The 113,576-nt window shown below is 68.7% G+C and carries 108 protein-coding genes, 1 tRNA gene and 1 pseudogene (2 of these 110 running past the window's edge); 69 read left to right on the top strand and 41 right to left on the bottom strand.

Going from position 1 to position 113,576, the window contains the following annotated elements; all coding sequences use genetic code 11:
• The 6 genes from murC to G6N23_RS11800 form a co-directional block, all read left to right on the top strand.
• Positions 1-1,177 carry the 3' portion of a UDP-N-acetylmuramate--L-alanine ligase gene (murC, locus tag G6N23_RS11825; RefSeq protein ID WP_085262732.1) on the top strand. 308 nt of this gene lie to the left of the window's left edge, so the window shows 1,177 of its 1,485 coding nt (coding positions 309-1,485); the start codon falls outside the window, past its left edge; the stop codon is at positions 1,175-1,177.
• Between the two features lie 47 nt (positions 1,178-1,224).
• Complete coding sequence (locus G6N23_RS11820; RefSeq protein ID WP_234808739.1) at positions 1,225-2,112, top strand: cell division protein FtsQ/DivIB; 888 nt, start codon at positions 1,225-1,227, stop codon at positions 2,110-2,112.
• A 229-nt stretch (positions 2,113-2,341) separates the two neighbouring features.
• Positions 2,342-3,505, top strand: a complete 1,164-nt coding sequence (ftsZ, locus tag G6N23_RS11815; RefSeq protein ID WP_085262730.1) for a cell division protein FtsZ — start codon at positions 2,342-2,344, stop codon at positions 3,503-3,505.
• Between the two features lie 17 nt (positions 3,506-3,522).
• Complete coding sequence (gene pgeF, locus G6N23_RS11810; protein WP_085262729.1) at positions 3,523-4,230, top strand: peptidoglycan editing factor PgeF; 708 nt, start codon at positions 3,523-3,525, stop codon at positions 4,228-4,230.
• Between the two features lie 118 nt (positions 4,231-4,348).
• Positions 4,349-5,002 (top strand): cell division protein SepF, encoded by a 654-nt coding sequence (locus tag G6N23_RS11805; RefSeq protein ID WP_085262783.1) that lies wholly within the window; start codon positions 4,349-4,351, stop codon positions 5,000-5,002.
• 72 nt (positions 5,003-5,074) lie between these two features.
• Complete coding sequence (locus G6N23_RS11800; RefSeq protein WP_019735026.1) at positions 5,075-5,365, top strand: YggT family protein; 291 nt, start codon at positions 5,075-5,077, stop codon at positions 5,363-5,365.
• A 14-nt stretch (positions 5,366-5,379) separates the two neighbouring features.
• Here G6N23_RS11800 and G6N23_RS11795 read toward each other — a convergent pair whose 3' ends face one another.
• Positions 5,380-6,177, bottom strand: a complete 798-nt coding sequence (locus G6N23_RS11795) for a DUF2249 domain-containing protein (protein ID WP_085262728.1) — start codon at positions 6,175-6,177, stop codon at positions 5,380-5,382.
• Between the two features lie 494 nt (positions 6,178-6,671).
• On the opposite strand from G6N23_RS11795, the gene wag31 reads away from it, so the two are divergent.
• Positions 6,672-7,472: a DivIVA-like cell division protein Wag31 gene (wag31, locus tag G6N23_RS11790; RefSeq protein ID WP_085262727.1), complete on the top strand. Its 801-nt coding sequence runs from the start codon at positions 6,672-6,674 to the stop codon at positions 7,470-7,472.
• Positions 7,473-7,536: 64 nt separating this feature from the next.
• Positions 7,537-7,857: a hypothetical protein gene (locus tag G6N23_RS11785; RefSeq protein ID WP_085262726.1), complete on the top strand. Its 321-nt coding sequence runs from the start codon at positions 7,537-7,539 to the stop codon at positions 7,855-7,857.
• Here the strand turns inward: G6N23_RS11785 and G6N23_RS11780 are convergent.
• The 4 genes from G6N23_RS11780 to G6N23_RS11765 all read right to left on the bottom strand — a co-directional run bounded on the left by G6N23_RS11780 (position 7,854) and on the right by G6N23_RS11765 (position 10,521).
• Entirely contained in the window at positions 7,854-8,537 is a 684-nt protein-coding gene (locus G6N23_RS11780) for a phosphoribosyltransferase (RefSeq protein WP_085262725.1), read from the bottom strand. The two genes, G6N23_RS11785 and G6N23_RS11780, sit on opposite strands and share 4 nt — an antisense overlap.
• A 72-nt stretch (positions 8,538-8,609) precedes the next feature.
• On the bottom strand, positions 8,610-9,236 hold the full coding sequence (locus G6N23_RS11775; protein ID WP_085262724.1) for an NADPH-dependent F420 reductase: 627 nt from the start codon (positions 9,234-9,236) through the stop codon (positions 8,610-8,612).
• Between the two features lie 74 nt (positions 9,237-9,310).
• The gene (locus tag G6N23_RS11770) at positions 9,311-9,736 is read right to left on the bottom strand and encodes a nuclear transport factor 2 family protein (protein WP_085262723.1); all 426 of its coding nucleotides are present in this window, start codon (positions 9,734-9,736) and stop codon (positions 9,311-9,313) included.
• A gap of 50 nt (positions 9,737-9,786) precedes the next feature.
• Positions 9,787-10,521: an SDR family NAD(P)-dependent oxidoreductase gene (locus G6N23_RS11765; protein ID WP_085262782.1), complete on the bottom strand. Its 735-nt coding sequence runs from the start codon at positions 10,519-10,521 to the stop codon at positions 9,787-9,789.
• A gap of 142 nt (positions 10,522-10,663) precedes the next feature.
• Between G6N23_RS11765 and G6N23_RS11760 the strand changes: the two genes are divergently transcribed.
• Complete coding sequence (locus G6N23_RS11760; protein ID WP_085262722.1) at positions 10,664-11,263, top strand: TetR/AcrR family transcriptional regulator; 600 nt, start codon at positions 10,664-10,666, stop codon at positions 11,261-11,263.
• A gap of 68 nt (positions 11,264-11,331) precedes the next feature.
• On the opposite strand, the gene G6N23_RS11755 is transcribed toward G6N23_RS11760, so the two are convergent.
• Complete coding sequence (locus G6N23_RS11755; RefSeq protein ID WP_173675016.1) at positions 11,332-11,964, bottom strand: TetR/AcrR family transcriptional regulator; 633 nt, start codon at positions 11,962-11,964, stop codon at positions 11,332-11,334.
• 104 nt (positions 11,965-12,068) lie between these two features.
• On the opposite strand from G6N23_RS11755, the pseudogene G6N23_RS11750 reads away from it, so the two are divergent.
• The 6 genes and pseudogenes from G6N23_RS11750 to G6N23_RS11725 all read left to right on the top strand — a co-directional run bounded on the left by G6N23_RS11750 (position 12,069) and on the right by G6N23_RS11725 (position 16,325).
• Positions 12,069-12,609 (top strand): annotated as a pseudogene (locus G6N23_RS11750) (carboxymuconolactone decarboxylase family protein).
• Between the two features lie 67 nt (positions 12,610-12,676).
• Positions 12,677-13,324, top strand: a complete 648-nt coding sequence (locus tag G6N23_RS11745; RefSeq protein WP_085262721.1) for a nitroreductase family protein — start codon at positions 12,677-12,679, stop codon at positions 13,322-13,324.
• A gap of 53 nt (positions 13,325-13,377) precedes the next feature.
• Complete coding sequence (locus G6N23_RS11740; RefSeq protein WP_085262720.1) at positions 13,378-13,887, top strand: YkgB family protein; 510 nt, start codon at positions 13,378-13,380, stop codon at positions 13,885-13,887.
• A gap of 29 nt (positions 13,888-13,916) precedes the next feature.
• Complete coding sequence (locus G6N23_RS11735) at positions 13,917-14,354, top strand: cupin domain-containing protein (RefSeq protein WP_085262780.1); 438 nt, start codon at positions 13,917-13,919, stop codon at positions 14,352-14,354.
• Positions 14,355-14,544: 190 nt separating this feature from the next.
• Entirely contained in the window at positions 14,545-14,757 is a 213-nt protein-coding gene (locus G6N23_RS11730) for a hypothetical protein (RefSeq protein ID WP_085262719.1), read from the top strand.
• A 224-nt stretch (positions 14,758-14,981) separates the two neighbouring features.
• Entirely contained in the window at positions 14,982-16,325 is a 1,344-nt protein-coding gene (locus G6N23_RS11725; RefSeq protein WP_085262718.1) for a protoporphyrinogen/coproporphyrinogen oxidase, read from the top strand.
• Here G6N23_RS11725 and istB read toward each other — a convergent pair.
• Entirely contained in the window at positions 16,308-17,033 is a 726-nt protein-coding gene (istB, locus tag G6N23_RS11720) for an IS21-like element helper ATPase IstB (RefSeq protein WP_272937793.1), read from the bottom strand. The genes G6N23_RS11725 and istB overlap by 18 nt on opposite strands.
• A 2-nt stretch (positions 17,034-17,035) precedes the next feature.
• Entirely contained in the window at positions 17,036-17,425 is a 390-nt protein-coding gene (locus G6N23_RS21965; RefSeq protein ID WP_234808733.1) for a hypothetical protein, read from the bottom strand.
• A 269-nt stretch (positions 17,426-17,694) separates the two neighbouring features.
• Here G6N23_RS21965 and G6N23_RS11710 point away from each other — a divergent pair, with 269 nt between their 5' ends.
• Positions 17,695-18,378, top strand: coding sequence for a hypothetical protein (locus tag G6N23_RS11710; protein WP_085262717.1), 684 nt, complete (start codon positions 17,695-17,697; stop codon positions 18,376-18,378).
• Between the two features lie 449 nt (positions 18,379-18,827).
• On the opposite strand, the gene G6N23_RS11705 is transcribed toward G6N23_RS11710, so the two are convergent.
• A tRNA-Leu gene (locus tag G6N23_RS11705) sits at positions 18,828-18,913 on the bottom strand.
• Between the two features lie 114 nt (positions 18,914-19,027).
• Between G6N23_RS11705 and G6N23_RS11700 the strand changes: the two genes are divergently transcribed.
• Together G6N23_RS11700 and G6N23_RS11695 are read left to right on the top strand one after the other, a co-directional pair.
• The gene (locus G6N23_RS11700; RefSeq protein WP_085262716.1) at positions 19,028-20,374 is read left to right on the top strand and encodes a M20/M25/M40 family metallo-hydrolase; all 1,347 of its coding nucleotides are present in this window, start codon (positions 19,028-19,030) and stop codon (positions 20,372-20,374) included.
• A 38-nt stretch (positions 20,375-20,412) separates the two neighbouring features.
• Positions 20,413-20,943, top strand: a complete 531-nt coding sequence (locus G6N23_RS11695) for a YbhB/YbcL family Raf kinase inhibitor-like protein (RefSeq protein WP_085262715.1) — start codon at positions 20,413-20,415, stop codon at positions 20,941-20,943.
• Positions 20,944-21,039: 96 nt separating this feature from the next.
• On the opposite strand, the gene G6N23_RS11690 is transcribed toward G6N23_RS11695, so the two are convergent.
• From G6N23_RS11690 to G6N23_RS11680, 3 genes are read right to left on the bottom strand one after another with little or no spacing between them, the layout of a single operon-like run.
• Positions 21,040-22,107, bottom strand: a complete 1,068-nt coding sequence (locus tag G6N23_RS11690; protein WP_085262714.1) for a quinone-dependent dihydroorotate dehydrogenase — start codon at positions 22,105-22,107, stop codon at positions 21,040-21,042.
• 4 nt (positions 22,108-22,111) lie between these two features.
• Positions 22,112-22,378, bottom strand: coding sequence for a DUF5703 family protein (locus G6N23_RS11685; protein WP_085262713.1), 267 nt, complete (start codon positions 22,376-22,378; stop codon positions 22,112-22,114).
• Entirely contained in the window at positions 22,375-23,409 is a 1,035-nt protein-coding gene (locus G6N23_RS11680) for a YncE family protein (RefSeq protein WP_234808738.1), read from the bottom strand. The genes G6N23_RS11685 and G6N23_RS11680 overlap by 4 nt, the downstream gene beginning before the upstream one ends.
• A 131-nt stretch (positions 23,410-23,540) precedes the next feature.
• Here G6N23_RS11680 and G6N23_RS11675 point away from each other — a divergent pair, with 131 nt between their 5' ends.
• Positions 23,541-23,831: a hypothetical protein gene (locus G6N23_RS11675; protein ID WP_085262712.1), complete on the top strand. Its 291-nt coding sequence runs from the start codon at positions 23,541-23,543 to the stop codon at positions 23,829-23,831.
• Here the strand turns inward: G6N23_RS11675 and G6N23_RS11670 are convergent.
• Positions 23,773-26,139 (bottom strand): MMPL family transporter, encoded by a 2,367-nt coding sequence (locus G6N23_RS11670; protein WP_085262711.1) that lies wholly within the window; start codon positions 26,137-26,139, stop codon positions 23,773-23,775. The genes G6N23_RS11675 and G6N23_RS11670 overlap by 59 nt on opposite strands.
• A 199-nt stretch (positions 26,140-26,338) precedes the next feature.
• On the opposite strand from G6N23_RS11670, the gene G6N23_RS11665 reads away from it, so the two are divergent.
• The 3 genes from G6N23_RS11665 to G6N23_RS11655 are packed head-to-tail and all read left to right on the top strand — an operon-like array spanning position 26,339 to position 28,828.
• Complete coding sequence (locus tag G6N23_RS11665) at positions 26,339-27,310, top strand: type III polyketide synthase (RefSeq protein ID WP_085262710.1); 972 nt, start codon at positions 26,339-26,341, stop codon at positions 27,308-27,310.
• A 4-nt stretch (positions 27,311-27,314) separates the two neighbouring features.
• Complete coding sequence (locus tag G6N23_RS11660) at positions 27,315-27,815, top strand: isoprenylcysteine carboxyl methyltransferase family protein (RefSeq protein ID WP_085262709.1); 501 nt, start codon at positions 27,315-27,317, stop codon at positions 27,813-27,815.
• The gene (locus tag G6N23_RS11655) at positions 27,812-28,828 is read left to right on the top strand and encodes an NAD(P)/FAD-dependent oxidoreductase (RefSeq protein ID WP_085262708.1); all 1,017 of its coding nucleotides are present in this window, start codon (positions 27,812-27,814) and stop codon (positions 28,826-28,828) included. The genes G6N23_RS11660 and G6N23_RS11655 overlap by 4 nt, the downstream gene beginning before the upstream one ends.
• Before the next feature lie 19 nt (positions 28,829-28,847).
• Here G6N23_RS11655 and G6N23_RS11650 read toward each other — a convergent pair whose 3' ends face one another.
• From G6N23_RS11650 to G6N23_RS11635, 4 genes are read right to left on the bottom strand one after another with little or no spacing between them, the layout of a single operon-like run.
• The gene (locus G6N23_RS11650) at positions 28,848-29,558 is read right to left on the bottom strand and encodes an anti-sigma factor family protein (protein ID WP_085262707.1); all 711 of its coding nucleotides are present in this window, start codon (positions 29,556-29,558) and stop codon (positions 28,848-28,850) included.
• Entirely contained in the window at positions 29,555-30,085 is a 531-nt protein-coding gene (locus G6N23_RS11645) for a sigma-70 family RNA polymerase sigma factor (RefSeq protein WP_085262706.1), read from the bottom strand. The genes G6N23_RS11650 and G6N23_RS11645 overlap by 4 nt, the downstream gene beginning before the upstream one ends.
• A gap of 59 nt (positions 30,086-30,144) precedes the next feature.
• Complete coding sequence (locus tag G6N23_RS11640) at positions 30,145-31,773, bottom strand: carotenoid oxygenase family protein (protein ID WP_085262705.1); 1,629 nt, start codon at positions 31,771-31,773, stop codon at positions 30,145-30,147.
• A complete protein-coding gene (locus G6N23_RS11635) occupies positions 31,770-32,285 on the bottom strand; it encodes a sigma-70 family RNA polymerase sigma factor (protein WP_095173839.1) in 516 nt (171 codons plus the stop codon). The genes G6N23_RS11640 and G6N23_RS11635 overlap by 4 nt, the downstream gene beginning before the upstream one ends.
• A 184-nt stretch (positions 32,286-32,469) precedes the next feature.
• On the opposite strand from G6N23_RS11635, the gene G6N23_RS11630 reads away from it, so the two are divergent.
• The 7 genes from G6N23_RS11630 to G6N23_RS11600 are packed head-to-tail and all read left to right on the top strand — an operon-like array spanning position 32,470 to position 38,451.
• Positions 32,470-33,324 carry an undecaprenyl-diphosphate phosphatase gene (locus G6N23_RS11630; RefSeq protein WP_085262777.1) on the top strand — a complete coding sequence of 285 codons (855 nt, stop codon included), beginning with the start codon at positions 32,470-32,472 and terminating at the stop codon, positions 33,322-33,324.
• Positions 33,321-34,007 (top strand): histidine phosphatase family protein, encoded by a 687-nt coding sequence (locus G6N23_RS11625; RefSeq protein WP_085262704.1) that lies wholly within the window; start codon positions 33,321-33,323, stop codon positions 34,005-34,007. Before G6N23_RS11630 ends, G6N23_RS11625 begins: the two co-directional genes overlap by 4 nt.
• 50 nt (positions 34,008-34,057) lie before the next feature.
• Entirely contained in the window at positions 34,058-34,651 is a 594-nt protein-coding gene (locus G6N23_RS11620; protein ID WP_085262703.1) for an Rv2134c family protein, read from the top strand.
• The gene (locus G6N23_RS11615) at positions 34,635-35,453 is read left to right on the top strand and encodes an Rv2133c family protein (protein WP_085262702.1); all 819 of its coding nucleotides are present in this window, start codon (positions 34,635-34,637) and stop codon (positions 35,451-35,453) included. Before G6N23_RS11620 ends, G6N23_RS11615 begins: the two co-directional genes overlap by 17 nt.
• 46 nt (positions 35,454-35,499) lie before the next feature.
• Complete coding sequence (locus G6N23_RS11610; protein WP_085262701.1) at positions 35,500-36,276, top strand: 3'(2'),5'-bisphosphate nucleotidase CysQ; 777 nt, start codon at positions 35,500-35,502, stop codon at positions 36,274-36,276.
• 23 nt (positions 36,277-36,299) lie between these two features.
• Positions 36,300-37,535 (top strand): cysteine--1-D-myo-inosityl 2-amino-2-deoxy-alpha-D-glucopyranoside ligase, encoded by a 1,236-nt coding sequence (gene mshC, locus G6N23_RS11605; protein WP_085262700.1) that lies wholly within the window; start codon positions 36,300-36,302, stop codon positions 37,533-37,535.
• A 40-nt stretch (positions 37,536-37,575) separates the two neighbouring features.
• Positions 37,576-38,451: an SDR family oxidoreductase gene (locus tag G6N23_RS11600; protein ID WP_085262699.1), complete on the top strand. Its 876-nt coding sequence runs from the start codon at positions 37,576-37,578 to the stop codon at positions 38,449-38,451.
• 1 nt (position 38,452) lies between these two features.
• Here G6N23_RS11600 and G6N23_RS11595 read toward each other — a convergent pair whose 3' ends face one another.
• Complete coding sequence (locus G6N23_RS11595) at positions 38,453-39,319, bottom strand: PAC2 family protein (protein WP_085262698.1); 867 nt, start codon at positions 39,317-39,319, stop codon at positions 38,453-38,455.
• Positions 39,320-39,521: 202 nt separating this feature from the next.
• On the opposite strand from G6N23_RS11595, the gene metH reads away from it, so the two are divergent.
• The 5 genes from metH (at position 39,522) to G6N23_RS11570 (ending at position 45,767) form a co-directional block, all read left to right on the top strand.
• Positions 39,522-43,247, top strand: a complete 3,726-nt coding sequence (gene metH / locus G6N23_RS11590; protein ID WP_095174171.1) for a methionine synthase — start codon at positions 39,522-39,524, stop codon at positions 43,245-43,247.
• A 3-nt stretch (positions 43,248-43,250) separates the two neighbouring features.
• Positions 43,251-43,979 carry an HAD family hydrolase gene (locus G6N23_RS11585; protein WP_095173841.1) on the top strand — a complete coding sequence of 243 codons (729 nt, stop codon included), beginning with the start codon at positions 43,251-43,253 and terminating at the stop codon, positions 43,977-43,979.
• Between the two features lie 101 nt (positions 43,980-44,080).
• On the top strand, positions 44,081-44,362 hold the full coding sequence (locus G6N23_RS11580; protein ID WP_085262351.1) for a phosphoribosyl-ATP diphosphatase: 282 nt from the start codon (positions 44,081-44,083) through the stop codon (positions 44,360-44,362).
• Between the two features lie 2 nt (positions 44,363-44,364).
• Positions 44,365-45,225: an ATP phosphoribosyltransferase gene (gene hisG, locus G6N23_RS11575; protein ID WP_095173843.1), complete on the top strand. Its 861-nt coding sequence runs from the start codon at positions 44,365-44,367 to the stop codon at positions 45,223-45,225.
• Positions 45,226-45,284: 59 nt separating this feature from the next.
• A complete protein-coding gene (locus G6N23_RS11570) occupies positions 45,285-45,767 on the top strand; it encodes a DUF4126 family protein (protein ID WP_085262349.1) in 483 nt (160 codons plus the stop codon).
• 10 nt (positions 45,768-45,777) lie between these two features.
• Here the strand turns inward: G6N23_RS11570 and G6N23_RS11565 are convergent, their stop codons facing one another.
• Positions 45,778-46,560 carry a thioesterase family protein gene (locus tag G6N23_RS11565; RefSeq protein WP_085262361.1) on the bottom strand — a complete coding sequence of 261 codons (783 nt, stop codon included), beginning with the start codon at positions 46,558-46,560 and terminating at the stop codon, positions 45,778-45,780.
• On the bottom strand, positions 46,557-47,381 hold the full coding sequence (locus G6N23_RS11560; RefSeq protein WP_085262348.1) for a RecB family exonuclease: 825 nt from the start codon (positions 47,379-47,381) through the stop codon (positions 46,557-46,559). The genes G6N23_RS11565 and G6N23_RS11560 overlap by 4 nt, the downstream gene beginning before the upstream one ends.
• A 44-nt stretch (positions 47,382-47,425) precedes the next feature.
• Here G6N23_RS11560 and G6N23_RS11555 point away from each other — a divergent pair, with 44 nt between their 5' ends.
• Positions 47,426-48,259 carry a tRNA (adenine-N1)-methyltransferase gene (locus tag G6N23_RS11555; RefSeq protein ID WP_085262347.1) on the top strand — a complete coding sequence of 278 codons (834 nt, stop codon included), beginning with the start codon at positions 47,426-47,428 and terminating at the stop codon, positions 48,257-48,259.
• Positions 48,260-48,285: 26 nt separating this feature from the next.
• Here the strand turns inward: G6N23_RS11555 and G6N23_RS11550 are convergent, their stop codons facing one another.
• From G6N23_RS11550 to G6N23_RS11540, 3 genes are read right to left on the bottom strand one after another with little or no spacing between them, the layout of a single operon-like run.
• Complete coding sequence (locus tag G6N23_RS11550) at positions 48,286-48,579, bottom strand: DUF503 domain-containing protein (RefSeq protein ID WP_085262346.1); 294 nt, start codon at positions 48,577-48,579, stop codon at positions 48,286-48,288.
• 2 nt (positions 48,580-48,581) lie between these two features.
• Positions 48,582-49,088 (bottom strand): lipoprotein LppK, encoded by a 507-nt coding sequence (locus G6N23_RS11545; protein WP_234808706.1) that lies wholly within the window; start codon positions 49,086-49,088, stop codon positions 48,582-48,584.
• 31 nt (positions 49,089-49,119) lie between these two features.
• Complete coding sequence (locus G6N23_RS11540) at positions 49,120-49,608, bottom strand: MTB12 family secreted protein (protein ID WP_085262344.1); 489 nt, start codon at positions 49,606-49,608, stop codon at positions 49,120-49,122.
• A 155-nt stretch (positions 49,609-49,763) separates the two neighbouring features.
• On the opposite strand from G6N23_RS11540, the gene arc reads away from it, so the two are divergent.
• Complete coding sequence (arc, locus tag G6N23_RS11535) at positions 49,764-51,587, top strand: proteasome ATPase (RefSeq protein WP_085262360.1); 1,824 nt, start codon at positions 49,764-49,766, stop codon at positions 51,585-51,587.
• A 93-nt stretch (positions 51,588-51,680) separates the two neighbouring features.
• Here the strand turns inward: arc and G6N23_RS11530 are convergent, their stop codons facing one another.
• Positions 51,681-52,103, bottom strand: coding sequence for a hypothetical protein (locus tag G6N23_RS11530; RefSeq protein WP_085262343.1), 423 nt, complete (start codon positions 52,101-52,103; stop codon positions 51,681-51,683).
• 57 nt (positions 52,104-52,160) lie between these two features.
• On the opposite strand from G6N23_RS11530, the gene G6N23_RS11525 reads away from it, so the two are divergent.
• The 6 genes from G6N23_RS11525 (at position 52,161) to G6N23_RS11500 (ending at position 56,597) form a co-directional block, all read left to right on the top strand.
• Positions 52,161-52,448, top strand: a complete 288-nt coding sequence (locus tag G6N23_RS11525) for a hypothetical protein (protein ID WP_234808705.1) — start codon at positions 52,161-52,163, stop codon at positions 52,446-52,448.
• Between the two features lie 55 nt (positions 52,449-52,503).
• Positions 52,504-54,012 (top strand): depupylase/deamidase Dop, encoded by a 1,509-nt coding sequence (dop, locus tag G6N23_RS11520; RefSeq protein ID WP_085262342.1) that lies wholly within the window; start codon positions 52,504-52,506, stop codon positions 54,010-54,012.
• A gap of 101 nt (positions 54,013-54,113) precedes the next feature.
• On the top strand, positions 54,114-54,308 hold the full coding sequence (locus G6N23_RS11515) for a ubiquitin-like protein Pup (RefSeq protein ID WP_013828730.1): 195 nt from the start codon (positions 54,114-54,116) through the stop codon (positions 54,306-54,308).
• Positions 54,305-55,189, top strand: a complete 885-nt coding sequence (gene prcB, locus G6N23_RS11510) for a proteasome subunit beta (protein ID WP_085262341.1) — start codon at positions 54,305-54,307, stop codon at positions 55,187-55,189. Before G6N23_RS11515 ends, prcB begins: the two co-directional genes overlap by 4 nt.
• Complete coding sequence (prcA, locus tag G6N23_RS11505; protein ID WP_085262340.1) at positions 55,186-55,932, top strand: proteasome subunit alpha; 747 nt, start codon at positions 55,186-55,188, stop codon at positions 55,930-55,932. The genes prcB and prcA overlap by 4 nt, the downstream gene beginning before the upstream one ends.
• 8 nt (positions 55,933-55,940) lie before the next feature.
• A complete protein-coding gene (locus tag G6N23_RS11500; RefSeq protein ID WP_085262339.1) occupies positions 55,941-56,597 on the top strand; it encodes a GntR family transcriptional regulator in 657 nt (218 codons plus the stop codon).
• A 97-nt stretch (positions 56,598-56,694) separates the two neighbouring features.
• Here the strand turns inward: G6N23_RS11500 and G6N23_RS22590 are convergent, their stop codons facing one another.
• Positions 56,695-58,908: a PGRS repeat-containing protein gene (locus G6N23_RS22590; protein WP_157997529.1), complete on the bottom strand. Its 2,214-nt coding sequence runs from the start codon at positions 58,906-58,908 to the stop codon at positions 56,695-56,697.
• A 47-nt stretch (positions 58,909-58,955) separates the two neighbouring features.
• Positions 58,956-60,047, bottom strand: coding sequence for an outer membrane porin GjpA (gene gjpA / locus G6N23_RS11490; RefSeq protein WP_133055503.1), 1,092 nt, complete (start codon positions 60,045-60,047; stop codon positions 58,956-58,958).
• Positions 60,048-60,515: 468 nt separating this feature from the next.
• Between gjpA and G6N23_RS11485 the strand changes: the two genes are divergently transcribed.
• Positions 60,516-62,870: a PEP/pyruvate-binding domain-containing protein gene (locus G6N23_RS11485; RefSeq protein ID WP_085262337.1), complete on the top strand. Its 2,355-nt coding sequence runs from the start codon at positions 60,516-60,518 to the stop codon at positions 62,868-62,870.
• On the opposite strand, the gene G6N23_RS11480 is transcribed toward G6N23_RS11485, so the two are convergent.
• The 3 genes from G6N23_RS11480 to G6N23_RS11470 all read right to left on the bottom strand — a co-directional run bounded on the left by G6N23_RS11480 (position 62,845) and on the right by G6N23_RS11470 (position 64,833).
• Positions 62,845-63,081: a DUF167 domain-containing protein gene (locus G6N23_RS11480; RefSeq protein WP_085262336.1), complete on the bottom strand. Its 237-nt coding sequence runs from the start codon at positions 63,079-63,081 to the stop codon at positions 62,845-62,847. The two genes, G6N23_RS11485 and G6N23_RS11480, sit on opposite strands and share 26 nt — an antisense overlap.
• A gap of 113 nt (positions 63,082-63,194) precedes the next feature.
• Positions 63,195-64,391 carry a lipid-transfer protein gene (locus G6N23_RS11475; RefSeq protein ID WP_085262335.1) on the bottom strand — a complete coding sequence of 399 codons (1,197 nt, stop codon included), beginning with the start codon at positions 64,389-64,391 and terminating at the stop codon, positions 63,195-63,197.
• Positions 64,384-64,833: a Zn-ribbon domain-containing OB-fold protein gene (locus G6N23_RS11470; RefSeq protein ID WP_085262334.1), complete on the bottom strand. Its 450-nt coding sequence runs from the start codon at positions 64,831-64,833 to the stop codon at positions 64,384-64,386. The genes G6N23_RS11475 and G6N23_RS11470 overlap by 8 nt, the downstream gene beginning before the upstream one ends.
• Before the next feature lie 124 nt (positions 64,834-64,957).
• On the opposite strand from G6N23_RS11470, the gene G6N23_RS11465 reads away from it, so the two are divergent.
• Both G6N23_RS11465 and polA read left to right on the top strand, forming a co-directional pair.
• Positions 64,958-65,245 (top strand): putative quinol monooxygenase, encoded by a 288-nt coding sequence (locus G6N23_RS11465; protein ID WP_085262333.1) that lies wholly within the window; start codon positions 64,958-64,960, stop codon positions 65,243-65,245.
• A 28-nt stretch (positions 65,246-65,273) separates the two neighbouring features.
• A complete protein-coding gene (gene polA / locus G6N23_RS11460) occupies positions 65,274-68,000 on the top strand; it encodes a DNA polymerase I (protein ID WP_085262332.1) in 2,727 nt (908 codons plus the stop codon).
• Between the two features lie 79 nt (positions 68,001-68,079).
• Here polA and G6N23_RS11455 read toward each other — a convergent pair whose 3' ends face one another.
• A complete protein-coding gene (locus G6N23_RS11455) occupies positions 68,080-69,207 on the bottom strand; it encodes a PrsW family intramembrane metalloprotease (protein ID WP_085262359.1) in 1,128 nt (375 codons plus the stop codon).
• A 163-nt stretch (positions 69,208-69,370) separates the two neighbouring features.
• Between G6N23_RS11455 and rpsA the strand changes: the two genes are divergently transcribed.
• Positions 69,371-70,813 (top strand): 30S ribosomal protein S1, encoded by a 1,443-nt coding sequence (rpsA, locus tag G6N23_RS11450; protein ID WP_085262331.1) that lies wholly within the window; start codon positions 69,371-69,373, stop codon positions 70,811-70,813.
• A 29-nt stretch (positions 70,814-70,842) separates the two neighbouring features.
• A complete protein-coding gene (gene coaE / locus G6N23_RS11445) occupies positions 70,843-72,069 on the top strand; it encodes a dephospho-CoA kinase (RefSeq protein WP_085262330.1) in 1,227 nt (408 codons plus the stop codon).
• Positions 72,070-72,075: 6 nt separating this feature from the next.
• Here the strand turns inward: coaE and G6N23_RS11440 are convergent, their stop codons facing one another.
• Both G6N23_RS11440 and G6N23_RS11435 read right to left on the bottom strand, forming a co-directional pair.
• Positions 72,076-72,501 (bottom strand): hypothetical protein, encoded by a 426-nt coding sequence (locus G6N23_RS11440; protein WP_085262358.1) that lies wholly within the window; start codon positions 72,499-72,501, stop codon positions 72,076-72,078.
• A gap of 14 nt (positions 72,502-72,515) precedes the next feature.
• Complete coding sequence (locus tag G6N23_RS11435) at positions 72,516-73,055, bottom strand: ribonuclease FAU-1 family protein (protein WP_085262329.1); 540 nt, start codon at positions 73,053-73,055, stop codon at positions 72,516-72,518.
• 81 nt (positions 73,056-73,136) lie between these two features.
• Here G6N23_RS11435 and uvrB point away from each other — a divergent pair, with 81 nt between their 5' ends.
• Together uvrB and G6N23_RS11425 are read left to right on the top strand one after the other, a co-directional pair.
• Positions 73,137-75,317 carry an excinuclease ABC subunit UvrB gene (uvrB, locus tag G6N23_RS11430; protein WP_085262328.1) on the top strand — a complete coding sequence of 727 codons (2,181 nt, stop codon included), beginning with the start codon at positions 73,137-73,139 and terminating at the stop codon, positions 75,315-75,317.
• Positions 75,318-75,384: 67 nt separating this feature from the next.
• Positions 75,385-76,815 (top strand): MFS transporter, encoded by a 1,431-nt coding sequence (locus G6N23_RS11425; RefSeq protein ID WP_085262357.1) that lies wholly within the window; start codon positions 75,385-75,387, stop codon positions 76,813-76,815.
• Positions 76,816-77,000: 185 nt separating this feature from the next.
• Here G6N23_RS11425 and G6N23_RS11420 read toward each other — a convergent pair whose 3' ends face one another.
• Positions 77,001-78,527, bottom strand: coding sequence for a glycosyltransferase family 39 protein (locus G6N23_RS11420; protein ID WP_234808704.1), 1,527 nt, complete (start codon positions 78,525-78,527; stop codon positions 77,001-77,003).
• 269 nt (positions 78,528-78,796) lie between these two features.
• On the opposite strand from G6N23_RS11420, the gene G6N23_RS11415 reads away from it, so the two are divergent.
• Positions 78,797-79,243, top strand: a complete 447-nt coding sequence (locus G6N23_RS11415) for a universal stress protein (RefSeq protein WP_085262326.1) — start codon at positions 78,797-78,799, stop codon at positions 79,241-79,243.
• 8 nt (positions 79,244-79,251) lie between these two features.
• On the opposite strand, the gene G6N23_RS11410 is transcribed toward G6N23_RS11415, so the two are convergent.
• Positions 79,252-79,938 carry an MBL fold metallo-hydrolase gene (locus G6N23_RS11410; protein ID WP_085262325.1) on the bottom strand — a complete coding sequence of 229 codons (687 nt, stop codon included), beginning with the start codon at positions 79,936-79,938 and terminating at the stop codon, positions 79,252-79,254.
• A gap of 57 nt (positions 79,939-79,995) precedes the next feature.
• Here G6N23_RS11410 and uvrA point away from each other — a divergent pair, with 57 nt between their 5' ends.
• Complete coding sequence (gene uvrA, locus G6N23_RS11405) at positions 79,996-82,902, top strand: excinuclease ABC subunit UvrA (RefSeq protein ID WP_085262324.1); 2,907 nt, start codon at positions 79,996-79,998, stop codon at positions 82,900-82,902.
• Positions 82,903-82,915: 13 nt separating this feature from the next.
• Here the strand turns inward: uvrA and G6N23_RS11400 are convergent, their stop codons facing one another.
• Positions 82,916-83,557, bottom strand: a complete 642-nt coding sequence (locus G6N23_RS11400; RefSeq protein WP_234808703.1) for a TetR/AcrR family transcriptional regulator — start codon at positions 83,555-83,557, stop codon at positions 82,916-82,918.
• Between the two features lie 131 nt (positions 83,558-83,688).
• On the opposite strand from G6N23_RS11400, the gene G6N23_RS11395 reads away from it, so the two are divergent.
• A complete protein-coding gene (locus G6N23_RS11395) occupies positions 83,689-84,444 on the top strand; it encodes a hypothetical protein (protein WP_085262323.1) in 756 nt (251 codons plus the stop codon).
• 13 nt (positions 84,445-84,457) lie between these two features.
• Here the strand turns inward: G6N23_RS11395 and G6N23_RS11390 are convergent, their stop codons facing one another.
• The 5 genes from G6N23_RS11390 to lysX are packed head-to-tail and all read right to left on the bottom strand — an operon-like array spanning position 84,458 to position 91,044.
• Positions 84,458-85,633, bottom strand: a complete 1,176-nt coding sequence (locus tag G6N23_RS11390) for a winged helix DNA-binding domain-containing protein (protein ID WP_085262322.1) — start codon at positions 85,631-85,633, stop codon at positions 84,458-84,460.
• 3 nt (positions 85,634-85,636) lie between these two features.
• Positions 85,637-85,876, bottom strand: coding sequence for a KH domain-containing protein (locus G6N23_RS11385; protein WP_085262355.1), 240 nt, complete (start codon positions 85,874-85,876; stop codon positions 85,637-85,639).
• Positions 85,877-85,886: 10 nt separating this feature from the next.
• A complete protein-coding gene (locus G6N23_RS11380; RefSeq protein ID WP_234808702.1) occupies positions 85,887-86,300 on the bottom strand; it encodes a DUF6653 family protein in 414 nt (137 codons plus the stop codon).
• Between the two features lie 8 nt (positions 86,301-86,308).
• Positions 86,309-87,643, bottom strand: a complete 1,335-nt coding sequence (locus G6N23_RS11375; protein ID WP_085262354.1) for an alpha/beta hydrolase — start codon at positions 87,641-87,643, stop codon at positions 86,309-86,311.
• Positions 87,644-87,702: 59 nt separating this feature from the next.
• Complete coding sequence (lysX, locus tag G6N23_RS11370) at positions 87,703-91,044, bottom strand: bifunctional lysylphosphatidylglycerol synthetase/lysine--tRNA ligase LysX (RefSeq protein ID WP_085262320.1); 3,342 nt, start codon at positions 91,042-91,044, stop codon at positions 87,703-87,705.
• Positions 91,045-91,361: 317 nt separating this feature from the next.
• Between lysX and infC the strand changes: the two genes are divergently transcribed.
• From infC to G6N23_RS11350, 4 genes are read left to right on the top strand one after another with little or no spacing between them, the layout of a single operon-like run.
• A complete protein-coding gene (gene infC, locus G6N23_RS11365; RefSeq protein WP_085262353.1) occupies positions 91,362-92,048 on the top strand; it encodes a translation initiation factor IF-3 in 687 nt (228 codons plus the stop codon).
• Between the two features lie 24 nt (positions 92,049-92,072).
• On the top strand, positions 92,073-92,267 hold the full coding sequence (gene rpmI, locus G6N23_RS11360; protein WP_085262319.1) for a 50S ribosomal protein L35: 195 nt from the start codon (positions 92,073-92,075) through the stop codon (positions 92,265-92,267).
• 55 nt (positions 92,268-92,322) lie between these two features.
• A complete protein-coding gene (gene rplT, locus G6N23_RS11355) occupies positions 92,323-92,712 on the top strand; it encodes a 50S ribosomal protein L20 (RefSeq protein ID WP_085262318.1) in 390 nt (129 codons plus the stop codon).
• A gap of 11 nt (positions 92,713-92,723) precedes the next feature.
• Positions 92,724-93,515, top strand: a complete 792-nt coding sequence (locus tag G6N23_RS11350) for a TrmH family RNA methyltransferase (protein WP_085262317.1) — start codon at positions 92,724-92,726, stop codon at positions 93,513-93,515.
• On the opposite strand, the gene G6N23_RS11345 is transcribed toward G6N23_RS11350, so the two are convergent.
• Positions 93,512-94,609, bottom strand: coding sequence for an oxygenase MpaB family protein (locus G6N23_RS11345; protein WP_085262316.1), 1,098 nt, complete (start codon positions 94,607-94,609; stop codon positions 93,512-93,514). The genes G6N23_RS11350 and G6N23_RS11345 overlap by 4 nt on opposite strands.
• Positions 94,610-94,766: 157 nt before the next feature.
• Here G6N23_RS11345 and G6N23_RS11340 point away from each other — a divergent pair, with 157 nt between their 5' ends.
• The 13 genes from G6N23_RS11340 to argH form a co-directional block, all read left to right on the top strand.
• The gene (locus tag G6N23_RS11340; protein ID WP_085262315.1) at positions 94,767-95,672 is read left to right on the top strand and encodes an adenylate/guanylate cyclase domain-containing protein; all 906 of its coding nucleotides are present in this window, start codon (positions 94,767-94,769) and stop codon (positions 95,670-95,672) included.
• A gap of 142 nt (positions 95,673-95,814) precedes the next feature.
• On the top strand, positions 95,815-99,948 hold the full coding sequence (locus G6N23_RS11335) for a PGRS repeat-containing protein (RefSeq protein WP_157997530.1): 4,134 nt from the start codon (positions 95,815-95,817) through the stop codon (positions 99,946-99,948).
• 170 nt (positions 99,949-100,118) lie between these two features.
• Entirely contained in the window at positions 100,119-101,126 is a 1,008-nt protein-coding gene (gene pheS, locus G6N23_RS11330) for a phenylalanine--tRNA ligase subunit alpha (protein ID WP_275991851.1), read from the top strand.
• On the top strand, positions 101,126-103,627 hold the full coding sequence (gene pheT / locus G6N23_RS11325) for a phenylalanine--tRNA ligase subunit beta (protein WP_085262313.1): 2,502 nt from the start codon (positions 101,126-101,128) through the stop codon (positions 103,625-103,627). Before pheS ends, pheT begins: the two co-directional genes overlap by 1 nt.
• Positions 103,628-103,842: 215 nt before the next feature.
• Complete coding sequence (locus tag G6N23_RS11320) at positions 103,843-105,285, top strand: dihydrolipoyl dehydrogenase family protein (RefSeq protein ID WP_085262312.1); 1,443 nt, start codon at positions 103,843-103,845, stop codon at positions 105,283-105,285.
• A 120-nt stretch (positions 105,286-105,405) separates the two neighbouring features.
• Positions 105,406-106,464 carry an N-acetyl-gamma-glutamyl-phosphate reductase gene (gene argC, locus G6N23_RS11315; RefSeq protein WP_085262311.1) on the top strand — a complete coding sequence of 353 codons (1,059 nt, stop codon included), beginning with the start codon at positions 105,406-105,408 and terminating at the stop codon, positions 106,462-106,464.
• On the top strand, positions 106,461-107,663 hold the full coding sequence (gene argJ, locus G6N23_RS11310) for a bifunctional glutamate N-acetyltransferase/amino-acid acetyltransferase ArgJ (protein ID WP_085262310.1): 1,203 nt from the start codon (positions 106,461-106,463) through the stop codon (positions 107,661-107,663). Before argC ends, argJ begins: the two co-directional genes overlap by 4 nt.
• Positions 107,660-108,535, top strand: a complete 876-nt coding sequence (gene argB, locus G6N23_RS11305) for an acetylglutamate kinase (protein ID WP_085262309.1) — start codon at positions 107,660-107,662, stop codon at positions 108,533-108,535. Before argJ ends, argB begins: the two co-directional genes overlap by 4 nt.
• The gene (locus G6N23_RS11300; RefSeq protein WP_095173848.1) at positions 108,532-109,713 is read left to right on the top strand and encodes an acetylornithine transaminase; all 1,182 of its coding nucleotides are present in this window, start codon (positions 108,532-108,534) and stop codon (positions 109,711-109,713) included. The genes argB and G6N23_RS11300 overlap by 4 nt, the downstream gene beginning before the upstream one ends.
• A complete protein-coding gene (argF, locus tag G6N23_RS11295) occupies positions 109,713-110,639 on the top strand; it encodes an ornithine carbamoyltransferase (RefSeq protein WP_085262307.1) in 927 nt (308 codons plus the stop codon). Before G6N23_RS11300 ends, argF begins: the two co-directional genes overlap by 1 nt.
• Positions 110,636-111,124, top strand: a complete 489-nt coding sequence (locus G6N23_RS11290) for an arginine repressor (RefSeq protein ID WP_085262306.1) — start codon at positions 110,636-110,638, stop codon at positions 111,122-111,124. The genes argF and G6N23_RS11290 overlap by 4 nt, the downstream gene beginning before the upstream one ends.
• A 27-nt stretch (positions 111,125-111,151) precedes the next feature.
• A complete protein-coding gene (locus tag G6N23_RS11285) occupies positions 111,152-112,351 on the top strand; it encodes an argininosuccinate synthase (RefSeq protein ID WP_085262305.1) in 1,200 nt (399 codons plus the stop codon).
• A 91-nt stretch (positions 112,352-112,442) separates the two neighbouring features.
• Positions 112,443-113,576, top strand: the 5' portion of a protein-coding gene (gene argH, locus G6N23_RS11280) for an argininosuccinate lyase (RefSeq protein ID WP_085262304.1). The gene runs 279 nt beyond the window's last position; only the first 1,134 of its 1,413 coding nucleotides appear in the window; it begins with the start codon at positions 112,443-112,445; the stop codon falls past the right edge of the window.

The following is a 113,576-nucleotide window of genomic DNA, read 5'->3' as shown; positions in this document are numbered from 1 at the left end:
GCGGCCCGCGGTGCTGGCCAAGCTGATGGCCGGGCGCACCACCTTGATGGTCACCGGCACCCACGGCAAGACGACCACCACCTCGATGTTGGTGGTCGCGCTGCAACACTGCGGGCTGGACCCGTCGTTCGCGGTCGGGGGCGAGTTGGGTTCCGCCGGTGCCGAAGCCGGCACCAACGCCCACCACGGCAGCGGACCGTTCTTCGTCGCCGAGGCCGACGAGAGCGACGGCTCGCTGTTGGAGTACACCCCGAACGTGGCGGTGGTGACCAACGTCGAAGCCGATCACCTCGACTTCTTCGGCAGCCCCGAGGCCTACACGCAGGTGTTCGACGCTTTCGTGGAGCGCATCACGCCGGGCGGGGCGGTGGTGGTGTGTGTCGACGATCCCGGCGCCGCCGCGCTGGCTGATCGTACTGCGGCACAGGGCATCCGAGTGCTGCGCTACGGCACCGAGGCCCCCGGCGGGCAACAGCTGGCCGGGTCCCTGTTGAGCTGGGAGCAGCAGGGCACCGGTGCCGTCGCGGAGATCGCGCTGGCCGGATCGACCCACCGGGCGGCGATGCGGCTGGGGGTGCCGGGCCGGCACATGGCGCTCAACGCGCTGGGTGCGCTGTTGGCGGCGGTCGAGGTCGGCGCACCGTTGGACGCGGTGCTCGACGGCCTGGTCGGGTTCGACGGGGTGCGGCGCAGGTTCGAGTTGGTGGGCTCGGCCGGTAACGGCGATTCGGTGCGGGTCTTCGACGACTACGCGCACCATCCCACCGAGATCGCCGCGACGCTGACCGCCGTGCGCGCGCTGCTCGCCGAACGCGGGACCGGGCGCAGCCTGGTGGTATTCCAGCCGCATTTGTACTCGCGGACAAAGGCTTTCGCCGCCGAGTTCGGCCGCTCGCTGGACGGCGCCGACGAGGTCTTCGTGCTCGATGTCTACGGTGCGCGCGAGCAGCCGTTGCCCGGCGTGAGCGGGGCGAGTGTCGCCGAGCACGTGAGCGTGCCGGTGCACTATCTGCCGGATTTCGCCGCGGTGCCCGAAGTGGTGGCGACGGCCGCCGGGCCCGACGACGTGATCGTCACCATGGGCGCCGGCGACGTGACCGTGCTGGGCCCGGAGATCGTGACCGCGCTGCGGGCGCGGGCCGCCCGGACCTTTCCCGGCCGCCCGGGCGTGCTGTGACCGTTCCCCCCGAAACCCCCGACGTACCACCGGATGACCCGGTGGATATCGACGAGCCGCAGGCCGCCGAAGACGCCGTAGAACCCGAATCCGCCGAGAAACCCGAGGAGCCGGCGGAGGTCGAGGGCCCGCGGCGGCGGGCACGGCGGGAACGCGCCGAGCGGCGCGCCGCGCAGGCGCGCGCCGAGGCGATCGAGCAAGCCCGCCGGGAGGCCAAGCGGCGGCTGCGGGCCGGCTCCTCCGAGCCGGCCCGAGGTGTCCCGCGGGGTACCGTGCAAGGCCTGAAGATGGCGCTGGCCACATTTCTCGCGCTGGTCGTCGTCGTCGGGCTCGGGCTCATCCTGTACTTCACGCCGGTGATGGCGGTTCGCGACATCGAGGTGACCGGGATCGCGGCGGTGACGCGCGAAGAGGTGCTCGACGTCGCGAAGGTGCAGCTCGGCACCCCGCTGCTGCAGGTCGACACCGGCGGTGTCGCCGAGCGGGTCGCCGCGATCCGGCGGGTGGCCAGCGCCCGGGTGCAGCGGCAGTACCCGTCGGCCCTGGGTATTTCGGTGGTCGAGCGGGTCGCGGTGGTGTTCAAGGACTTTCCGGACGGTCCGCACCTGTTCGATCGGGACGGCGTCGACTTCGCGACGGCGCCGCCGCCGGGGATGCTGCCGATCTTCGATGTCGACAACCCCGGGCCGACGGACCCGGCCAGCCGGGCCGCGCTGCAGGTGATGACCGCGCTGGCCCCGGAGGTCGCCGGCCAGGTCGGCCGGGTGGCCGCCCCGTCGGTCGCCTCGATCACCCTGACGCTGATCGACGGCAGGGTGGTGGTCTGGGGCAACACCGATCGCACCGCGGAGAAGGCGCAGAAGCTGGCGGCGTTGCTCACCCAGCCCGGACACACCTACGACGTGTCCAGTCCGGACCTGCCCACCGTCCGCTAGCGCGGGCGGGCGGGGGATCAGCCCGAGCGCCAATAAAATTCGCCCGGCGTGTCTCGGCGCGTCGGCGCCGGTGACGGCCTCGGCGGCCCTACTGTGGCGGTTGCGTGGAACAACTTGACATAACTCTAAGCCTTTGGTTGAGGTTGAGGGTTTGCCGGAAGGCAGTACGGGGAGTTCTGCAGACAGGCCCCAGAGAGGAATCCAATCCCACCAGGGAGGAAGACGAACGATGACCCCACCGCACAACTATCTGGCCGTCATCAAAGTCGTGGGTATCGGTGGTGGCGGAGTCAACGCCGTCAATCGGATGATCGAACAGGGCCTCAAAGGCGTCGAGTTCATCGCGATCAACACCGACGCACAGGCATTGCTGATGAGCGACGCCGACGTCAAGCTCGACGTCGGCCGTGAGTCCACCCGCGGCCTCGGCGCCGGCGCCGACCCCGAAGTGGGACGTCGGGCCGCCGAAGACGCCAAGGACGAGATCGAGGAGCTGCTGCGCGGCGCCGACATGGTGTTCGTCACCGCCGGGGAGGGCGGCGGCACCGGCACCGGTGGCGCACCGGTGGTTGCCACCATCGCCCGCAAGCTCGGCGCGCTGACCGTCGGCGTGGTTACCCGGCCGTTCTCCTTCGAGGGCAAGCGGCGCGGCAACCAGGCGGAATTGGGCATCGCCGCGCTGCGGGAGAGCTGCGACACCCTGATCGTGATCCCCAACGACCGGCTGCTGCAGATGGGCGACGCCCAGGTCTCGCTGATGGACGCGTTCCGCAGCGCCGACGAGGTGCTGCTCAACGGCGTCCAGGGCATCACCGACCTGATCACCACCCCCGGGTTGATCAACGTCGACTTCGCCGACGTCAAGGGCATCATGAGCGGCGCGGGCACCGCGCTGATGGGTATCGGGTCGTCGCGGGGCGACGGCCGGGCGCTCAAGGCCGCCGAGATCGCGATCAACTCGCCGCTGCTGGAAGCCTCGATGGAGGGCGCCCAGGGCGTGCTGATGAGCGTCGCCGGCGGCAGCGACCTGGGTTTGTTCGAGATCAACGAGGCGGCCTCGCTGGTTCAGGACGCCGCTCATCCGGAGGCCAACATCATCTTCGGCACCGTGATCGACGACTCGCTGGGCGACGAGGTCCGGGTGACGGTGATCGCGGCGGGCTTCGACTCGGCCGGTTCGGGCCGCAAACCGGTGACCGGAAGCACCGGTCAGGCCCGGCACGCGGTGACCCCCGGGCAGGCCGGCAAGGTGACCTCGTCGCTGTTCGACCCGGTCGACGCGGTCAGCGTGCCCGCCCCCACCAATGGGGCGACGGTCAGCGTCGGCGGCCGCAACGGTGACGACGGCTGCGACGACGACGACGTCGACGTCCCGCCGTTCATGCGCCACTAGTTTCCGGGCTTCGGACGGTGACCTTTCGCGTCCGGCGGGTGACGACCACCCGGGCCGGCGGCGTCTCGATGGCTCCGTTCAACAGTTTCAACCTGGGCGATCACGTCGGCGACGACCCGGCCGCGGTGACGGCCAACCGGACCCGGCTGGCGTCGGCCATCGGACTCGGTCCCGACCGCCTGGTGTGGATGAACCAGGTGCACGGCGATCGCGTGGAGCTCGTCGACGGCCCCCGCGACACCGCTGTCGAGGCGACTGACGCGCTGATCACCGGCGTTCCCCGGCTGGCGGTGGTGGTGGTGACCGCCGACTGCGTGCCGGTGCTGATGGCCGATGCGCGCGCGGGGGTGGTCGGCGCGGTACACGCCGGGCGGGTCGGCGCCCAGCACGGCGTCGTGGCTCGCGCGTTGGAGGGCATGCTCGCGGCGGGAGCGCAGGTCGGCGACATCTCGGTTCTGCTGGGCCCGGCGGTCAGCAGGCCACACTACGAGGTGCCCGCGGCAATGGCCGACGAGGTCGAGGCGGCGTTGCCGGGCAGTCGCACGCTCACCTCGGCCGGTACGCCCGGACTGGATCTGCGAGCCGGAATCGCCAGGCAATTAAGGGAATTGGGTGTCAAGGCGATCGACGTCGACCCGCGATGCACGGCGGCCGACCCGAACCTGTTCAGCCACCGCCGCGACGGACGCACCGGCCGGCTCGCATCGCTGGTGTGGCTGGAATGAAACCGGTTGCGCCTGTCCGCGTGTCGTTGCGGGGCCAGCGCGCTCTAGGCCGTTACCGTCACCATAACTAGTCACTTCAGTCACACCTTCATCACAGTCATCAGAGAAGGGTCCAATGATGAGCACACTCCACAAGGTCAAGGCCTACTTCGGGATGGCTCCTATGGAGGACTACGACGACGACTACTACGACGACGGCGATGACCGCGCCTCGTCGCGCGACTACTCACCCCGCGGGGAGCGGTTCTCCGAGGACGTCTTCGACCGCGTCGCGGGCCGTTCCGATGGCCGCTACGACGACCGATTCGATGACCGCGACTATGACGAGGCTCCGGCCGGCTACCGGGGCGGCTACGACGACGACGTCCGCGACCCGCGGTATCGGCCGCGCGAGTTCGAACGCTCGCGCTTCGCCTCGCTGCGCGGCTCGACCCGCGGCGCCCTGGCGATGGACCCCCGCCGGATGGCGATGATGTTCGACGAGAGCAGCCCGCTGTCGAAGATCACCACGTTGCGCCCCAAGGACTACAGCGAGGCGCGCACCATCGGCGAGCGGTTCCGCGACGGCACACCGGTGATCATGGACCTGGTGTCGATGGACAACGCCGACGCCAAGCGGCTGGTGGACTTCGCGGCGGGCCTCGCCTTCGCGCTGCGCGGCTCGTTCGACAAGGTCGCGACCAAGGTCTTCCTGCTGTCGCCGGCCGACGTCGACGTGTCCCCGGAGGAGCGCCGCCGGATCGCCGAAACCGGCTTCTACGCCTATCGGTAGGCTGGGACGGCAGTCGGGCCGGTCAGCGCGATGCTGATGCGGGCACACCCTCGTCAGTAAGGTCGCACTCCGTTGGCGCTGTTCTTCACGATTCTCGGCATCGCGCTGTTCGTTTTCTGGCTGCTGCTGATCGCTCGGATCGTCATCGAGTTCATCCGCTCATTCAGCCGCGACTGGCACCCCCGCGGTGCCACCGTGGTGATCCTGGAGCTGATCATGAGCATCACCGACCCCCCGGTGAAGCTGCTGCGGCGCCTGATACCGCAGTTGACCATCGGCGCGGTGCGCATCGACCTGTCGATCATGGTGCTGCTGCTGATCGCGTTCGTCGGGATGGAACTGGCGCTGCAGCACGCCGCCTGAGGCCCCGGTCGGCCTCAGACCCGGGTGAGCCGCAGCCGCCACGCCTCCGGGCCGCGCTGTTCGTAGCCGACCGCCAGCCGACCGCCGCTGCGCTCGGCGAGCTGGTGCAGCAGCGGGATGGGGTCGTGCGGCGCAACAAGCAGCATCGATCCACCGACCGGAACCGCGTCGAAGGCCCCGAACACGGTCGCATGCCGAATCGCGTGCGGAATCTCGCGCACGTCGAGCTCGGGCATCTCCTCGTCTTCCTCGCCGCAGCCGCACCCGCCGTGCCCGTGGCCGTGGCCGTGGGCGGCCGGGCCGGGCTGGGAGGATTGGGCGATCTCGGAGGGGATCGCCGGCAGTTGGGCGGCCAGATCGGCCAGCGAGACGCCGCTGGCCTCGGCGAGTGCGGGCAGCAGCAAGTCGGCGACCTTGCCCAGTAGCGCCTCCAGCAGCACGCGCAGCGACTCGACGTGTGCGGCGATCTGCACCCGGTCGGCGTCGCGGGCGATGCGAGCCGCGGCCTGCTCGATCAGCTGGGTCTCGCCGAGCAGACCCTCGACCAGCAACCGCGATCGCTCAACGTCGGCGGAGGCGGGGTAGATCAGCTCCACCGCGGCGCGCAGTTGGGGCCGCACCACCTGATCGACGAAGGCCTGCACCGCGCGGTGGGCGTCATCAAAGGCCGGGCCGGCGGTACCGACCGCGGCGAACACTGCCGCCCCGAGCGCGGCCTGGCGGCCGAGCAGCTCGGCATAGCGGGACCGCACGTCGTCTACGGCCGCCGAATCCGCCGCGCTGGTGGCCACGACCACGTCATTGGTTGTCATCCTGAGGTGTCCTTCCGATCGGTCCCCGGCCTTCGGGTCGCCTGCCGCCAATATTTACGGGCGGGTGTTGTGAATAATACGGCCCGGGTGGCCGGCCCGGTAGGGGCGGTGCCGCCGCGGCGTACCGGCGTGCCAGGCAGGGCATCATCGACCCGTCTGTGCCGCAGCGAATTACGTGGCGCACACCGGCCGGGCGCCGGACACTTTGCTGCCCGCGGACCGGCGGGTGCCGCCGCCCCGGGTATGCCCCGGCGTGGGCTGCCCTTGCTCCGGGCGCGACTTACCGGCGGGGACGGGTGATGGGCTCACCGGTGATGTTTGCCGAAGCGTGATTTCTGTGGCAGCAATTTGAAATTCACTCTTAATATCATTCTCATTGCCGAGCCCAGCGTCTGATGTGACAGGATGGGCGGCAGTTACAACACGGCTAGCGTATTCCCGGTCGACCTAAACTTGCCCGATCGGTGCTACCTACCTGACCAAGGGGGCAGACGATGCCACTAACACCGGCAGACGTGCACAACGTCGCGTTCAGCAAACCGCCGATCGGGAAGCGCGGCTACAACGAGGACGAGGTCGACGCCTTTCTCGACCTGGTGGAGACCGAGCTGACGCGGCTCATCGAGGAAAATGCCGACCTGCGCCAGCGGGTCAGCGAGCTCGACCAGGAGCTGGCTGCGGCCCGCGCCGGTGGCGGCCAGCAGGCCACCTCGGCGATCCCGGTCTACGAGCCTTCCCCCGAGCCGGCGCCTCCGCAGCCGGTGGCACAGCCGGCCGCACCGGAGCCGACCACCGACGACCAGCACCTCAAGGCGGCACGGGTGCTGAGCCTGGCCCAGGACACCGCCGACCGGCTGACCGGCACCGCCCGGGCCGAGTCCGAGAAGCTGATGGCCGACGCCCGTGCCAACGCCGACCAGATCCTCAGCGAGGCCCGGCAGACCGCGGAGACGACGGTCGCCGAGGCCCGGCAGCGGGCCGACGCCATGCTGGCAGATGCTCAGACGCGCTCGGAGACGCAGCTGCGCCAGGCCCAGGAGAAGGCCGACGCGCTGCAGGCCGACGCCGAGCGCAAGCACTCCGAGATCATGGGCACGATCAACCAGCAGCGCACGGTGCTGGAAGGCCGGTTGGAGCAGCTGCGCACATTCGAGCGGGAATACCGCACCCGACTCAAGACCTACCTGGAATCCCAGCTCGAGGAGTTGGGCCAACGCGGATCGGCGGCACCGGTCGACACCAGCGCAGGCAGTGACGGCGGCGGTTTCAACCATTTCAATCGCGGCACCAACTGACCGGGCAATCGAGCCCTCACGAGGCGGAATCGAGTAGTGTGCTCGTCGGGTGGGAGGTGAATCGATGCTGATCATCGCGCTGGTATTGGCGGCAATAGGACTTGCTGCGTTGGTATTCGCTGTGGTCACCAGTAATGCGCTGGTGGCGTGGGTGTGTATCGGAGCGAGCTTGCTGGGCGTGCTGTTGCTGATCGTGGACGCGCTGCGGGAACGCCGTCAGAACAGCCCTGCGGCCGCGCCGGAGGCCCCTGAGGCCGCCGTGGAGCCGGAGGTCCCGATCGACGACGTCGAGGACGTCGAGGACGCGGCCGAGACTTCCGACACCGAGACCGTCGGCCAGGAAGACGAGGCCTCCGAGGAGCCCGTCGCGCACCCTGCCGACTAGCTCGCAGCGGTGGTCGGGGTGGCCAGGAGGTCGCGGACTTCGTCGTCGGTGACCTGGCGAAAGTCGGCATAGCTCTGGCCGACGGCGTCGAACCGCTCGGGCATCGTCGCGCAGACCACGTCGTCGGCCTCCTGGGCGATCTTGCGGCACGCCGAGAGCGGTCCGACCGGTACCGCGACCACCGTACTGGCCGGCTCGGCCGCCTGGACCGCGCGCACCGCCGCCAGCACGCTCGCGCCGGTCGCGATGCCGTCGTCGACCAGGATCACCACCCGGCCGTGCAGGTCGGCGGCCGGTCGGTCACCGCGGTAGGCGTGCTCACGCCGTCGCAGTTCGGCCGACTCGCGTTCGATCACCGAGTGCAGCGCCTCGCTGCTGATACCGAGGTCGGCGACCACCTGGTCGTTCACCACCACCATGCCGCCGCTGGCCAACGCGCCCATCGCCAGTTCCGGCCACTGCGGCACCCCCAGCTTGCGGACCAGGAATACGTCCAGCGGCGCCTGAAGGGCGGCGGCGACCTCCCAGCCGACCGGAACGCCGCCGCGGGCCAGGCCCAGCACCAGCAGGCCGTCGGCGTCGCGGTAACCGGACAGACACCCGGCCAGTACCCGGCCGGCGTCGCGACGGTTGCGAAACGTGCGCGCCGGCATCGGGTTCAAGCGGGCCGGTCGAGTCATCTCCCCATCGAGCCTACGACTCGGCGCCGGACATGGGTCTTGCGATTGCCGATGTCGTGAGCGGTCTGCGGCTCAGCGGGGAAATTCGGTGGCTCCGAGGGCGACGTCCCAGTGCCCCACACCCTGGCGGGCGAGACCCATCATCAGCAGGCCCGCCCCCTCCAGCCAGTGCGCCATGTTCAGGCCGCCGACATCCAGCGGGCGCAGCCCGAGGCTCTTGACGAACTCCGCCACGCTCGCCTTGGCCTGTGCATCATCGCCGGCGATGAAGACATCCAGCGGCAGGCGCCGCTCCAGGACATGCCCGAAGAGGGTGTTGAACGCCTTCACCACGCCGGCGCCGGGCGGGACAGCCTTGGCAACTTCTTGCGCGACCGAGGTGCTGTCGGGGATGGCCAGCCCGTCGGCCGCGGCATTGAACGGGTTGCTGATGTCGACGATGACCTTGCCCGCCAGGGCATTTCCGTACTGGGTGACGACCGGGACGACGCTGGCATACAACAGGGCCACGATGACGATGTCGCCGGCCGGGACGGCGCCGAACTCTCCCGTCGTGGCATTGCCGCCGAGCGCCCTGGCCAGGTCTGCGGCCTTGGACTGATCGCGGCCGATGATCTCGACGGTGTTGCCGCCTGCGATTGCCAACGCGCCGATGGTGCGGGCCATGTTTCCGGTGCCGATGATGCTGATGCTGTTCATGACGTGGTCTCTCTTTCGGTGTTTTCGAGGTCCCGGCTTGTCCGGGTCGGGGGAGGGCGGTGCAGCCGGGATCGTCAGCCGCCCATGGTGTGTAGTGCCCAGGGCTGCATGCCGAGGACTTCGGCGAGGTGGCCTTGCATCTCGACAGCGGATGGCAGCGGACGCCACCAGATGGTCACCTCGGCGATCTTGCTGTCGGCGTCGAGTAGGAAGTAGTCCATTCCGTCGACCGCGGTGTCGCCGATTTGCAGGCGGAAGAACGCGGCGTGGTGACTCGGGCCGCTGAGGACCTCCCGGTAGGTGAGGTCGGTCGCCAAGGCGCCGACGGTCTGGATGGCCTCCACGACCGCCTCGCGGCCGATCAGCGGTTCATCGCCGAGTGGGCCGTTGAGCACCACGTCCTCGGCGAGGTGACCGGCGATGGTGTCGTTGTCCGCGCCCCCGTGCATAGCGTCGATGAAGGACTCGACGGCGGCACGGTGCTGGGCGAATTCGGTCATTGCTACTCCTCGTTGTGGGTGTGACCGTGGGATGCCGGTGTCGGTCCTGCTCAGATCGCCGCGGTGCCGCCGTCGGCAACGAGCTCCATCCCGTTCACGTAGCTCGAGTCGTCGGAGGCGAGGAATAGTGCGGCCGTTGCGATCTCCTCGGCGCGGCCCATCGCTCCCCGCGGGATCAGGGATTCGAATTGCCGTTTCGTCTCTTCATCGAAGAGCTCCTCCTGCTTGGCGGTGGCGACCTGGCCGGGGGTCAGCACATTCACCCGGATCCGCCTGTCCTTCAACTCGGCCAGCCATACCCGGGCCCAGGCCTGCTGCACGGCCTTGCTCCCGGCGTAGACGCTCCACCCGGGAAAGCCTTTGAGCGACGCGTTCGACCCCGTCATCAGGATCGAGCCACCGTCGTTGAGCAGCGGCAGGGCCTTCTGCACGGTGAACAGTGTGCCGCGCGCGTTCAGCCAGAAGGCGGCATGGAAGTGCTCCTCGGTGATCTCTCCGAGCTTTGCCTGCTCGCCCATTCCGGCGCTGGCCCACAGCACGTCGATCGCGCCCTTTTCCTGCCGGACGGTGTCATACAAACGGTCGAGATCGTCGAGGTCGGCGGCATCGCCCTGCACGGCGGTGACATTCCGGCCGATCAGCTTGACCGCGTCATCCAGCGCGTCCTGGTGCCGGCCCATGATGAACACATGAGCTCCTTCGTCGACGAACAACTTGGCGCCGGCCAACGCCAAACCCTTTGAGCCGCCGGTGATTACCGCTACCTTGCCGTCGAGTTTCCCCATGATCACTCCTATTTGAATCGATGTGTGTCCGGAACGGCCCGGAACGTTATGTATACCGAGCAGTGTGCTTAACGTAACGGACCGTCGGCCGGAGCGCAAGCTATGTACACCGATCGTTACCAGCCGGATCTATACTTCAGGCATGACGGAGTTGGAGAAGGGCCCCCAACGCGTGCGGCGGGGCAGGGGTGCACGCGAGCGAATTCTGCGTGCGTCACAACAACTGTTTCGCGATCAGGGCATCAACCGCACCGGCATGGACCAGCTGTGCGCGGTGGCCCAGGTGTCGAAGCGCACGGCCTACCAGCACTTCGCCGGCAAGGACGAGCTGATCGCCGAATACCTGCGCCGATTCGATCCCGACGTCACGGCGGGAGTGTTCGATCGCACCGACCTGACCCCCCGCGAAAAACTCCTCGCAGTATTCGAGGTGTCCGCCCCCGGGGCCCAGGAGGTCACGCCGCTGTGCCCGTTCATCGCGGCGGCCGTAGAGATCCACGACCCGCAACACCCGGCATCCCAGTGCGCACGTGATTACAAGACCACGATTGCCGCGCGGCTCGCCGAAACCGCCCGCGAAGCCGGCGCCACCAACCCCGAACAGCTCGGCGAACAACTGGCACTGCTGCTCGATGGCGCCTCGGCCCGTACGCGAGTGCTCAACAGCGAATCGTTCCCGACCGCCGCCGCGATCGCCGCCGTCCTCATCGACAACGCCATCCCCGCGACGGCCCGGCGTTGACCGCCACGCTGCGGCGGCCGGGGCGGAACGCACCGGGGTGACACCCGCCCTGGCGCCGGTCGCCCTCTCTAGGTCGAGAGCATCTGTATGTGGTCGACGGCGGCATGCAGGGCGTTCTTGAGCGGGGTGACATCCCGCTGGACCTGGCTGAGGAGCATGCCGCCCTGGAACGCCGACAACAGCAGATCGGCCAGCTGTGTGGGGTCCGCGTCGGCGCTGATGCGGCCGAGGTTCTGCATGCGCTGAAGCCCGTCGCGGAAGATGTCCCGCCACTGCGCGAACGCTTGGGCCAGCTCGTCGTGCACCTCCAGGTCTGACTTGATGATCTGGCTCGCCAGGGACCCGAGGGTGCAGCCGTCTCGGTAGGCGCTGTCGTGGGTGACGTAGTAGTCCACCCAGGCCCGAAGCGAATCGACGGTCTCGAAGCCGGCGAATTGCTCACCGCCATAGAAATGCAGGACGTGCTCGGCCTGCCATTCGATCACGGCTAGGACGAGGCTTTCTTTGGTCGGGAAATAGTGATTGAGCTGGGACCCGCTGACGCCGGTGATGTGACGGAGCTGCTGATTGTTCGTTGCGGCGACGCCCTGGGTGTGGATGAGCTCTGCGGCGTGCTCGAGGATTCGCGCCCGTGTCGCCTCACCCTTTTTGGTGAGCTTGCGGGGCGCTTGGACTGCGGTTTTGCCGGTCATGGTCACCATCGTACCGAAACTGGGCTTGACAACCCAGTCCGGATGGGTGTTCACTCTGGAAATGGGCCAGACGGCCCAGAAAAGTTACCTACACCTACTGGAGGATGTCCGCCATGTCACGCCTGACCACCCCCGCATCCGACGACATCACCGACGACACGCAGCGGGTTCTGGGCAACGTCGGCAAACAGTTCGGGTTCGTTCCGAACATGTTCACGATGCTTGCCTCGAATCCGACCGTTCTGGACGTCGTCTTGTCTCTGCAAGGCAGTTTGGGCTCGAGTTCTCGACGCCAAGACCCGGCACAGCATTGCGCTGGCGGTGTCGGCAGCCAACGGTTGCGATTACTGCCTGGCGGTGCACTCGTACGTCTCCGCCGAGCTCGGCGGCATGTCGGACGACGACATCGACCTGGCGCGATCCGGTAGCTCGATTGACCCCAAGCGGGCCGCCGTCGCTCGCTTCGCCCAGCGGCTGGTTGAAACCCAGAGGAAGGTCAACGATGCCGACCTGGCCGCCGTGCGAAGCGCCGGGTACAGCGACTCGCAGATCTTGGCGATCATCACCGTCGCCGTCCAGGCCTTGCTGACCAACTACATCAACAACGTCAACCAGACCGTCATCGACATCCCCACCGCCGGCACCGCCGCGTAAATCAGGCTGCCGGTGCCGGCGCCTACCCCGTCATCACTCAAACCTCTTGCGAAGAAAGCGAATTGACATGGACCTCGACAACCTCATGAGCAAGCACCTCACGAGATATTTTGACTCCAGCAAGACCATCCCCGCCCAGTCCCTGCAGCAGCTGCTGCGGTTCCTGCGCTCGACGCCGTCATCGGTGAACGTGCAGGCCAGCCGCTACTACGTACTCGGCACGCCCGAAGGCAAGGAGCGGCTCGCTGCCAATCTGGGCGACCGATTCCTCGACAACGGCGGCAAGATCCGGGACGCCTCGCACGTCATCATTTTCACCACTCGGGCCGATCTGCCCGACCGCCACCTCGAGGAGGTGTTCAGCAAAGAGCGGGCCGATGGCCGGTTCCCCGACCCCGCCAAGCAGTCGCACTGGGAATCGATGACCCGCGACTTCCTCGACCTGCGCACCTACGGCTACAAGGATCTGTCCCACTGGATGGAGAAGCAGGCCTACCTGGCGCTGGGGATGACCGTGATGGCGGCCGCCGAGCTGGGATTCGACGCGACGCCGCTGGAAGGTTTCGACCCGGCCAGCGTCGATACGGCATTCAAGATCCGCGAAACCGGATACACCACGACGGTGCTGCTGGCCCTCGGCTACCCGGACGCCACGAAGACCTACAGCAACCCCATTTCGCGGTTCGACCACGACCGGCTCTTCACCTTCGTCTGAACCCCAGCTCCTCCCAATTCATCTGACCGCTTTCATCGAAAGGTACCGAGAACATGTCCACCAAAACCGACTTGACCGCTGTCTGCCAAAATAACGCCCCGATCGTCAATGACCTGGCGCATATCGTCGCTCGCTATGGGCTGGCCATCGTCATCGGCTGGATCGGGATATTCAAGTTCTGCTCCTACGAGGCCCTCAACATTCAACCCCTGGTAGCCAACAGTCCCTTCATGGGTTGGCTGTACAGCGTGTTCAGCGTCGAGACGTTCTCATCGATCCTCGGCGTCGTGGAGATCACCACCGCCGTGTTGCTGGTGGTGAAGCCCTGGTATCCGCGGATTTCACTGATCGGAAGCGTGTTGGCGATAGTGCTTTTCGTCAGCACCCTGTCGTTCGTCATCACGACACCGGGCGTGGCTGAGGCGTCGGCCGGTGGATTTCCCCTGTTGTCCATGACCGGCCAATTCCTCATCAAAGACACCGTTCTGCTGGCGGTATCTATTCTGACCCTCGGCGACACCATGAAGGCGATCGCTCACCGCGCAGCACCGGCGCGGGTGTGAATTCCTCCATGCGAAGGGACGTCAGCAGAATGCGTGCAAAAGCTTTGCTCGCGGTATCAGCCGCCCTACTGGTGGCCGCGTGCACCGGCTCGGCGCCGGATACCGGTCAGGCAGCTCCAAAGTCGGTGGTCCGTCAAGTATTTGACGAGCCGACCAACGTCCCGGGAAAATCGCTGGTGGGTGTGAGCGTCAGCTATCCGCCGGGGGCCAAGAACGCCGCGCACCACCACGCGCGGTCGGCCTTCATCATGGCCTACGTCATTTCCGGGCTCATCCGCAGTCAGGTTGAGGGCGAGGCGATGCGCGTCTACCGCGCCGGCGAGACCTGGAAGGAAACCCCGGGGGCACATCACCTGGTCAGTGAGAACGCCAGCGCCACCGAGCCCGCGGAGCTGCTTGCGGTGTTTCTGGTCGACACGGGAGACCAGCCCCTCACTACCGACGACGTCCCGGCCGCAGGTAGCTGACGCGGCCGGCTCGAGATACCGACAGCCCCGGTACAGACCGGGGCTGTCAGCGTCTGACGACCCGGGTGTAACCCATGACCCGACCCATCACAGTTGTGTCCGAGGGGGGAGTTGGCCACCTGCGACACGGGTTGAGGTCTTTGATTTGAGTCGTTGAACAGCGCCCCCACCGCTGGTGAAAGGGGGTCGGGTGGCTGGAGGCGTCCTCGACGGGTTCGACCGGGCGCCGCGAACGGTTCGCAGCACCCGCCTGGTCGACCTCGTCAACACCATGTACCCCAAGCTAGTGGCCGTCGCTTTCGGCATGGCCCCCGAGGCCGCCATGATCTACCTTGCCGACCACGTCGACCCCACCCGATTGCCCAACCATCACACCGTTGGGGCTGAGGCCTTCGCGCCCTGATCGACCTCATACCCGAGAAAGCCCCACACAGCAAACAGCTGCAGTAGCGTCGATACCCATGGTGCTCACCGATCTCTTTGTGATCCGCGACGGAGGTCCCGCGGCGCATTGGCGGGATCCCACGATTGCCGAGTTACGCAGAACTACACCTGAATCGCGGGCGCTTGTTTCTTTTCAGTCGCCAGGATCACCTGGCTCCGGACTGCCCGGGGTGGAGAAGCCATATGAAGCGCATGATCGTCGTCGGCAGCGGCCTGGCTGGCTTGAGCGCCGGATACCGGCTACATGAGCAGGGCTGGCAGGTCATCGTGCTTGAATGCCTGGACCGTGTCGGCGGCCGGGTTCTGTCTGAATCCGAAGACGGCTTCCTGTTCGACGTTGGCCCGACCATCGTCACCGACAACTACACGGAATACATGAAGCTCGTTCATGACGTGGGCTTGTCAGACAAGTTGGTCGACTGCGCGCCCGAAATCGCAGTGGTGAAGGGCAGTGACCTGCACATCCTTGACACGCATAAGCCTCTTAGGTCGTTCCTCACCACCAAGCTGCTGCCTCCTGCCGCGAAGCTGCGATTAGCGGTACGGGGAGTGCGGCTCATCAAACCGCTCTACGGCCTAAACCCCTACGAGTTGAACAATCGTGTCCATTACGACACCGAGTCGGTCCAGACGTACATCGACCGAGTCTTCGGTCGCGAACTCAACGATTTGATACTCGACGGCGTGACCCGCGCAATGGTGACCAGTTCACCGGACGAGACGTCGGTGGTCGGATTTCTTGCCGGCGCAGTCACAGCGTCGGGCAAAATGCAGACGCTCAAAGGCGGCTTACAGCTCTTACCATCAAAGTTGGCCGAGAAGCTCGATGTGCGTCTGAGCTCGCCCGTTACCGAGGTCCGAAATACCGACCGCGGAGTGGAAGTCCATTACCAAAGCAGCGCCGAGGGTGCCGGCAGCGAACGCGCCGAAGCATGTGTGATCGCCACGCCATTCCGAGCCGCTGTCGACATGTATGAACCGCTGAAAGAGATTGCGGCTGATCTACTTTCAAGGTCGAAGGACTCTGGTTGTTGCTCGCTGCAGCTCACGTATTCCAGGCGCACTGAGAAGGAACCATACATTGTCATGGTGCCCAAAGCCGCTTCCGTCGAGATCAGCACCTTGTTTCTCGAACACATTAAGGCCCCCGACCGCGCCCCGGCGGGTACTAGCCTCATCACCGCCTTCTTCACTGACCAGCGGGATATTGACTTCACAAACTGGAGTGGCGACCGTCTGACGACCACAGCTCGGGAGCTGATCGAGAGGCTGTTCCCCGAACTTCGCGACCACTTTATGGCCGCCCGCCTCACGCGATGGCCCTATGCGGCTAGCCAGGCCGACGTCGGTTACTACAAGGCACTGCAGAAATTTCTTGACGATTATCCCGCCGACGCCCCCGTGCAGATCGCGGGCGACTACATGGCCTTACCCTCACAAGAATCGGCCGTGGTTGCTGGTGTCAAGGCTGCCAAGCGGATCATCGCTGCCCACCCGGCCGTTGCCACGTCACCCAGCACGGGGTAACACACCACATCGGCCACCCACCGGCCCGACACAACAAGTGATGTTTCGGCAGGGCCTAACACAGGTTCGCGCGAACAAGTGCGCTTTGGCGAACGGCAGGTTGGAGGTCAGGATCAGCGAGGCGTGTTCGTAGCGGCTGGAGACCAGTTGGAAGAACAGGTTCGCAGCGTCCTGCTCGAACGGGATGTAGCCGACTTCATCGACGACGAGTAGGCCGATGCGACGTAGTTTGGCCAGCTCGGCGGGGAGCCGGCCGGCGTTGTGGGCGGCCTTGAGTCGGGCGACCCAATCCACGGCGGTGACGAACGCGATGCGGTGCCCGGCCTGAGCGGCTTTGATGGCCAATCCGATGGCGAGGTGGGTCTTGCCGGTGCCGGGTGGGCCCAGCAGCACCACGTTGCGGGATTTGGCCAGGAATGCACTGGTGCCCAGGTGGGCGATCATGTCCCGGTTGAGTTCGGGTTGATGGTCGAAGTTGAAGTCCTCCAACGACTTGCGGGTCGGGAATCCGGCCGAGCGGATGCGCGTGGTTGCACCGGAGGCCTCGCGGGCGGCGACCTCGCGCGAGAGCACCGCTGCCAGATACTCTTCGTGAGTCCAGCTGGCGTCTCGGGCTTGGGCGGCCAGTCGGGCGGCGGACTCGCGGATGCGGGGTGCCTTGAGTGCTTGGGCGTAGTGCAGGACGGCCTTCATCGGATCCTCGGCCATGTTCACGCCACCTCACCATCGGACGTGGCTGTGCGCGTCACGAAGTCAACACCGAACGCGCGGTCGTAGTCGGCCAGATCACGCACCGGGTGGTCACCGGCCTCAGGTGGCGGGCCGGCTTGGAACTGGTGGCGCAACGCCGCGGCGGCCTGGACGTGGGCGGGATCGGTCAGGGTTTGTCGGGTCGCCCAACAGCGCTCGTGAGCCGCCAGCAGCCGTCCCGATCGGGTCACCCTCACCTGGGACGGCTCAGTGCCCTCAGCGAGATACTCCAGCATGTCGCGGATCTCGTCGACCCGGCCGGCGCGGAGCGCTTCGGTCGTATGCCAATAACGCTCCCCGGCGATCTCAACGAGCCCGTCTCGGAGCTCGTCAAAGTCCTTGGTGGCCACCACGACCGCGGTGAGATGTAAAAGGTCTTCTTGCCGCCAGCGGTGTCCTTTGGCGCTTGGTAAGACTCGTCCAGAAAAGCTACGGGGCCCTTGATCCGCGCGTAAGCGTCGAGCACCATCCGGCTGTCGGCGTACTTCGGCGTCAAGTCGGCCCGTTCTTCTGGTAATCCACCATGACGAGATCCTAGCATCGTTTCAAGCATTTGTTCCAGCATCACTTCTGGTAGCTTTACTGGCATACCGCTACCAATGGGAGGGTTGGGGAGACTATGGATGACCAAAAGATCAAAGTGATGGAGAATCGGCTCCGGCGGTCTGCCGCCCGGCAGGGTCTCCGGCTTGAAAAGTCCCGCACGCGCGACCCCCAGGGGAGCGACTACGGGACGTATCAGCTAGTTGATGTCGCGACGAACACGATTGCGAAGTGCGGTAGTCAACGCGGTTATGGGCTCGGCCTCAACGAGATCAATCAGGTGCTCAATGAAGGCTCGCTAAGCTGGTTCCATCAGCAGCTGACGCTCCACGAGCAGATCGCGGTTCTTAACGATCCATTTGGGTCTTTGCCTACGTCCCTCGCTGAGCGGTTAATGCACCGCCCCGGTATCTCAATGACCTACTGGGTAGGTAGCGACGACCCAACCCATTGGACGCTGGACGCGATTGCGGCGCGCCGGCTGCAGGCAGTGAAAAGACAACTCGATGACTGGTGGCAAGGTCTCACAGACGAACAGCGGCGCTACGTCACCGACCATCGTGGCGGCGAGCTGGGGGCGGAGTATGCAGATATTGTCCAGAGCGCAAGCTCCGATCCGATCAACAACCCGGACGCATTGGTCGTCATCGTGGTACGCGACGCGAAGAACCAACACCGATTCCAACTACCCCCGCTGGTACGCGCATATGTCGAGATGATTGCGGTCCGAAAAGCACCCCGGCCCAAGTGGAACCGCTGACCGTGGCCTACCGGGTGTTTTCGTCCTGGTCGAACGAGATTTGCGTTGCAGGCGCGTTGGCGTGGTCGGCGATCAGAGCGCGTAGGCATGCCGTGCGGAGGTCTCTGTCGATCCGGTCGGTCCATCTCTGGCATGTGTCCCCACCAACGAGCGCCGCATGTGCGTCGCGTCAGACGCTCCCGCGGTGATCTAGGAGGTTCCATCCGCGCTTCGCCAGTTCGAATGCTGCGCAGAAGGGATTGGCCATCACGCTAAATGTTCCCCCAACCTTAAAGGTAGCGATTCCGGTGCCGTCGCTTGCGCCGGTCCGTTGCATTGCCCGTGTGTTGTACATGGGCAACCGGGGCGGAGCGCGCTCAGGTGTACGCAAGCCTGGGCCTGCGTCTTGATTACGATCCCCACCTGTGACAAGTCAAGGCGACGGCCGACATAAGTCGTGTCGCCGGATGTGTCCGAGGGGGGACTTGAACCCCCACGCCCATTAATAGGGCACTAGCACCTCAAGCTAGCGCGTCTGCCATTCCGCCACTCGGACCGACCCGGACCAGCCGGGCAGCTAAGGCTAACGGATGCTGATCGCCGGACCCAAACCCAGCCCGCGCAACTGTCGTCGGAAGGCCCGCGCGCGGAAGTGGTAGGAAAGGTAACTGTGACGGTTAGCCCCGATCCTGCCGGTGACGCAGTCGACGAGGTCGTCGAACTGGTCAGCACCCTCATCCGTTTCGACACCTCCAACACCGGAGAGCCCGAGACGACCAAGGGCGAGGCGGAGTGCGCCCGGTGGGTCGCCACCCAGCTCGAGGAAGCCGGCTACCAGACCGAGTACGTCGAGTCCGGAGCGCCGGGGCGCGGCAACGTCTTCGCCCGGCTGGCCGGCAGCGACCCGAGCCGCGGAGGGCTGCTGATCCACGGCCACCTCGACGTGGTGCCCGCCGAGGCCAGCGAGTGGAGCGTGCACCCGTTCTCCGGGGCGGTCACCGACGGCTACGTCTGGGGCCGCGGCGCGGTCGACATGAAGGACATGGTCGGCATGACGATCGCGGTGGCCCGCCACCTGGCCCGCGCCGGGATCACCCCCCCGCGCGATCTGGTGTTCGCCTTCCTCGCCGACGAGGAGGCCGGCGGGAAGTACGGCGCGCACTGGCTGGTGGAGAACCGGCCGGATCTGTTCGCCGGCGTCACCGAAGCGATCGGGGAGGTCGGCGGTTTCTCGCTGACCGTGCCGCGCCGCGACGGCGGGGAGCGCCGGCTGTATCTGATCGAGACCGCGGAGAAGGGCCTGTGCTGGATGCGGTTGCGGGCCCACGGCCGCGCCGGGCACGGCTCGATGATCAACGACGACAACGCCGTCACCGCCGTGGCCGAGGCGGTGGCGCGACTGGGCCGGCACCGGTTCCCGCTGGTGCTCACCGACGCGGTGCTGCAGTTCTTGGCCGCGGTCAGCGAGGAGACCGGCCACGACATCGACGTCGACTCGCCGGACTTGGAAGGGATGATCGAGAAACTCGGACCGATCGCCCGCATCGTCAACGCCACCCTGCGGGACACCGCCACCCCGACCATGCTGCACGCCGGCTACAAGGCCAACGTCATCCCCGCGACCGCGGAGGCGGTGCTGGACTGCCGGGTACTGCCCGGGCGCCAGGCGGCATTCGAAGCCGAGGTCGACGAACTGATCGGCCCCTACGTCACCCGGGAATGGGTCACCAACCTGCCGCCGGTGCAGACCACCTTCGACGGCGACCTGGTGGACGCGATGAACGCCGCGCTGCTGTCCTGCGACCCCGACGCCCGGACCGTGCCCTACATGCTGTCCGGGGGAACTGACGCAAAGGCATTCGCCCAGTTGGGTATTCGGTGCTTCGGCTTCGCCCCGCTACGGCTGCCGCCGGATCTCGACTTCTCCGCGCTGTTCCACGGCGTCGACGAGCGCGTTCCAGTCGACGCGCTGGAGTTCGGCACCCGCGTGCTGCACCACTTCCTGACACACTGCTGACCAAACGACGAAGTTGATCCACTACGAGAGGACCAGTCATGACCACAGCCCCCGACCCGTACGCCGCCCTGCCCGAGCTGCCGACGTTCACGCTCACCTCCACGTCGGTCACCGACGGCCAACCGCTGGCCACGGCGCAGGTCAGCGGAATCATGGGCGCCGGGGGACAGGACGCCAGCCCGCAGCTGAGCTGGTCGGGTTTCCCGGAGGAGACCCGCAGCTTCGCGGTCACCGTCTACGACCCCGACGCGCCCACCGCGTCCGGGTTCTGGCACTGGGCGGTGGCCAACCTGCCGGCCACCTGCACCGAGCTGCCCGAGGGTGTCGGTGACGGCAGCCTGCTGCCCGGGGAGGCGCTGACCCTGGTCAACGACGCCGGGATGCGCCGCTACGTGGGTGCCGCGCCGCCGGCCGGTCACGGCCCGCACCGCTACTACATCGCGGTGCACGCCGTCGACGTCGAGAAGCTGGAACTGGCCGAGGACGCCAGCCCGGCCTACCTGGGCTTCAACCTGTTCATGCACGCCATCGCACGCGCGGTGATCGTCGGCACCTACGAGCAGAAGTAGTGCAGAACTAGACCCAACTCCCGCGAGCGTGCGTGTTTGTACGGCCGCGACCGGCGAGTCGCGTACAACCACGCACGCTCGCGCGAGGGAGGCGGGCTAGCGGGCGGCGGACCCGACGGCTTCGGAGAGTGACCCGAACCCGCCTTGGTGCAGTCGGCGGGCCAACCCGTCGTGGATGTCGCGGGCCCACAGGCCGCCGCCGTAGATGAACCCGGTGTAGCCCTGCAGCAGCGAGGCGCCGGCGGTGATCCGCTCCCAGGCATCGTCGGCGGTCTCGATCCCGCCGACGCTGATCAGGGCAAGCCGGTCACCGACGCGGGCATACAGCCGCTGCAGCACCTCGAGGGCCCGGCGGGCAACCGGCGGACCGGAGATGCCGCCCGGCCCGAGGTCGGCCACACCCGGGGTGGCCAGCCCGTCGCGGGAGACCGTGGTGTTGGTGGCCACGATGCCGGCCAGGCCCAGCTCCACCGAGAGGTCGGCGACGGCATCGAGGTCGTCGTCGGCCAGGTCCGGGGCGATCTTGACCAGCACCGGCCGGGTGGTTTCGGCGCGCACCGCGGCCAAGATGGGCCGCAGCGCCTCGACCGCCTGCAGGTCACGCAGCCCCGGGGTGTTCGGCGAGCTGACGTTGACCACCAGATAGGCGGCCAGTGGCGCGAGCAGTCGTGCGCTGGCGCGGTAGTCGGAGACCGCCTCCTCGGCCGGGGTGGTCTTGGTCTTGCCGATGTTGACTCCGATCGGCACGTCGGCGTGATGCCTGGCCAGCCGGGCGGCCAGCGCACCGGCGCCGTGGTTGTTGAACCCCATCCGGTTCAGCAACGCGCGGTCGTCGGGTAGCCGGAACAGCCGCGGCGCGGGGTTGCCGGGCTGTGGCGCCGCGGTCACGGTGCCCACCTCGGCGTAGCCGAAACCCAGTGCGCCCCAGGCCTTCAATCCGACGCCGTCCTTGTCGAAACCGGCGGCCAGTCCGAGCGGGCCGGGGAAGTGCACCCCGAACACCGTGCTGGCCAGCACCGGGTCGTGGGGCGCCAGCCGGCGCTGCAGCACCCGGCGGGCCGGCGACGGTGCGGTGGCGCCGCGTAACGCGGCGAACGTGATCGTGTGAATGCGTTCCGGGGGCACCAGGAACAGCGCGCGGCGCAGTGCGCCGTACCACCCCATCCGCCTACAGCCCCGGCTGGTCGACGCAGCGGTTCCCGTTGACCGCTTTCGATGGGGACTTCTTGCGGCGCAACAACACCCGCCTACTGCCATCGGTGTACAACCGCACCCGGGTCAACTCCCAACCTCGATATTCGGCCTCGATCGACAACCGGGTCGAGGCGCCTATGCGGGTGATCTCCGGCGGCAGCCGCAGCGGAATCCATTCGTATTCATCGGACAGTTCGTTGTCCCAGCCCGCCGGCAGCCGGCGTGGCCGCAGCGCGGTCAACGTTGCCCCGTCGCATGCTCGATGACCTGGGCCCCGGCTCCGGTGCCCGACACCACGTACAGCGTGTCCGAGGTGTCGTCGAAAGCCAGGGTGTTGGGCTGCTGCACGGTCGGGTATCGCACCTTCTCCACGGGGATTCCGGTGCTCAGATCGTAACCGACCACGGTGTTCGTCGCGGTTTGCGACACCCACGCGAAGCCGCCCGACCCGGCCACCCCGTAGGGGGCCTGCGGCACCGGATAGGCCTGTCGCAGCATCAGCGGGTCGGCGCCGTAGACCAGCAGCTGGCCGCCACGGGTGTCCGCGGCGAGCACCGGTCCGTGCGGAGCGGCCGCCAGCGTCGTGGCGCCCTGGCCGGCGCGCAGTGCGTACTGCGGTTTGCCGTCGGGGCCGATGGTGGTCACCGATGTCTGACCGCGGTCCAGCACGACGGAGGTATTGTCTTGCGCGACAAGCTCGTCGACTCGGGCGAAGATCTTCGCCCGCTCGGCGGTCCGGGTGCCCTCTGAGGTCAGCGTGTGCACCGCGCCGTCCGCGGTACCCAGCACCATCGTGCCGTCGCTGCGCCGTGCGATCGCGGTGAAGTCGACGTCGGCGGCATCGTCGACGCCGATCCGGTTGATGCGGCGGGTGGTCAGGTCGACCGTGAAATAGCCGCCGCGGCTCGACAGGTAGGCGACACCGGCGCCGTCGCCGGTCACCGCGGTCGCCGGGCCCGGCAGTGCCAGCACGGTGGGGCCGGGCGCGCCGACCAGGTTGACGGTTGCCGGGGTCTGCGCGTCGGCACCGGGACACAGCACCACCAGCACCCCGGTGGCGGCGTCGAAGACCGCGCCGGTGGCCCGCCCACCCAGCGGCCGCACTGTGCCCGCCGGCCGCTGGGATATCGCGGGCGAGACCGCGGGCTGTGCCGGCGGGATCGTCGGCGGCGGCGCGGTGACGGGATTGGACGAGCATGCCGTGAGCACCAGCAGCAGGGACAACAGCAGGCCTCGACAGAATGGGCCGGGCCGGCGGGGGGAGTGCTTCAGCACGGGCAGCTCTTCCAGCTCTTCGCGGTCGGTGATCGACTCGGGGGCGAACCCTGAGTCTAAGGAGGGCGCCGACGCCGGTTCGGCATGTCCCGGTAACAATAAGTTCAGTTAGGTGTAACGTCGCGGTCATGACTGTCGCCGAGGACTGGCAGCTGGAGTGTTCGGAATTCCTCATCGAGGAGATCTGGACCGGTGCGTTCGCGAGCGGATTCGGCGAGGTCGGCGACGGCCGGAGCTTCTCCTTCCGCATCGAGCAGCAGGCGTTGATGGTCGAGATCTACCGACCCAGGCTCCAGTGCCCGGTCCCGCACGACGAGGACGTGGTGGCCAGGGCCAGCCGCAGCCTGGTGGGCCTGGACCTCAACGACGAGCGGAGTCTGGCTGCGGCCGTGCGTGACGCGGTGTCGGTCGCCCGTTGAGCGCGGCGCGATAGCCGACCGCCTCGGCGAACACCGACTCGGCGGGGGTCTGCCCGGACCGGCGGTGCCGCCCGCTCTTGGTGGCCACCGGGGTGTGGTCCTCACTGATGCCGATCCGCTCATGCAGCCGAACCAGCGGTCCGGGCGCCCACCAGTTCGCCCGGCCCATCAGATGCATGAAGGCGGGTACCAGCACCGTGCGTACCAGCGTGGCGTCGGTCAGCACCGCCAGGGTCAGCCCGACGCCGAACATCCGCATGAACGACACGTGCGCGGCGATCAGCGCGGCGAACGATATCGACATCACCAACGCCGCGGCGGTGATCACCCGCCCGGTTCGGGCCAGCCCGAGCGCCACGCTGGCGTCGTTGTCGGCCGGGGTGCGGCCGGAGGCCAGCCAGTACTCCCGGATCCGCGCGATCAGGAACACCTCGTAGTCCATCGACAGCCCGAACGCGACGCAGAACAGCAGCACCGGCATGTTGGCGACCAGCGTCCCGGTCGGCGTCGTGCCGAGCGCGCCGAAATGGCCGTCCTGGAAGATCCAGACCAGCGCCCCGAACGCGGCCGTCAAGGACAACACGTTGAGCATCAGGGCCTTCACCGGCAGCACCACGCTGCCGGTCAGCAGGAACAGCAGCACGAAGGTGATGGCCGCGATCACCCCCAGCACCAGCGGCAATCGTGAGGTGATGGCGGCGACACTGTCTCGATTGGTCTGTGCCAACCCGGCGAACTCAACGGTCTTCCCGGCCGGCGCGGGGATCCGGTGCAGCTCGTCGAGCTGTTCGTCGGAGGCGGCCGAGAACAGCGGGGCGTTGCTGGCGATGGTCACCAGCGCGCTGCCGTCGACCAGGCCGGTCGGTGCCGCGGGCGGGCCCACCGGCTGCCCGTCGACGAACGTGGCGGTCGGCGCGGTCACCGCCGACACGTGGGTCACCGCCGAGAGGCTGGCCGCGTAGCGCTCGAGATCGGCGTGGGACAGTCCGCCGGCGTCGCGGATGACCGCGCTGATGTTGGCTGCCGAGTCCTCGGCGAACCCGGTGCGCAGCCGGTCGCCGACCTGATGCGCCGATGCCGAGCGGGGGAGCGCCCGGTCATCGGGGAATCCCCATTTGACTCCGAGGAACGGCACCCCCAGCAGCACCAGCACGGTGACGCCGACCAGTCCGATCGGCACCGCGCGCCGGATCACCGCCGTCGTCGACCGGTGCCAGAACTGCTGTTCGACCGGTTTGGCCACGGGCTCGTCGCGCCCCAGCAGTCGCCGGGCCACCCGGTGCATGTCCAACGCGTCCAGCCGGGGGCCCAGCACCACGATCAGTGCCGGGGTCACCACGATGGCCGCGCAGGCGACGAACAGCACGGTGGCGACCCCGGCGTAGGCGAACGATTTCAGGAAGTACATCGGGAACACCGCCATGACCGCCATCGACAACGCGACGGTGGTCGCCGAGAACAGCACCGTACGGCCCGCGGTGGCCATGGTTCGGGTCAGCGCGTCGTCAGGTGACTCGCCGGCGGCGAGTTCGTCGCGGTAGCGGCTGATGATCAGCAGCGTGTAGTCGATCGCCAGCGCCAGGCCCATGGCGGTGGTCAGGTTGAGCGCGAAGATCGACACGTCGGTGTAGAAGGTGAGCGCTCGCAGTATCGTCATCGACCCGACGATCGCCACGGCCGCCACCGCCAGCGGCAGTGCCGCCGCGACCAGCCCACCGAACACCCAGACCAGCACCAGAAAGCTCAACGGGACCGCGATGGATTCCATCACCAGCAGGTCGTGCTGATTCTGCTCGTTGATCTGCGCGTACATCACCGCGTCGCCGCCGGCCGCGACGGCCACCCCGTCACGGTCGAACACACCCGCGTCGGTCAGCGAATCCAGCAGGGACTTGGCGTAGTGCTGGGCGTTGTTCTCACCGCCCTTCAGCTGGGCGATGATCAGCCCCGAGGTGCCGTCGGTGCTCACCAGCCCGGGCGAGCCGGTCCAGGTCGAGGAGGTCCCGTAGACCCACGGTGAGGCTTTCAGGTGATCGACGATCGCGGTACCGGTCGAGGTGGCCCGATCGCTGGTGGCGCCGCCGGCGTCGGTGACGGTGATCAGCATCTGCTGGTCACTCTGGCCGAATTTGTCGACGAGGACCTCGCCGGCCCGCGCCGATTCCGAATTCGGATCGGTGAACCCGCCCGCCGACAGCTTTCCGGCTACCGGTGCGCCGAAGATGGCCGAGCCGATCAGCACCAAGGCGGCCACGGCGACAACGCGTCGCGGCGCGGTGAGTGCAGCCCGAGTGACTCCGCGCAGCATCGCGGGATCCTTCCGATTCAGGTGTCGCCAATCCCCTAGTTGCGTACGGAATGGACGGCGCTTTGGTTCATGTGATTCACACTCTAGGTCGGTATTGAACCCTGAAGTCGGCGACGGCGTAATCCAGAATGTGACTACATTTCCTACCGTTGCCTCGGCGACCGTCGCGTTTCCGCCGCACCGCTACAGTCAAGACGAAATGACCGCGGCCCTAGCGGGTTTCGCTGGACCGGAATTTGAGCGCTTCGGCGCCGCCAGCGGAGTCTCCCATCGCCGGCTGGCGCTGCCCCTGGAGCGGTACGGCGAGCTGAGCAGCTTCACCGAGGCCAATGACGTCTATCTCGATGTGGCACTGGAACTCGGTGAGCGAGCCCTGCTGTCGGCGCTGGACGCCGCCGGCCTCGAGCCCGCCGAGGTCGACATCATCTTTTCGACGACGGTGACAGGCCTTGCCGTGCCGACCCTGGAGGCGAGGCTGGCCGCGCGCGTGGGGCTGCGGCCCGACGTCAAGCGGGTCCCGCTGTTCGGCCTCGGCTGTGTCGCCGGTGCCGCCGGGCTGGCCCGCATGCATGACTATCTGCGCGCCTTCCCCGGTCACGTCGCGGCGTTGCTCGCAGTGGAATTGTGCTCGTTGACCATTCAGCGCAATGACAATTCGGTGGCCAATCTGGTCGCGTCCAGTCTGTTCGGAGACGGCGCCGGTGCGGTCATCGCGACCGGCGGCGAACGCTCGACGGCGGGGCCGACGGTGCTGGCCACCCGCAGCCACCTCTACCCGGACACCGAGGACGTCATGGGGTGGCACATCGGCACCGACGGATTCCGGATCATCCTGTCCGCCGACGTGGCGACCGTCGCCGAGAAATATCTCGGTGAGGACGTCCGCCAATTCCTCGCCGACTACGGACTGGAGCCCTCCGATGTCACCAGCTGGATCTGTCACCCCGGTGGCCCGCGGGTGATCGAAGCCGTCGAGAACGGCTTGGACCTGAGCGCCAATGCGCTGGATCACACCCGGAAATCACTGCGGGACAACGGAAATCTGTCCTCGGTCTCGGTGCTCGACGTGCTGCGTGAAACGCTGGCCGATCCGCCCCCGCCCGGATCGGTGGGCTTGATGATGGCCATGGGGCCGGCGTTCTGCTCCGAACTCGTCCTGCTGCGCTGGTAAGCCCATGTACACCCTGTTGATCGTCGTGGTCGGCATCGAACGGTTGGTGGAACTGGTGGTGTCGCGGCGCAACGCCGCCTGGGCCTTTGCGCACGGCGGTGCGGAGTTCGGGCGCGGCCACTACCCGGTGATGGTGGTGCTGCATGCGGCGCTTCTGGCCGGCTGTCTGATCGAGGTGTGGGCGGCCCCACGCGCCTTCATCCCGAGGCTGGGCTGGCCGATGCTGGCGGTGGTGGTGGCGAGCCAGGCGTTGCGCTGGTGGTGCATCGGCACGCTGGGCCCGCGATGGAACACCCGGGTGATCGTGATCCCGCAGGCGGACCTGGTACGGGCCGGCCCCTACCGGTGGTTGCATCACCCCAACTATGTGGCCGTGATCGCCGAAGGACTGGCTCTGCCACTGGTGCACTCCGCCTGGATGACCGCCGTGGGTTTCGGCGTGGCCAACGCAGTGCTGCTGGTGGTGCGGATCCGGGTGGAGAACACCGCGCTGGGGTATGCATGACGACCTTCGACGCCGACCTCCTGGTCGCCGGCGGCGGCCCCGGCGGTCTGGCCGCCGCGTTGTGCGCTCGCCGGCAGGGACTTTCGGTGATCGTGGCCGAGCCGCGCGCCGACCCGATCGACAAGGCCTGCGGGGAGGGACTGATGCCCGGCGGGGTGGCCGAACTGGCCGCGATCGGGGTCGACCCGGCCGGGATGCCGCTGGCCGGGATCGCCTACGTGGGTGAGCGGCACCGTGCCGAAGCGCGGTTCTCCGGTCCGCTCGGGCAGGGGGTGCGCCGCACCACATTGCAGGCCGCGCTCACCGCACGCGCAGAAGAACAAGGCGCCCAATGGGTTACCACGAAGGTCTCGAGCGTCGAACAGGACCGCCACGGGGTGACGGCAGCGGGAATCCGGGCGCGGTGGCTCATCGGCGCCGACGGGCTGCACTCCACGGTGCGCCGTGCGGTCGGGATCCCGGCAGTGGCCGGGGCCCCCCGGCGCTACGGGGTGCGCCGGCATTACACGGTGCCGGCATGGTCGGAGTTCGTCGAGGTGCACTGGTCCCGCTGGGGCGAGGCCTACGTCACGCCGGTGCAACCGGATCTGGTGGGCGTGGCGATCTTGTCCTCACGCCGCCCCGACCTGGCCTGGTTCCCCTGGCTGGCCCGCCATTTGCAGGACTGCGGCCGGGGTCCGGCCCGGGGCTGCGGCCCACTGCGACAGGTCGTTTCGCGTCGGGTCGCCGGGCGGGTGCTGCTGGTGGGTGACGCCGCCGGGTACGAGGACGCGTTGACCGGCGAAGGCATCAGCCTGGCCGTCAAACAAGCCGCCGCGGCCGTGGCCGCGATCGTCGACGACAACCCGGCCTCCTACGAGCAGGCGTGGCATCGGATCACCCGCCACTACCGCCTGCTGACCCGCACACTGGTGCTGGCCAGTTCACCGCGCGCCGCCCGGCGAGCCATCGTGCCGGCCTGCGCGGCCCTGCCCGCCGTGTTCGGCGGCATGGTGCACAGCCTGGCGCGCTGACCCGGTACCCGGGTAAGGATCACAGCGTGCGCTGCAACAGCACCTCGCCGCTGTCCGCCGACACCACCTGCACCGACGCGATCTGATCGGCCGACATCGAGGTGCTACCGGTGGGCGTAGCCGTATGTCCGGGGTTCGCCACCCAGCTGGCCAGGCGGTTGCGGCTGCCATCGCGGCCCACGACGACCATCGCCAGCAGATCATGCGGGGCGCTGCTGTCGGCAAGGCAGACGCAGCGCAGCTCGATCAGCGTGCCCCAGTCCTGGTCGCTGAGCGCGACGGTCGACGCCAGCAGTGCGGTGTTGACCTGGACCATCGGCATCGCCGCGACTTTCGGCGGCGGTGGCGACTGAGTGGCGACACCGACGAACACGCCGGTGGCCAGTACGGCGGCCGCGGCCGCGGATCCCAGCCACGACAGCCGTGGCCGGAACCGGGGGCGCGGCGCCGGCAGCGCCGGTATCGGATCCTCGTCGCAGTCCGCATCGAGCAACGCCAGGTCCTCGAAGTCGAGGTGGGACAACAGTGCCGGCATCTCCTCGAGATCGGCGACCGCGCCCTGGCACCACGGGCACCCACTCAGGTGCCCCTCGAACGCCTCCCGGTCGGTCGCCGACAGCGACCCCAACACGTAGGCGGCATCCCACATGGCGTAGGCATGTCCGATGTCCGGTGCGTCACCGGGCTCACCGCGCCCATCCGGCGTGGTGTGACCCCATCGCTGTGTCATCGGGTCACCCCCATCTCTTGTAATGCGATCCGCAGCGCGCGTACGGCGTAGTGCAGCCGCGACTTAACGGTACCCTCGGCGATCCCGAGATCGGCGGCAATGCGCGCGGTGGTGCAGCCGCAGTAGTACGACCGGCGAACCACCTCGCGATGCTCGGGGGACAGTCGCCCGAACGCCTTGGCGATCAGCATCCGATCCAGGGTCGCGTTGACCTCATCGGGGCCGGCGGGCTCGGGTGCGTCCTCGAGCGAGCCGACCTCATGGCGCGCCCGGGAACTGCGGCTCTGGTCGATGATCAGATGGCGGGCGACGGTGAACAGCCAGGCACGGGCCGTGTTACCGGTGATCTCCAGGTGTGTCCAGGCCCGCAGCAGCGTCTCCTGGACCACGTCTTCGGCGCGGCCCCGGTCGCCGGTCAAGCGCAGGGCATAACGCCGCAGGGCCGCCGCGTGCTCGTCATAGAGCGCCGTGATCTGGGCGTCTCTGGTGTTCACCGTGGCGGTGACCGTGCCGGCCGCAATAGGCATGCGATTTACCTCCCGGTGATGACACGAAAGACCACCCCGGCTGGTTCACCGCCGCCCGATCAGGCGGTGAGCCAGTTGCCGTGGAACCCGTGCGGCACCCGCCGCGGCATCCGGACGCGGGCCACCGGCTCGCCGGTGAAATCGGCGGCGTCGATGATCACCAGGTCGCTGGCGTCGCGGGACGGGTCGTAGACGTAGCTCAGGTACCAACCGGCCAATTCGTCGTCGGACCGGCCGTCCGCCGGGACGAAGACCGCCTCGTCGGCGGTGCCGCGCAGGCCCTCGGCGCCGAACCGGTGCTCCTCGGCGGTGCCGTCGCGCAGGTCGTAGCGCACCAGGGCGTTGGTGCCGACGGTGACGGCGTAGCGGGCCGGGCGACCGGATCGCCTCTCGTCGATCCGCGGGAACTCCACGCCGCGGTCATCGAGCTGAACCTGCTCGACGGTGCCTGTTCGCAGATCGATCGTCCAGCGCCACAGCGCCGCGTAGGCATCGAACGCGCTGTCGTCGCGCCACAGCTCCGGGTATCGGATCACCTGCAGCACAATCGAATCGCCTGCCGGCGACGCGACGTCGTAGGCGTTGACGATGTGGAAGACATAGCACGGGTCGATGTCGAACCAGCGCAGTTCCCCGAACGGGTCGTCGCGGCGCAGGACGCCCAGTCGGGCTCCATAGGAGTCGTCCCACCGGTAGGGCAGATCCGGGTTGTCGGCCATGGTCACAGCCAGATCCAGGTCGAACAGCATGGGCAGGTCCAGGAACACGATGTGCTCGCCGGTGAGCGCGAAGTCGTGCATCAGGGTGAGCGCCGGAACGTCGATGGGCCGGCTGAGGGTCAGCTCACCGCCGGCGTCGGCACGGTGGTAGGTGACGTGCGGTTGCACCAGGCTGCCGTACCCGAAGAAGTGCAGCTCACCGGTGTCGGGGCAGATCTTGGGGTGGGCGTTCATCGCGTCGGCCAGCTTGCCGCCGAAATCGTAGGCGCCCAACGTCTCGAGGTCGTTGGTGATCTGGTACGGCAGCGACGTCTCCATCAGCGCCAGGGTCTTCCCGGCGTGGCGCACCACGTGGGTGTTGGCGACGCTGGAGCGCAGGTTGCGGCGTCCGTCGGCGCCGTACAGCGGTGACGGATGCTCGAAGCTGTCGGTATGCACCCAGCGGTTGCGATACCAGGCCGCGCGGCCGTGGATCAGCCGGATCCCGTGCACCATGCCGTCGCCGATGCACCAGTGGCCGCCGGCGGTTCGCGGATTCGGGCCGTTGCGCAGGTACCACCCGTTCAGTTCGGCAGGGATGACCCCGTCCACGGGGAGGTCGAAAGCGGTCGATTCATCGGCCACCGGAGCGTAATTGCCGGTCCGGAAGAGCGGCATGACCGTCTCCACCGGTGGAGCCGCCGCGGGCAGCGATCGGACGCCACCGGGCGCCGGGCACAGTGCCGGGCTCGCATCTAGGGCGGTCACCTCGTCGCGGGACAGCAGCGAGAGCAGCCGGGGCAGCGGGGCCAGTTCGGTGACCGCGCCCCGGCACGACGAGCAGCGGTCCAGGTGTGCCTCGAATTCGTGACGGTCCGCGTTGGACAGCGATCCCAGCACGTAGGCGGCGTCCCAGGTCGTATAGGGGTGACCGTGACCGTTGCTGTTGCCGTTGCCGTTGATCGGTCCCGGGTCGAAGTGGCCCGTCATCGCGTCACTCCCATCTCGTCCAGCGAATTGCGCAGTGCGTGCAGGGCGTAGTGCAGTCGCGATTTCACGGTGCCTTCGGCGATCCCGAGGTCGGTGGCGATCTGGGCGGTGCTCCAGCCCTGATAGTAGGAACGCCGCAGCACGGCACGATGGTCTGCGGACAGCGCGGCCATCGCGTCGGTGATCAGCATCCGGTCCAGCGCCATGCCGAGGTCGTCCGGGCCGGGCCGTTCCGGCGGCCCGTCGCCGTTGGTCGAGAGCTTTTCGGAGCGGAACCTCTTGCTGCGGTATTCGTCGATGACGATGTTGCGCGCGACGGTGAACAGCCAGGCCCGCGCCGACCGGGAGGCGTCGTCGACGACCTCGGGATGCTGCCAGGCACGCAGCAGCGTCTCTTGGACCACGTCCTCGGCCCGGGAGCGGTCACCGGTCAGCCGGAGGGCATAGCGGGCCAGGGCGGCAGCGTGTTGGTCATAGAGCGTCCGCATGGCGCCGACTTCCGGAATCTCCATCACCAACCTTCCGGTGGGGAATACGACAGAACCGCCCCCGGGGTTCACTGCCGGTGACGACGGCAGCGGTGAATTCAGTGTGCGCCGGTCCACCGGCTCGCGCCACTCCCGCGATCGGTGCTGGGGGGAGGCCCACGGTACGGTCTTTGGCGTGTCTGAGGTCGTGCCGGTGCTGGAGCCCGCGATGTCATGGCCCCAGGTCATCGTCCTGGCGATCGTCCAGGGGCTCACCGAGTTTCTGCCGGTCTCGTCCTCGGGGCACCTGGCGCTGGTGTCACGGCTGTTCTTCGCCGGTGACGCGGGAGCCTCGTTCACCGCGGTGACCCAGCTCGGCACCGAGGTGGCCGTGCTGGTCTATTTCGCCAAGGACATCGCCAGGATCGCCACGGCCTGGCTGTCCGGGGTGGCGTCGGCGCTGACCGGGACACGGCTGGCCGCCGACCGCGAAGCCGACTACCGGATGGGCTGGTACGTCATCATCGGCACCATCCCGATCTGTGTGCTGGGCCTGGTGTTCACCGACCAGATCCGCTCCGGGGTCCGCAACCTGTGGGTGGTGGCCACCGCGCTGGTGGTGTTCTCGGCGGTGATCGCCGCCGCCGAGTACCTCGGCCGGCAGACCCGCCACGCCAAGCAGCTGACCTGGCGCGACGCTGTCCTGGTGGGCTCGGCACAGACCCTTGCGCTGGTGCCCGGCGTGTCGCGGTCCGGCGCGACCATCAGCGCCGGGCTGTTCGCCGGACTGGACCGGGAGCTGGCCGCCCGCTTCGGATTCCTGCTGGCCATCCCGGCGGTGTTCGCCTCCGGGCTGTTCTCCCTGCCCGACGCGTTTCACCCGGCCGGCGCCGGGATGAGCGCCGCCGGGCCGCAACTGGTGGTGGCCACCCTGATCGCCTTCGCGGTGGGCTGGGCGGCGGTGGCGTGGTTCCTGAAGTTCCTGGTCACCCACAGCATGTACTGGTTCGTCGGGTATCGGGTGCTGGCAGGGACGACGATCCTGGTCCTGCTGGCCACCGGCGTGCTGGCGGGCCGGCCATGACCGTCATCCTGCTGCGGCACGGCCGGTCCACCGCGAACACCGGCGGGGTGCTGGCAGGGCGAACCGAAGGCATCGAGCTCGACGACCGGGGGCGGGAGCAGGCGGCACAGCTCGTCGACCGGCTCGACGGCCTGCCGATCAAGGCCCTGGTGCGCTCACCGCTGCTGCGCTGCCGCAGCACCCTCGAACCGCTGGCCGCCGCGCTCGGGCTGCAACCGGTGATCGACGACCGGCTCGCCGAGGTCGACTACGGGACCTGGACCGGGCGCAAGATCACCGAGCTGACGTCGGAACCGCTGTGGCGGGTGGTGCAGGCTCAGCCCAGCGCGGCGATCTTCCCCGAGGGCGAAGGACTGGCGCAGGTGCAGGCTCGTGCGGTCACCGCTGTGCGGGACCACGACCGGCGGCTGGCGCAGCAGCACGGAGCCGACGTGCTGTGGTTGGCGTGCACCCATGGCGATGTCATCAAGGCCGTGATCGCCGACGCACTCGGTGTGCACCTGGACGGTTTCCAGCGCATCACCGCCGACCCGGCGTCGGCGAGCGTGATCCGCTACACGCCGTTGCGCCCGTTCGTCATCCACCTCAACCACACCGGCGCCTCGCTGGCCGCCGCGGTCAAGGATTCGCCACCCGCGGACGGCTCGTCGAGCGACGCCGTGGTCGGTGGGTCCACCACCTAGCCGACGCGGATACCGGTGCGGTTGCCGACTGCCGGTATTTTGGAGATGCCATGTCTCGAGCAATCCACGTCTTCCGCACGCCCGACCGCTTCGTGGCCGGGACCGTCGGCCAACCCGGGAATCGCACCTTCTACCTGCAGGCGGTGCACGACGAGCGGGTGGTCTCGGTGGTGCTGGAAAAGCAACAGGTCGCGGTGCTCGCTGAGCGGATCGGCGCGCTGTTGCTGGAGGTCAACCGTCGATTCGGTACGCCGGTACCGCCGGAACCGGCCGAGATCGACGACCTGAACCCCCTGGTGACACCGGTGGACGCCGAATTCCGGGTCGGAACCATGGGATTGGGTTGGGACTCCGAGGCGCAGACTGTGGTGGTCGAACTGCTCGCGGTCAGCGACACCGAATTCGATGCGTCGGTGGTGCTCGACGACACCGACGAGGGCCCGGACGCAGTGCGGGTGTTCCTGACCCCGGAGTCGGCGCGGCAGTTCGCCACCCGGTCCAACCGGGTCATCTCGGCGGGCCGCCCGCCCTGCCCGCTGTGCGACGAGCCGCTGGATCCGGCCGGCCACATCTGCGTCCGCACCAACGGCTATCGGCGGGGCGCCTTCGGGCCCGACGATGAGCCCGATGACGCCGACCTCTGACGATCGGGAGGCGCTGCGCTCCGGGGAGCTGGACGTCCTGGGCCGCATCCGCTCGGCGAGCAACGCCACCTTCCTGTGCGAGGCGACGCTGGGGGAGCACCGCACCCACTGCGTGTACAAGCCGATCGCCGGCGAGCAGCCGCTGTGGGACTTCCCGGACGGCACCCTGGCCGGTCGCGAGCTCGCCGCGCACCTGATCTCGGTCGAGCTGGGCTGGAACCTGGTGCCCTACACCATTATTCGAGACGGCCCGACCGGACCCGGCATGGTGCAGCTGTGGGTGGACCAGCCCGGCGACGGCGGCGACGCGCCGTCGGGACCCGATCTGGTGGATCTGGTGCCGGTCGGCAAGATCCCGCGCGGCTACCTGTCGGTGCTGCGGGCCTACGACTACGCCGGTGACCCGGTCGTCCTGGTGCACGCCGATGACGCCCGGCTGCGCCGCATCGCGGTCTTCGACGTGGTGATCAACAACGCCGACCGCAAGGGTGGGCACATTCTGTGCGGCATCGACGGAACGGTGTACGGGGTGGACCACGGGGTGAGCCTGCACACCCAGGACAAGTTGCGCACCGTGCTGTGGGGCTGGGCCGGCAAGTCCCTGAAGGACATGGATGCCGACACGTTGCAGTCGCTGTCGCGGTTGGCCGAGGCGCTGGACGGTCCGCTGGCCGGCACCCTGGAACCGCATCTGACCTCCGCCGAGCTCAACGCCCTGCGCCGGCGCGTCCGGGACCTGCGGGAGCATCCGGTGATGCCCGTGCCGAACAGCCATCGACCGATACCCTGGCCGGCGTTCTGACCGGCTCGCGGTCGGGCGCCCCGGCGCGGTCGGGGATACTTCCAGGGTGACGCTGACCGATGCGGCGCTGGCCGCCGAACTGGCCGTCGAGGCCGGAAAGCTGTTGCTGGAGGTCCGCGACGAGGTGGGGTTCGGTCACCCGTGGCGCCTCGGCGACGCCGGGGACGCGCGCGCCAACGACCTGATCCTCGACCGGCTGCGGGAAACGCGGCCCGATGACGCCGTGCTCAGCGAGGAATCCCCCGACGATCTGGCCCGGCTGCGCTCCGACCGGGTCTGGATCATCGACCCGCTCGACGGCACCCGCGAGTTCACCACGCCCGGTCGTGACGACTGGGCGGTGCACATCGCGCTGTGGCAGCGCGACGGCCTGCCCGGCGGGGCCGGGGCCATCACCGATGCCGCGGTGTCGCTGCCGGCCCGCGGCAACGTCGTCTTCCGCACCGACACCGTCACCTCGGGCGCCGAGCCGGCCAGTCCGGACCCCATCCGGGTCGCGGTCAGCGCCTCCCGGATGCCCTCGGTGGTGCGCCTCATCCGGGCCGTCCTGCCGATCGAGCCGGTGCTGATGGGCTCGGCGGGCGCCAAGGCGATGGCCGTGGTGCGCGGTGACGTGGACGCCTACCTGCACGCCGGCGGGCAGTGGGAGTGGGATTCGGCGGCACCGGCCGGAGTGGTGCTGGCGGCCGGCCTGCACGCGTCCCGGCTGGACGGGTCGCCGCTGCGTTACAACCGCCCCGACCCGTACCTGCCCGACCTGCTGATGTGCCGGCCGGATGTGGCGCCGACATTGCTGGACGCGATGCGGCGGACAGTCCTGTAGCGGACGGCCTTACAGTCGAGGGCATGCAATCGTGGTCCGCGCCGGCTGTTCCGGTCCTGCCCGGGCGCGGCCCGGCGCTGCGCCTGTATGACACCGCCGACCGGCAGGTCCGCCCGGTGTCGCCGGGCCCGACGGCCACCATGTACGTCTGCGGCATCACCCCCTACGACGCCACCCATCTCGGCCACGCTGCCACCTACCTGGTCTTCGACCTGATTCACCGGCTCTGGCTCGACGCGGGTCATCAGGTGAACTACGTGCAGAACGTCACCGACGTCGACGATCCGCTGCTCGAGCGCGCCGACCGCGACGGCGTGGACTGGCAGAGCCTGGCGGCCGATCAGGTCGAGCTTTTCGGCGCGGACATGGCCGCGCTGCGGATACTGCCGCCGCAGCACTACGTGGCGGTCACCGAGGCCGTGGACGAAGTAGTAGAAGTGGTGGAAAAGTTCCTGGCCGCCGGATCGGCCTACATCGTCGACGGTGAGCACCCCGACGTCTACTTCCGCGCCGACGCCACCGATCAGTTCGGCTACGAGTCCGGCTTCGACCGCGCCACCATGCTGGAGCTGTTCGGTGAGCGCGGCGGAGATCCGGACCGGGACGGCAAGAGCGATCCGCTGGACGCCCTGCTGTGGCGCGCCGCCCGGCCCGGTGAACCCAGCTGGCCCGCGCCGTTCGGCGCCGGGCGGCCCGGCTGGCACGTCGAGTGCACCGCGATCGCCCTGAGCCGCATCGGCACCGGCCTCGACATCCAGGGCGGCGGATCCGACCTGATCTTCCCGCACCACGAGTTCTCCGCCGCCCACGCCGAATCCCTCACCGGGGAGCGCCGATTCGCCCGGCATTACGTGCACGCCGGAATGATCGGCTGGGACGGTCACAAGATGTCCAAGAGCCGCGGCAACCTGGTGCTGGTCTCGAAGCTGCGTGCCCAGGGCGTGGACCCGGCGGCGATCCGGCTGGGCCTGCTGTCCGGGCACTACCGCAGCGACCGGTTCTGGGACGACGAGATCCTGCAGGCGGCCGGGGCCCGGCTGACCCGCTGGCGTGCCGCGACCACGCTGCCGGCCGGGCCCGACGCCGGTGACGTCATCGCACGGGTGCGCCGCTATCTCGCCGATGATCTGGACACCGTCAAAGCGCTTGCCGCCCTGGATGGTTGGGTTACCGACGCACTCGAGTACGGCGGGCACGACACCGCCGCGCCGAGGCTGGTGGCCACCGCGGTCGACGCACTGCTGGGCATATCCCTCTAGGCGCTATCGCCCCGAGCTGCGCCGGGAGTATTTTGGCCGCATGGTTGCCATTCACTCCCAAGTCATCTTCATCACCGGCGGCGCGCACGGTATCGGCGCCGAGGCGGCCCGGAGGCTGCACACCCAGGGCGCCAAGCTGGTGCTGACCGACCTGGACCAGGCCCAGCTCACGGCGCTGTCCGACGAACTCGGCGGTGACCGGGTGCTGGCCGTCGCCGCCGACGTGCGCGACCTGGATGCCATGCAGGCTGCCGCCGATGCGGCCGTCGAGCGCTTCGGGCGCATCGACACCGTGGTGGCCAACGCCGGCATCGCCAGCTACGGGTCGGTGCTCGGCGTCGATCCCGTGGCGTTCCGGCAGGTCATCGACGTCAACCTGGTCGGGGTGTTCAACACGGTTCGGGCCACCCTGCCCGCCGTCATCGACCGCCGCGGCTACGTGCTGATCGTGTCCTCGCTGGCGGCGTTCGCCGCGGCCCCGGGAATGCTGCCCTACGACGCGTCGAAGGCCGGGGTGGAACACCTGGCCAACACGCTGCGCCTCGAGGTGGCCCACCTCGGAGTGACCGTCGGCTCGGCGCACATGTCCTGGATCGACACCGCGCTGGTCCGCGACACCAAGAAGGACCTGCCGAGCGCCAACGAGATGCTGTCCAAGCTGCCGTGGCCGATGAACAAGACCACGTCGGTCGGGGAGTGCGCCGACGCCTTCGTCAAGGGCATCGAAGAGCGCCGTACCCGGGTGTACTGCCCGGGCTGGGTGGGGCTGTTCCGCTGGCTCAAGCCGCTGTTGTCCAGCCCGTGGGGTGAGGCGCCGGTCCGCAAGGTCGCCGCGGAGGCGGTGCCCCGGATGGACGCCGAGGTCGCCGCGCTGGGCCGCTCCACCAGCAGCTACACCGGTTCCATCGAGAAGTGAGTCAGCGCCGGCGGCGGCGCAGATAGCGCTCGAACTCGGCGGCCAGCGCGTCGCCGTCGATCTTGTTCAGCGCCTCGGTCATGTCGACCTCGGCGTCGCCGCGTTCCTCCAGCGAGATCACGTAGTCGGCGATCTCTTCGTCCTCGCTGGCCATCTCGGTGACCGCCTCCTCCCACTCCTCGGCTTGGGCCGGCAGATCGCCCAGCGGCACCTCGACGTCGAGGGCGTCCTCGACGCGACGCAGCAGCGCGACCGTCGCCTTGGGATTGGGCGGTTGCGAGACGTAGTGCGGCACCGCCGCCCAGAACGTCACCGCCGGAATCCCGGCCGCCACACACGCGTCCTGGAATACGCCGGTGATCCCGGTGGGGCCCTCGTAGCGGGTCTCGGTCAGGCCGAAGCGGCTCGCCGACTCCGCCGAGTACGCCGCCCCGGACACCGGCACCGGACGGGTGTGGGGGGTGTCGGCCAGCAGCGCACCCAGGATCACCACGGTGTCGACGTCGAGCTGCTCGATGACCGCCAGCAGTTCCGCGCAGAAGGTCCGCCACCGCATGTTGGGCTCCACGCCGTGCATCAGCACGATGTCGCGGTCGCTGCCCGGCGGCCGGCAGTGCGAAATTCGCATCGACGGCCACACCAGCTCGCGGGTGACGCCGTCGAGCTGGCGGATCACCGGCCGATTCACCTGGTAGTCGTAGTAGGCCTCGTCGTCGATGTCGACGATCAGCTGAGCCCCCCAGATGCTGGACAGATGCTGCACCGCATCGCTGGCGGCGTCGCCGGCGTCGTTCCAGCCCTCGAATGCGGCCACCACGATGGTGTCGTGCAGGTCGGGAAACGCAGTGCCGTCGTCCGGTCGGGTCACCAACTCAGCCTAAGGCCTGCGTAAAGATCATGGGCTCTACCCGACCGGCTGAGTCGGCTTGTTCATCGGGGCATTCGTCCCGACGCCGGGTGACAACGTAGACTTTTCACCGCCGAGAGGCGTTGCAACGGTTCGCCGGTTCTGCCGGTGACCGCCACGCTCGGCAGAGTTAAGGACGCCTTCCGTCATGGAAGGAACCCGCGTGAACACCTTTGAGCCCAACATCCGGCCCGACTGCACCGACGAGCTGACCGCCGCTCTGCGCCGTCGGATCATGGTGATCGACGGCGCGATGGGCACGGCGATTCAGCGGGACCGCCCGGACGAGGCCGGTTACCGCGGCGAGCGGTTCGCCGAATGGGCGACCCCTCTGCAGGGCAATAACGACCTGCTCACGTGCACGCAGCCGCAGATCATCGAGGGAATTCACCGCGAGTACCTCGAGGCGGGCGCGGACATCCTGGAGACCAACACGTTCAACTCGACCGCGATCTCGCTCTCCGACTACGACATGGCGGAACTGGCCTACGAACTGAACTACGCCGGCGCCGCTCTGGCTCGCAAGGCGGCCGACGAGTTCAGCACCCCGGAGAAGCCCCGCTACGTGGCGGGCACGCTCGGGCCGACGACGCGGACCGCGTCGATCTCACCGGACGTCAACGACCCCGGCGCCCGCAACGTCTCCTACGACCAGCTGGTCGCGGCCTACCTCGAGGCCGCCAACGGCCTGGTCGACGGCGGCGCCGACATCCTGCTCATCGAGACGATCTTCGACTCGCTGAACTCCAAGGCGGCGGTGTTCGCCGTCGAGACGCTATTCGAGGAGCGCGGACGCCGTTGGCCGGTCATCATCTCCGGCACCATCACCGATGCCTCCGGGCGGACGTTGTCGGGCCAGGTCACCGAGGCGTTCTGGAACTCGATCCGGCACGCGAAGCCGGTCGCGGTGGGCCTCAACTGTGCGCTGGGGGCGCCGGAGATGCGGCCCTACATCGCCGAGATGGCGCGGATCGCGGACACCTTCATCTCGTGCTACCCGAATGCCGGCCTGCCCAACGCCTTTGGCGAATACGACGAGTCCCCGGAACATCAGGCCGGCTACATCGCCGACTTCGCCGACGCCGGCTTGGTCAACCTGGTCGGGGGTTGCTGCGGAACGGCGCCGGAGCACATCGCCGAGATCGCCAGGGTCGTCGAGGGCAAGCCGCCGCGCGAGCTGCCGAAGATCGAGGTGGCCACCCGCCTGTCGGGCCTGGAACCGCTCAACATCACCGACGACTCACTGTTCGTCAACATCGGTGAACGCACCAACATCACCGGCTCGGCCCGGTTCCGCAACCTGATCAAGGCCGAGGACTACGACACCGCACTGTCGGTCGCGCTACAGCAGGTCGAGGTCGGTGCGCAGGTCATCGACATCAACATGGACGAGGGCATGATCGACGGCGTCGCCGCGATGGACCGGTTCACCAAACTGATCGCGTCCGAGCCGGACATCAGCCGGGTCCCGGTGATGATCGACTCCTCCAAGTGGGAGGTCATCGAGGCGGGCCTGAAGAACGTGCAGGGCAAGCCGATCGTCAACTCGATCTCCATGAAGGAGGGCGAGGAGAAGTTCATCCACGAGGCGCGGCTGTGCCGCAAGTACGGCGCCGCCGTCGTGGTGATGGCCTTCGACGAGCAGGGGCAGGCCGACAACCTGGAGCGCCGCAAGGAGATCTGCGGGCGGGCCTACCGGATCCTGACCGAACAGGTCGGCTTCCCGGCCGAGGACATCATCTTCGACCCGAACTGCTTCGCCCTGGCGACCGGCATCGAGGAGCACGCGACCTACGGGATCGACTTCATCGAGGCCTGCGCCTGGATCAAGGAGAACCTGCCCGGGGTGCTCATCTCCGGCGGCATCTCGAACGTGTCGTTCTCGTTCCGGGGCAACAACCCGGTCCGCGAGGCGATTCATGCGGTGTTCCTGTACCACGCCATCAAGGCCGGCCTGGACATGGGCATCGTCAACGCCGGTGCGCTGGTGCCCTACGACTCGATCGAGCCCGAGCTGCGGGAACGGATCGAGGACGTCGTGCTGAACCGTCGCGAGGATGCCGCCGAGAGGCTGCTGGAGATCGCCGAACGGTTCAACTCCTCCGAGAAGGCCGAAGATCCCTCGGCAGCCGAGTGGCGCAGCCTCCCGGTCCGCGAGCGGATCACGCATGCCCTGGTCAAGGGGATCGATGCCCACGTCGACGAAGACACCGAGGAGCTGCGGGCCGAGATCGCGGCCGCGGGCGGTCGGCCGATCGAGGTGATCGAGGGCCCGCTGATGGACGGCATGAACGTCGTCGGCGACCTGTTCGGTGCGGGCAAGATGTTCCTGCCCCAGGTGGTGAAGTCGGCCCGGGTGATGAAGAAGGCCGTGGCGTACCTGCTGCCGTATATCGAGGCGGAGAAGCAACCCGGCGAGGGCGATCACACCAACGGCACGATCGTGATGGCGACCGTGAAGGGCGACGTCCACGACATCGGCAAGAACATCGTCGGGGTCGTGCTGCAGTGCAACAACTACAGCGTCGTCGATCTCGGTGTGATGGTGCCCGCCGACAAGATCCTGGCCGCGGTCAACGAATACGACGCCGACATGGTCGGCCTCTCCGGCCTGATCACCCCGTCGCTGGAGGAGATGGCCGGCTTCGCCGCGGAGATGGAACGCGAAGGCCTGCAGATCCCGCTGCTGATCGGCGGCGCGACCACCTCGAGCGCCCACACGGCAGTGAAGATTGCGCCGCGGCGCAGCGGTCCGGTGATCTGGGTCAAAGACGCGTCCCGCTCGGTGCCGGTCGCTGCCGCGCTGCTCGACGACAAGCAACGGCCTGCGCTGCTTGAGCAGACCGCGGCCGACTACGCGTCGCTGCGGGAACGGCACGCCCAGAAGAACGAGCGGCCGATGGTGCCGCTGGAGAAGGCCCGCGCGAACCGGACGCCGATCGAGTGGGACGGCTACACGCCGCCGGTGCCCGTCCAGGGTCTCGGCGTGCGGGAGTTTCTCGACTACGACCTCGCCGAGTTGCGCGAGTACATCGACTGGCAGCCGTTCTTCAACGCCTGGGAGATGAAGGGCCGCTTTCCCGACATCCTCAACAACCCGGCGTCGGGTGAGGCCGCCCGCAAGCTGTACGAGGACGCCCAGCAGATGCTCGACCGTGCGATCGAGGAGAAGTGGCTGACGGCCAACGCGGTGATCGGGTTCTTCCCGGCGAACGCGGTCGGCGACGACGTCGAGGTCTACACCGACGAGTCCCGTACCGAGGTGCTGACCATGTTCCACAACCTGCGCCAGCAGGGTGCGCACCGGGCCGGCATCCCGAACCGGTCGCTGGGCGACTTCATCGCCCCCAAAGACACCGGTCTGGCCGACTACATCGGCGCCTTCGCCGTCACCGCGGGGCTCGGCAGCGGAGAGAAGATCGCGGAGTTCAAGGCGGACCTCGACGACTACAGCGCTATCTTGCTGGAGTCGGTCGCCGACCGGCTGGCGGAGGCCTTCGCCGAACGGATGCACCAGCGGGTTCGCAAGGAGTTCTGGGGATTCCAGCCCGACGAGACCTTGGACAACGAGGCACTCATCGCCGAGAAGTACCAGGGAATCCGCCCCGCCCCGGGCTACCCGGCCTGCCCGGAGCACACCGAGAAGGCGACGATCTGGAAGTTGATGGACGTCCACGAGCGGACCCGCATCGAGCTGACCGACTCGATGGCGATGTGGCCCGGCGCCGCGGTCAGCGGCCTGTACTTCTCGCACCCGCAATCGCAGTACTTCGTCATCGGCCGGTTGGCCCAGGACCAGGTCGCCGACTACGCGAAGCGCAAGGGCTGGACCCTGACCGAAGCCGAGCGCTGGCTCGGCGCCAACCTCGGCTACAACCCGGAGGACTGAGCCTTGCGCGCGGTGCTGTGCGACATGGACGGCACCCTGGTCGACTCCGAGAAGCTGTGGGATGTCGCGATGGACGCGCTCTATGACCGCCTCGGCGGGGTGCTGAGGCCGGAGGTCCGGGCGGCGACGGTCGGTGGTTGCGCGGAGAACACCATGCGCATCGTCTACGACGATCTGGGGCTGCCGCTCGACCCGGCGGCGATGGCCGATTCGGCGCACTGGCTGCACGACTACACCGCCGGGCTGTTCGACACCGGCCTGCCCTGGTGCGACGGCGCCCGGGAGCTGCTCGATGGACTGGCCGCGGCGGCCATGCCCGTGGCGCTGGTGACCAACACCCCGCGGGCGCTGGCCGAGCGGGCGCTGGACACCATCGGCCGGCATTATTTCGCGGCGGTGGTCTGCGGCGACGAGGTAGACCGCGGCAAGCCGGCACCGGATCCCTATCTTCGGGCTGCGCAGCTGCTGGAGCTCGACCCGCGCTGGTGTCTGGCGGTGGAGGATTCGCCGACCGGCGCAGCCGCCGCCGAGGCGGCGGGCTGCGCGGTGCTGGTGGCGCCGAATGCGATTCCGGTGCCCGGCGGGCCGCGGCGTCGCCAGGTGGCTTCCCTGGCCGGTCTCGCGCCGGCGGACCTGCACGACATCTACACCGACCTGGCCACCCCCATTCCCACCCCCACCCCCACTCCCCACGAGCGCGAGCGCGCGTGTTTGCCCGCCGACACGCCGTAAATGCTGTACATCTGTGCACGCTCACACCGGTGGCGGGCGACGCTCACACCGGTGGCGGCCCGCCCCCGGAGCGAAACTGCCGTGACGGCTTCTGATGGCGCATGAAACAATCCCTGCTCGTGAAGACCTTCGAGGAGCTGTTCGCCGAGCTCGGTGAACGCGCTGCGACCCGACCGGCCGGCAGCGCCACCGTGGCCGCGCTGGACGCCGGGGTACACAGCGTCGGCAAGAAGATTCTGGAGGAGGCCGGCGAGGTATGGATGGCCGCCGAGCACGAGTCCGATGACGCGCTGGCCGGGGAGATCAGCCAGCTGCTGTACTGGACCCAGGTGCTGATGATCTCGCGCGGGCTGACGCTGGCCGACGTCTACCGGAAGCTGTGAGTATGTTGCGTGTCGCCGTCCCCAATAAGGGGGCGCTCAGTGAATCCGCCGCGGCGATGCTGGCCGAGGCCGGCTACCGCAGCCGCTCCGACGCCAAGGACCTGACGGTCATCGACCCGACCAACAAGGTCGAGTTCTTTTTCCTGCGGCCCAAGGACATCGCCATCTACGTCGGGTCGGGGGAGTTGGACCTGGGGGTCACCGGCCGGGACCTGGCGCTGGAATCCACTGCGCCGGTGCGCGAACGGCTGGCGCTGGGATTCGGCTCGTCGCGGTTCCGCTACGCCGCCCCGGCCGGGCGGGACTGGGCAGTGGCGGATCTGGCCGGCAAGCGCATCGCCACCGCCTATCCCAACATCGTTCGGAAAGACCTGGCGGCCAAGGGGATCGAGGCAACGGTCATCCGACTGGACGGCGCGGTGGAGATCTCGATTCAGCTCGGGGTAGCCGACGCGATCGCCGACGTGGTCGGGTCGGGCCGCACCTTGCGTCAGCATGGCCTGGTGGCTTTCGGTGAGACGCTGTGCGATTCGGAGGCGGTGCTCATCGAGGCCGCGAAGCCGAATGGCCGCAGCCAACAGACGGCCGCAGCCCGTGATCAGCTGGCGGGCCGGGTGCGCGGCGTGGTCTTCGGCCAGCAGTACCTGATGCTGGATTACAACTGTCCGCGGGCGGCTCTCGAGGAGGCTGCCGCGATCACCCCGGGACTGGAGTCTCCGACCATCGCCCCGCTGGCCGAGCCGGACTGGGTAGCGGTGCGCGCGCTGGTCCCGCGCCGTGACGTCAACTCGATCATGGACGAACTGGCCGCCATCGGAGCCAAGGCCATCCTCGCCTCAGATATCAGATTCTGCCGATTTTGATCAGTGCAGGTAGATGAGCTGCCGCCGTGTTAGCGTCCGGGAGACCCTAGGAGGTTCTAGTGACGCATCTCATCGTGCTGCTCCTCGCGCTGTTGATCGGTACCGTCGCCGGCCTGCGTGCGCTGACCGCGCCGGCGGTGATGGCCTGGGCGGCCGCTTTGCACTGGATCAACCTGAACGGCACCTGGGCCGAGTGGTTGAGCCATCCGGTGACCGTCACCATCTTGACGGTGCTGGCGATCGTCGAATTCATCACCGACCAGTTGCCCAACGCCCCGAAGCGCACCGTGCCCATGCAGTTCGCCGCGCGGATCCTGCTGGGCGGGTTCGCCGGTGCGGTGCTCGGTACCGCGTGGAACTTCACCTGGACGGCACTGGGGGCGGCCGTGATCGGCGCGGTGATCGGTACGTTGGGCGGTCTTGCCGCGCGGCAGCGCCTGGTCGCCGCCAACGGCGGTCACGACCTGCCGATCGCGCTGCTGGAGGACAGTGTCGCCGTGCTGGGCGGGATCGCCATCGCCGCATTCACCGCGGTCGTGTGAGCTGAGACGTTCAGCGTCGCTGCACCAGCAGCGTCTGCGCTGACGTTCCGATGAACCCGTTGCGGTCGAACAACTCCGCGGTGGTCACGCCGACGCCGTCCGGTCCGATAGAGGCGCGGGCCCGCAGGCCGAACTCCTCGCCGGCCGGCAGCCGGTGCAGGTGCACGACGGTGTCGGTGTTCATGAACATGTACTCATCGGTGTCCAGGGCGGCGCCGACTCCGTTGGCCGAGTCGACCACCATCGCCAGCCGCTGCAGCGCGGTGGTCTGCTCGGTGTCGACCAGATGAACCTGCGGGCTCAGCCAGGCCACCGCGGCGCCGTCGGCGGAGTCCGGCTGCACCCGCCAACTCACCGAGTGCGCGTATCCGCTGGCCTGGGCGAACCACTCCGGCGGCGGTAGTGACGGCCCATCGGCCAGTGGCGGGTGCCGGTCGGCGGCCACCGCCGCGGTGTCCGCGGTCGCCAGCGCCCATGCGCTCAGCCGCGCCACCGGACGGTCGTCGTCGGCATGCATCTCGGCTTCCAGCAGGCAGATTCGCCGCCCGGGCCGCTGCACCCGGGCCTTCACCCGCACCCGGGCCACCGGTATCGCGCCCAGGATGTCCAGGCTCAACCGGGCGACCCGCTGGCCCGATCCGGCGATCAGGCCCTCGATCTCCCGGGTGAGCAACGCCAGTGGGGGTGAGCCGTGCTGCAGGGGACCCCAGTTGCTGCGGGTGAAATCGGTGGCTTCGAAGACGACGTCGTCCGCCTGGCAGCCCGGCACCCGACGGTAGTAGCTGCCGTTCACGCCGCTTGGTCCGCGGGCCAGCCGGGGTAGGCCGGCGGGGTCCCGCCGAACGCCGGGCACAGCGCGCGGTGCGCGCAACGGTCACACAACCGCGAGGGGTTGGGCCGGAAATCACCTGTGGCGCCGGCGGTTTGGATGGCCCGCCAGATGGCGATCAAAGTCTTCTCGAAACGCAGCAGCTCCGCGTGGTCAGGGGCGTAGTCCAGCAGCTGGCCGTCGGCGAGGTAGATCAGCCGCAGCTGTGCGGGCAGCACCCCGCGTGATCGCAGCAGCGCCACCGCGTAGAACTTCATCTGGAACAGCGCCTTCGATTCGGCCGACGCCCTGGTCGCCGACGGTGCTCTGCCGGTCTTGTAGTCGACCACCCGCAGCCCGCCCGACGGCGCCACGTCGATGCGGTCGACGAAACCCCGCAGCAGGGTCCCGTCGGCCAGCTCGACCTCGACGCGCTGCTCGCAGCTCTGCGGATCGAAGCGGCGCGGATCCTCCAGCCGGTAGTAGCCGGTGAGCAGCCTGCGGGCCTCGGCCAGCAGCTTGTCGGTGTCGAGCCCGTCGCCCAGGCCCGGCTCGGCGCTGATCAGCTGCTCCCACGACGGAACCACCAGGCCCGCAGCCGCCTCGGGGTCACGCTGCGGCGCCGGCAGCGCGTAGAGCCGCTCCAGTGCGCCGTGCACCACCGAGCCGCGCAGCTGCGCCGCCGACGGTGCCTCGGCCAGCCGGTCGATCGCCCGGAAGCGGTACAGCAGCGGGCACTGTTTGAAGTCGACCGCACGCGACGGGGACAACGCGGGCCGGCTCATAGTCAGGCACCCTACGGGCATGCGCCGACAACCAGTTCGTCGAACACGCTTTAGTGTTGACTGCTGTGTCCGAATCCGGGATCTTCCAAGCGGGCGATCGGGCCCAGTTCACCGACGCCAAGGGCCGCCGCTACACCACGGTGCTGGTTCCCGGCGGTGACTTCCACACCCATCGCGGCGCCATCCCGCACGACGAGGTGATCGGGCTGCCGGACGGCAGCGTGGTCAAGTCCGCCAACGGCGACCCGTTCCTGGTGCTGCGGCCGCTGCTGGTCGACTACGTGATGTCGATGCCGCGCGGAGCGCAGGTGATCTACCCCAAGGATTCCGCGCAGATCATCCACGAGGGCGACATCTTTCCCGGGGCCCGGGTGCTGGAGGCCGGCGCCGGCTCGGGCGCGTTGACGCTGTCCTTGCTCCGCGCCGTCGGGCCCGAGGGCCGGGTGGTCTCCTACGAACTGCGCGACGACCACGCCGAGCATGCCCGCCGCAACGTCGAGACCTTCGTCGGGCACCTGCCCGACAACTGGCAGCTGGTGATGGGTGACGTCGCCGAATGCGACCTGCCGGCCGGATCGATCGACCGGGTGGTGCTGGACATGCTGGCGCCGTGGGAGGTGCTCGACACCGTGTCGCGGGTGCTGATTCCCGGTGGGGTGCTGGTGGTCTACGTCGCCACCGTCACCCAGCTCTCCGAGGTGGTGGAGGCGCTGCGGCAACAGCAGTGCTGGACCGAACCGCGGGCGTGGGAGACGTTGCAGCGCGGCTGGAACGTCGTCGGCCTGGCGGTGCGACCGCAGCACGCGATGCGTGGCCACACCGCGTTTCTGGTCGTCGCGCGCCGACTGGCGCCGGGCACCGTCACCCCGACGCGGCTGGGGCGTAAACGCCCGGTGTGATCGGTGAAACGGCTTGCGTCACAGCCCTAGTCGTCGCTGCGGCGCAGCCCGCGGCGCACCGACAGCAGCTCGACCTCCGGGCGGGCGGCCACCAGACGTTCGGCCGCGTCCAGCACCTCCACCAGGCGACCGCGCTCGCCGGACACCGCGGACAGGCCGATCCCGCTGCGCCGGTGCAGATCCGCCGAATCCGTCTCGGCCGCTGAGACATTGAACTTGCGCTGCAACTCCGCGACGATCGGGCGCACCACCGACCGCTTCTCTTTGAGCGAATGCACGTCCCCGAGCAGCAGGTCGAACTCCAACCAGCCGATCCACATGGCTACGGCGTGGCGGGCGCGGTGGATCCGGCGTGCGCCTTGCCGAATGCCAACAGCGTTTTGGCGGTCTCCTGCGACAGCTGCCAGCCTCCGTCGTGCGGCCTGAACTCCATCGGGAACGCGAACCCGCCGGTGTCGGGGTTGGCGGTGTCGACGGTGACGTCGGCGGTCAGGTTGCCCGGGTGGCGGTCCGACCAGGTCAGCCCGGCGGCCTCGAGTTTCAGCGGCAGGTACCCGCCGTCTTTGAGCGCGGTGGCGAACTTGTCGATGGTCTCGGCGTCGGTGGGCTTGGCGCCCTCGATGAGGCCCACCTTCTCCACCCCGGGAACCTCCGGGTCGGACAGGCGGTACAGCACATCGGTCAGCGCCTCAGGTGCCGGCATCGCCGAAGCCGGCGGTTCTGCCGCCACCGTCGTGGTCGACGTCGGCGGCAGTTCGGCCGTCGGTGGCGCCGCCTGATGGCCGGTACAGCCCGACAGCGCCAGCACCACCGCCACGGCGGTGCTCACGGCGATGCGCTGCCGGGACATCCAGTCGGGGTCAGTTCGACGAGGTCATCTGCGACAGCGTCATCAGCGACGTCTTGGACAGCTTCCAGCCGCCCTGGTCCACGAACGTCAGGTTGACCGTGCGCGGCTCCATCTGCGGCCCGGAGGCGGTGACGTCCGCGGTGGCCGCGCCGAGGCCGGCCGGGGCGATGTTGGCCACGCTGATCGCCAGCGGGAACTTGCCGTTCGCGGCGGCCTTGGCCATCTTGCGGTCCATGATGCTGCTCTCGACCGGGCCCAGCCCGCCCTCGATCAGGTACGACTTGCCGGCAGCGGGGATACCCGGGTCGGCCAGCGTGTTGAGGACGTCGGTCAGCTGCTCCGGCGCCGGCACCGCGGCCGGCGGGTCCAGCGGCAGCGGCGCGCCGAACACCGTCAACTGCACCTGCGGAGTGACGGTTGCAACCGAGGTCACACCTGCTGCGGCGGCCCCGACGAGCGCGGCTGCTGCGATGCCTGTGGCTAGGTATTTCACGGTCACAAAGGTCCTTTCGACGGCTTGAATCGTTACCAAGGCTAACAGCGTTTCCCGGTGTGTCGGATTGCCACTGCGCACGCGAATGCACAATGGCCGGTAGCGTTGAGGTATCCGTCGCTTCAACTTCCAGTTCGGGAAAGGAGCGCAGCATGGACAACATGGGAGACTCAGGGCGTTCTGAGGCCTTCGACGCTTCCGGGGGGTCGCTCACGCCTGGCGACGACCTCGCCGAGCTGGAGGAGCTGCGCCGCGAGGCCGCAGTGCTGCGCGAGCAGCTGGACAACACACCGCAGGACACCGCCCGGGTCGGGCGCGACGTGCGGCAGCTCGAAGCGCACATCGACTCGCTGACCGCGCGCAACTCCAAGCTGATGGACACCCTCAAAGACGCGCGTCAGCAGCTGCTGGCGCTGCGTGAGGAGGTCGACCGGCTGGGTCAGCCGCCCAGCGGGTACGGCGTGCTGCTGGGCAGCCACGAGGACGACACCGTCGACGTGTTTACCTCCGGGCGCCGGATGCGGCTGAACATCTCGCCGAACATCGACGTCGCGACGCTGAAAAAGGGCCAGACGGTGCGGCTCAACGAGGCTCTGACGGTGGTCGAGGCCACCGCCTTCGAATCGGTCGGCGAGATTTCCACCCTGCGCGAGGTGCTGGCCGACGGCCACCGGGCGCTGGTGGTGGGTCACGCCGACGAGGAGCGCATCGTGTGGCTGGCCGAGCCGCTGGTCGCCGAGGACCTGCCCGAACGCCACCCGGACGCCATGTCCGATGACCGGCGTCCCCGCAAGCTGCGCCCCGGCGATTCGCTGCTGGTCGACACCAAGGCCGGTTACGCGTTCGAGCGCATCCCCAAGGCCGAGGTCGAAGACCTGGTGCTCGAGGAGGTGCCCGACGTCAGCTACGGCGACATCGGTGGTCTCGGTCGTCAGATCGAGCAGATCCGCGACGCCGTGGAGCTGCCGTTCCTGCACAAGGAGCTCTACCGGGAGTATTCGCTGCGCCCGCCCAAGGGTGTGCTGCTCTACGGCCCACCCGGCTGCGGTAAGACACTGATCGCCAAGGCGGTAGCCAACTCGCTGGCCAAGAAGATGGCCGAGGTCCGCGGCGACGACGCCCACGAGGCCAAGTCGTACTTCCTCAACATCAAGGGTCCCGAGCTGCTCAACAAGTTCGTGGGGGAGACCGAGCGTCACATCCGGCTGATCTTCCAGCGCGCCAGGGAAAAGGCGTCCGAAGGCACCCCGGTGATCGTGTTCTTCGACGAGATGGACTCGATCTTCCGCACCCGCGGCACCGGTGTCTCCTCGGACGTGGAGACGACGGTGGTTCCGCAGCTGCTGAGCGAGATCGATGGCGTGGAGGGGCTGGAAAACGTCATCGTGATCGGAGCCTCCAACCGGGAGGACATGATCGACCCGGCGATCCTGCGGCCCGGTCGCCTCGACGTCAAGATCAAGATCGAGCGCCCGGACGCCGAAGCCGCCCAGGACATCTTCTCCAAGTACCTCACCGTGGGCCTGCCGGTGCACGCCGACGACCTGGCTGAGTTCGGCGGGGACCGCGCGGCCTGCATCAAGGCGATGATCGAGAAGGTCGTCGACCGGATGTACGCCGAGATCGACGACAACCGGTTCCTGGAGGTCACCTACGCCAACGGGGACAAGGAAGTCATGTACTTCAAGGACTTCAACTCCGGGGCGATGATCCAGAACGTCGTCGACCGGGCGAAGAAGAACGCGATCAAGTCGGTGCTGGAGACCGGCCAGCCCGGCCTGCGCATCCAGCACCTGCTGGACTCGATCGTCGATGAGTTCGCCGAGAACGAAGACCTGCCCAACACCACCAATCCCGATGACTGGGCGCGGATCTCGGGCAAGAAGGGGGAGCGGATCGTCTACATCCGCACCCTGGTCACCGGCAAGAGCTCGAGCGCGAGCCGGGCCATCGACACCGAGTCCAACCTGGGCCAGTACCTGTAGCAACTTCCTTCTCGCGCGAGCGTGCGTGTTTGCCCAGCGACACGCCGCAAATCGTGTACAACTGTGCACGCTCGTGCGGGCCGGCGGGCTCGCCTAGCTCGAGGTGGCGAACTGCTCTGCGGCGACTTCGGTCGCGCCGATAGCCGCATAGGTGCCCGTCAGAGCCACCATGCTGAGTGCCGCGCGCAGCGGGAGATCGCGGCGCAGAAGGTGGGCGAAGCCGTTGACGGTGTCGATGGTGTCCACCGCCAGGGAGAAACGTTTCCAGCGACGGCGTTGCGCGGTGGCGCTGGTGAGGTAAGCCAGGCCCATCGCACACGCGCGGGCGCCATAGATCCTGGTCATGTAGGTGAGTTCGGGGGACGGTGTGACCCCGACGATCTTGGCGAAGCCCCTCGGTGCGGCCAGTGAGGCGGCGGCAAGGAGCACCCGACCGAGTGCCATCAGGCTCAGAGCATTGGTGGGCGCCGCGGTCGCGGCGATGTCCTGTCCGGTAGCGGCCTGCGTTGTTGTCATACGAGCCTCCTCTCTTTACCGAACTACGACATCGCCAATGCGGCCCTGCACCGGGCGGTGTTCTCGCAGGCGTCCGGCGACGGATTGCGCCAACTACGCCAAGCCGATTCGAAAGTCATCACGCTGCTTGCCGACGCCATCGCTACCGCCGTAGCCGCCGGCGCCGCCACGGTGGGCGATCCGCGCACCACGGCTGCACTGTTGTACTACGCCGTCGATGGCCTTTTGAACGCTGCCTACGCCGGCGCCGTCGAGCCGGACGCGGACACCATCATCGCCGCGGCCAAGGAGATGGCCCACCGGACTCTGGGCGCCACGCGGCAAGGTGCTGCTGCGCGAAAGTAGTGGCGCCCGCACGCCACCCGCGTGAGCCGCTGACACCCTCGCCTAGGCTGGGGCGATGCAACGGATCATCGGCACCGAAGTCGAATACGGCATCGCTTCGCCATCGGATCCGACCGCGAACCCGATCCTGACCTCCACTCAGGCGGTGCTGGCCTATGCCGCCGCGGCCGGGATCCCGCGTGCCAAGCGCACCCGCTGGGACTACGAGGTGGAGTCCCCACTGCGGGATGCCCGCGGGTTCGACCTGAGCCGCTCGTCCGGCCCGCCGCCGATCATTGACGCCGACGAGGTCGGGGCGGCCAACATGATCCTGACCAACGGGGCACGGCTCTACGTCGACCATGCCCACCCGGAGTACTCCGCGCCCGAGGTCACCGACCCGCTGGACGCGGTGATCTGGGACAAGGCCGGTGAGCGGGTGATGGAGGCCGCCGCCCGCCACGTGGCCAGCGTCCCGGGGGCCGCCAAGCTGCAGCTCTACAAGAACAACATCGACAACAAGGGCGCCTCCTACGGCACCCACGAGAACTACCTGATGAGCAGGCAGACGCCGTTCTCGGCGATCATCGCCGGCTTGACCCCGTTCCTGGTGTCGCGACAGGTGGTCACCGGCTCCGGCCGGGTCGGCCTGGGCCCCGCCGGTGACGAACCGGGCTTTCAGCTCTCGCAGCGCGCCGACTACATCGAGGTTGAGGTCGGCCTGGAGACCACCCTCAAGCGCGGCATCATCAACACCCGCGATGAACCGCACGCCGACGCCGACAAGTACCGGCGGCTGCACGTCATCATCGGAGACGCCAACCTTGCCGAGACCTCGACGTATCTGAAGGTGGGCACCACCGCGCTGGTGCTCGATCTCATTGAGGAGGGCGCCGAGCACGGCATCGATCTGTCCGACCTGATCCTGGCCCGTCCGGTGCGTGCGGTGCACGTGATCAGCCGTGACCCGACGCTGCGGGCGACCGTCGCGCTGGCCGACGGTCGGGAGATGACCGCCCTTGCGCTACAACGGATTTACCTGGACCGGGTGACCAAGCTTGTCGACGCCCGCGATCCCGATCCGCGTGCCACCGACATCGTCGAGACCTGGGCGCGGGTCCTCGACCAGCTGGAACGCGACCCGATGGAGTGCGCCGACCTGCTGGACTGGCCGGCCAAGCTGCGCCTGCTGGAGGGCTTCCGGCAGCGGGAGAACCTGAGCTGGTCGGCTCCGCGGCTACACCTGATCGATCTGCAGTACTCCGATGTCCGGCTGGACAAGGGTCTTTACAACCGGCTGGTCGCCCGCGGCTCCATGCAGCGGCTGATCACCGAGCAGCAGGTGCTCGACGCGGTGGACAACCCACCGACCGACACCCGTGCCTACTTCCGCGGCGAGTGCCTGCGCCGATTCGGCGCCGACATCGCGGCGGCCAGCTGGGACTCGGTGATCTTCGACCTCGGCGGGGAGTCGCTGGTCCGGATTCCCACACTGGAGCCGCTGCGCGGCAGCAAAGCCCACGTCGGGGCGCTGCTGGACTCGGTGGACAGCGCTGCTGAGCTGGTCGAACAACTAACCACCTAGGCGCCGCGCGCCTTAGCCCACTTCCGCGTCGGTGCCGACGGTAGGGTGGAGAAACCGACGTGCGCGTGATGCGCAAGCCGATGGAGATGCAGGAGGCAGCGATGGCTCAGGAGCAGACCAAGCGTGGCGGTGGCGGTGGCGACGAGGACGACCCCACCGGTCCCGCGGCCGCCGGCCAGGAGCGTCGCGAGAAGCTGACCGGCGAGACCGACGACCTGCTCGACGAGATCGACGACGTGCTGGAGGAGAACGCGGAGGACTTCGTGCGCGCGTACGTCCAAAAGGGCGGCCAGTGAGCTGGCCCTTCCATGATCGTCTTCCTGTCAGTTCCGCACTTCCAGGGATGCCGTCCAGCCCGGTAGACCTGTCGTCGTTCTCTGACTTCCTGCGCCGTCAGGCGCCGGATCTGCTGCCGGCGGGTGGTGCGGGCCTGAACTCCGGCGCCGGGGTGGATCTGCCGCACGGCACCACGATCGTCGCGCTGAAGTACCCCGGCGGCGTGGTGATGGCCGGGGACCGGCGCTCCACGCAGGGCAATATGATCGCCGGGCGCGACGTCCAGAAGGTCTACATCACCGACGATTACACCGCCACCGGGATCGCCGGAACCGCGGCGATCGCGGTCGAGTTCGCCCGGCTCTACGCCGTCGAGCTGGAGCACTACGAGAAGCTTGAAGGGGTGCCGCTGACGTTCGCCGGAAAGGTGAACCGGCTGGCGATCATGGTGCGCGGCAACCTCGGTGCGGCGATGCAGGGGTTGCTGGCGCTGCCGCTGCTGGTCGCCTATGACATCGACGACGCCGACACCGAGCACGCCGGGCGCATCGTGTCGTTCGACGCCGCCGGCGGTTGGAACATCGAGGAGGAGGGCTACCAGGCGGTGGGCTCCGGATCGTTGTTCGCCAAGTCGTCGATGAAGAAGCTTTACGGGCAGGCGACCGATAAGGAATCGGCGCTGAAGGTGGCAGTCGAGGCGCTTTACGACGCCGCCGACGACGATTCCGCCACCGGCGGACCGGATCTGGTGCGCGGCATCTATCCGACGGCGGTCACCATCGACGCCGACGGTGCCGTCGACGTTCCCGAGGAACGTATTGCCGAACTGGCCCGGGAAGTCATCGAGAGCCGAACGCGCGGAGGGGATTCGGGGCGGAAGACCAAGCGGGGTAAGAAATGAGCTTTCCGTACTTCATCTCGCCCGAGCAGGCGATGCGTGAGCGCGGTGAGCTGGCGCGTAAAGGCATCGCCCGTGGCCGCAGCGTGGTGGCGCTGGCCTACGCCGAGGGGGTGCTGTTCGTCGCCGAGAACCCTTCGCGCTCACTGCAGAAGATCAGCGAACTCTATGACCGCGTCGGGTTCGCCGCCGCGGGCCGGATCAACGAGTTCGAGAATCTGCGCCGCGGCGGCATCCAGTTCGCCGACACTCGCGGCTACGCCTACGACCGCCGCGACGTCACCGCACGCCAGCTGGCCAACGTCTACGCCCAGACCCTCGGAACGATCTTCACCGAGCAGGCCAAGCCGTACGAAGTCGAGTTGTGTGTGGCCGGGGTGGCCTACCAGGGGCAGGCCAAAGCCCCTGAGCTGTACCGGATCACCTACGACGGGTCGATCACCGATGAGCCGCACTTCGTGGTGATGGGCGGCACCACCGAGCCGGTGATCGCGGCGCTCAAGGAGTCCTACACCGAGAACGCCGCACTGGCTGATGCCCTGCGGATCGCCGTCAATGCGCTCAAGCAGACCGACACCGGCAACGGCGCCGAGCAGCGTGAACTGGGCCCGGGAACGCTCGAGGTGGCCATCTTGGACGCCAACCGGCCGAAGCGGGCATTTCGCCGGATCGCCCGGTCGGCGCTGGAAGAGTTGCTGCCGCAGGCAGATTCGTCGGGGGAGACATCTGGCGACGCTTCCGGCTAGGGATTGCGGTGCCGAAGAAATACGGGGTCAAAGAGAAGGAACTGGTCGTCAACCACATCGTCGACCTCGTTCTATCCGGTGAACTGCGCACAGGCGACCGCATCAACCGCGATGCGATCGCGGCGAGCGTGGGTGTCAGCCGACTGCCTGTTCAGCAGGCTCTGGATCAACTTGAGCACGACGGCCTGGTGGTCAGCCGTTATCACCGGGGAGTGTTCGTCGAGCGGTTCGATGAGGCCGCCGTACTCGAACAGCATGAGCTGCACGGTGTGCTGAACGGCATCGCGTCGGCGCGGGCGGCCACCAACCCGACGCCGCGGGTACTTGCCGAACTGGATGCGGCGCTGCGGACGTTGCGAGCCAGCAAGGAACCCACGGCGTTTCAAGAGGCGGCCTACGCCTACCGGCGCATCATCGTCGAGGAGTACGCCGGGCCCCAGTTGCAGGCGGCGATCGTCGCGGCACGCGTGTTCGCGCCGCGCGGATTCTGGGGGAAATACCCGCGGGGCAATGCGGAGTTCGCCCACACGTATGAAGCCGAGACTGCGGCGATTCGCGGGCGGGACCCTGAAGCAGCGCGCGCTGCGAACATGGAGCGGGCGGACTTGCGGGCCAAGGTGGTGATCGCGGAGTTGACCGCGCGCGGAGTGCTGGGCGCGTCATAGTGCGTCCTGAGGCCTAAGGGTCGGCGGACGCGGCTTTGAGCCGGGGAAGGCCCGGCACGCGGTGGCGTGCCGGGCCGTCCCCGGCTAAGGCGTCGGCCTACTCGGCGGGTGCGGGCTGTGCGCCGGCGCCCCCAGTACCCCCGGTGCCACCGGTGGTTCCGGTGGGCCCGCTGCCGGTTTGGCCGGGGCCGCCTGCGATGTCGCCGGATTTGCCGCCGTTGCCACCGTTGCCGCCGGTTCCACCGTCGACTGTTCCGGCTCCGTTTCCGCCGTTGCCTCCGGCGCCGCCGTCACCGCCGGGGGCCTCGACGGGGCCGCCGCCGGCATATCCGCCACCGTTGCCGCCTGCGCCGCCGTTGCCTCCGTTGCCGGCATGGCTGGGACCGAAGCCGAGGTCGTTGACCGGGGTCTCGACGCCGTCGCTGTTACCGCCGGCGCCGCCGTCCCCGCCGTTGCCGGCGGTGGTTGCTCCGGCGCCGCCGGCGCCCCCGTTGCCCCCGTTGCCGCCGGAGGCGGTTCCGAACCCGCCGGCACCGCCGGCTCCGGCGTCGCCTCCGGCACCGCCGCCGGCCAGCACGCTGCCCGCGTTGGCCCCGCCGTTGCCGCCGTTGCCGCCGTTGCCGCCGACGCTGACCACGCCGGGTCCGGTGGCGCCGTCACCGCCCGCGCCGCCGGCCCCACCGGCGCCCGCGGCAGTGGTGTCGGTGCCTGCGCCGCCGCGGCCGCCGGCCCCGCCGTTGCCGCCCCGGCTGTAGGTGCTGCCGTCGTGCTGCCAGCCGGTGCTGTTGCCGCCATTGCCGCCGTCGCCGCCCGCATGGCCACCACCGGAACCACCGCTGCCACCCGAGCCGCCGTTGCCGCCGGCATAGGTTCCGCTGCCGCCGTTGCCGCCGTTGCCGCCGGACCCCGGGGAGAAGCCGGAGCCGCCGCTGCCGCCGTTGCCGCCGATGGTCTGGACGGTGGGGTCGTCGGTGGCGCCATCACCGCCATCACCGCCGTTGCCGCCGCCGCCCCCGCGGCCGGAGGCTCCGCTACCGCCGTTACCGCCGGTCCCGGCGCTGGCGAAACCGCCGTTGCCGCCGTCGCCGCCCTTACCGCCGAGCTCCGGGCTGCCGCTGACGCTGTTGCTGGCGGTGCTGCCGCTTCCGCCGTTGCCGCCGTTGACCCCGGCGCCGCCGTTGCCGCCGTTGCCGCCGTCGCCGCCGATCCCGGTCGGCGAAAGGTAGCCCCCGCCGTATCCGCCGGTCCCGCCGTTGCCGCCGTTACCGAGATAGTCGCCATTGCCGTCTTGGTAAGCGTCCCCGCCGTTGCCACCGTTGCCACCATCCGAGGCGTGACCGAACTGGCCGGCTTCCCCGTACATGGGGCTGGTGAAAATGGTGGAGCCTCGTTCACCGGCTGCGCCGCCGTGGCCGACGTTCCAATCGACTCCGGCGTTCCCGCCGTTGCCGCCGTTGAGATGTTCTGCGGTGCCGGTGGCGCCGATGCCGCCGTTGCCGTTGGCCCCGCCGTTGCCGCCGTTGCCGCCGTTTCCGAACGTAAACCCGCTGCGGCCGCCATTGCCGCCGCTGCCGCCGAGCCCGCCGGCGCCGCCGTTACCGTCGCCGCCGTTGGCCCAGGTTCCGGCGACACCGTCGACGCCGGCGCCGCCCATGCCGCCGTTGCCGCCGTTGCCGAAGAACCAGCCGGAGGCGTTGCCGCCATTGCCGCCATTGCCCCCGACAACGCTCGGGTCGAGGGACGCTCCGCCGTTGCCGCCGTTGCCGCCGATACCCATCCAGATACCACCGGCCCCGCCGTCACCACCGTCGGCACCCGCACCGCCGTTGCCGCCATCGCCGCCGTCACCGAGCCAGCCCGGCGCGTTGCCGCCGTCGCCGCCTGCCGCGCCGGCATCCGTGCTGTCCCAGCCGTCGCCGCCGTCGCCGAACCACAGGCCGCCGTTGCCGCCGTCGGGGTTCTCGGCGGTGCCGTCGATGCCGTTGCCGATCAGGTATTGCCCGGCCATGGTGTTGATGGCGCCGTTGACCATCTCGCCGAAGTCACTGGTGATCCAGGCCTGCAGGCCGTCGTGAATCGGGTCGTAGAACCACTGATCGATCATGGCGGTCCACTCAAAGGCGCCCACTTCGGCGGGGCCTGGCTCCAACCATGCCGAGGTGTCGAAAAGATCGGCGATCCAATCGAATTCGTCGGCCTGAGCAGGCGGGGCGGTGGTCAGCGGGGCCATGCCGAACGCCAGGAACGCACCGACCGTACTGGCGGCGCCGATCGCTCGAGAATGGCGCCGTGCGTTGATGTGATGACTCATGTGGAGGGAAACCTCTCTACGACTTGAGGGATAAGGGTTCAGGGAGATCAGAGTCCGAGCAGGTCGCCCAGCCAGCCGAATGCGTCGGTAGCCGCACCGGTGCCGCCGTCATCGACCAGATCGGTGGGCAGTAGCGGAAGGCTGGCGTCGGCTAGCGGCGGGGTCACCACCACCGGGCCCTTGCCATCCCACCCCGAGCCCAGCAGGGCACCGACCGTTTGGCCCCAGGCCTGCCACGCTGCGATCGGCCCGACCGCGGCACTGTTGAGGTCCAGGGTGCCCAGCACCGGCACCCCGCTGAATTCGATGCCCACACTTTGGAACAGCGAGCCACCGATCGCGGGCACCTCGGCGGCGACCTCGCCCCCGGGCCCCAACACCTGGTAGCTCACCGTGGCCGCACCGGTAGACAGCAACCCGGCAAACGCGAAGTCCAGATGATCCATGCTCATGCCCGCGGGGAAGTACCCGGATTCGTTGATCATCGGCAACAGTGCATCCAGGTTCAGCGTGGCGCCGTTGAAGAACGCGCCGCCCATGTTGGCCAGGATGTCGAACGGGTTGTCACCGTCGGTGATGCCGTTGAGCAACGCGATCCATGGACTGATCATGGGTCCGATGGACGCCATGAGCAGTGCACTGGCCGGGGACCCCAGGTAGTTGATGATCGGCATGATGGAGTCCGCATCCACATCCGGCGGAAGGTAGCCGGCGACCTGCCCGAACATCAGTTGATGGCTGCTGTCCATGGTGTGGTTGAGCACGGTGGCGCTGGTCTCGTCGGTGGTGTTTTGCAACGCCCAGCCCGAGACCACCGCATTCAAATGCAGCTGAATCTGCTCGTTCACCGAGTTCGTCGAGCCGGCCGGATCGTTGGCCAGTTGGTCGGCGTAGTCCAGCTGATTGGCCCAGAACTGCTGCATCCCAACCCCGGGAGCCAGGTACCAGTTGTTCAGCAGCGCGGTCAGGTTGGCCGAGGCGGTGTTGACGACGTCCTCCCACGCCCCGGTCAACTGCACCGCGGGGGAAAGGGCATCCGACAGGGCGGGCAGTGGCGGGGCCACCGGCGTCGCCGCAATGAGGCTGGCCCCGACAAGTGCCACACCGGCGGTGGCGTAGGGGCGAACTGTGGCGTGCAAGGGGTCTCCTTCGGGTTAGTGATGCACAGCACGGAGAGGGACGAGATGAGGCTAACTGAGACCCACCTAATTTGTATACAAAAAACTAGAACTTGTTCTAAAACGATCCTGGGCGTCGCGATATAGGGATGCGTAGTGCCTGGTGAACGCGGGGGAGCTGAAGGCCCAAATCTCGAATCCAACCTGGATAGACCGGAGGTCTCTACGGTCGAACGAAAGCGCAGATCTCCGGGCCGAGGAGTGCACTCGACGCTGACAGTCGTTCAAAAATATAAATGCATATTGTAAGAAAACATCCGGATCACCCCTCGGACAACCGCCCCGGCAGCGGCTTTCTCAGGATTGGGCCCGTCCTCACCCCGCTTCGGTGATACCGCTTCCGAACCGGAGGGCGTCGCGTTAGCGTGATCCGACGGACGCAAAGATCGGAGGACGCCACGCTTGGACCGCGCCATAACGCCGGGACAGATGAATACACCGATCATCAAGGCCCTGGCTGATATCCGTGCCGCCGATGCCGGATTCAGCGGCGGCAAGGGCGCCAATCTGGGCGAGTTGCTGGCGGCCGGCCTTTCGGTCCCCGACGGGTTCGTCATCGGCGTCGCGGCATACCAGGAAGCCGTCGCCGCCGGCCTGCCCGTGACACCTTCGGACGAGGTCCGCGACGCGATCGTGGCGAGCTATCGGGCCCTGGGCCCGGACGTTGCCGTGGCTGTCCGTTCATCAGCGTTGGCCGAGGATGGAGCCACCGCTTCGCACGCGGGAATCTACGAGACAGCGCTCAATGTCACAGGGGTGGAACAACTGCTCGACGCCGTCCGAGACTGTTGGACTTCGACGTCATCGCCACGGGCCCGTCAATACGGTCGCACCCGAGGACTGGGATCTGCAGAGTCCGGGATGGGTGTTGTTGTCCAGCGCCAGATCTGCGCATCGTGCGCCGGCGTCGCCTTTACCATTGACCCCCTGACCGGCTGTCGTGACCGACTTGTCTTGGAATCCGTACAAGGGCTGGGGCAGGCCGTTGTCTCCGGGATGGTGACGCCGGACCGCGTCGTCGTCGACAAAAATTCGTTGGAGATCCTGACGATTGAGCGTGGCCAGTGGAACATGGTGCAACTCTCGTTGTCCGAGAACCAGATTCGTGAGATCGCGCAAGATGCGCTGGCGATTGAGCGCTGGTACGGCCGGCCACAGGACATCGAATGGGCCCTCGACGGGCAGGGGAAAATCTGGATTCTGCAGGCTCGTCCCGTCACCACATTCGACGCGTTGCAGGCGAGAGCCAAAGCTGTCGAATTCTACGATCCGCCGCGCCCTCCCGGCAGTCGCTGGACCCGGGTGAACATCGGCGAGGCGCTGCCCGGAGTACCCACGCCGCTGACCTGGTCGATGTGGAGCGCGGGACTGACCATGGCACAACGCGAATCCCAGATCCGGCTCGGCGTCGTATCGAGGCGCGAGGACGGGCGGGTGCCGCTTCTCACGCTCGCCCGGGGTTGGCCGGTGCTGTCGGTCGATCTGCTGTTGAGCCAAGTCGCCCAGGTCCCCGGCGTGGATCCCAAGGCATTCAGTGAGCAGCTGCTCGGAGCGGCCGACGACGTCGATGCAGCGCCGCTGGGTGCGCGTGTCGCGACCGCGTTGCGGATGACGGCGCGCGCCCCGATCGCCCTGGGCATGCTGAGCCGCCGTCTAGGACGGGTCAGTGCGATCTCGCGACGGGCATGGCAGCGGGAGGTGCCGGCGCCCGCGGTAGACCCCCTTGCGTTATTGGCCGGGGCCGCAGCGCGTTTCGGCGAAACACTGGCCGTTCACACCATGCAGACCTACTTGTGCCAGTCCCTGTACCAGGCCGTGGAGCGGTTTGCCGGAAGCCGGGTGATCGACCTGCTCTCCGGAGACGGCGACCTTCCGGAGGTTCACCTTGCCCGGGATCTGTGGCTCCTGGCCGGAGGCCGGATCTCTTTGGAGCACTTCATTTCTGAGCATGGATTCCACGGTCCCGACGAGGGAGAGATCGCCTCCGCGTCATGGCGTCAGGACCCCGAGCCGGTGCTGCATGCCGCACAGGCCTGGGTTGATGGTGACCGCCTGCGTGATCGCGTTGCGGCACTGGAAGCACGCCGCGATGAACGACGTCGGGCAGAGGCGGAGTTGTGCGCATCGGTTCCGCGCCCGTGCCGCCGGGCGGTCGCGCGTCTGATCGCCATGGCTCGTCGAGCGTTGGTCGGTCGGGAGATCGGCAAGGCGGCGTTCCTGCAAGACCTCGATGTCGCCCGCCACGCGGTGGCCTTCCTGGGCGGCGATGCCGTCTGGCATACGCTGGGTGAGCTCCAATCGAATGTGCACCTGACGTCGGCCGATATCACTGCCCGCCAACGCATCCGTTCGCAATACGCCACGCTGGAGCCCCCGCTGTCGTTCGCCGGTAATCCGGGCGAGCAGTCGTGCGGCACCGTCGAAGGTGTGCCGTCGATCATCACCGGGGTCGGCGCCAGTCCGGGTCGTGCCCGCGGGCGCGCGCGTGTGGTGACCGAACCCGCCTCGGCCGTGGTGCTCGGCGCGGATGAGGTGCTCATCGCGCATACCACCGATCCATCGTGGGTGATGACGTTTATGACGGTCGCCGGCATGGCGATCGACGTCGGCGGGACGCTGTCGCACGCGGCGATCATCGCCCGCGAACTCGGAATCCCTTGTGTGATTGGGACGGGCAACGGCACCCGGGCGATCCCCGATGGGGCGCTCGTCGAGATCGACGGATCGCAGGGTACCGTGCGGATTCTCGGCGCGCCGACTACCGATCGACCCGGAAGCGCTTGACCCGCGCCCCGGCTCCTGAGGCCAGTTCGACCCGACTGCGCGGCACCCCGAAATGCTCGGCCAGCACCCGGATCACCGCCGAGTTGGCTTTGCCGTCGACGGCGGGTTCGCGCACGTAGACCGTCAACTGACCGTCGTCATCGGTCTCCACCAGCGGACCCTTGCGACTGCCCGGTTTGATTTTGACGACGACGGTTTCAGTGCCGCTCATGACCGCATTTTGCCAGGGGCACCGGCGCGCGCCTTCCGAGCGTGCACGGTTGTACGCCGTTGCTCGGCGTGTCGTGCGCAGACGCGCACGCTCACGGGGGAGGTAGTCCGAACCTAGCGGGCGACGATCACCGACGAGCCGTGCCCGAACAGGCCCTGGTTGGCCGTCACGCCCACCTTGGCGCCCTCGACCTGCCGGCCGGTGGCGGTCCCGCGCAACTGCCAGGTCAGCTCACACACCTGGGCAATCGCCTGCGCCGGGATCGCCTCACCGAAGCAGGCCAGCCCGCCGGACGGGTTCACCGGCACCCGTCCGCCGATGGTGGTGGCGCCGCTGCGCAGCAACTGCTCGCCTTCGCCCTTGGCGCACAGGCCCAGGTGCTCGTACCAGTCCAGCTCCAGCGCGGTGGACAGGTCGTAGACCTCGGCCAGGCTGACGTCCTCTGGGCCGATCCCGGCCTCGGCGTAGGCCGCGTCCAAAATCTGGTCCTTGAACACCCGCTCCGGGGCCGCCACCACCGCGGTGGAATCCGTTGCGATGTCCGGCAACTCGGGAAGGTGCTGCGGGTACTGCGGGGTCACGGTGGACACCGCCCGCACCGACGGCACACCCTCGAGCGAACCCAGGTGCTTGCGGGTGAATTCCGCGCTGGCCACGATCAGTGCCGCCGCACCGTCGGAGGTGGCGCAGATGTCGAGCTGACGCAGCGGGTCGGACACCACCGGGCTGGCCAACACGTCTTCGACCGCAGACTCCTTGCGGTAGCGGGCATTCGGGTTGCTCAAACCGTGCCGGGAGTTCTTCACCTTCACGCTCGCGAAGTCCTCGGAGGTGGCGCCGTAGAGGTCCATCCGCCGGCGTGCCAGCAGCGCGAAGTACACCGGGTTCATCGCCCCGATCAGGTGGAACCGCTGCCAGTCCGGGTCGTTCTTGCGCTCACCGCCGACCGGAGCGAACGCGCCCTTGGGGGTGGTGTCGGCGCCGATCACCAGCGCCACGTCGCAGAACCCGGCCAGGATGTGCGCCCGGGCGCTCTGCAGCGCCTGGGACCCGGACGCGCAGGCGGCGTACGACGACGACACCGGAACGCCGTTCCAGCCGAGCTTCTGGGCGAACGTCGAACCGGCGATGAAGCCGGGGTAGCCGTTGCGGATGGTGTCCGCGCCGGCCACCAGCTGGATCTGACGCCAGTCCAGGCCCGCCTCGGCCAGGGCGGCACGAGCGGCGACCACGCCGTACTCGGTGAAGTCGCGGCCCCACTTGCCCCATGGGTGCATGCCCGCACCCAGGATGTACAGCGGCTCAGCCATGGGAATCCACCTTCTTCCACGCGTAGACGGTGCGCTGCACGCCGTCGTCATCGGTGTAGAGCGGCATGGTGGTCAGCTCCATCTCCATACCGACCTTCAGGTCCGCGGCCAGGGTGCCCTCGACGACCTTGCCCAGCACGATCAGGCCCTCGTCGGCGAGCTCCACCGCGGCGATCGCGAACGGCTCGAACGGATCAGCGGGCGGGTAGGGCGCCGGGGGCAGGTAGCGGTTCTCGGTGTAACTCCAGATCGTGCCGCGCCGGGACAGGGCAACCGGCTCCAGCACGTCGCCGTCGCAGGCGGGGCTGGGGCAGTTGTTCTCCCGCGGCGGGAACACATACGTGCCGCACTGCGGACACTTAGCGCCGATCAGGTGGGGGAGACCGGCGTCGTCGGTGGCGTACCACCCGTCGATGGCCGGTTGCGAAGAAGCTGTTGGCACCCGGTCAGCGTACCGAACAACCGCGGCGAAACTGAAACGTGTTGCAGTTCGTCCGGCCACCGTGCGGGTCGCTGCTTAGGCTGGGACGGCGAATGCTTACCCACCAAGGCCGCGGGAGCCACCCATGATCATCATCGCCGGTCACCTCGTCGTTGACCCACAGCAGCGCGGGAGCTATCTGGCGGGTTGTGCGGACGTGGTGGACCAGGCCCGACAGGCACCGGGTTGCCTGGACTTTGCGATCACCGCCGATCTTGTCGACCCGGGCCGCGTCAACATCTATGAGCGCTGGGAGTCGCGGCAAGCGGTGGAGACGTTTCGCGGCAGCGGCCCCAGTGATGAGCAGGTCGGCGCGACCATCGCCGCGACCGTGCACGAGTACGAGGCTACCCAAGAGCGACCGCTGAGCTGACGTCCGGCGCGGCACATAGAGTAGGGCCGTGAGCCCAGCCAAGACCGCCCCGACCGACGCTGCGCACGACACCCAGACCAAACCGACGTTGCTGTTGCTGGACGGAAACTCGCTGGCCTACCGCGCCTTCTACGCCCTGCCCGCGGAGAACTTCAAGACCCGCAGCGGCCTGACCACCAACGCCGTCTACGGGTTCACCGCCATGCTGATCAACCTGCTGCGCGACGAAACCCCCACCCACATCGCCGCCGCCTTCGATGTGTCGCGGCAGACCTTCCGCTCCGACCGCTTCCCCGAGTACAAGGCGACCCGCTCGAGCACCCCCGACGAGTTCCGCGGCCAGATCGACATCACCAAGGAGGTTCTCAACGCGCTGGGCATCACCACGCTGTCGGAACCCGGTTATGAGGCCGACGACCTGATCGCCACGCTGGCCACCCAGGCCGACGCCGAGGGCTACCGGGTTCTGGTGGTCACCGGCGACCGCGACGCGCTGCAGTTGGTCAACGACAACGTGACCGTGCTCTACCCCCGCAAGGGCGTCAGCGAGCTGACCCGGTTCACGCCCGAGGCGGTGGTGGAGAAGTACGGCCTGACCCCGGCGCAGTACCCGGATTTCGCGGCGCTGCGCGGCGACCCCAGCGACAACCTGCCGGGCATCCCCGGAGTGGGGGAAAAGACCGCCTCGAAGTGGATCGTCGAGTACGGCTCCCTGCAGGGGCTGGTCGACCGGGTTGACACCGTCAAGGGGAAAGTCGGAGATGCGTTGCGCGCCAACCTGTCCTCGGTGATCCTCAACCGCGAACTGACCGACCTGGTGCGCAACGTGCCGCTGGCCCAGACGCCGGACACCCTGCGGCTGTTGCCGTGGAACCGCGAGCACATCCACCAGCTCTTCGACGATCTCGAGTTCCGGGTGCTGCGCGACCGGCTCTTCGAGACGCTGGCGACCGCAGAGCCCGAGGTCGACGAGGGTTTCGAGGTGCGCGGTGGCGCACTGGAACCCGGAACCGTCGCGGCGTGGCTGGCCGAACACGGCAGCGATGGGCGGCGCACCGGGCTGGCCGTCATCGGCAGTCACCGCAGCTATGACAGCGACACCACCGCGCTGGCGATCGCTGCCGGGGACGGTGACGGCGGCTACGTCGACACCGCGACGCTGACCGCTGAGGACGAGGCCGCGCTGGGCGCCTGGCTGGCCGACCCGGGCAAACCCAAGGCCCTGCACGAGGCCAAGCTGGCCATGCACGACCTGGCCGGGCGCGGCTGGGCTCTCGAGGGGGTGACCTCCGATACCGCGCTGGGTGCCTACCTGGTGCGGCCCGGGCAGCGTAGCTTCAGTCTCGACGACCTGTCGGTGCGCTACCTGCGTCGGGAATTGCGCGCTGAATCCGATGAGCAGCAACAGCTTTCATTGCTCGATGACACCGACGGCGTCGACGATCAGGCGGTGGCGACCGCGCTGCTGCGGGCCCGCGCGGTCACCGACCTGGCCGACGCGCTCGATGCCGAACTGGAGCGCATCGACTCTGCCGGGCTGCTTGCCGACATCGAGTTGCCGCTGCAGACGGTGCTGGCCGAGCTGGAGACGGCCGGGATCGCCGTTGACCTCGACCGGCTCACCGAGCTGCAGAGCCGGTTCGGCGACGAGATCCGGGATGCTGCCGAAGCGGCGTTCGCGGTGATCGGCAAGCAGATCAACCTCGGTTCCCCCAAGCAGCTGCAGGTGGTGCTCTTCGACGAGTTGGGCATGCCCAAGACCAAGAAGACCAAGACCGGCTACACCACGGATGCCGACGCCCTGCAAACGCTTTTCGACAAGACCGGTCATCCGTTCCTGGAGCACCTGCTGGCCCACCGTGACGTCACCCGGCTCAAGGTGACCGTCGATGGGCTGCTGAAATCGGTTGCCTCCGATGACCGTATCCACACCACGCTGAACCAGACCATCGCGGCGACCGGGCGACTGTCGTCCACCGAACCCAACCTGCAGAACATCCCGATCCGCACCGACGCCGGCCGGCAGATCCGCGACGCGTTCGTCGTCGGCGCCGGCTATGCCGAGCTGATGACGGTCGACTACAGCCAGATCGAGATGCGCATCATGGCGCACCTGTCCGGTGATGCGGGCCTGATCGAGGCGTTCAACACCGGGGAGGACCTGCACTCGTTCGTCGGGTCACGGGCGTTCGGCGTGCCGATCGACGAGGTGACCGCGGATATGAGGCGCCGCGTCAAGGCGATGTCCTACGGCCTGGCCTACGGATTGAGCGCCTACGGGCTGGCCCAGCAGCTCAAGATCTCCACCGAAGAGGCCAAAGAGCAGATGGACGCCTACTTCGACCGGTTCGGCGGCGTGCGCGACTACCTGCACGAGGTCGTAGAGCAGGCCCGCAAGGACGGTTACACCTCCACGGTGCTGGGCCGGCGGCGCTATCTGCCGGAGCTGGACAGCAGCAACCGCCAGGTCCGGGAGTCCGCCGAGCGCGCCGCGCTCAATGCGCCGATCCAGGGCAGTGCGGCCGACATCATCAAGGTGGCGATGATCAACGTCGACAAGGCGCTCAAGGCCTCCGGGCTGCGTTCGCGGATGCTGCTGCAGGTGCATGACGAGCTGTTGTTCGAGGTGGCAGAGGGCGAACGCGAGCCGCTGGAGGCCCTGGTGCGCGACAAGATGGGCGGCGCCTACGAGCTGAGCGTGCCGCTGGAGGTCGCGGTGGGTTACGGCCGCAGCTGGGACGCCGCCGCGCACTGACCCCCGCCGTTGACACTGCGCTCAGGGCGGAAAAGTGCGAGTGAGGTGCGCCCAGGATGCAGAGTCAACGTCAACGAAGTCAGCGCCGGACCAGCGCCGGCGACCGGTACCCGGCCATCGTGTGCAGCACCGGCGCCGCCGCCCGGGCGGCCACCACTCCGTAGGCGTCCTGGTGCTGCAGCGCGAACACCTCCGGGTCGCCGAAGCCCCGGTCGATGCGGTCCCGCACGAACGCCAGCTCGACCACCTGGGCGGCGAATTTCTTGACGCTGCGGGCCGCGGGCCGCCCGCCGATGCGGCGCGCCTCGTGGATCGCCTGCTTGCGGGCCCGGATCGATCCCAGCCAGGTCTCCTCGTTCGGGCTGATCAGCCCGCCGGCCACCATCGCGGGCAGCTTGGAGGCGACCAGCTGCTGTTCGTGCCGGCGGCTCAAGATGCCCAGCAGCACCATCAGCAGGAACACCGGAACCATCCAGAACAGGTAAGTCGCCAGGAAGAACTGGCCGCCGGCCGTCGCCAGCGAGGCGTTCCACAGCGCATGCATGCCCACCGCCGCCAGATAACCCAGCAGGATCACCAAAGCCTTCGACCCGAAGCTGCGGCGGCGCAGCGCGAAGAACACCCCGATGCCCGTCATGGTGGTGAACAGCGGGTGGGCGAACGGGCCGAAGATCAGCCGCGCGACGGCCACCGCGGCCATCTGGGCCGGCGAGTCGGCGGGCGCGATGTAGACGATGTCCTCCATCCAGGCGAATCCCACCGCCGTGATGCCCGCGTACACCATGCAGTCGGTCAGCGAGTTCAGCTCATGGCGCCGGCGGCCGGTCAACATGATCAGCAGAAACAACCCCTTGGCGGCCTCCTCGATGAACGGCGCCTGGATCGCGGCCATGTCGAAGGCCTTCGACACCAGCGGCCGCACGGTGGCCACCGAGGATCCGAACGTCTCCAGGCCCACCGCCAGCACTACCGCGACCGACGCCCCCCATAAGAAGGCCAGTTGCAGCAGACGCCGGGGTTCGGGCTCCCAGCGGTCCAGCCACCGGTAGCAGAACAGCACCACCAGCATCGAGAGGCTGGCCAGGATCAACGCGGTCAGCGTGCCGCCGGGGTTGGCCGCGGTGAACAGCAGGAGCAGCAGCGCGGTGAGGACACTGAGAGCAACAATGACGAACAGCGGCGCTCCGACCTTTCGGCGGTTCCGCATCTGACGCATAGCGACGCAGCGTAGACCACCGGTTTGTCCAGCGTGCAACACGTCGAGTAGCCTCGACAGGTAGTCCGCGACAGTGTCGTGGGCCACCGCATGCCCAGCATGCGTGACTTCACCCCGTCCCTACTACCTCAACTTGTCCGGAGCAACCCCACACATGCCAAGTCCCACCGTCACCTCGCCGCAAGTAGCCATCAACGACATTGGCTCGGCCGAGGATTTTCTCGCCGCCATCGACAAAACGATCAAGTACTTCAACGATGGCGACATCGTCGAAGGGACGATCGTCAAGGTTGACCGGGACGAGGTCCTGCTCGACATCGGTTACAAGACCGAGGGCGTCATCCCGAGCCGCGAGCTGTCCATCAAGCACGACGTCGACCCCCACGAGGTGGTGTCCGTCGGTGACGAGGTCGAGGCTCTGGTCCTGACCAAAGAGGACAAAGAGGGTCGGCTGATCCTGTCCAAGAAGCGCGCCCAGTACGAGCGCGCCTGGGGCACCATCGAAGAGCTCAAGGAGAAGGACGAGGCCGTCAAGGGCACCGTCATCGAGGTCGTCAAGGGTGGCCTGATCCTCGACATCGGGCTGCGCGGCTTCCTGCCCGCCTCGCTGGTGGAGATGCGCCGGGTCCGCGACCTGCAGCCCTACATCGGCAAAGAGATCGAAGCCAAGATCATCGAGCTGGACAAGAACCGCAACAACGTGGTGCTGAGCCGTCGCGCCTGGCTGGAGCAGACCCAGTCCGAGGTGCGCAGCGAGTTCCTCAACCAGCTGCAGAAGGGCGCCGTCCGCAAGGGCGTGGTGTCCTCGATCGTCAACTTCGGCGCGTTCGTCGACCTGGGCGGGGTGGACGGCCTGGTGCATGTCTCCGAGCTGTCCTGGAAGCACATCGACCACCCGTCCGAGGTGGTTCAGGTGGGCGACGAGGTCACCGTCGAGGTGCTCGACGTCGACATGGACCGCGAGCGGGTCTCGTTGTCGCTCAAGGCCACCCAGGAAGACCCGTGGCGGCACTTCGCCCGCACCCACGCGATCGGTCAGATCGTCCCGGGCAAGGTCACCAAGCTGGTGCCGTTCGGTGCGTTCGTCCGGGTCGAGGAGGGCATCGAGGGCCTGGTGCACATCTCCGAGCTGGCTGAGCAGCATGTCGAGGTGCCCGACCAGGTGGTCGCGGTCGGCGACGACGCGATGGTCAAGGTCATCGACATCGACCTGGACCGGCGCCGGATCTCGCTGAGCCTCAAGCAGGCCAACGAGGACTACACCGAGGAGTTCGACCCGTCGAAGTACGGCATGGCCGACAGCTACGACGAGCAGGGCAACTACATCTTCCCCGAGGGCTTCGACGCCGAGACCAACGAGTGGATCGAGGGCTTCGACAAGCAGCGCTCCGAGTGGGAGGCCCGCTACGCCGAGGCCGAGCGCCGGCACAAGATGCACACCGCGCAGATCGAGAAGTTCGCCGCCGCCGAGCACGCCGAGCCCTCGCGTTCCGGCGCCAACGGGTCGCACCGCGACGAGGCACCGGCCGGCGGTTCGCTGGCCAGCGACGAGCAGCTCGCCGCGCTGCGGGAGAAGCTCGCCGGTAACAGCGCCTAGCCAGCGCCCAGCGCGTTGAAGGGGCGCAGATGCTGCGTATCGGTCTGACCGGCGGTATCGGCGCCGGCAAGTCGACGGTGTCGGCCACCTTCAGCCGGTACGGCGCTGTCGTCGTCGACGGCGACGTCATCGCCCGTGAAGTCGTGGAACCCGGTACCGAGGGCCTGGCCGCACTGGTCGAGGCCTTCGGGCCGGGCATCCTGCTGCCCGACGGGGCGCTGGACCGTCCGGCGCTGGCCGCGATCGCCTTCAGCGACGACGACAAGCGGGCAACACTCAACGGCATCGTGCACCCGCTGGTGGCGAAACGCCGCAGCGAGCTGATCGCCCAGGCGGCAGAAGCCGGTGAGGCCACCGTCGTCGTCGAGGACATCCCGCTGCTGGTCGAGTCGCAGATGGCGCCGATGTTCCCCCTGGTGATCGTGGTGCATGCGGAGATCGAGACCCGCGTGGCCCGGCTGGTCGAGCTCCGCGGCATGGCGGAGGCCGACGCGCGGGCCCGGGTGGCCGCGCAGGCAACCGAGCCGCAGCGGCGTGCGGTCGCCGATGTCTGGCTGGACAACTCCGGGGACCAGGACGACCTGGTGGCGCAGGCGCTGCAGCTGTGGCAGCAACGCATCCGACCGTTCGCGGACAACCTGGCCGCTCACCGCACCGTACCGTCGCCGACGCAGCTGGTCCCGGCCGATCCGACCTGGCCTGATCAGGGCGAGCGCATCCTGGCCCGGCTGCGGACCGCGTGCGGGCACCGGGCGCTGCGCATCGACCACATCGGCTCCACCGCGGTGCCCGGACTGGACGCCAAAGACGTCATCGACGTGCAGGTCACGGTTGAATCCCTGGCGATGGCCGATGAGCTCGCCGAATCGCTACTGAGCGCTGGTTATCCCCGGATCGCGGCGATCACCGCCGACAACGGCAAGACCGATGCCCGCAGCACCGTCGCCGAATTCGACCACGCGGGAGATCCGGCGTTGTGGCAGAAACGTGTTCACGCCTCCGCTGACCCCGGGCGGGCCACCAACGTCCACATCCGGGTCGCGGGCTGGCCCAATCAGCAGTTCGCCCTGCTGTTTCCGTGCTGGTTGGCCGTCGACGCCGATGCGCGCACGGAGTACCTGGCGGTCAAGCGCGAGGCGGAACGAGCGGGGGCCGGCGGTGGCATCGCAGCGTACGCCGACGCCAAGGAGGGCTGGTTCGACGCGGCCTACCGGCGGGCGTGGGCGTGGGCCGACGACACCGGATGGCGCCCGTGACGCCGGTCAGGCCATGCTGCTGATCAAGGCCCCGCACAGCATCGCGCCGTTGCGCGGGTCGCTGCTGTCCTTCCAGGTGGTGACGAAGCGGTCGCTCTTCACCGCGACGATGTCATCGACGTGGATCTCGCAGTGCACGTTGGCCGACGACGGCCAGCGCAGCCGGATCACCATGCCCGCCTTGCTGGGATCGGACAGCACCGCGTTGGCCTCGAACGGGGCGCCGAAGCCGTCGATGTCGCCGCTGGCGGTCTGATAGTCATTGAGCATGAAGGTGACGACGCTGCCGGTCGTCCAGGCGTCGACCCGAGCGATGTAGGTGACGTTGTGCAGCTCGTCGGCTGCGGCGGCCGGCACCGGGATCAGCTGACCACACCCCAGCAGGGCCGCGGTCGTCGCGGTGGCGACACCGATTCGCAGGTTGGCGTTCATGGTCACGAGATTACCTAAACAATCCCCGGTGGTGACCCGGTAAGACCATCGCTGACCGGCCAGGACACCGGCATGCCCTGGCCTGCCAGCCAGCGCTGCAGGTCGTAGCCGTTGCTGGCCAGGCCGTCGACGGCGGCAACGGACCGGGCCACCGCCCGTTCGGCGTCGTCCTGGCTGAGCAGGCCCTCGCGTACGGCGACCATCAGCTCGTCGATGTCGGTGAGCTCGACATCGCGCCCGGTCCGCACCACCAGATCCAGATAGTGATCCCGGGAGTGCCACTGCGCCGGTCCGGGCGTGTAGTCGCCGATGTCGAGGTAGAAGTCCTGATCACGTTCGTGTCCCGGGTTGAAGTGGAAGACGGTCGCACGCAGCCCCAGCGCGGGCAGCAGCCACGACTCCAGGTAGTGGAACTGGGCCCGGCCCGGGGTGGGCCGAGCCAGGTAGAGACCCCACGGCCGCACGGTGTAGACGTCGACGGCGCGCACCACCCCTTTCGGGTCGGTGTTGGTGTATGCCACCAGGTCGAATGCCTCGTGTTTGGGCGGGTGCACCGTTTTCGCCTCTCCCGGGCCGCCGCGGGGCGGCGGCGTCGTCGCCGGACGTCTGTCAGACACCCGGCTTACCCTGGGTGCGTGGCTTTCGCAACGGAACACCCCGTCGTCGCGCATTCGGAGTACCGTCCGCCCGCCGACGCCGTGGCAGGCATCGTGCGGGCCGGTGGCCGTTTCGACGTGGTCAGTGAGTATCAGCCGGCGGGTGACCAGCCGGCCGCCATCGCCGACCTGGAACGGCGCATCAACGCGGGGGAGAAGGACGTGGTGCTGCTGGGCGCCACCGGCACCGGCAAGTCGGCCACCGCGGCCTGGCTGATCGAACGGCTGCAGCGGCCCACCCTGGTGATGGCGCCGAACAAGACGCTGGCCGCCCAGCTCGCCAACGAGCTGCGAGAGATGTTGCCGCACAACGCCGTCGAGTACTTCGTCTCCTACTACGACTACTACCAGCCGGAAGCGTACATCGCGCAGACCGACACCTACATCGAGAAGGACAGCTCCATCAACGACGACGTGGAGCGGCTGCGCCATTCGGCGACCTCGAGCCTGCTGTCCCGGCGCGACGTGGTGGTGGTGGCGTCGGTGTCGTGCATCTACGGCCTGGGTACCCCGCAGTCCTACCTGGATCGTTCGGTCGAGTTGCAGGTCGGCGCCGAGGTGCCGCGTGATGCCCTGCTGCGGCTGCTGGTCGACGTCCAGTACACCCGCAACGACATGTCGTTCACCCGCGGCTCCTTCCGGGTCCGGGGCGACACCGTCGAGATCATCCCGTCCTACGAGGAGCTGGCCGTCCGCATCGAGTACTTCGGCGACGAGATCGAGGCACTGTATTACCTGCATCCGCTCACCGGGGACGTGGTCCGCAAGGTCGACTCGCTGCGGATCTTCCCGGCCACCCACTACGTCGCCGGTCCGGAACGGATGACGCAGGCGATCTCCACCATCGAAGAGGAGTTGGCCGTCCGGCTCGACGAGTTGGAGCGCCACGGCAAGCTGCTGGAAGCCCAGCGGCTGCGGATGCGCACCAACTACGACATCGAGATGATGCGCCAGGTCGGGTTCTGCTCGGGCATCGAGAACTATTCCCGCCACATCGACGGTCGTGGCGCCGGCACACCCCCGGCCACCCTGCTGGACTACTTCCCCGAGGACTTCCTGCTCATCATCGACGAATCGCACGTCACCGTGCCGCAGATCGGCGGCATGTATGAGGGCGACATGTCGCGCAAGCGCAACCTGGTGGAGTTCGGCTTCCGACTGCCCTCGGCCTGCGACAACCGGCCGCTGACCTGGGAAGAGTTCGCCGACCGGATCGGCCAGACGCTGTACATGTCGGCCACCCCCGGGCCCTACGAGCTGGCCCAGGCGCAAGGCGAGTTCGTCGAGCAGGTGATCCGCCCGACCGGCCTGGTGGACCCGAAGGTGGTGGTGAAGCCGACCAAGGGCCAGATCGACGACCTGATCGCCGAGATCCGGCAGCGCACCGAGGCCGACGAGCGGGTGCTGGTCACCACGCTGACCAAGAAGATGGCCGAGGACCTCACCGACTACCTGCTGGAGATGGGGATTCGGGTGCGCTACCTGCACTCCGAGGTCGACACACTGCGCCGGGTGGAGCTGCTGCGCCAGCTGCGGCTCGGCGACTACGACGTGCTGATCGGGATCAACCTGCTGCGCGAGGGCCTGGATCTGCCGGAGGTGTCGCTGGTCTCGATCCTCGACGCCGACAAGGAGGGCTTCCTGCGCTCCACCCGCAGCCTGATCCAGACCATCGGCCGGGCCGCCCGCAACGTCTCCGGCGAAGTGCACATGTACGCCGACAAGATCACCGACTCCATGCGGGAGGCCATCGACGAGACCGAACGCCGCCGCGCCAAGCAGATCGCCTACAACGAGGCCAACGGCATCGACCCCCAGCCGCTGCGCAAGAAGATCGCCGACATCCTCGACCAGGTGTATCGGGAGGCGGCCGATAGTGAGACGGTCGAGGTCGCCGGATCGGGGCGCAACGCCTCCCGCGGGCGGCGCGCGCAGGGAGCACCGGGGCGGGCGGGCCAGTCGGTCAGTGCCGGGGTGTTCGAGGGCCGCGACACGGCCGGCATGCCGCGGGCCGAACTGGCCGACCTGATCAAGGACCTCACCGAGCAGATGATGAACGCCGCCCGCGACCTGCAATTCGAGCTCGCCGCGCGAATCCGCGACGAGATCGCCGACCTCAAGAAGGAATTGCGGGGTATGGACGCGGCCGGGATCAAGTGACTCGCCAGCACGGGATGCGTTTTCGCGTGTCGTGGGGATCCGTGATTGACTGCAAGCGGTGGTGGACCTGACTGAAGCGGTGACAACCGACTCCGCTGTGAACACTGGCAGCTGGCGCGAGCTGCTCGGAAGGCGCTACCTGGGCACCTCGGCCGTGCTGGCCGGGGGTGTGGCCCTCTACGCCACCAACGAGTTCCTGACGATCAGCCTGCTGCCCAGCACCGTCAGGGACATCGGCGGTGAGCGGTTCTACGCCTGGGTGACCACCTTGTACCTGGTCGGATCGGTGATCGCCGCGGCCGCGGCCAACGCGGTGCTGGTCCGCATCGGTTCGCGATCGTCCTACCTGCTGGGCCTGCTGGCGTTCGGCGTCGGCGGCGTGGTGTGCGCAATGGCGCCCCACATGGAGATCCTGCTGGTCGGCCGCACCCTGCAGGGCATGGGCGGTGGACTGTTGGCCGGTCTGGGTTATGCGCTGATCAACGCCGTCCTACCCAGCTGGCTGTGGACGCGGGCGTCGGGGCTGGTCTCGGCGATGTGGGGCGTCGGCACCCTGGTCGGGCCCGCGGCCGGCGGCTTGTTCGCCCAGTTCGGCCTATGGCGGTGGGCATTCGGTGTGATGGTGGTGCTGACCGGGGTGATGGCCGCGGCGGTGACCGTGGTGCTGGCGGCCGGGCGCGGCAGCCACCACGGCGAACCGATGAAGATCCCGGTGCGCTCGCTGCTGTTGCTCGGTGCCGCCGCGCTGGCGGTCAGCGTCGCGCAGTTGCCGAAGACTCTGATCGGCGCCGCCAGCCTGCTAATCGCCGGCGGGGTGCTGCTGGCGGTGTTCCTGGTGCTGGACTGGCGCTCGTCGACCGCGGTTCTGCCGCCCAGCGCGTTCCACCCGGGCCGGGAGAAGTGGATCTACGTAACGCTGGGCCTGCTGATGGCCACTACCAAGGCCAACCTGTATATCCCGCTGCTGGGTCAGCGGCTGGCCCACCTGCCGCCGGTGATGGCCGGATTCCTGGGCGCCGCCCTGTCGACCGGCTGGACGTTCAGCGAGATCGCCAGCGCCTCGGTGAGTAAGGTGCGGGTGGTTATCGGGCTGGTGATCAGCGCGCCACTGGTGATGTCGGCCGGTCTGGCGGTGGTCGCGTTCACCCGGATGAACCACTACAACCCGACTGCGGTAGGCGCGATCTGGGCGCTGGCCCTGCTGGTCGTCGGCATCGGCGTCGGCGCGGGCTGGCCGCACCTGTCGGCATGGGCGATGAGCTGCGTCGACGACCCCGCCGAGGGCGGAACGGCCGCGGCGGCCATCAACACCGTGGCCCTGATCGGTGGGGCGTTCGGTGCGGGCTTCGCCGGCCTGGTGGTCAACACCGCCATCAGCACCGGCCTGCCGGCGGCCCGCTGGCTGTTCGCGACCTTCGCCGTCCTGGCCGCCCTGGGGTGCGTGGTGGCCTATCGGGCCAGCCGCGGCACCGGCGCCCTGGTCAGCGCCCACGGCTGACGGGTCGCTGGGCTTATGCAGCGGTCCCAGCTTCGGCTCTCCTTCGTCGAGCCTCGCTGAACCGCTGGGTTTATGCAGCGGTCCCAGCTTCGGCTCTCCTTCGTCGAGCCTCGCTGAACCGCTGGGTTTATGCAGCGGTCCCAGCTTCGGCTCTCCTCCGTCGAGCCTCGCTGAACCGCTGGGCTTCACCGGGTGGCTCTGATCACCTGGGAGAAGGTGAACTGCCAGCGTTCGACGACGTGGAAACCCAGCTGGCGCAGCACCCGGCCGTCGGGGGTGCGGGCGAACCGCTTGCCCACCGGCAGCATCGCGGCGACCTGATGGGCCGGCAGCGAGCGATCGTGATCGGTGATCGTCCAGATCGTCGGGCAACCGGCCAGCTGATCGGTCAGCGCTTCAACTCCCAGGTGGCCGTCCCAGAGCCGGCCCAGGGTCTGCCGGCGTGGCCCCAGGCCGGGGTCGGTCAGCTTCGCGAATGCCTCGGGACGCGCGGCGGTCAGCGCCCGGATCGGGCCGGGTAGCCACCGGGTGGTGTTGTCGATGAGCAGGCAGTCCCCGGGCCGGGCGTGCGCGTCGATCACATCGGCCACCGCACTGTAGTCCCAGCCCTTTTCTTTGGTGTAGCGATCACGTTGATTGACAACGTAATTGGGCGCCGCCGCGAGCACCAGGCAGGTCACCACGCCGATCACCGCCCGGCGTGACCCGGCGATCATGCTGACGGCGACGGCCAGGACGATCGCCATCGCCGGCGCCGTGCTGATCAGATAGCGCGGGTAGTAGACGGGTTTGACCATCGCCGAATAGGCCACGGTGGCCACGGTGGGGATGACCAGCCAGGCGGTGCAGAGGATGAGCAGCTGTCGCACCTCGCCGGCGGGCCCCGGGCGTGCCCCGGTTCGGACGGCGATGACCGCGCCGGCGGTCAGCAGCCAGGCCAGGACGGCGAACGGCACGCTCTTGTCGAAGAACTGCTGCTGCGCGATCTCGACGACGGTGGCGAGGTTCAGCGGGTGAATCCAGGCCACCTGCCGGATCTGGTTCTGGGTGAATACCAGAAACGGGGCCAGCACCACCAGCGCGGTGCCGGCCGCGGTCGCCCACCGCCGCCGCACCGCGGATCCGCGGCCCGATACGACCACCGGGTGCACCGCCACCATGAGCACCGTGAAGATGTTCAGCACCGTCGACGCCACCACCGCCGCGCCGTAACCCACCCAAAGCGGCCCGGTGTTGCGCCGCGCCGCCGCGACACACAGCACGGTGAGCCAGACCGCGGCCGCGGCCGCGAACGCGTAGGGGCGGGCCTCGACCCCGGCCCAGGTGACCCGCGGCAGCACGGCGTACAGCGCGCCCGCGCACACCGCCAGCCGCCGGCCGGCGAACTGACGGCACAGCACCACCACTCCGGCGGCGGCCACGCCGACCGCCAGGCAGCTCGGCACCCGCGACCAGAACTCGGTGGCGGGGAAGACGGCGAACCAGCCGTGCATGAATAGGTAGTACAGGCCGTGCACCGCGTCGATATGGCCCAGCAGGTGCCACAGTTCGGACAGCGAGCGATGCGTCGACGCCGAGATCGTGGCCGCCTCGTCGAACCACATCGACGGTCGGCTCGCGCCGATCCCACTGATCAGCGTCGCCACCACGGCGATCACCACCGCATCCGGGGGCGTGCGCCGACGGCGTGGGGGAGCCGCTGCCGTGCTCACCGGGGCTCGGGTCAGTACCTGGCTCAACGGCGTGCCCGATTCGCTGGGAGGAGGGTGATCAAATTCTCACGCTACCGCTCAGCGCGCCGTGTCAGCTACGTCACGAGCGCCGCGAAACCGGTTTCGGAGCCGGTCAGGGCGGAAGTGTGGGCAGCGACGCAGGCGACATGTGACGCCAATCGCCCCCATCGGGGCCGCTGACGCGTTAGTGTCGCCATGGCTTAGAACATGGCAACGAGCAAGGCAACTTTTCACCGAGAGGGTTACGGATGAGCGGCTACAAGACGGTGGTGGTCGGTACGGACGGCTCGGATTCTTCGCTGCGTGCCGTCGACCGGGCCGGTCACCTGGCGTCTGGGGAGGGCGCGAAGGTAGTCATCGCCACCGCCTACCTGCCGCACGAGGACGACCCGCGGGCGGTCGACATTCTCAAGGACGAGAGCTACAAGGCCTCGGGCAACGCTCCGATCTACGCCATCCTCAAGGAGGCCAAGGAGCGCGCTGTCGCCGCCGGGGCCAACGAGGTGGAGGAGCGCGCCGTCGTCGGCGCGCCGGTCGACGCCCTGGTGGAACTGGCGGAGTCGGTCAAGGCCGACTTGCTGGTGGTCGGCAACGTCGGGCTGAGCACGATCGCCGGGCGGCTGCTCGGGTCGGTGCCGGCCAACGTGTCGCGGCGCGCCAAGGTCGACGTGCTGATCGTGCACACCACCGGCTGACCGGGAGTTCACCAACCCCGTTCGCGCCACTCGGACAGATGCGGGCGCTCGGTTCCCAGCGTGGTGTCGTCACCATGGCCGGGGTAGACCACGGTGTCGTCACCGAACCGGTCGAACACCTTGCGGCTCACATCGCCGAGCAGCCGCTCGAAATCCCCGGGCTGCCAAGTCTTTCCGACACCACCCGGGAACAGGCAGTCCCCGGTGAACAACTGCGTCACACCGCCGGTGGCCGCGCCGTCCAGGGCCAGCGCCACCGAGCCCTCGGTGTGGCCCTGCAGGTGGATCACGTCGAAGCTCAGGTCGCCGACGGTCACGGTGTCGCCGTCGGCGAGCAGCCGGTCGGGGGTCACCGGCAGCGGCTCGGCGTCCAGCGCGTGCGCCGCGGTCGGCGCCCCGGTCGCCGCGGCGAGCGACTCCAGCGCCTGCCAGTGGTCGAAGTGCTGGTGGGAGGTCACGATCAGCGCCACCTGCGGCGCGTGGTCGCGCACCAGCGCCAGCAGGTTCTCGGCGTCGTTGGCCGCGTCGATCAGCAACGTCTTGCCGGTGTTGGTGCAGGTCACCAGGTAGGCGTTGTTGTCCATCGGGCCCACCGACGTCTTGATGATCGAGGCCCCCGGCAGGGTGCGGCGGGCCGCGGTCCCGGGTTCGACGTGCCCGGTGTAGCTGTCGTCAACGGCGATCTCAGGCGTCATGGGAGCTACGGTACTGGCCCTGAGCTGCGTGTCGGTAGCGCCACCTAGCATGGACGGGTGGCTGACCGGCTGATCATCAAGGGCGCGCGTGAACACAACCTGCGCGGTGTGGACCTGGACCTGCCACGCGATGCGCTGATCGTGTTCACCGGGCTGTCCGGGTCGGGTAAATCCTCGCTGGCCTTCGACACGATCTTCGCCGAGGGCCAGCGCCGCTACGTCGAGTCGTTGTCGGCCTACGCCCGGCAGTTCCTGGGCCAGATGGACAAGCCCGACGTCGACTTCATCGAGGGCCTGTCGCCGGCGGTGTCGATCGATCAGAAGTCGACCAACCGCAACCCGCGTTCGACGGTCGGCACCATCACCGAGGTGTATGACTACCTGCGGCTGCTGTATGCCCGCGCCGGCACGCCGCACTGCCCGGTCTGTGGCGAGCGCATCGCCCGCCAGACCCCGCAGCAGATCGTCGATCAGGTGCTGGCCATGGATGAGGGCCTGCGTTTTCAGGTGCTCGCCCCGGTGGTGCGCACCCGCAAGGGTGAGTTCGCCGACCTGTTCGAGAAGCTGAACACGCAGGGCTACAGCCGGGTCCGGGTCGACGGCGTGGTGCACTCGCTGATCGATCCGCCCAAGCTCAAGAAGCAGGAGAAACACGACGTCGACGTCGTGGTGGACCGGTTGACGGTCAAGGAGTCGGCCAAGCAGCGGCTCACCGACTCGATCGAGACGGCGCTGGGCCTGGCAGACGGCATCGTGGTGCTGGAGTTCGTCGACCGCGATGACGACCACCCGCACCGTGAGCAGCGGTTCTCCGAGAAGCTGGCCTGCCCCAACGGTCACCCGCTGGCGGTCGACGACCTGGAGCCGCGGTCGTTCTCGTTCAACTCGCCTTACGGGGCCTGCCCGGAGTGCGCCGGGCTGGGCATCCGCAAGGAGGTCGACGCCGACCTGGTGGTGCCCGACCCGGACCGCACCCTGGCCGAGGGCGCGGTGGCCCCGTGGTCGATGGGTCCCACCAGCGAGTACTTCACCCGGATGATGGCCAGCCTCGGTGCGGCGATGGGCTTCGACGTCGACACCCCCTGGCGAAAGCTGCCGGCCAAGGCCCGCAGGGCGATCCTGGAGGGCTCCGACGAGCAGGTCCACGTGCGTTACCGCAACCGCTACGGCCGAACCCGCTCCTACTACACCGATTTCGAAGGTGTGATGGCGTTCCTGCAGCGCAAGATGGAGCAGACCGAGTCCGAGCAGATGAAAGAACGCTACGCCGGCTTCATGCGCGACGTGCCGTGCCCGGAATGCGCCGGCACCCGGCTCAAGCCGGAGATCCTCGCGGTGACGCTGGCCGCCGGAGACTACGGCAGCAAATCCATTGCGCAGGTGAGTGATCTGTCGATCGCGGATTGCTCCGATTTCCTCAACGCGTTGACCCTGGGCACGCGGGAGCAGGCCATCGCCGGCCAGGTGCTCAAAGAGATCCAGTCGCGGCTGAGTTTTCTGCTTGACGTCGGGCTGGAGTACCTGAGTCTGTCGCGGGCGGCCGGAACGCTGTCCGGCGGTGAGGCGCAACGCATCCGGCTGGCCACCCAGATCGGCTCGGGCCTGGTCGGGGTGCTCTACGTGCTCGACGAGCCGTCGATCGGGCTGCACCAGCGCGACAACCGCCGGCTGATCGAAACCCTGGTGCGGCTGCGCGACCTGGGCAACACCCTGATCGTGGTGGAACACGATCTGGACACCATCGCCCACGCCGACTGGATCGTCGACATCGGACCGGCGGCCGGGGAGCACGGCGGGCGGATCGTGCACAGCGGGCCTTACGCCGAATTGCTGGCCAACACCGACTCGATCACCGGGGCCTATCTGTCCGGCGCGAAAAGCATTGCGGTACCGCAGATTCGCCGCCCGGTGGACCACCGCCGCCAGCTCGGGGTGGTCGGTGCCCGCGAACACAACCTGGCCGGTGTGGACGTGGCGTTCCCGCTCGGCGTGCTCACCGCGGTGACCGGAGTGTCCGGATCGGGCAAGTCGACGCTGGTCAACGACATCCTGGCGTCGGTGCTGGCCAACAAGCTCAACGGCGCCCGGTTGGTGCCCGGCCGGCACACCCGGATCACCGGCCTGGATCACCTGGACAAGCTGGTGCGGGTCGACCAGTCACCGATCGGGCGCACCCCGCGGTCCAACCCGGCCACCTACACCGGGGTGTTCGACAAGATCCGCACCCTGTTCGCCGCCACCACCGAGGCCAAGGTGCGTGGCTATCTGCCGGGCCGGTTCTCGTTCAACGTCAAGGGCGGCCGCTGTGAGGCGTGCACCGGTGACGGCACCATCAAGATCGAGATGAACTTCCTGCCGGATGTCTACGTACCCTGCGAGGTCTGTCACGGCGCCCGCTACAACCGGGAGACGCTGGAGGTGCACTACAAGGGCAAGACCATCGCCGAGGTGCTCGACATGTCGATCGAGGAGGCGGCGGAGTTCTTCGAACCGATCACCGGCATACACCGCTACCTGCGCACCCTGGTCGATGTCGGCCTCGGCTACGTGCGGCTCGGCCAGCCCGCGCCGACGCTGTCCGGCGGTGAGGCGCAGCGGGTGAAGCTGGCCTCGGAGTTGCAGAAGCGCTCCACCGGGCGGACGGTCTACATCCTCGATGAGCCCACCACCGGCCTGCATTTCGAGGACATCGCCAAATTGCTGGGCGTCATCAACGGCCTTGTCGACAAGGGCAATACGGTGATCGTCATCGAACACAACCTGGATGTGATCAAGACCGCGGACTGGATCATCGACATGGGTCCCGAAGGTGGGGCCGGAGGCGGGACGGTGGTTGCCGCCGGCACACCCGAGGATGTGGTGGCGGTGCCGGAGAGCTACACCGGCAAGTTCCTCGCCGAAATCCTCGGTGCGCCGGCCAAACCCGCCAAAGCCACCAAGCGCCGCCGCAAGGCCAGCGCGTAGGGTCCGTGTTCGGCTACGCCGGCTCAGCGCCGAGGCTGACTCGCAGGTGCCGCACGACAGCGTCGGCAACAGCCTCTATCGGCTCCACCTTGCCGGCGGAGACCCAGTCGGTGAGCCAGATCTGCAAGGCCGAGATGACCAGTGCCGCAGCGATTCGCGGCGGCAGGTGGGTGATCTGACCAGCTTGCACCGCGACCTCCGCGGCTCGGGTGATCATGTCCATACCTGTTCGCCATGCTGCCCGTTGACCCCCGCGGCCCAATTCGGCGGAAGCCGAGGCCCAGCTCAGGCCCTCATTGATGTGCAGCTGCAGAAAATGGGGATGTGCTGCGAAGAACTCAACCTCGGCACGCGCTCCGACCAGGATCGCCTCCAGCGGGGAGTCGATTTCGTCGGTGCGTACCCGCACGGCGGCAACGAACTCCTGCATGCGCGCGGCGTTGAGGGCATCCCAGATCTCGTCTTTGCCGCCGAAGTACTTGTAGACCGTCGCCAGTGACACCCCGGCGGTCTTGGCGATGTCGCTCACCCGTGCGTCGGCGAAGCCGGTGCGACTGAACTCGTACTCGGCTGCCGCCACGATCTGCTGTTGGTACATGGCCCTGCGTGCGTCGGCCAGGTCGGCGACCGGCGGCGTGGATCGGTTCGTTCCCATGGCCGCCACCTGCTCTCCATCGACCGTTGGCTGAGTGTCCACGAGGTGCTACGGTGCCACAGTAATCATGATTCTGTTTAGCAGAGTCACGATTACTGCGGGTATTCGATTGGGACGGGAGAGGGGCGCCGATGGCGACCGCAGAGCTGAGCCGGGAAAACTCTCCGCAGATTTCGGTGACACTTCCGCGATCGCGCGGACTGCGCATCGTGTGGATCGTGGCGTTCGGCTCGCTGGCCCTGGCGTTCCCGATATACAGCTACTTGGCATTTCACAGCGGTGTCGACCGTTCCTTCATCGCCGATGCCATGGTCGTGCACGTGACCGCTGCCTACTTCCTGGGCATCTTTGCGGCGTTCCTGCCGATACCGTCGCTTCGGACCTGGACCCGATCTCAACGCCTGCAGGCGGTCGTTCTGCCGTTCGTGATCTGCTCCTACGCAACGCATCTGACCTGGGAGCTCGGCTGGCTGATACTGCACAAGGCCATCGCCGGGGCCCGCGATGCGGTGTGGGCGTATCCCTGGTGGAACTACATCGACGGCGGCGACCTGCGCTATCTGCACGCCGAACCCAACTTCTTGATGATCGAGGTGCTGTCGGTGCTCAACGCCTGCGTAGGCGTCACCGGACTCGTCCTGCTGTTTCGGTCCACGTTCACCGACTACCGCGGAACCCTGCTGGTGATGTCGACGGCCGTCACGCACACCGTCCTGACCTGGTATTACTACGGCACTGAGATCATCGCCGGCTTCCCGTCGACCAACACCGACAGCTTCATGGATCTGGGCGTCAAGTTCATCCTGCTGAACGGCCCGTGGTTGATCGCACCCTGGCTGGTACTGGCCTGGGGGTACGCGATGCTCAAGAAGCAGTTCACCGCTTAGCGAAGGTACGCCGTCAAAGCGGTGCCGCCTTCGCCAGCGGCGACGGAAACCGCGGCGACACCCGCACCCCGTCCAGCCAGTCGGTGAGCTGGCGGGCCCGCTTGTCCAGCGCCTGGCGCGCCGGGCGGCCGGGCTCCTCCAGCAGCTGCAACTCGACCCGCCCGGCGGCGTTCTGATACCAACCGCCCACAATCCGGCCGTTCCACCACACCGTGGGCCCGGCGTTGCCGCTGCGGTCGAACAGTTGGCCGCGATGCTCGCCGAGATACCAGTCGCGGTGATACCAGCCCATCGTGGTGACGTCGAGGCCCGGCAGCAGCGCGCCCCACGGCTCGGGCTCGGGTTCGGGCTCCAGATCGTCGGCCAGCGCATAGCCGGGCGTGCCGTGCAGGTCGACGTCGACGGCGCCGATCTCGCTCAACGTCTTTTTGACCTCGGTCTTGGTGGAGCCGAACCACCACTTGATGTCCTCGGCGGTGGCCGGGCCGAACGCGCGTAGCCAGGTGCCGATCAGCTGGGTCTGCGCCGGCTCGGAGGTCATCGGGTCGCCCGGCTCGCCGAGCCAGTCTGCGGCGTTCGCCCAGCGCGGCCGCGACGACGTCCAGTTTCCGTCGTTGGGGCCTCGCACGATGTCGCCCTGTGCGCCGAGCACGGTCAGCGCCCGCGGGGCCAGGTGCGTCTGCCCGCCGTAGGACTTGCCGGGTGCGGGATCGTAGGTTCCGGCCAGCTCCGGTAGGGCCGCCCGCAGCTCGGTGCTGCTGGTCGGGCCGTGCTCATCGAGGTGCGCCAGCACCGCGGCGCAGGCCCGGGTCAGCCAGTGCTCGCCGTCATCGGCCACACCCGCCTTGGCGACATCGGCGATCAGCCGGCGCCGCTCGGTGTCCGCCACCTTGTCGCTGGCCGCGGCCTGCACGGCGGGAAGATCGGCGGGATCGAACAGCCATAGCGTGCGGCGCATCGCCAGATGCTTGACCAGCGAACGCTTTTCATACAGGGCGTTGTCCAGGTCGGCCACCGCGAACTCCGGGCGCCGCGCCCACAGCGACAGATACGGGGTGGCGGGATCGGTGGCGTGTAGCCCGACCATTCTTGCCGCGATCCGGGTTATCGGCTCATCGGCGGTGTCGGCGGCAAGAAAATGTCTGCGCGCCAAACGGTTTCGCCGTTCGGCGATGGTGAAGGACCGCACCGCTCAGTGCTCGCCCTGGTGCATCGATCTGCGGATCTGCTCCAACCGGTCGGCGGCCGCGCGTTGCCTGTCCTCGTACTGCTGCTCCACGCCGCGGCCCTCCGGCGTCTCGGAATCCAGCTCCTGCGCGCCGACCGAGGTCTCAAAGCGGCGCTCGATCTTCTCGCGCACCGACTCGAAGGTCGGCACGCCCGCGTCGTCGAAACCGGGATCGCCCTGCGGGTCGGTCGGATCCTCACCCATGCTCGCCACGTTACCGGCGCCGTTCGAAATAGCGGACCATCAATTCCCAGTAGCCCATGGTCAGCGTCATCGCCACCGCCGTCGCGACCACCGTCGGCAGCAACCGCCGGCGTCGCGCGGTGACCAGGGCCGTGGCGGTCGCGGCGGCACCGGCCAGGTTCACCAGCAGGGCGGCGTCTCGCGGCCGGTCGGTGACCCACTGTTCCTCGCCGAGCATCGCACGGGTCGACCAGGCCGCCTGATCGGCGGGCACACCGAAGATCACCGGGTTCAGCGCGAACCAGGCCGACACCCACGCCGCATCGCGCCAGGACCGCCGCCATACCGGCACCAGGATCAGCGGTGTCGTCGCCCAGCGGGTCCAGGCGCTCCACGGGTTGGCGTGCCGGGCGAACACGGCGCGGCGGATACCGGCGAGCGTCATCGAGCGGATCATCGGCTCGGCGGGTGGACGTGGCGGGCCGGTGCCGGGCCGGCCTCGGACGATGCGGCCGGGAACGGAACCGCTTGCACCTCCGGGGTGCTCAGTCGGGCGGCCAGCCACGGCAGCGCATCCGCGAACACCTTCCCGGCGAACGGCCAGTCATGCTGGCCCGGTTCGGTGACCACGGCGCAGTCGATGCCATGGGCGCGCCCCAGCGTGCACAGCGTCTTGGCGGCGACGAATTGACCTCCGGGGTCGGACCCGATAGCGCTGCCGTTGACCGCGAACCACCCCGAAACCCCGGAGTATCGGCCGTGTTTGGCGATCACCATCGACGGGTCGAACGCCGCCCAGGCGTCGAGGTTGCCGCCGAAAAGCCGCGAGACGGTCTGGGATCGGGTTCCCGCGTTGGGGCCGAGGTCGCCGGCGATGTCGACGAAGGCACTGAACTTCTCGGGGTGCATCGCGGTCAAATCGACTGCGCAGGTGCCTCCCATGGACCAGCCGACGACGCCCCACTGCGACGGTTCGGAGCTCACGCCGAAGTGCGAGATCACATAGGGCACGACGTCTTCGGTCAGGTGGTCGGCGGCGTTACCGCGGGAGCCGTTGACGCATTCGGTGTCGTTGTTGAAGGAGCCGCCCGAGTCGACGAACACCAGCACCGGTGCGTTGCCGTGGTGCGCGGCCGCGAACTCGTCGACGGTCTGGATCGCGCCCCCGGAGCGCAGCCAGTCGGCGGGCGTGTTGAATTCGCCGCCGATCATCATCACGGCCGGCAGCGCCGGCGGTGGGCGCTGGGTGAACCACGCCGGCGGCAGGTACACCAGTTCGCCACGATGCTTGAAATGCGAGGCGTCGGAGGGAATCGTCACGTGCAGCACCTGGCCGTGCCCGGGCGGCGTGCCGGACCCGGCTGTCGCGTTCGCCGCGGCCATGTCGCTCTGATCGGGTAGCGGCCCGGAAGTCAGGGCGCCCCATGCGCTCTGCACGGTCGGGAAATAGCCGACCCAGGAGTTGAGCGTCAATCCCGCGCTGGTCAGACACAGCGGCACCGCCAGCACGGATATGCCGCGGCGCCACCACGGCGCACCTCGCCAACCCAGGACCAGCAGCGCCGCGGCGGCGCCGGTCAGCGCGATCCACACCCACAGTGTTGTCGGTGGCGGCTGGCCGGACAGGCCGTCGTCGGCGACAAACCAGTACGCGCACGCCGCCGTCGCCAGCCCCGAGGCGCCGATCAGCAGGAGCCGCAGCAGCCGGTGGCGGGATCGGCCGGCCACGGCCAGCACCAGCGCCAACACCGCCGCGGCCTGCACCGTGACCGGGATCCAGCCGTGCATCAGCGAGGTGTGTTCGCCACTCGCCAGAATCACCCCTCCATGATGGACCGGAATTCCGGTCAGCGCGGTTTGGCCAGCGGGAACGGCAGGGTGTCGCGGATGCTGTGGCCGGTGATGAGCATCACGACCCGGTCGACGCCCATCCCGAGGCCGCCGGTCGGGGCCATCGCGTACTCCATGGCCTGCAGGAAGTCCTCGTCGAGTTCCATGGCCTCGACATCGCCGCCGGCGGCCAGCAGCGACTGTTGATGCAGCCGGCGACGCTGTTCCACCGGGTCGGTGAGCTCGCTGTAGGCGGTGCCCAGTTCGACACCCCAGGCCACCAGATCCCACCGCTCGGCCACCCCCGGCTTGCAGCGGTGCGGCCGGGTCAGTGGCGACACCGAGGTGGGGAAGTCGGTGTAGAAGGTGGGCCGCTCGGTGCGGGCCTCCACCAGATGCTCGTAGAGCTCGAGCACCACCGCCCCGGCATCCCACTGCCGCAGGAAGTGCACGCCCACGCCGTCGCACAACCGCCGCAGCGTGCCCAGGTCGGTGTCGGCGTCGATCTGCTCGCCGAGGGCCTCCGAGACTGCGTCGTGCACGGTGCGCACCGGCCACGGCCCGGAGATGTCCACCGCTTCCCACCGGCCGTCGGCGCATGGCCGCATCACCACCGGCGCGCCGTGGGCCGCCACCGCGGCGTTCTGGATCAGCTCGCGCGCCCCGTCGATCCAGGTGCGGTAGTCGGCGTGGGCCTGGTACGCCTCGAGCAGGGTGAACTCCGGGTTGTGGCTGAAGTCGACGCCTTCGTTGCGAAACGCCCGGCCCAGCTCGAACACCCGCTCCACCCCGCCCACGCACAATCGCTTGAGGTAGAGCTCCGGCGCGATCCGCAGGTAGAGGTCGAGGTCGTAGGCGTTGATGTGGGTGACGAACGGGCGGGCGTTGGCCCCGCCGTGCAACTGCTGCAGGATCGGAGTCTCGACCTCCAGGAATCCCTTGGCGAACAACGTGTCCCGGATCGAGCGCAACACATTGCTGCGGGCCGCGATGAGCTCCCGGGCTTGCGTGTTGATTGCCAGGTCCACATAGCGGGTCCGCACCCGGGCCTCGGGATCGGTCAGGCCCTTCCACTTGTCGGGCAGCGGGCGCAGGCACTTGCCGACCAGCCGCCAGTGCGTCACCAACAGTGACGGCGTCCCGTTGCGGCTGTGGCCCATCTGGCCGGTCGCCTCGATCAGGTCGCCCAGATCGACCGTCGAGCCGAAGTCCGCGGCCCGTGCCTCGCCGACTGCGGCCAGAACCGAATTGTCCAGCAGCAGCTGGACTTCACCCGACCAGTCGCGCAACTGGGCGAACAGTACGCCGCCGTAGTCGCGCATCCGCAGCACCCGCCCGGCCACCGAGACGGTCTCCTCGGCGCCGCCCTGCAACGCCTGGGCGATGGTGTGACCGGGCGGGCGGCCCACCGGGTAGGCATCAATGCCGCTGTCCTGCAACGATTTCAGCTTGGCCATCCGAACCCGGACCTGTTCGGGAAGCCGGGGGAGCGTCGCGTCGGATTCGGGTGCGTCGGCCGCGGTGGCCGCGGCGTCGGGGGCGCTGCCGTCGGCGTGCAGCCGTCCGGTGGCCGCCACCGCCGCCGGCACCGACGAATGGTGTCCGGTGTGCTGTTCGTTGCGCCGGGAGAACGGCAGCACCAGAAAACCTTCGGCGATCACCGAGGCGACCCCGACCCGGGGGATCAGCCGGGTGTCCTCGTAGCAGGCGTAACGCGGCACCCAGTCGGGCTGGTATTTCATGTTCGAGCGGTACAGCGTCTCCAATTGCCACCAGCGTGAGAAAAACATCAGCAGCCGGCGCCACGCCCGCAGCACCGGGCCGGCCCCCAGCTGGGCGCCCTGCTCGAACGCCGCCCGGAACATCGCGAAGTTCAGCGAGATGCGGCTGACGCCAATGGTGGCGGCCTGCAGCGCCAGTTCGCTGACCATCAACTCGATGGTGCCGTTGGGGGATTGCGGGGATCGGCGCATCAGATCCAGCGATACCCCGCTGCGCCCCCACGGCACCAGCGACAGCATCGCCAGCACTTCGCCGTTGGGTGAGCCGGTTCGCGGGTCGCCGCGCACCGCCTCGACCAGCAGGCAGTCGGCGTCGGCGGGGTCACCCAGCCGGCCCAGCGCCATCGAGAAGCCGCGCTCGGTTTCGGTGTCGCGCCAGGCGTCGGCGCGCTCGATCACCCGGGCCATCTCGTCGGCGCCGATGTCGCCGTGCCGGCGCATCCGCACCGTCAGCCCCGACCGGCGGGCCCGGGTCACCGCTTGGCGCACCGCACGCATGTCCGGTCCGGACAGCTTGAACTCCGAGGCTCGCAGGATCGCCTCGTCACCGAGCTCCAGGGCACTCAGGCCGGCCTCCCGAAAGGCTTGCGCACCGGCGAAGCTGGCGCCCATGACGCCGGGCGCCCAGCCGTATTCCTGGCAGATGTGCAGCCAGGAGTTGATGGCCTGCGGCCAAGCCCGCGGGTCGCCGACCGGGTCGCCGCTGGCCAGGCAGACGCCCACCTCGACTCGGTAGGTGATGGCGGCGCGCCCGTTGGGGGCGAACACCACCGACTTGTCGCGGCGGGTGGCGAAGTAACCCAGCGAGTCGTTCTGCCCGTACTGTTCGAGCAGCCCGCGGATCGCCGACTCGTCCTGGCCGGTCAGGGCGTTGTCGGCGCGCTGGGACAAGAACAGCACGATCGCGGCGATGATCAGGGCCAGCGCCCCGAGCAGCCCGCACAGTGCTTTGAGCCCGAAGTCGGGCTTGCCCGGGAAGAAATCCGGTTCCAGCAGGGCGAAGCCGACCACCCGGTTCACCACGTACGGCAGCCGCCACGGCCGCTCGACGCTCCCGGGGAACAGCTCGATGAGCCCCCAGCACAGCAGGATCGCCACCGCCCAGCCCGCGGCCAGGGCCGTCGCGGACTTGAGCAGGGCGCCGCGGCGGACCTTGGCCCAGAACTCGCCGCGGGCCAGGAGCAGCACCGCCAGGGCGGCGGCGTGCAGGGCCAGGCCGGCGGCGCCGCTGATGATTTGCAGCCGGTCCGCGCTGCCCGACACCAGCCGGCTGACGTTCCAGCCGCCGGCGACCAGCAGGTTGGCGATCAGCAGCCACCAGGCGATGCGCTTGCGGGCGCTGAGCGCCGCGGCCAGCAGTCCCAGCACGAACGTCCAGGCCAGGCTGGTGTCAGGGAAGTTGAACAGGTATTTGTCGATGAACTCCCGGGGCACCCGGATGACCCAGCGGATCACCGGGGACATGCTCGCCAGCAGCGACAACGTGGCGGCGGTGCCGACGGCCCAGGCGGCTGCCGCGGGCACCCAGTGCAAGCGCGAGGTCGAGCGGCTGCGCGAGCGCGGCACTGTCAGGGTCATAGCCCGCGAGAATAAGCAGTCAAACCGGGAAAAGGGTGTGAGGCCCGCCCGGGGCCGAACCGCCCGGCTGGAGGAATGCGGAACTGCTGCTAGACTGTGTGCCGCGACCGTCCCGGCGTAAGCCAGGACAGCAAGTGGAGTTCCCTCCCACCACTAGCCGAGGAGCAATCCGTAGGCGAAGTGGTCCGGTCGCAGGCGGTGCGAACCGCCTGCTCTGCGCACCGCGCAGGCGGCCCGATGGTATCGGAGCCGCGATCGGTCGGTATCGGGCCCTGCTTCGTGCAGGGCTTTTTTGCTGGTGGGTGGTTTCAGCGCCGCTGCGTCCGGACGAGCACTGCGGCGGCCGCGACCGAAAGACTACCCAGGGAGGTCCCATCAGCACTGAGATCCGCGTCAACGAGCGCATTCGCGTACCTGAGGTCCGTTTGATCGGCCCGGGAGGGGAGCAGGTAGGCATCGTGCGCATCGAAGATGCGCTTCGCGTCGCCGCGGATGCCGATCTCGACCTTGTCGAAGTAGCCCCGACCGCCAAACCGCCGGTTTGCAAGATCATGGACTACGGCAAGTACAAGTACGAGGCGGCCCAAAAGGAGCGCGAGTCTCGCAAGAACCAGCAGCAGACCGTCGTCAAGGAACAGAAGCTGCGCCCCAAGATCGACGACCACGACTACGCGACGAAGAAGGGCCATGTGGTCCGCTTCCTCGAAGCCGGGGCGAAGGTCAAGGTGACGATCATGTTCCGCGGACGCGAGCAGTCCCGGCCCGAACTGGGCTACCGGCTGTTGCAGCGACTGGGCGCCGACGTCGCCGAGTACGGATTCGTCGAGACCTCCGCCAAGCAGGACGGGCGCAACATGACGATGGTGCTGGCACCGCACCGCGGCGCGAAAACCCGGGCCAAGGCGGCAGAGGATGCCGGCGGAGGCGCGGTTAAACCCGCAGCCGCACCCGCACCCGCCCAGGAGACCCCGGCGGACGCGGCCGAGCCCACACCCGATAACTGACCCCGACACCAGAACTGAGGAAACATGCCCAAGGCGAAAACCCACAGTGGCGCCGCAAAGCGGTTCCGTCGCACCGGCACCGGCAAGATCATGCGGCAGAAGGCCAACCGTCGCCACCTGCTCGAGCACAAGCCGAGCACCCGCACGCGCCGGCTGGCCGGGCGCACCGAGGTGGCTCCCAGCGACACCAAGCGCGTCAACGCGATGCTCAACGGCTGACAGCCGCTCCGAGCAACGCCAATCCTTTACGTCCCAACGAGAGTAGGAACACCCCATGGCACGCGTGAAACGGGCAGTCAATGCCCAGAAGAAGCGTCGCACCATCCTGAAGGCCTCGAAAGGCTACCGTGGCCAGCGGTCGCGGCTGTACCGCAAGGCCAAAGAGCAGCAGCTGCATTCGCTGACCTACGCCTACCGTGACCGTCGTGCCCGCAAGGGTGACTTCCGCAAGCTGTGGATCACCCGGATCAACGCGGCGGCCCGCGCCAACGGCGTCACCTACAACCGGCTGATCCAGGGTCTCAAGGCCGCCGGTGTCGAGGTGGACCGCAAGAACCTCGCCGAGATCGCCGTCAGCGACGCGGACGCGTTCACCGCGCTGGTCGAGGTCGCCAAGGCCGCGCTGCCCGAGGATGTCAACGCGCCTTCCGGCGAGGCCGCCTGACACCTGCGCCGATGCTGACCGAACGTTCGGCCCGCGTGGTCGCGGCGGTCAAGCTGCACCGGCATGTAACCAGGAAGCGCGAACAGCGCTTCCTGGCCGAGGGCCCCAATCTGATCGAGGCCGCGATCCGTCGTGGCCTGGTCATCGAGGTCTTCGCCACCGAGGCGGCGGCGCAGCGTCACGGTGAGCTGCTGGCCTCAGCACAGGCGCCGGTGCACCCGGTCACCGACCGGGCGGCAAAAGCGTTGTCGGACACCGTCACCCCGGCCGGTCTGGTCGCGGTGTGCGCGCTCCCGGAACCAGATCTGCAGGTCTCGCTGGCCGACGCGCCGCCGCTGGTGGCCGTGGCGGTGGGGATCGGCGAGCCGGGTAATGCCGGCACCCTGATCCGCATCGCCGACGCCACCGGCGCCGGGCTGGTGGTGTTGACCGGCAACAGCGTCGATCCCTACAACGGCAAGTGCTTGCGCGCCTCGGCGGGCAGCATCTTCAACGTCCCGGTGGTGGTGGCCGCCGACACCGATGCCGTGCTGACGGCATTGGGGGAGGCCGGCCTGCAGGTGCTGGCGACGGCGCCGGACGGCGAGCTGAGCCTCGACGAGGCCGACCCGATGTTGGTGGCGCCCACCGCCTGGCTGTTCGGCCCGGAAGCCCAGGGGTTGCCGGCAGCCGCCGCGGCCGCCGCGGACCACCGGGTTCGGATCCCGATGTCCGGCGGCGCGGAGAGTTTGAATGTGGCTGCGGCAGCGGCGATCTGCTTGTACCAGAGCGCGCGGGCGCAGCGCGGCGCCGCCGGCCCCTAGGCGGCTTTGGGCCGTGGTCGCGGCCGCGGCGGCCGCACCCCGGCCAGCGAGAAGGTGCTGTGCACCAGCGAACCGGCCCGCTCGATCAGGCTCATCTTCCTCGGCGGGACGTAGTGCATCCCCGTGGCGCGACGGTCCTTGGGGGGCGCCGTGGCCCACGGCGCTTCCTCCAGGGGCGCGTCGGCGGGAATCTTGCCCTGCTCGCGGCGGTAGCCGGCCAGTGCCCGCGGATGCAGCCGGATCTCCTCGGGAACGAACGTGAACGCCAACTGGCTGACCTTGCCGAGCAGCCGGAACAGCACCTCGTCGCCCTCCGACCAGCGCAAACCGGCCTTCTCGCGTACCACCGGCTCGAACAGCCCGGCGGCGACCCAGCGCTGGGCGGCCAAGGCCGGCTTGAACATCTGATCCCACACCGGTGTCGGCATCATGACGAACCACGGCTTGGGGATGCGCATATCCAGGATGCCCTGCGCGGCCGGCGTCATCTCCAGCTCTTCCTCGCAGACCCGGTCCCAGTACTCGCAGAACTCATCCCAGGACTTGGGCACCGGGCGCATGCTCATGCCGTACATCCGGTACCACTGCACGTGCTCGTCGAAGAGCTGGTGCTTCTCGGCCTCGGTCAGTCCGCCGCAGAAGTACTCGGCCAACTTGATGATCAACATGAAGAACGTGGCGTGCGCCCAATAGAAGGTCTCAGGATCGAGCGCGTGATAGCGCCGGCCCTGCGCGTCGGTTCCCTTGATGTCGCGGTGCCAGTCGCGGATCGAGGCGCCGGTCTGCTGGGCGCGGACACCGTCATAGACCACGCCCATGATCGGATACACCGACCGGGTGACCCGTTGCAGCGGCTCACGCCACAGGCTGGAGTGCTCCTCCACACCGGCGCCCAGGCCGGGGTACATGTTCTCGATGGTGCCGATCCACATGCCCATCACGCCGGTGCGGATGTCGCCGAAGTACTTCCAGGTCAGCGAATCGGAGTTCAACGGCTCGACGGCCGGGACCGGTTTGGGCGCGGTCTTGGAGGGGGCACTCTGCTCCGCGGGCGCCGTAACCCGCTCGGCGGACGTGGTCGGTGTAACGGTCATCACGTCTCCTGTCTGGTGAAGCTGACATCACCATAATTATGACAACAGGCGTTGTCTACATTATCGAGGGCGCGTCGCGTAACGATCGCCGATCGTGGCGTGTGCCACGTGCCTGGGCCGTTGCTGGTGGCCGCAACCGCCCCCTACGCTGAGGCACATGGACCTCGAGCCGGTCGGTCGGCGGGCTGACAAGCTCGAGGAGGTGGTGCAGATACCCGAACAGACCAGCCCTGATCGCCGCCGTTCGTTCTCCCTCGAAGAGGCAGCGGCCTGGTTGAACCGAACGACCAACGACGTGCGGGTGGTCGACCTGGTCCGGCGAGTGCGCCGGGCGCTGCCCGGGGACCCGGATTTCGGCGATCCGCTGTCCACCGCCGGTGACGGGGGCCCGCAGGCGGCCGCGCGGGCGGCCGACCGGCTGATGGGCGACCGGTCTGCGGCGTCTCGTGAGGTCAGCCTGGGCGCTCTGCAGATCTGGCAGGCGCTGACCCAGCGGATGTCGCGTGCGCCGTCGAACGCCGAGTCGACGCTGGTCTTCACCGACCTGGTCGGTTTCTCCACGTGGTCGCTGCGGTCCGGGGACGACGCCACCCTGACCCTGCTGCGGCGGGTGTCGCAGGCGGTGGAACCGCCGCTGCTGGACGCCGGGGGCCGCATCGTCAAACGGATGGGCGACGGGATCATGGCGGTGTTCCGCGATCCGCTGATCGCGGTGAGCGCGGTGCTGGAGGCCCATGAGGCCATCGGCACGGTCGAGGTCAACGGCTTCACCCCGCGCATGCGGGCCGGTATCCACACCGGCCGGCCGCAGCGGCTGGCCGACGACTGGCTGGGGGTGGACGTTAACATCGCCGCCCGGGTCATGGAGCGCGCGGTCAAGGGCGGCATCATGGCCTCCGGGGCGACACTGGAGCGCATCGACCCTGCCGACCTCGACGAATTGGGTGTGGTGGCCAAGCGCGCCCGCCGCCAGGTGCTGGCGGCCAAGACCAGCGGTGTGCCCGCCGATCTGATGATGTACCGGCTCAAGGCGGTTCACCGCGAGCCTCCCGCCGCCGAGTAATTGCCCGTCACGGACGGCTTTCTGCGGCAATCGATTCCCTCAGTCGAGTGGAGGAACCCCGTTCCTTGGAATAGTCTGCGTGAACAAGCCATCTAATTGTGCAGTTCTACACAGGTCGCCTTCAGCGCAGAAGCGGGGAAACATGTCAGGTCGGGAGCGGCAGGGGAACGACGGTCGTCGAGCGGGTAAGCGGCTGGCCGGCGCCGGCAGCACTGTGGCGGCGTTCCTGGCGTTCGGTATGGCTCCGTTGGCCACAGCCCCCACGGCGCACGCCGACCTCGACTTCGACTGGCTGACCGACCTGTTCGCCCCGGTCTCGGATTCTGCCACCGGCTGGGACACCAGTGCCTGGGACAGCAGCGCCTGGGACATCAGTTCGTGGTTCGACGCGTCCAGCCCGGGCATGGCCGACGCGACCAGCGCGTTCGACATCACCGCGCTGTGGAACTCGCTGTTCTATCAGCCGCTCTACACCGCGGTCGATGCCTGGATCGAGAGCCCGTCCAACTCCTGGCTCGTCGATATGGTCAACGGCTGGGCTCCCGAGGGCCAGTTCTACCTCGGGGACGGCGCTGACGGCACGGCGGAGCACGTCGACGGCGGTGACGGTGGCATCTGGTTCGGCTCCGGCGGCGCGGGCTACGCCGGTGAGGACGGTGTCGAGCCCGGTGACGGCGGTTCGGCCGGGCTATTCGGCAACGGCGGAGCCGGCGGCGACGGGTGGGATGGACAAGACGGCGGTGACGGTGGTGCCGGCGGCACCATGATGGGCATCGGCGGCGCTGGCGGCGACGGCGGCGCGGGCGGTAACGGCGGCACCGGTGGCGATGCCATGGGCTGGCTGTTCGGGATCGGCGGCGCGGGCGGTAACGGCGGTGCGGGCGCGGTCGGCTTGGACGGTGCGGCCGGAACGTGGGCCGCTAATAGCGGCGTCGGCGGAGTTGGTGGTGCCGGCAATGCCGGTGGCACCGGGGGTGCCGGCGGAAACGCCACCAGGTCCATGATCGGCGGCGGCGGTGCGGGCGGCAACGGTGGCGGCGGCGGCGCCGGCGGCCAGGGCGGTACCGGCGCAGCCGGCGACGCCGAGAACCCCGACGGCGCCGCGGGCGGCGACGGTGGTGAAGGCGGCTCGGGCGGTTCCGGCGGTGCGGGCGGCAACGGCGGCACGTTCGGCAGCAAGGGAGCGGCCGGCGAGGACAGCACGGTCAACGGTGATGGGGGTAAGGGCGGTACAGGCGGGGCCGGCGTGGACGCCGGGGATGGCCAGGCGGCCGGTAACGGTGGTGTCGGTGGCAAGGGTGGCAGCGGCGGCGACGCCGGCAATGGCGGCGCTGGCGGAACCGGTGGTGCCGGTGGTGCCGGTGACGCCGCGCACGAAGCCGCTAACGGCGGTGATGGCGGTCTCGGCGGTGATGGCGGCAAGATCGGTAACGGCGGTACCGGTGGTACGGGTGGTGCCGGTGGGGTCAGCGGCACGAACGGGGGCGACTTCACCGGTGGGGTATCCGTCGGCGGCACGGGTGGTAACGGCGGTGCTGGTGGTGCTGGCGGCACCGACGCGGGCAATGGCGGCAACGGCGGTGTCGGTGGTGTCGGCGGCGCCGGGCACGACGGGATCAAGGGCGGGAACGGCGGCAACGGTGTCGTCGGTGAGAACGACGGAAAAGGCCATGACGGCCAGGCCGGCGGCGATGGCTTCGCTGGCGGCAAGGGCGGTCAAGGTGGTGCAGCCGGGGTTAAAGGTGGCGGCGAAAACAGCAAGGCTGGACAGAACGGTGCTGGTGGAGATGGAGGCGTCGGGGGTGCTGCCGGTGCTGGCGGCGACGGCGGTGCCGGTGCCAAGGGTGACTGGAACTACGAGGGTTCAGGCGGCCATCTCGGTGCCGGTGGCGATGGAGGTGACGCTGGCCATGGCGGCACGGCCGGTAATGGTGGGGCGGGCGGTGACGGCGGTGGCGACGGCGAGGCACAGGGGCAGTCGGGCGAGCATGGCGATGTAGGCAGCGGCAAGCCGTTTGAAGCCAGCAAGGGCGGTGCCGGTGGCGACGGTGCCGATGCCACAGCTGACCACTCCACCGGGGGTAACGGTGGCAACGGCGGCAAGGGTACCGATGGTGGTGATGGCGGCGCCGGCGGCAACGGCGGCAACGGCGGAACATTCGGCGACGGCGGCAATGGCGGCAATGGCGGTGACGGCGGCGACGGTTCCCGCAGCGACGGTGGCGCCGGCGGGGCCGGTGGTGCCGGCGGCGCTTCTGAGTCCGGCGATGGGGGTGCCGGTGGCCTCGGCGGTAATGGCGGTAACGGCGACCACGGCCTGACCGGCGACGCCGGCGAAGCCGCTGTGGTTGGTGTCAACAACGGTGCCGGCGGCAATGGCGGCAACGGTGGAACTGGCTTCGATGGCGGTGCCGGCGGCAAGGGTGGCGCTGGCGGCACGTCGCAGAGCGGAACCGCAGGCGTCAACGGCAATGGCGGCGACGGCGGCGACGGCGGATCCGGCGGTGCGGGCGGCAACGGCGGCAACGGAGCTGATGGTAACTGGGATCAGAAGGGCCAGTACGGCTTTGGTTCCGGTGGCCAGGGCGGCAATGCCGGTAACGGCGGCGCCGCCGGTAAGGGCGGCGATGCGGGTGCTGCAGGCACCGGCGGCACCGGTGGCGAGGCCGGTACCGATGGCGCGGACGGCGTAGGAGTTGCCACCGGGGCGCAGGGTGGCGACGGCGGCGACGGCGCCGAAGGAGATGAACTCCACCTGAATGGTGGCGCCGGCGGTGACGGCGGCAATGGCGGCACCAACGGCGACGGCGGCAACGGCGGCCAGGGCGCTGACGCAGAGCAGGATGACACTGGCAACGCGGCTACCGGCGGCAACGGCGGGGCCGGCGGCAACGGTGGCGCCGGCGGCACGGTTGACGGTAACGGCGGTACGGGCGGCAACGGCGGTGACGGCTCTTCGACGACCATCACTGATCCCGCCACCCTGACCAAGGGCGGCAATGGTGGTGCCGGCGGCAAGGGAGGTGCCGCGACCAACGGCGAAGGCGGGAACGGCGGTATGGGTGGTGACGCCGGCTCCGGCACCCAGTACGGCGGCACCGGCGGCGCCGGTGGTGCAGGCGGCGCAGTCACCGGCGACGGTAACGGCGGCAAGGGCGGGGACGGTGGCGCGGGCGCAACCGCGACCGGCTGGAAGTCCGACGGCACCTGGGGTATTGACGGATTCAGCGGCAAGTTCGGCTCCGGCACCATCCTCGGTGTCTCCGGTGCGGGTGGCGCGGGTGGCGCTGGTGGTGCCGCGACCACTGGCGACGGCGGTGACGGTGGCACCGGCGGTGCTGGTGGCACCACCGATGCTGAGGCGGGCACCGTGGTCATCTGGGGCGGTGCGGGTGGCGCCGGCGGTGCTGGTGGCGCCGCGACGGTCACCGCCGGTGACGATGAGGATGCCCCGGTTCCCGACAGCGGCGACGGTGGCAACGGTGGCAACGGCGGCGTCGGCGGTGAAGGCACTATCACCGGTGGCAGCGGTGGCAATGGCGGCGCCGGCGGCGCCAGCACAAGTGGCACCGGTGGCACCGGCGGTAGCGGTGGCGAAGGTAAGGCGGCCTCCGGCTGGAACGACGCCAACGGCAGCATTGCCGGCAAGGGCCAGATCCTGGGCTTTGCCGGCAGCGGCGGCAACGGCGGGGCAGGCGGCAACGGCGAGACCGGTGGCAGCGGCGGTGCTGGCGGCACCGGCGCCGACGGCTTGATCGGCAATAAATTCAGCTCCGGCGGCACCGGTGGTAATGGCGGCGCCGGCGGGACCGGCACCACCGGCGACGGCGGTAGCGGTGGCAAGGGCGGTGACAGCGGCAACGCGACCTGGCGGGCCCACAACGGCGGTAGCGGCGGTGCGGGCGGCAACAGCACCAGCGGCAACGGCGGTAAGGGCGGTGACGGCGGTGCCGGCGGGACACTCACCAGCGGGGGCACCGCACCGACCAACGGCCAACCGGTCATCGTCGGCGCCGGCGGCAACGGCGGCAACGGCGGCAGCAGCACGGCGACCGACACCGAAGGCCACGGCGGCGACGGCGGTACCGGCGGCAACGGCGGTGACGGTGTCGGCAGCGTCAAGGGCGGAGCCGGCGGTACCGGTGGCACCGGCGGCAAGGCGGGCAGTGTGGCGGGCGAGGCCGGAGCCAAACCCGCTGCCCCCACCGGCACGAGCGGTGTCGAAGGCGGTGCCGGCGGCGACGGCGCCGAACCCACGCCGGCACCCACGCCCTAGAACCAACGCACCGGCCGAAAGCCCCGCACACCACGTGCGGGGCTTTCGCCGTCATGTCGATAAGATCGACGCTTGCGTCTCAACCCAAGTCACAGCCAGTAGGGGGAGTCTCGTCCGTGGGCAATCAGCCTGCTGAACAGTTCGACCCGTCCGTCGTCTCCGACGCGACTCTGAATTCGGCACTGCAGGCCGCGCAGCACGCCTTCGCGGCCGCCGCCGACCTGGACGCGCTGGCGCACGCCAAGACCGAGCACCTCGGTGACAAGGCGCCGCTGGCCCTGGCCCGCCAGGCCCTGGCCAAACTGGACAAGGCCGAGCGGGCCGACGCGGGCAAGCGCGTCAACGCTGCCCGCACCGAGGCCCAGCACGCCTACGAGCGGCGACTGGCAGACCTGCGCGCCGAACGCGACGCCGCCGTGCTGGCCGCGGAAAGCATCGACGTCACGCTGCCCTCGGCGCGCCGGCCCGTCGGCGCCCGGCATCCCATCACCATGCTGGCCGAACACGTCGCCGACACCTTCGTCGCGATGGGCTGGGAGCTGGTCGAGGGCCCCGAGGTCGAAGCCGAGCACTTCAACTTCGACGCGCTGAACTTCCCCGTCGACCACCCGGCGCGCAGCGACCAGGACACCTTCCACATCGCCCCGCCCGGATCGCGCCGACTGCTGCGCACCCACACCTCCCCGGTGCAGATCCGCGCCCTGCTGGAGCGCGAACTGCCGGTCTACGTCGTCTCGATCGGGCGCACCTTCCGCACCGACGAACTCGACGCCACCCACACCCCGGTGTTCCACCAGGTGGAGGGGCTGGCGGTGGATCGCGGGCTGACCATGGCGCACCTGCGAGGCACCCTGGACGCCTTCGCCCAGTCGGAGTTCGGGCCGGGCGCACGCACCCGCATCCGGCCGCACTTCTTCCCGTTCACCGAGCCCTCGGCGGAGGTCGACATCTGGTTCGAGGGCAAAAAGGGCGGCGCCGGCTGGGTCGAGTGGGGCGGCTGCGGGATGGTCCACCCCAACGTGCTGCGCGCGGTCGGCATCGACCCGGCCGAATACTCCGGCTTCGCGTTCGGCATGGGCCTGGAACGAACCCTGCAGTTCCGCAACGGAATTCCCGACATGCGTGACATGGTCGAAGGTGACGTGCGGTTCTCCCTGCCGTTCGGGGTGGGTGCCTGATGCGCATTCCCTACAGCTGGTTGCGCGACGTCCTGACGGTCGGCACGCCCGGATTTGATATCTCCGCATCCGACATGGAGCAGGCCCTGCTGCGGGTCGGGCACGAGGTCGAGGAGGTGCACACCCTGGGGCCGGTGACCGGGCCGTTCAAGGTCGGCCGGGTCACCCAGATCGAGGAACTCACCGAGTTCAAGAAGCCGATCCGGGCTTGCCTCGTGGACGTCGGCGAATCCGAGCCACGTGAGATCGTCTGCGGTGCCACCAATTTCGCCGTCGGGGAGCTGGTGGTGGTAGCCCTGCCCGGCGCGGTGCTGCCCGGTGACTTCGCCATCGCCACCCGTAAGACCTACGGCCGCACCTCCGACGGGATGATCTGCTCGGCGTCCGAAATACGGTTGAGCACAGACCATTCCGGCATCCTCGTGCTGCCGGCCGGCACCGCCGAACCGGGCGCCGACGCCACCGAGGTGCTCGGACTCGACGACGTGGTGTACGAGCTGGCCATCACCCCCGACCGCGGCTACTGCATGTCGGTGCGCGGGCTGGCACGCGATCTGGCTAGTGCGCTGGACCTGGACTTCGCCGACCCGGCCTCCCGCGCTGCGGTGCCCGCGCTGCCCGCAGAGGGTGAGGCGTGGCCGCTGAGCGTGCAGCCGGACACCGGGGTGCGCCGCTTCGCGCTTCGCGGCGTCACCGGGATCGACCCGGCGGCGGTGTCGCCGTGGTGGCTGCAACGCCGCTTACTGCTCTGCGGGATCCGGGCGATCTCGCCGGCCGTCGACGCCACCAACTACGTGATGCTCGAACTCGGCCACCCGATGCACGCCCACGACCGGGCGCGGATCACCGGCGCATTGGGCGTGCGGTTCGCCCGGCCCGGCGAGACCGTCACCACGCTGGATGACGTCGAACGCAAACTCGACCCGGCCGACGTGCTGATCGTCGACGACGTCGCGACCGCCGCGATCGGCGGCGTGATGGGCTCGGGGAGCACCGAGATGCGTGAGGACTCGCGCGATGTGCTGCTGGAGGCCGCGATCTGGGACCCCGCGGCGGTGTCGCGGACCGCGCGGCGCCTGCACCTGCCCAGCGAGGCGGCCCGGCGTTACGAACGCTCCGTCGACCCGGCCATCTCGGTGGCGGTGCTGGACCGCTGCGCGACGCTGCTGGCCGAGATCGCCGGGGGAGTCGTCGAATCCACCCTGACCGACTGGCGCGGTGACCCCCCGGTCGAGGACTGGTCGCAGCCGGCGATCGAGATCGCCGCGGACCTGCCGGACCGCGTCGCCGGGGTGAGCTACCCCGAGGGCACCACTGCCCGGCGCCTGACCCAGATCGGCTGCGCGGTCTCCGCCGCCGGCGAGACTCTGACCGTCGCCCCGCCGAGCTGGCGGCCGGACCTGCGCCAGCCCGCCGACCTGGTCGAGGAGGTGCTGCGGCTCGAGGGGCTGGAATCCATACCGTCGGTGCTGCCGGCGGCACCGGCCGGGCGGGGCCTGACCGACGTCCAGCGTCGCCGCCGCGCGATCGGCAAGTCGCTGGCGCTGGCCGGCTACGTCGAGGTGCTCACCACCCCGTTTCTGCCCGCCGGGGTCTTCGACGCCTGGGGGCTCGCCGAGGACGACCCGCGCCGCGCCACGGTGTCGGTGCTCAACCCGCTGGAGGCCGACCGGCCGGCACTGGCCAGCACGCTGCTGCCCGGCCTGCTGGAAGCATTGGGGCGCAACGTGTCCCGCGGTATCAGCGATGTCGCGCTGTTCTCGATCGCCCAGGTGGTGCAATCGGATCGGCCGACACCGGACAGCGCCGGCATCCCCGTCGTCGCGGTGGATCGTCGTCCCAGCGACGCCGAGATCGCCGGAATCGACGGCGCCCTGCCGCGCCAGCCGCAGCACATCGCGGTGGCGCTGACCGGGCTGGCCGAACCCCGCGGCCCGTGGGGGCCGGGCCGGCCCGTCGAGGCCGCCGATGCCATCGAGGCCGCCCGCGTCATCGCCCGCGCCGGCGGGGTCGAGGTCACGCTGCGATCCGGGGCGTACCTGCCGTGGCATCCGGGCCGTTGCGCCGAGGTGCTGGTGGGCGAGACCCTGATCGGCCACGCCGGGCAGTTGCATCCGGCCGTCATCGAACGCACCGGGCTGCCCAAGGGCACCTGCGCGGTCGAGCTGAATCTGGACGCCGTCCCGATCACGCAGTCCCTGCCCGCGCCGCGGGTGTCGCCGTTCCCCGCGGTGTTCCAGGACCTCGCGCTGGTGGTTGAGGAGAAGGTCACTGCCGCGTCGGTGGCCGATGCGGTGCGCGACGGCGCCGGTGAGTTGCTGGAGGACATCGCCCTGTTCGACGTCTACACCGGCCCGCAGGTCGCCGACGGCCGCAAGTCGCTGGCGTTCGCGCTGCGCTTCCGGGCGGCGGATCGGACCCTGACCGAGGACGAGGCCAGCGCGGCCCGCGATGCGGCCGTGGCCTGCGCCGCCGAGCGCGTAGGTGCCGCCCTGCGGTAGTCCCCACCTTGGCCGAGCGTGCGTGTTAGCACACGACACGCCGGGTCTGAGCGTGCAACTGCGCACCGTCGCGGTGGCGGACCGGGGCCGTCCGTGTTGGGATGGAACCGCAACGGCAGACGCCGTCGCGGTCTCTTTCGCTCATCCCGTTGTTCGTCATCGCTACCGCCCGCCGAGCGACACCGGTCGTTCTTCCACGAGGAGGATTCGCCTAGATGACCGAAACCCATGACGTCGTCGTGCTCGGCGCCGGACCGGTCGGCGAGAACGTCGCCGATCGCGCCCGGGCGGCCGGACTGACCGTGGCGATCGTCGAACGTGAACTGGTGGGCGGCGAATGTTCCTACTGGGCCTGCGTTCCCAGCAAGGCCTTGCTGCGACCGGTGCTGGCGTTCGACGATGCCCGCCGGGTCGCCGGCGCGCGCGAAGCTGTCACCGGCGCACTGGATGCCGGTGCGGTGTTCCGCCGCCGCAACGGCTTTGTCGGCGATTGGGATGACACCGGCCAAGCGGACTGGGTCGGCGGGATCGGCGCCACCCTGGTGCGCGGCCACGGGCGCCTGGACGGGCCACGACGGGTCGTCGTCACCACACCCGACGGTGACACGACGACGCTCACCGCCCGCCACGCGGTCGTGATCTGCACCGGCACCCGCGCAGCGCTCCCGGACGTTCCCGGGATCATCGAGGCCCGACCCTGGACGAACCGGCACGCCACCGAGGCCAGCTCGGTACCGGCCCGCCTGGCGGTGATCGGAGGCGGCGGGGTGGGCGCCGAAATGGCCACCGCCTGGCAGGGTTTGGGCGCCTCGGTGACGATGCTGGTTCGCACCTCCGGACTACTGCCCCGGATGGAGTCCTTCGCCGGCGAATATGTGGCTCGTAGCCTCACCGCTGCGGGTGTCGATGTGCGCACCGGTGTTTCGGTCACCCGGTTGCGGCGTCCCGACCCCGACGGCCCGGTGTGGCTGAAACTGAACGACGGCAGTGAGCTCGAAGTCGACGAGGTTCTGTGCGCGACGGGTCGCGCGCCGCTGACCGATGACATCGGCCTGGAGACCGTGGGCCTGACTCCCGGGGACTGGCTCGAGGTGGACGACACCTGCCGGGTCGGCGCGGTGGGCGAGGGGTGGCTGTACGCGTGCGGGGATGCCAACCATCGGGCCCTGCTGACCCACGAGGGCAAATACCAGGCACGCATCGCCGGTGACGCCATCGGTGCTCGGGCGGCCGGAAAGCCGTTGGACACCGCGCCGTGGGGCGCACATTCCGCCACCGCCGACCATCACGCCGTGCCGCAGGTGTTCTTCACCGACCCCGAGGCCGCCGCGGTCGGACTCTCCGCCGAGGAGGCGCAACAGGCCGGTCACCGGGTGCGGGTGGTCGACGTGGAGATCGGCGAGGCGGTGGAGGGCGCCAAACTGCACGCCGACGGCTACACCGGCCGGGCGCGGATGGTGGTCGACGCCGATCAGGAATATCTGCTCGGCGTCACATTCGTCGGCCCCGGCGTCGCCGAACTGCTGCACTCGGCCACCATCGCCGTCGCCGGCCGGGTACCGATCGACCGGCTGTGGCATGCCGTGCCGTGCTTCCCGACGATCAGCGAGGTGTGGCTGCGGCTGTTGGAGGCCTACCGTGATTCAGCGCGGGACTGATCGTCGGCTACCCTCCTCCGCGAACGGGCGTGTTTGTCCACGACACGCCGCGCGCGGGCGTACCACCGCGCACGCTCGCGCCCCCCACTGAATTATCAATTTGCATTACCGCGCATAATCATGCAGAATCGCGCAGTGACCAAAGCGATCAAAGTGGCGGTGGCCGGTGCCAGCGGGTACGCCGGCGGTGAGATCCTGCGGCTGCTGCTGGGACATCCGGCCTATGCCGACGGCCGACTGAGCATCGGGGCGCTGACCGCCGCCGGCAACGCCGGCAGCACCATGGGCGAGCAGCATCCCAACCTGATGCCGCTGGCTGACCGGGTGCTCCAGCCGACCGAGCTCGACGTGCTGGCCGGCCATGACGTCGTATTTCTCGGCTTGCCGCACGGACATTCAGCGGTGCTGGCCGAGCAGCTCGACGATGAGACCCTGGTGGTGGATTGCGGCGCGGACTTCCGGCTCGACGACCCGACCGACTGGGAACGCTTCTACGGCTCCGCGCACGCCGGCACCTGGCCCTACGGGCTGCCGGAACTTCCCGGAGTACGCGATCAGCTCAAGGACGCCCGGCGGATCGCGGTGCCGGGCTGCTACCCGACCGCGGCGCTGCTGGCCCTGTTCCCGGCCGTGGCCGCCGGCCTGGTCGAAACGGACGTCACGGTGGTCGCGGTCAGCGGCACCTCCGGTGCGGGCAAGGCCGCCAAGGTCGACCTGCTCGGCTCGGAGGTGATCGGCTCGGCGCGCGCCTACAACATCGGCGGCGCACACCGGCACACCCCGGAGATCGGTCAGGGGCTGCGGGCGGTCACCCACCGCGACGTCACCGTCTCCTTCATCCCGGTGCTGATCCCGGCCTCCCGGGGAATCCTGGCCACCTGCACGGCCAAGACCACCACACCGCTGCCGAAACTGCGCGCCGCCTACGAAAAGGCCTACCAGGCCGAGCCGTTCGTGCATCTGCTGCCGCAGGGCCAACTGCCCAAGACCGGATCGGTGATCGGCAGCAACGCCGCACACCTGGCGATCGCCGTGGACGAGGACGCCTCGACGTTCATCGCGATCTCCGCGATCGACAACCTCGTCAAGGGCACCGGCGGCGCCGCGGTGCAGGCGATGAACCTGGCGCTGGGCTGGCCGGAAGCCGAGGGACTCTCCGTGGTGGGGGTGGCGCCGTGACCGAGACACGGCTGCTGCGCGAGCAGGGCGTCACCGCGCCGGCGGGTTTCCGGGCGGCCGGAATCGCCGCCGGTATCAAGGCTTCCGGCGCGCCGGACCTGGCGCTGGTGTTCAACGAGGGGCCCGATTACACCGCCGCCGGGCTGTTCACCAGCAACCAGGTCAAGGCGGCGCCGGTCCAGTGGAGCCAACAGGTGCTCAAGAGCGGCCGGCTGCGGGCGGTGATCCTCAACTCCGGGGGCGCCAACGCCTGCACCGGCCCCGGAGGTTTCCAAGACACCCACGCCACCGCCGAAGCCGTCGCCGCCGCGCTGTCGAAGTGGGGCACCGAGACCGGAGCCGTCGAGGTGGCGGTCTGCTCCACCGGGCTGATCGGCGACCGGCTGCCGATGGACAAGCTGCTGACCGGGGTCACCGACGTGGTGCAGGAGATGGCCGGGGGGCTGGTCGGCGGCGACGAGGCCGCCCGGGCGATCATGACCACCGACACAGTGCCCAAACAGGTTGCGCTGCACCATGAGGACAACTGGACCCTGGGCGGGATGGCTAAAGGCGCCGGCATGCTGGCCCCGTCGCTGGCCACCATGCTGGTGGTGCTGACCACCGACGCCAGGGCCGACGCGCCGGCGCTGGACCGGGCGCTGCGCCGGGCCGCCGCATTGACCTTCGACCGCCTCGACATCGACGGCAGCTGCTCCACCAACGACACGGTGCTGCTGCTGTCATCGGGCGCCAGCGAGATCACGCCCAGCCAAGACGATCTCGACGCCGCGGTGCTGGCCGCCTGCGACGACCTGTGCGCTCAACTGCAAGCCGACGCCGAAGGTGTCACCAAGAAGGTCACGATCACCGTCACCGGCGCCGGCAGGGACGACGAGGCGCTGCTTGCCGCCCGCTGCATCGCCCGCGACAGCCTGGTCAAGACCGCGCTATTCGGCTCCGACCCGAACTGGGGCCGGGTCCTGGCCGCAGTGGGAATGGTGCCGTTCGCGATCGACCCGGACCGGATCACGGTGTCCTTCAACGGCTCCCCGGTATTCAGTGAGGGCATGCCGATGCCCGGCGCCCGCGAGGTCGACCTGTCCGGCGCAGATGTCCACGTCACCGTCGAGCTGAACCAGGGCACCGGACACGCCAGCGTGCGCACCACCGATCTGTCCCACGCCTACGTCGAAGAGAACTCCGCGTATTCCTCATGAGCGAACTGACCACACACGACAAGGCCCAGGTGCTAGCCGAAGCGCTGCCTTGGCTCAAGCAGCTGCACGGCAAGATCGTCGTCGTCAAATACGGCGGCAACGCCATGACCGACGACATCCTCAAGCACGCGTTCGCCGCCGACATGGCGTTCCTGCTCAACTGCGGCGTCCAGCCGGTGGTGGTGCACGGCGGCGGGCCGCAGATCAGCACCATGCTCTCCCGGCTCGGCATCGAAGGCGACTTCAAGGGCGGATTCCGGGTGACCACACCGGAAGTGCTCGACGTGGCGCGCATGGTGCTGTTCGGCCAGGTGGGCCGTGAACTGGTCGGGCTGATCAATGCACACGGGCCCTATGCCGTCGGCATCACCGGCGAGGACGCCGCGCTGTTCACCGCGGTGCGGCGCAGCGTCAACGTCGACGGCGTCGCCACCGACATCGGGCTGGTCGGCGATGTCGACCAGGTCAACACCGCTGCGGTGCTGGATCTCATTGCCGCGGGACGGATTCCGGTGGTCTCCACGTTGGCGCCCGACACCGACGGCGTGGTGCACAACATCAACGCCGACACCGCGGCCGCCGCGCTCGCCGAAGCGTTGCAGGCCGAGAAACTGCTGATGCTCACCGACGTCGAGGGCCTCTACACCGACTGGCCAGACACCGATTCGCTGATCAGCGAGATCGACACCACGGCGCTGGAGCAGCTGCTGCCGAAGCTGGAATCGGGGATGATCCCCAAAGTCGAAGCCTGCCTGCGCGCGGTGCGCGGCGGGGTGCCCAGTGCCCACATCATCGACGGTCGGGTCGAACACTGCGTGCTGGTCGAGTTGTTCACCAACGCCGGCACCGGAACCAAGGTGGTGAACCCGTGACAAGCCTGCAGCAACGCTGGTCGGCGGTGATGACGAACAACTACGGCACACCACCGCTGGCGCTGGTCAGCGGTGACGGCGCGGTGGTCACCGACGAATCCGGCAAGAACTACCTCGACCTGCTCGGAGGCATCGCGGTCAACGTGCTGGGCCACCGGCACCCGGCGGTGATCGAGGCCGTCACCGCCCAGCTGAACACGCTGGGGCACACCTCGAATCTGTATGCCACCGAGCCGGGCATCGCGCTGGCCGAGGGCCTCGTCGACCATCTGGGCGCGCCGGCGCGGGTGTTCTTCTGCAACTCCGGAGCCGAGGCCAACGAAGCGGCCTTCAAAATGACCCGGCTCACCGGGAAGACGAAGGTTATTGCCGCCCAAGGGGCTTTTCACGGCCGCACCATGGGTTCGCTCGCGCTGACCGGCCAGCCCGACAAACGGGCGCCGTTCGAGCCGCTGCCCGGCGAGATCACCTTCGTGCCCTACGGGGACACCAAAGCGCTTGCCGAAGCCGTCGATTCGACCACCGCCGCGGTCTTCCTGGAACCGATCATGGGGGAGGGCGGGGTCGTCGTCCCACCGGCCGGCTACCTGGCGGAGGCCCGGGGCATCACCGCCGCCCACGGCGCACTGCTGGTCTTCGACGAGGTGCAGACCGGCGTCGGGCGCACCGGGGCGTTCTTCGCCCACCAACACGACGGCATCACCCCCGATATCGTCACGCTGGCCAAGGGACTCGGCGCCGGCCTGCCGATCGGCGCCTGCCTGGCCGTCGGGGCGGCCGGTGACCTGTTGACCCCGGGCAGCCACGGCAGCACCTTCGGCGGCAACCCGGTCTGCACCGCGGCCGCGTTGGCGGTGCTGCGGGCGCTGGCCGACGGCGACCTGATCGCCCGGGCGGGGATGCTCGGCAAGGCACTGAGCCACGGCATCGACGAACTGCAGCACCCGCTGGTGGACCACGTGCGTGGCAAGGGGCTGCTGCAGGGCGTCGTGCTCACTGCGCCCAAGGCCAAAGCCGTTGAGGCCGCGGCCCGTAATGCCGGGTTCCTGGTCAACGCCGCCGCACCCGACGTGGTCCGGTTGGCTCCGCCGCTGATCATCACCGAAGAGCAGATCGACGGTTTCCTCACCGCCCTGCCCGGGGTGCTGGACACCGCGGCCGCACTGGAGGACTCCTGATGATCCGCCATTTTTTGCGCGACGACGACGTCACCCCGGCAGAGCAGGCCGAGATCCTGTCCCTGGCAGCAGAATTGAAGGCCGCCCCGTTCAGTCGCCGGCCGCTGGAGGGCCCGCGCGGGGTCGCGGTGATATTCGACAAGAACTCCACCCGAACGCGGTTCTCGTTCGAGATGGGCATCGCCCAACTCGGCGGGCACGCCGTCGTCGTCGACGGCCGGTCCACCCAGCTGGGCCGCGACGAAACCCTGGAGGACACCGGGCGGGTGCTGTCGCGCTATGTCGATGCCATCGTGTGGCGCACCTTCGCCCAGGAGCGGCTGGCCGCGATGGCCACCAGCGCCACGGTGCCGATCGTCAACGCGCTCTCCGACGACTTTCACCCCTGCCAGGTGCTGGCCGATTTGCAGACCATCGCCGAGCGCAAGGGCGCGCTCAAAGGTCTGAAGCTGACCTACCTCGGCGACGGGGCCAACAACATGGCGCACTCGCTGATGCTCGGCGGCGTCACCGCCGGGCTGCACGTCACCGTCGCCGCCCCGGACGGTTTCACCCCCGACCCCGCGGTGGTGGACGCCGCGCACAAGCGGGCCGCCAGCACCGACGCCTCGGTCACCGTCACCACCGATGCGGCCCAGGCGGCTCGCGGCGCCGATGTGCTGGTCACCGACACCTGGACCTCGATGGGCCAGGAGGACGACGGGCTGGATCGGGTCGCGCCGTTTCGGCCCTATCAGATCAACGACGAGCTCGTCGCGCTGGCGGACTCGGAAGTCACTGTCCTGCACTGCCTTCCGGCGCACCGAGGCGACGAGATCACCGACGCGGTGATCGACGGGCCGCGCAGCGCGGTGTGGGACGAGGCCGAGAACCGGCTGCACGCGCAGAAGGCGTTGTTGGTGTGGTTGCTGGACCGATCACGATGAGCCGGCCGGACAGCTCCGTCACCCGGGTGGGCCGCCAAGCCCGCATCCGGGCGCTGCTGTCCTCCGAAGCGGTGCGCAGCCAGACCGAGCTGGCCGCGCTGCTGGCCGCCGACGGCATCGAGGTCACCCAGGCCACGCTGTCGCGGGACCTGGAGGAACTCGGCGCGGTGAAGCTGCGCGGCGTGGACGGCGGCGCCGGGGTGTACGTAGTGCCCGAGGACGGCAGCCCGGTGCGCGGGGTATCCGGTGGCACCGACCGGCTGTGCCGGCTGCTGGGGGAGTTGCTCGTCTCCACCGACGCCACCGGAAATCTCGCCGTGTTGCGCACCCCGCCCGGCGCGGCGGACTACCTGGCCAGTGCCATCGACCGGGCCGCGCTACCGTACGTCGTCGGCACCATCGCCGGGGATGACACCATCTTCGTGGCAGCGCGCGAGCCGATGACGGGCGCCGAGCTCGCCGCCACCCTCAAAGACCTGCAGTAGATACAGTACGAAGCAAGGAGAATCTCGATGTCCGAACGCGTCATCCTGGCGTATTCCGGTGGCCTGGACACCTCGGTGGCGATCAGCTGGATCGGCAAGGAGACCGGCCGCGAGGTCGTCGCCGTCGCCATCGACCTCGGCCAGGGCGGCGAGGACATGGAGGTGGTGCGCCAGCGGGCCCTGGACTGCGGGGCCGTCGAGGCCGTCGTCGTCGACGCCCGCGACGAGTTCGCCGAGGGCTACTGCCTGCCCACAATCCAGTCCAATGCGCTCTACATGGACCGCTACCCGCTGGTCTCGGCGATCAGCCGGCCGCTGATCGTCAAGCACCTGGTGGCCGCGGCGCGTGAACACGGCGGCGGCACCGTCGCGCACGGTTGCACCGGCAAGGGCAACGATCAAGTTCGCTTCGAGGTCGGATTCGCCTCGCTGGCACCGGATCTCAAGGTGCTGGCCCCGGTCCGCGACTACGCCTGGACCCGGGAGAAGGCGATCGCGTTCGCCGAGGAGAACGACATCCCGATCAACGTCACCAAGCGCTCGCCGTTCTCGATTGACCAGAACGTGTGGGGCCGCGCGGTGGAAACCGGGTTCCTCGAGCATTTGTGGAACGCCCCCACCAAGGACGTCTACGACTACACCGAGGACCCGACGGTCAACTGGAACACCCCAGACGAGGTGGTCATCGGTTTCGAGCGCGGGGTTCCGGTCTCGGTCGACGGCCGGGGAGTGTCGGTGCTGGAGGCCATCGTCGAGCTCAACCGGCGGGCCGGCGCCCAGGGCGTGGGACGGCTCGACGTGGTCGAGGACCGGCTGGTGGGCATCAAGAGCCGCGAGATCTACGAGGCGCCCGGAGCGATGGTGCTCATCACCGCCCACACCGAACTCGAGCACGTCACCCTGGAGCGCGAGCTCGGCCGGTTCAAGCGGCACACCGACCAGAAGTGGTCCGAGCTGGTCTACGACGGCCTGTGGTATTCGCCGCTGAAGTCGGCTCTGGAGTCGTTCGTCGCGCACACCCAGCAGCACGTGTCCGGTGAGGTGCGGCTGGTGCTGCACGGCGGCCACATCGCGGTCAACGGCCGGCGCAGCGCGGAGTCGCTGTACGACTTCAACCTGGCCACCTACGACGAGGGCGACACCTTCGACCAGAGCGCCGCGCGTGGGTTCGTCGAGATCCACGGGTTGAGCTCGAAGATCTCCGCCCGCCGGGATCTGGGCTCGTGAACTCCTTGACCGCGAGCAGACACAGAATCGCGTGCGGGAGTCCCCGCCGGTGCGATTCTGTGTCTGCTCGCCGGAAGATGGCGACGGCGCTGTGAGCACCAACGAGGGATCACTGTGGGGCGGGCGGTTCGCCGAAGGCCCGTCGGACGCGCTGGCCGCGCTGAGCAAATCCACCCACTTCGACTGGGTGCTGGCCCCCTACGACGTCGCCGCGTCCAAGGCACACGCCAAGGTGCTGCACGGCGCCGGGCTGCTCACCGACGACCAGCGCGACGGGTTGCTGGCCGGCCTGGACAGCCTCGGCGCCGACGTCGCCGACGGCAGCTTCGGGCCGCTGGTCACCGACGAGGACGTGCACGGCGCCCTGGAACGCGGCCTGATCGACCGGGTCGGCGCCGACCTGGGCGGCCGGCTGCGTGCCGGACGATCCCGAAACGACCAGGTGGCGACGCTGTTTCGGATGTGGCTACGCGATGCGGTACGTCGCGTGGCCGCCGGCGTGCTCGACGTGGTCGACGCGCTGGCCCACCAGGCCGCCGCGCACCCCGAGGCCATCATGCCCGGCAAGACGCACCTGCAGTCTGCCCAGCCGGTGCTGCTGGCACACCACCTGCTCGCCCACGCCCACCCGCTGCTGCGCGACGTGGACCGCATCATCGACGTCGACGCCCGCGCCGCGGTGTCGCCGTACGGGTCGGGAGCGCTGGCCGGATCGTCGCTGGGGCTGAACCCGGACGCGATCGCCGCCGAACTCGGCTTTGCCGCGGCTGCCGATAATTCGATCGACGCCACCGCCGCACGCGATTTCGCCGCCGAGGCCGCGTTCGTGTTCGCGATGATCGGCGTCGACCTGTCCCGGCTGGCCGAAGACATCATCTTGTGGAGCTCAACGGAGTTCGGCTACGCCGTGCTGCACGACTCCTGGTCGACCGGCAGCTCGATCATGCCGCAGAAGAAGAACCCCGACATCGCCGAGCTGGCCCGCGGCAAGTCCGGGCGGCTGATCGGCAACCTGACCGGCCTGCTGGCGACGCTGAAGGCCCAGCCGCTGGCCTACAACCGGGATCTGCAGGAGGACAAGGAGCCGGTGTTCGATTCGGCGGCCCAGCTGGAGCTGCTGCTGCCGGCGATGGCCGGGCTGGTCGGCACCCTGCGCTTCGACACCGAACGGATGGCCGCGCTGGCGCCGGCCGGCTACACGCTGGCCACCGACATCGCTGAATGG

The organism is Mycolicibacter terrae (assembly GCF_010727125.1).
GTDB classification, from domain to species: domain Bacteria; phylum Actinomycetota; class Actinomycetes; order Mycobacteriales; family Mycobacteriaceae; genus Mycobacterium; species Mycobacterium terrae.
This window is presented reverse-complemented; position numbering and strand designations above follow the sequence as displayed.

Excerpts from the sequence above, each read along its gene's own strand:
- ftsZ (WP_085262730.1), top strand. The coding sequence starts at position 2,342 with ATGACCCCACCGCACAACTATCTGGCCGTCATCAAAGTCGTGGGTATC.
- G6N23_RS11805 (WP_085262783.1), top strand. The coding sequence starts at position 4,349 with ATGAGCACACTCCACAAGGTCAAGGCCTACTTCGGGATGGCTCCTATG.
- G6N23_RS11795 (WP_085262728.1), bottom strand. The coding sequence starts at position 6,177 with ATGACAACCAATGACGTGGTCGTGGCCACCAGCGCGGCGGATTCGGCG.
- wag31 (WP_085262727.1), top strand. The coding sequence starts at position 6,672 with ATGCCACTAACACCGGCAGACGTGCACAACGTCGCGTTCAGCAAACCG.
- G6N23_RS11785 (WP_085262726.1), top strand. The coding sequence starts at position 7,537 with ATGCTGATCATCGCGCTGGTATTGGCGGCAATAGGACTTGCTGCGTTG.
- G6N23_RS11780 (WP_085262725.1), bottom strand. The coding sequence starts at position 8,537 with ATGACTCGACCGGCCCGCTTGAACCCGATGCCGGCGCGCACGTTTCGC.
- G6N23_RS11775 (WP_085262724.1), bottom strand. The coding sequence starts at position 9,236 with ATGAACAGCATCAGCATCATCGGCACCGGAAACATGGCCCGCACCATC.
- G6N23_RS11770 (WP_085262723.1), bottom strand. The coding sequence starts at position 9,736 with ATGACCGAATTCGCCCAGCACCGTGCCGCCGTCGAGTCCTTCATCGAC.
- G6N23_RS11765 (WP_085262782.1), bottom strand. The coding sequence starts at position 10,521 with ATGGGGAAACTCGACGGCAAGGTAGCGGTAATCACCGGCGGCTCAAAG.
- G6N23_RS11760 (WP_085262722.1), top strand. The coding sequence starts at position 10,664 with ATGACGGAGTTGGAGAAGGGCCCCCAACGCGTGCGGCGGGGCAGGGGT.
- G6N23_RS11755 (WP_173675016.1), bottom strand. The coding sequence starts at position 11,964 with ATGGTGACCATGACCGGCAAAACCGCAGTCCAAGCGCCCCGCAAGCTC.
- G6N23_RS11745 (WP_085262721.1), top strand. The coding sequence starts at position 12,677 with ATGGACCTCGACAACCTCATGAGCAAGCACCTCACGAGATATTTTGAC.
- G6N23_RS11740 (WP_085262720.1), top strand. The coding sequence starts at position 13,378 with ATGTCCACCAAAACCGACTTGACCGCTGTCTGCCAAAATAACGCCCCG.
- G6N23_RS11735 (WP_085262780.1), top strand. The coding sequence starts at position 13,917 with ATGCGTGCAAAAGCTTTGCTCGCGGTATCAGCCGCCCTACTGGTGGCC.
- G6N23_RS11725 (WP_085262718.1), top strand. The coding sequence starts at position 14,982 with ATGAAGCGCATGATCGTCGTCGGCAGCGGCCTGGCTGGCTTGAGCGCC.
- istB (WP_272937793.1), bottom strand. The coding sequence starts at position 17,033 with ATGGCCGAGGATCCGATGAAGGCCGTCCTGCACTACGCCCAAGCACTC.
- G6N23_RS11710 (WP_085262717.1), top strand. The coding sequence starts at position 17,695 with ATGGATGACCAAAAGATCAAAGTGATGGAGAATCGGCTCCGGCGGTCT.
- G6N23_RS11695 (WP_085262715.1), top strand. The coding sequence starts at position 20,413 with ATGACCACAGCCCCCGACCCGTACGCCGCCCTGCCCGAGCTGCCGACG.
- G6N23_RS11690 (WP_085262714.1), bottom strand. The coding sequence starts at position 22,107 with ATGGGGTGGTACGGCGCACTGCGCCGCGCGCTGTTCCTGGTGCCCCCG.
- G6N23_RS11675 (WP_085262712.1), top strand. The coding sequence starts at position 23,541 with ATGACTGTCGCCGAGGACTGGCAGCTGGAGTGTTCGGAATTCCTCATC.
- G6N23_RS11670 (WP_085262711.1), bottom strand. The coding sequence starts at position 26,139 with ATGCTGCGCGGAGTCACTCGGGCTGCACTCACCGCGCCGCGACGCGTT.
- G6N23_RS11665 (WP_085262710.1), top strand. The coding sequence starts at position 26,339 with ATGACCGCGGCCCTAGCGGGTTTCGCTGGACCGGAATTTGAGCGCTTC.
- G6N23_RS11660 (WP_085262709.1), top strand. The coding sequence starts at position 27,315 with ATGTACACCCTGTTGATCGTCGTGGTCGGCATCGAACGGTTGGTGGAA.
- G6N23_RS11655 (WP_085262708.1), top strand. The coding sequence starts at position 27,812 with ATGACGACCTTCGACGCCGACCTCCTGGTCGCCGGCGGCGGCCCCGGC.
- G6N23_RS11650 (WP_085262707.1), bottom strand. The coding sequence starts at position 29,558 with ATGACACAGCGATGGGGTCACACCACGCCGGATGGGCGCGGTGAGCCC.
- G6N23_RS11645 (WP_085262706.1), bottom strand. The coding sequence starts at position 30,085 with ATGCCTATTGCGGCCGGCACGGTCACCGCCACGGTGAACACCAGAGAC.
- G6N23_RS11640 (WP_085262705.1), bottom strand. The coding sequence starts at position 31,773 with ATGACGGGCCACTTCGACCCGGGACCGATCAACGGCAACGGCAACAGC.
- G6N23_RS11635 (WP_095173839.1), bottom strand. The coding sequence starts at position 32,285 with ATGGAGATTCCGGAAGTCGGCGCCATGCGGACGCTCTATGACCAACAC.
- G6N23_RS11630 (WP_085262777.1), top strand. The coding sequence starts at position 32,470 with ATGTCATGGCCCCAGGTCATCGTCCTGGCGATCGTCCAGGGGCTCACC.
- G6N23_RS11625 (WP_085262704.1), top strand. The coding sequence starts at position 33,321 with ATGACCGTCATCCTGCTGCGGCACGGCCGGTCCACCGCGAACACCGGC.
- G6N23_RS11620 (WP_085262703.1), top strand. The coding sequence starts at position 34,058 with ATGTCTCGAGCAATCCACGTCTTCCGCACGCCCGACCGCTTCGTGGCC.
- G6N23_RS11615 (WP_085262702.1), top strand. The coding sequence starts at position 34,635 with ATGACGCCGACCTCTGACGATCGGGAGGCGCTGCGCTCCGGGGAGCTG.
- mshC (WP_085262700.1), top strand. The coding sequence starts at position 36,300 with ATGCAATCGTGGTCCGCGCCGGCTGTTCCGGTCCTGCCCGGGCGCGGC.
- G6N23_RS11600 (WP_085262699.1), top strand. The coding sequence starts at position 37,576 with ATGGTTGCCATTCACTCCCAAGTCATCTTCATCACCGGCGGCGCGCAC.
- G6N23_RS11580 (WP_085262351.1), top strand. The coding sequence starts at position 44,081 with ATGAAACAATCCCTGCTCGTGAAGACCTTCGAGGAGCTGTTCGCCGAG.
- hisG (WP_095173843.1), top strand. The coding sequence starts at position 44,365 with ATGTTGCGTGTCGCCGTCCCCAATAAGGGGGCGCTCAGTGAATCCGCC.
- G6N23_RS11560 (WP_085262348.1), bottom strand. The coding sequence starts at position 47,381 with ATGCCCGTAGGGTGCCTGACTATGAGCCGGCCCGCGTTGTCCCCGTCG.
- G6N23_RS11550 (WP_085262346.1), bottom strand. The coding sequence starts at position 48,579 with ATGTGGATCGGCTGGTTGGAGTTCGACCTGCTGCTCGGGGACGTGCAT.
- arc (WP_085262360.1), top strand. The coding sequence starts at position 49,764 with ATGGGAGACTCAGGGCGTTCTGAGGCCTTCGACGCTTCCGGGGGGTCG.
- G6N23_RS11530 (WP_085262343.1), bottom strand. The coding sequence starts at position 52,103 with ATGACAACAACGCAGGCCGCTACCGGACAGGACATCGCCGCGACCGCG.
- dop (WP_085262342.1), top strand. The coding sequence starts at position 52,504 with ATGCAACGGATCATCGGCACCGAAGTCGAATACGGCATCGCTTCGCCA.
- G6N23_RS11515 (WP_013828730.1), top strand. The coding sequence starts at position 54,114 with ATGGCTCAGGAGCAGACCAAGCGTGGCGGTGGCGGTGGCGACGAGGAC.
- prcA (WP_085262340.1), top strand. The coding sequence starts at position 55,186 with ATGAGCTTTCCGTACTTCATCTCGCCCGAGCAGGCGATGCGTGAGCGC.
- G6N23_RS22590 (WP_157997529.1), bottom strand. The coding sequence starts at position 58,908 with ATGAGTCATCACATCAACGCACGGCGCCATTCTCGAGCGATCGGCGCC.
- G6N23_RS11485 (WP_085262337.1), top strand. The coding sequence starts at position 60,516 with ATGAATACACCGATCATCAAGGCCCTGGCTGATATCCGTGCCGCCGAT.
- G6N23_RS11480 (WP_085262336.1), bottom strand. The coding sequence starts at position 63,081 with ATGAGCGGCACTGAAACCGTCGTCGTCAAAATCAAACCGGGCAGTCGC.
- G6N23_RS11475 (WP_085262335.1), bottom strand. The coding sequence starts at position 64,391 with ATGGCTGAGCCGCTGTACATCCTGGGTGCGGGCATGCACCCATGGGGC.
- G6N23_RS11465 (WP_085262333.1), top strand. The coding sequence starts at position 64,958 with ATGATCATCATCGCCGGTCACCTCGTCGTTGACCCACAGCAGCGCGGG.
- G6N23_RS11455 (WP_085262359.1), bottom strand. The coding sequence starts at position 69,207 with ATGCGGAACCGCCGAAAGGTCGGAGCGCCGCTGTTCGTCATTGTTGCT.
- rpsA (WP_085262331.1), top strand. The coding sequence starts at position 69,371 with ATGCCAAGTCCCACCGTCACCTCGCCGCAAGTAGCCATCAACGACATT.
- coaE (WP_085262330.1), top strand. The coding sequence starts at position 70,843 with ATGCTGCGTATCGGTCTGACCGGCGGTATCGGCGCCGGCAAGTCGACG.
- G6N23_RS11440 (WP_085262358.1), bottom strand. The coding sequence starts at position 72,501 with ATGAACGCCAACCTGCGAATCGGTGTCGCCACCGCGACGACCGCGGCC.
- G6N23_RS11415 (WP_085262326.1), top strand. The coding sequence starts at position 78,797 with ATGAGCGGCTACAAGACGGTGGTGGTCGGTACGGACGGCTCGGATTCT.
- G6N23_RS11410 (WP_085262325.1), bottom strand. The coding sequence starts at position 79,938 with ATGACGCCTGAGATCGCCGTTGACGACAGCTACACCGGGCACGTCGAA.
- G6N23_RS11400 (WP_234808703.1), bottom strand. The coding sequence starts at position 83,557 with ATGGGAACGAACCGATCCACGCCGCCGGTCGCCGACCTGGCCGACGCA.
- G6N23_RS11395 (WP_085262323.1), top strand. The coding sequence starts at position 83,689 with ATGGCGACCGCAGAGCTGAGCCGGGAAAACTCTCCGCAGATTTCGGTG.
- G6N23_RS11385 (WP_085262355.1), bottom strand. The coding sequence starts at position 85,876 with ATGGGTGAGGATCCGACCGACCCGCAGGGCGATCCCGGTTTCGACGAC.
- G6N23_RS11380 (WP_234808702.1), bottom strand. The coding sequence starts at position 86,300 with ATGACGCTCGCCGGTATCCGCCGCGCCGTGTTCGCCCGGCACGCCAAC.
- G6N23_RS11375 (WP_085262354.1), bottom strand. The coding sequence starts at position 87,643 with ATGCACGGCTGGATCCCGGTCACGGTGCAGGCCGCGGCGGTGTTGGCG.
- lysX (WP_085262320.1), bottom strand. The coding sequence starts at position 91,044 with ATGACCCTGACAGTGCCGCGCTCGCGCAGCCGCTCGACCTCGCGCTTG.
- rpmI (WP_085262319.1), top strand. The coding sequence starts at position 92,073 with ATGCCCAAGGCGAAAACCCACAGTGGCGCCGCAAAGCGGTTCCGTCGC.
- rplT (WP_085262318.1), top strand. The coding sequence starts at position 92,323 with ATGGCACGCGTGAAACGGGCAGTCAATGCCCAGAAGAAGCGTCGCACC.
- G6N23_RS11350 (WP_085262317.1), top strand. The coding sequence starts at position 92,724 with ATGCTGACCGAACGTTCGGCCCGCGTGGTCGCGGCGGTCAAGCTGCAC.
- G6N23_RS11345 (WP_085262316.1), bottom strand. The coding sequence starts at position 94,609 with ATGACCGTTACACCGACCACGTCCGCCGAGCGGGTTACGGCGCCCGCG.
- G6N23_RS11340 (WP_085262315.1), top strand. The coding sequence starts at position 94,767 with ATGGACCTCGAGCCGGTCGGTCGGCGGGCTGACAAGCTCGAGGAGGTG.
- G6N23_RS11335 (WP_157997530.1), top strand. The coding sequence starts at position 95,815 with ATGTCAGGTCGGGAGCGGCAGGGGAACGACGGTCGTCGAGCGGGTAAG.
- pheT (WP_085262313.1), top strand. The coding sequence starts at position 101,126 with ATGCGCATTCCCTACAGCTGGTTGCGCGACGTCCTGACGGTCGGCACG.
- G6N23_RS11320 (WP_085262312.1), top strand. The coding sequence starts at position 103,843 with ATGACCGAAACCCATGACGTCGTCGTGCTCGGCGCCGGACCGGTCGGC.
- argC (WP_085262311.1), top strand. The coding sequence starts at position 105,406 with ATGCAGAATCGCGCAGTGACCAAAGCGATCAAAGTGGCGGTGGCCGGT.
- argB (WP_085262309.1), top strand. The coding sequence starts at position 107,660 with ATGAGCGAACTGACCACACACGACAAGGCCCAGGTGCTAGCCGAAGCG.
- argF (WP_085262307.1), top strand. The coding sequence starts at position 109,713 with ATGATCCGCCATTTTTTGCGCGACGACGACGTCACCCCGGCAGAGCAG.
- G6N23_RS11290 (WP_085262306.1), top strand. The coding sequence starts at position 110,636 with ATGAGCCGGCCGGACAGCTCCGTCACCCGGGTGGGCCGCCAAGCCCGC.
- G6N23_RS11285 (WP_085262305.1), top strand. The coding sequence starts at position 111,152 with ATGTCCGAACGCGTCATCCTGGCGTATTCCGGTGGCCTGGACACCTCG.